A 110,423-nucleotide genomic window follows, 5' to 3' on the forward strand; every position below is an offset into this window, starting at 1 on the left:
TCGCTTCTTTCCCACGCTCTCCATGATGCTGGACATCCTCCCGGAGCCCTACCGGCTCCTGATCTCGGATGTCCGTCAAAACGGGGCAGGCCCAGAGTCGTCTTCGCAGAATATGTCGAACCCGGCCCCCATGTAGGCCCTTGTGAGTTCGTCGGCAGCCTTGTCGAGGTTGCCCTTTTCGTAGTACAGCTGCCCGAGGCGTAGGTGTATGAATGGATTGCCCAGTCCCCCTGGCATTGAACGGCCTGGAAGAACGCATCGAATGCTTCGTCGTAGAGGCCGTGATGGAATGAGGCGTCGCCGATCGCCACATAGAGCCAGGCCGCCGCCGTCCACTGGTTAGGGTTGTCCGGCAGGAGCGGGAGCGCCTGAAGGTACGCCTGCTTCGCCTCGGCGTATCGGCCGGCCTTCGCGAGCGCATCCCCTTCCCGGGAGAGCGCGGTCACCTTCTCGTTGACGTCGTCGGGCAGTTCCAACGCGGTCAGTCCTTCCGTCGCCTCGTGATCGTCCATCAGCAGCTTCCCGATCACCAGCTCAGGGTAACGACCACGTCGATCCCATCGCCGGCCACCAACAGCAAGCCATCGCCCCTTGCCGCGTCGAGGGCGTTGATGGTCTTGCAGACGGTGACGCACCGCTGGTGCTCAGATCAGGATCTTGATCCGCTAGGCCTGAAACGGTCCGGCCTCGGCGAGGAACACGGCCATCGCGTCCCGAAGATTCGCGGCAGGACGGTGCTTGTTCCGCTGCCTCCCCCGCGGTCGCTCGTGCGATCGAGCACGCCACAGAAAGCCGCGAACACCGACCGATCCTGCGCAACACGCTCGGTCGGCGGATGGACCGGCACCCCACGACCTGTCGACTTCAGCAGCTGTCCGAGACAGCCGGAATCCGGATGCCCCGAATGCACCCGCACATGCTGCGCCCCACGTTGGTCACCACCATGCTGCGCGGCAGCCAGCCTCCGTGACGTGCAGATCGCCGCCCGGCACGCCGACCCCAAGACCACGGTGCGCTACGGCCAGGCCCGTAAGAACCTCGACCGGCACCCCAACTACATCCTCGCCGCCTACACGGCGTCCGGCACCTGAACGCAGAGGCCGCCAGTCGGCGGGCCAGTACCCGGACTGGCGGACCTCGTCAGGTCACCCGCATCCCGGCACCCGCTGACAACGTCTGCTCCATCGCCGGGACCAACCCCCCGTACGCGGACATGCCGAGAAGAGTGCGTTCCAAAAGGGCTCGCCTTCCCGAGGATCCGCCCGGTACGGTCCGCCTGTGGCGCTCACAGATCTACGGCATGGGTTTCGTGACGATGGTCAACGGCAGGAAGTCCAAGCCCTGGTGATGGACTGCCTCGCTGATGACCGCGAGCAGGAGGAATGCCGCGTCCTGATGAAGTTCTGGTGGCAACTCTCCATGACATATCAGGAAGTGACTGAGGCTGACCTGGATCGCCATGTCAGGCCGGTCAAACGCGAAGCCGTGCAGAGACTCATCCACGCGATCAGGAGCTCACCGGACGCGATCGATGCATGGATCGTCGCCACCGCCCGAGAGTTCTCGGTCGTTCAGGATCGCGGCTACGAGGCTCAACGTTCGCGTACGGAGCGTGCGTCGCGGGCTTCGCGGGCTTCGCGGGCTTCGCGGGCTTCGCGTGCGGAGGATGAAATCTCAGCGGATCTGGCCCTGGCCGGGATCGAGTTCCTCGAACGGATCACGACAGAGGTCTCGTACCCGCTGCCTGGCTCCGGTGCGGGACCCGCCTCCTGCCGGCCGGAGGACGGCCGATTCGACTCCACGCCCGACGAGGTGGTCCACATCGATGCCCCGGACATGCCGGCCAAGGTGAACGCCGGCTGGTGGCGTATGGCCCAAGCGTTCGGACTTTTCGATGAGAAACGCGAGTTCCTCCTCAGCGTCGACTACCGCAGCCCCGAATCCGCCGAGTCCGATTCCTGCTGGGTACGTGTCCGGCTGGCCGATGAATGGGACCTGGCCGGCAGCGGGTCAACAACACTTCGGAGCCACTTCGCCAGGGTCATGACCGAACGCTTCGTTCCCGAGTTCACCATGCTGTCACTCGACCAGAAAATGTTGCTGAACACGACGGTCTGGGGCAATGCGACCGTAAGCACCATCGTCATCCGCCCCGATCGACTTGGATGACCCGCTGCTCAGCGAATCCACTCTTCTGGCACCCCTCTGTGTCAAGAGGCCGCAGCGAGGTCTGTTCTAAGGTGGGGTTCGGGGGGTCCGGGAAGTGACTTCTCCGAAGTGCCGATTATGGGGTTGAGGTCGGCCGCGCTGGATTGCAGAGTCGCCCCAACGTGTCCTCCCGGACCGGGCTCATGCTTCTCAAAGACAACTACAAGCTATGGGCCACCATTCCGGTAGAGTTGTAAGCATGGCTAACGAAAGGTCATTGATAGATTTCATCCCTCTGTCGGCAGGGGCAGGAGTGCCTCCGTGGCTCTCGGAGAAGCTTCGAAACCCGGGCGTGCCGAAAACCTTCATGGAGGGCATATTCGAGGCTGCGGACTCGGCGCGAGTAATGTCGCCCGACCATCCCAATCTGGTGCTAATCGGATATTCCCCCGGATACCGAGGTGTGTTCTGCGTGGATCTCGGCACGTCCGCCTTGATGCTTATTCAGGAGCGCGGTGAGACGACGCTAGTGAATTCCAGTCTCGACCACTTCTGCCGATGTATTCAAGCCGTGGAAGCGCTATGGGAACCGGAACTCTGGATTGAACCGGAGGACAATCATCGTGCTGAGGACAGGATGCTGCTCGCAATCAAGGCAATCGATCGAGCTGCCATCTGTGATGTAGAGGGGTTATGGGAGAGTTTCTGCGCTGACATCGGACAAGGAGATTACAATCTGACTTGAAGTGGTCGACCCGGCCATGAGGCGCTAGACCTGCAGGGTTAAGCCGGGCAAAGTTAGTGTGCGAACTGTTGGTTCAGGGGCGCACGGGCGCTGGAATGCCGAGGTCCGAGCGTGCGTGAGACCTACTAGCTCTGCCGCCGACCGCGGCGATTACCGACCAGGCCGTCAGGGGTACGAGGGCGGCGAGAACTGTAAGCGCCCATCCCGTTGTCGCCTCGCGGGCTGTCGATCCGGTCACGACGCTCCACCCCGCTGCGAACAGACCGAGGAGCACTAGCGTGAACCCGAAGGCCACCACCCATCGCAGCCGCCCGACAACCTTGCCGACCACTATCGCGGGCAGAAGCACCAGCACGGTCAAGGCGCCGCCGACCGCCGCCGCGATGAGCATAAGGAAAGGGCCCGCTAAGGGGCCACCCGAATCGGCGCCGGCGGCCACGGCGAAGACGAGGAGCCCTACGCAACTCAGGACACCCTCAGCGCAGAACACCAACCACGCCGCAACGGCCCCCGCCAGGTGCCGGGCTATGTTGCGATACATCGCCACCCCCTACAACGACTCACAAGCCAGAAGTGGCAGCGACTGCGGCGCGCCTGTCCGGCGTGAAGCTGAACAAGCATGATCATCCTCCTCCCGACGATGATCAAGGCTGTCGCCCCGCCCACCTTCACGGAACCTCCATGCCACGATGCTCGCGCTAGCGAGACACACTCCTTTAGCCGATGTGCGGACGGCTGACTGCGGACGGTGAAGGGGCAGTCCCCTATCGTTCGGACTGCACGCGGATCGAGCTGGCCAGAATGGGTTACCGGGTCGGAAGGAAAACATGAACTACGTTGCGACCGGGCAGTACCCCATGGGTGACGAAAGCCGCAAGAACAATGAGGTCTTCAGGACTCAGCTGACGCGGGCCCGGGTTTACATCAACTTCCACGAGGAGTACTACGAACCGAAGCGGGATTGTGGATGCGCGTGACGTTGCGACGTCTGACGGCCGCCGGGTCGGTTGTCCTGGCCGGGCTTCTCGTGGCGGCCGGCTGTGGTTCGCCGGACGTCAGGGCCAGCCGCGACCTGGGGGACGAGGTGAAGGTCGACGGCTACCGCCGGGCGGCGGACTACGCGAAGGGCAACACGACGGAGGTCTCCTTCGTGGGGCCGGCCGGCGTGAACCTCGAGACCGCCGTGTCCGTCACCGGATGGTCGCCCGGGCCGCCGCCCGAGGGGTTCCCGGACACGCCTGCCTTCGAGTGGGTCCTCCACGGCTCAGCCCGGTCCGGGGACCGCGACTGCGTCGCGCTGGTCAAGAAGTTGCGACGCGGGAAGGAGCAGTTCGCCAGGGGCCTGAGTTCGCAGGAGATGCAAGATCTCACAGCCGGGCAGCTGGACTACGTGGAGATCTCATTCGTCTGCAACCCAGGGGCGTAGGGGTGGTGGTCGCTGCTATGGCCACTTGGTCGGCTTTCGAGCGCGATGAAGCTTTGCTGGCTCGGGTGCTGCTGGTGCGGCGTCGGCTGGGTCGGTGCCCATGTTGGCCTTGTTTTCTCGATGTTCTCAGCGAAGTCTTGGAATGCCGGGTTGAGGTCGGCGAATTCCCGAACCCTCGCGTTCATGTTGTGGGTGCCTTTCGCCGTCATGGTGTCTACGATGCGGCCGGCGATCTCGTTCCGTTTGGATTACTCAATGCGTCACATGCAAGGTTTCCGCGCCGACCAGACGTTCGAGGCTTCGTGCAAGGTCGCTTCCTGCGACGCTTTCTGAGATTTGACGCCACGTAACAGCAACGCTTTGAGAAGAGCCAAAGACGGCGTCCTTATCTGCCGCTGATGGTGAGTGTCGTCGGATAGCGACCGCCTCGGTTCCACCCTTCTGTGCGGTCGGCTTCGGATCGGTTTCCGCGGAGTTCACGTGCGCTGAAATGGCTTGCGCAGCGTCTGGTGATCAGTCGCCGTTGAAGACAAGTCGCCTGTGGCGCGGTCGACGCGGTGCCGGCACGAGCAGCTCCGCCAAGGTGATGAGCTGACTAATTGCCTCATGCAGATTTTGGTCGTCCGTCATGGCCGTGAGCTGCTCCAGTTCGGCGATGAGCATGACAGCCTGACGGGGATTGAAGGTCGTGTCGTCGTACTCATCAACCCCGGCCAAGAGCGGGTAGCGAGCCACATCGGACGACGTGGCCTCTAGTACAGCTTCCACATAGCGGCCACCGTCTTTGACGATTTGCCCAGAGTATTCGACGACCCGCACGCTGATGCCCACGGTCAGCAGTATGCCGAACGCCCACTCCTGGCTCTGCCGGAAACACGCTCATCTGGCACCCCTCTGTGTCAAGAGGTGGTGAGAAGCGATGTTCTAGGCTGGGATTCGGCGGGTCCAGGAAGTGACTTGTCCGAAGTGTCGGCCCAGGGGTTCGGGTCGGCCGCGCTGGATTGCAGAGTCGCCCCCAGATGTCCTCCTGTGCCCGTCCTGAGCCGCTTCGCGCCGAGCAGGCGAGCGGAGCCGGATGGGCCGATCCCGGTGAGCTCCTGCAGGGTGCTGCCTGTTGTCTGGACCAGTTCGGTGAGCTCGTCGTCGGCGACCTTGATCTTCTTGTCGAGAACGGCGAGTTCGTGGATCAGCTCCGAGGCCAGCCAGCGGCGGGTCTTGCCGACCACGTCGCGCGGTCGGACGGTGTTGAGCAAGGCGCGGGCCTGCTGGGTGCTCAGGAACTTCTTCGCCCCGCCGGGGACCAGCTCGAGCAGCAGGTGATGCAGGCGGCTGACGGTTTCCGTGCGGGTCCGGCCGAGCAGTTCCCGGCGATCGACGAGCAGTCGCAACGCGACGGTGGTGTCGTCGATGGCGACCTGGCGCAGGTTGTCGGTGCGCAATGCGGCCACGGCAACGCTGTGCGCGTCGACCGGGTCGGTTTTGCGGCCTTGACCGGTGGCGAACACGCGGGCTCGGGCGGACAACTTGGCGGGCACGTCGAGGACGGTTTCGCCGTCGGCGACCAGGCGCTGGGCGACGTGCCGGCCGATGCCGCTGCAGCCTTCGACCGCCCAGACGCGGTCGGTGTGCTTGCGGCCGGCGGCGAGCATCGCCTGGTAGCCATCGCGGTCGGTGCCGAACCGGCCTTTCCCGACGGGCTTCTCGCGGTGGTTCATGATCTCGATGGTCGCGGACCGCTTGTGCGGATCCACACCGATGACGACTCGGGCCATGTCGTTTCCTTCCCGGTTCCGACGAATGCGTCGGCGGGAGGGCAACGCTACTTCGAGCTGGGCAGTCCCCTCTTGAGCCTCTCCGCGCCGCGGTAACCGGCAGACCGCACGCCAAATGAGAGTCACACCAAACCGCGGTGGACAGCCGCAATCAGAGCGTTCTGCCGGTCACCTCGACCAAGCCTGGCCGGGCTGCGGTCGTACGACCAGTAAATAAGTAGCCGCTGACAATGCGCGGCGGGATGGCGAAGCGCCGTCACACGATGTGATGCGCACGTGAGTTTTACTGGTATATGCCGGGCGCCCATCGGTGTATGCAGGACCGGGCAGCGGCACCCGTGGCCGGGGTTTGTTCCTGGCCCGGCAGCATCGGGAGCAGTCCCCGCCGGCGTCCAAATCACCGTGACGATGCCCCTGCCGCAACCAGAAGCGCGACGAACGGCGGTGCCCCGGACTCTCTCAGGCTCCATCGATCTGTCGTCGGCTCTGTACCAATGGCACGGGCTCGTCGATCAAGACCGGGTTGCCTTCCATCGACAGGGCGCCGTCGTGCCGCGTGTATCGCTGGACCAGCAGGACGCCCCGGTCGTGGCCGATCTGGTAGCCCTCGACGAAGACCGCCTCACTGCGCCGGCCTTCGTGTGTGTAGTAGCCGTCCCATGCCAGCGCCACACAGGTGACGTCGTGCTCAACCACACGCAGCGCCGTACGCCCGGCGGCAAGACATTCCTGCAGATTCGCCCCCTCCCCAGCCAGGAACCTCGTCAAGCCGCGGCCCTTCGGGCTGTCCGAGAATGCGAAGGGCGTGAAGCCCTCGTCCGAGAGCCCGGCATTTTCCACCGCATAGTCCAGCGCGGCGAAGATCAAGTCTGCACTCGCTGGGCTCATCTCGTCCAACACGGTCATCGCACGATTCTCCCAGATGATGATCGTCCGACACTCATGTCCTTGGACGGAGCGGCTCGAGCCTGCCAATCAACCATCGAGGTATCTGGCACGCAGGCATCAGAAGCGCTCCCGTGAGGTCTGGGTTGACAGCTTCTCAATTAAGGTCAGCGGACACCCAGGGATTATGCCGACGCATCCCACCGACGGCATCCGGATCTGCCGCAGACAAAGCGCGCCGGGCTGCCGGACTCGAACCGGCTCATACCTTTCGGTCGACAGCACCGGAGTGCTGGCGCGGAGTTTCCCACCCACCTTTGCCCGGCGCACCTCACCAGGATAGTTGCCGGCCAGTCAGGCTACCGCGGCGACGATCTGTGGGTCGAGCAGCCAGGCGATGCCCTCGTTGACGCCGGCGTAGAGGGTGAAGAGTCGCGGGACTGCGCCGGCCTCTGCGAGCAGGTCGTTGATGATCGCGAGGGGCCGGATGGTTGCCAGCTCCCGATGGCGGTCCGTTCGCACGTCTTCCGGTCTCCAGACGACACAGGGGCGTTCGCTGATCGCGACGACGTACTCGCGGTCGGTGTCGTCGGCCATCGGGAGACTCACGTCTTCGAGTCGTAGGTCAACGCCGTGTGGGCGGACGGCGGGGGCCAGTACCGCCAGCTCGCGCACCACGCCACCCTCGGCAAGGTCTTCGCCGTCGACCCCGAACCAGTCGACGTCCTTCAACTCGTTATGCAGCCGGAACGGGTACTCGCCTGATGCGACTCTCGTCTCGGCTTCCGCGGCGCGGTCCTCGGTGAGGCGCTGCCTCATACCCAGTGCCCGGAGCGTCCGCGCCAGCTCGGACCATCGATCATCCACGGCGTCATCATGGCGTGACCGAATAGTCCAGGAGGGCGACGGCTGTCCGTTACCGCGGCCCGCCGTCTGCCTTGCGGCGCCCGTTGCCAGCCCTTCCTCGGCGCCGTTGCCGCGCTATCCCGAACCCGAGTCGGCGCGACGGTGGCTGCGACTGTCCCACCGGCCCGGCAGACGACCGCCGCGTTGCCTCCTCGGCGGCCGGACAGCCTCGACAACAGCACCTCGGTGGGTTCGCTGCCCAGCTGGGCCGGACACCGGGCGGGCAACCGGTCCGGCGGCTCGGTCATCGGCCGGGCATCGCTGTCCAGGCGCGCAGGTGGAACGCCGCCCACGTGCGGTAGGGGCGCCAGGCCTGCGACACCTGGTCGCGGCTGGCGGTGGAGCTGTAGTGGGTGGTGACCTCGGCCGCGAAGCGGGGCTCGTGCCGCGGGACGGCGTCGGGATGGTTGGCGCCGCGCAGGACCACCAACTCGGCGCCGAACGGGCCCAGACCGGTGATCTCGCGGACGGCGGCGATGGCCGCGGCGGCGTCCATCGCGCGCAGGTGGTCGCCGTCGAGGCGGCCGTCCAGGGCGGCCTCGGCCACCGCGTGCAGATATTCGGTTTTTCGGCCGAACAGGTCGAGGTCGAGGGTGCGGAGTTTCTGGGGCGCGGGGAAGGCGCCGTCCTCCAGCAACGCGGTGCGCTGCCGGGCCGCCTGCGTTCGGCGTACGCGCTGGGTCAGCACCGCCCACGCGGCCGCCTCGTACGGGGAAAGGAAACCGCACGGCCGCAGGCCGGGCATGTCCTTCTGCGCCTTGGCGATGACCGGGTCGCGGTCGCCGACGGACGGCCAGCCGCGGGCGTCGACGTCGAGGGACAGGAACCGGACGACCTGAGCGGTGGCGGCGTCCAGGTCGCCCGGGCCTTCGACGGTGATGTGGGCGGACGGGCCGTCCTGGCGGACGGTCGCGGTGGCCACGGTCCAGTCGTGTTCGGCTCGGAAGACGGTGCGCAGGGTGGCGCCTTCCGGCTGGTCGCGCAGGGCGGCGGGCGCGAAGCCCTCCCAGAATTGGCGGCAGACGGCCAAGGACCAAGGGCCCTGCACATTGTGTACGGATGTGAGCTGCACCATGTCAGGCCTTGTCGTGGATGGTGACGGCGTAGCCGTCGGGGTCGCGGAACGTGAACGTACGCCCGAACGGGCCGTCGACGGGGTCGCTGACGATCGGCACGCCGGCCGCGGCGAGGTCGTCGTGCAGGGACTGGGCGTCGTCGGCGAGCAGCCACAGGGCCACGCCGTCGCCCGGCCAGGTGAGGGTGGTGCCGGGGAGCACGTCGCGCACCGCGAACGGGACGGGGCTGGTGGCGAAGACGACGGCGTGCGGCGGGCCGGGGGCAGGGCGCAGGCCGAGGCGGGTCTCGTAGAAGGAGGCGGCGGCTTCGAGGTCGCGTACCTGCAGGGAAATGAAGTCGGGTCCGACGACGGGCATGGGGACATCCTCTCGGTTCAGCATGTCAGGAGACTGACATGTTGGAGAGTATGTCAGGATGCTGACATGACGCAAGGCGTGGGAGACCTCGACCGCTCGATCGGCTACGCCCTGAAGCAGGCCGCGACGGCCCTGCGGACGGCGATGGAGACGGCCCTGCGGCCGCTGGGGCTGACGGTGTCGCAGTACTCGTGCCTGGAAGTGCTGGGTCAGCGGCCCGGGGTGTCGGCGTCCGAGCTGGCCCGCGGCGTGTTCGTCACCCGGCAGTCGATGCACGCACTCCTGCTGGGCCTGGAGGAGCGCGGGCTGCTGGAGCGGGCCGCCGCGGCGCCGCACGGCCGGGCCCTGCCGACCCAGCTGACCGCCGCCGGCCGCGCGACGCTGGCCGAGGCGAGCGGCATCGTCGCCGGGGTCGAGCGGCGGATGACAGTGGCCTTCGACAGCGCGGCGCTCGAGCGCCTGCGAGCGGATCTCGCCGCCTGCGTGAACGCCCTCAGCGATCACGCCGAGCCGTGACGCCGGCCAGGATCAGGTCGATGCCGGCCAGGAACTGCTCGCGGTCGTCGTGGGCCGGCAGCTGGCCGGCGACCGAGCGGATGAACGGGAACTCGGCCGCGTCCAGGTTCGCCCAGCCGGAGGCGACGGCGCCCAGGAACTCGGGCCGGTTCGTGCCCGGCTCCACCGCGCGGGCCAGCGCCGCGTTCTGCCCGGCCACGCCCAGGATGTAGTTGAGCAGGGCCGAGGCCCAGGTGAACTGGTCGGCCGCGGGCACGCCGAGCGCCTGGATCTGCTGCCCGAGGCGTTCGAAGACGCGCAGCATGGCGGGCTGGATCGGCACCCGGGACAGCTGGGCGCCGGCCCACGGGTGCTCGTCGATCGCGTCGAAGACTCCCCCGGCCAGCGCGCGGATCGCGTCCTCGGGGGTGCGCTCGGCCACCTCGGCCGCGATCGCGCCGGCCAGCACCTCGCCGGTGGCCGCGGCGAGCAGTTCGTCCTTGTTCGCCACGTGCCAGTAGATGGCGCCGGCCCCGGTCCGCAGGTGCGCCGCGAGCGCCCGGAAGGTCAGCCCGCTCTCGCCGCCCTCGTCGAGCATCGCGATCGCCGCGCCGACGATGCGCTCGGCCGACAGCGCGCCATCTGTGTTCCGCGTCCTAGTTGCCATGCACCCATCTTGACATACCTGGAACGCCGTTCCAGGCTGGGTGTGGAACAACGTTCCAGAGAGAGGACAAGTCATGATCACGATCATCGGCGCCGGGCTCGGCGGCCTCACCCTCGCCCGCGTCCTGCACGTCCACGGCATCGCCGCCACCGTCTACGAGGCCGACGCCTCACCCGCCGCCCGCACCCAGGGCGGCCAGCTCGACATCCACGAACACAACGGCCAGCGGGCTTTGACGGACGCCGGCCTGTACGAGCGGTTCCGCACCCTGATCCACGCCGGTGCCGAGGCGACACGCGTCCTCGCCCACGACGGCACCGTGCTGCTCGACCAGCCCGACGACGGCACCGGCCACCGCCCCGAGATCCTTCGCGGCGACCTGCGGCAGATGCTGCTCGACTCCCTGCCCGAGGGCACGGTGCGCTGGGGCCACAAGGTCACCGCGGTCCGCCCGCTCGGCGACGGCCAGCACGAGGTGACCTTCGCCGACGGCTCCACCGTCGTCGCCGGGTTGCTGGTCGGCGCGGACGGGGCCTGGTCCCGCGTACGGCCGCTGCTCTCCGAGGCGAAGCCCGAGTACTACGGCACCTCGTTCGTCGAGACCTACCTGTACGACGCCGACGAGCGCCACCCGGCCGCGGCCAAGGCGGTCGGCGAGGGCGCCCTGCTGGCCCCCGAACCGGGCCGGGGCATCCAGGCCCACCGCGAGGCCAACGGCGTCCTGCACACGTACGTGTCACTGGCCCGCCCGCAGGAGTGGTTCGCAACGATCGACTTCACCGACACCGCCGCCGCGACCGCCCGCATCGCCGCCGAGTTCGCCGGCTGGGCCCCGGAACTCACCGCCCTGATCACCGACGGCGAGACCGCACCGGTGCTGCGTCCCATCTTCGCCTTGCCGGCCGGCCACCGCTGGCCCCGAACCCCCGGCGTGACCCTGCTGGGCGACGCCGCCCACCTGTCCCCGCCCAACGGCGAGGGAGCCAACCTGGCCATGTTCGACGGCGCCGAACTGGCCAAGGCGATCGCCGCTCACCCGGACGACCTCGAGGCCGCCCTGACCGATTACGAAACCGCCCTCTTCCCCCGAGCCGAGGCCGAGGCCATCGAAGCCGCCCGCGACTTCGACCTGGTCACCGGCGCCGGCACCCCCAGCAGCCTGGTCGATCTGTTCAGCGCGCCCCAACCGTCGTGAGCCGGCGGGTCACCCTCATCACCCCGGCCCGCTTCACCCCGGCCTGCTTCACCCCGGCCCGCTTCACCCCGGCCCGCGAGCTCGGGGTGAAGCGGGCTTTCACGCCTCAGGAGGTAGTCCGGAAAACGTCGCAGGTGCCCGATCCGGCGCCTTGGTAATTGTCGTTACCCAGCGTCCCGCCCTGGAAATTGGTGAAGTTTTTCCAGTGCCATTCTTCCCCGGTCTTCACATAATAGTCACCGATGAACGCCCAGTGGAATCCGTCGTTCTGCCACGCGATCATCCATACGTAAGGATTGCCATGGACGCCACACAGGCCGGATGAATCCGTGTACCACCAGAACAACGCGACGCTGTTGCCGTTGTAAAGGGTCTTGATCGCACCGGTCTTTTGATCCCGCACCTGAACTCCCCCGGCCGGAGCCGAGGTGATGACCGTGCAGACCTCACTCGCGCTGCTGAACGGCTTGCACTCCTACAGCTCCGGAGTGGCCGCACTCGCCGCCCGCGGTGCCATCACCATCGACACCAGCGCCACCAGCACAATGGTCAGGAATTGGACAGATAGTCGCCATCGTGGTTTCATTCCCACTCCCCCGTGTGAATTTCCCTCAAGCTAGCAGCATGGTGAGCGAGATCACAAGGCCGGAAAACCGGTCAGAATATCGATCGTTTCCGCCGCGGGGGAAACGAACCCCGGCACCCGCTTTTCCGGCCGCGTCCGCGAGACCCGCGATAAAGAACGGCGCCCCTTCGGCGTTTCAGGACAGGAGCTTGAGCAGTTCCTCGCGGTCGGTCAGGACCTCGCGCAGGATGCGGCGGCCGGCGGCGAGCAGGTCGGCTACGGCGGGGGTGCTCAGGGCGTACATCACCAAGCCCTTGTCTCGGAAGGAGACCACCACGCCGGCGCGGCGGAGGACCGCCAGCTGCTGGGAGAGGGCCGAGGCCTCGACGTCGATCTCGGACAGCAGGTCGCGGACCGGGCTCGGGCCGTTCTGGAGCAGTTCGAGGACGCGGATGCGGACCGGATGCCCGAGGACCCGGAACATCTCCGCCTTCGCCTGATACAGCGGTACCGACACGCGCACTCCATGAAGACCCGAATTGCAAACAACTGCAACTTCCCCGGCGTACGGGATGAGCCTCGTCTCACAGCGCGGGGCGAGCCGGACAGTGAGTGCGACGAGACATCGAAAAGGTCGGACATCATCGGGTCAGGCGACGACACTGTGGAGGGTCGACATGGCGGAGATGGACGTGGCGCTCAAGGACGCGCTGCAGGTCAGCGGGGCGATTGCGGCGGCCGTCGTCGATCACGGCAGCGGGATGGCGCTCGGCACGGCGGGCGGTGGGCACGATTTGGACGTGTCCGTGGCGGCCGCGGCCAACACCGAGGTGCTGCGGGCGAAGCTGCGCACGATGGACATGCTCGGCATCCGCGAGCGGATCGAGGACATCCTCGTCACCCTGGACTCGCAGTATCACCTGCTGCGGCCGGTGACCGGGCGCAACGGGCAGGGCCTGTTCATCTATCTGGTGCTGCGGCGGGACAACGCCAACCTGGCGATGGCCCGCCACAAGCTCCGGATCATCGAGCAGACGCTGGAAGTCTAGGCAGCGGAGGGTACGCGGTTCCGAGCTCGGAGAACACGGCCGCGTTGAGGCGGAACGCCAGCTGGGCCTCGTCGATCGTGGTGGCGGCCTGCTCGCCGGTGAAGGGCAGCGCGTCCAGCCGGGCCCGGTACGCGATCTTGTACGTACGGGTGTCCTCGATGCCGTCGAACGAGTAGAACCGCGTGCCGGCGCGGCCCAGGGCGTACGTCTGGGCCACGGACCGGCCGACGAGCTGGCCGCCGCTGAGGTCGCCCAGGTAGCGCACGTAGTGGTGGGCGATGAAGTGCGGTGCGCTGTCATGCGCGAACGACCGTAGACGCTCGACGTACCGCACGGTCGCGCCGGCCGGCACGATGTCCGCTTCCCAACTCGGTCCGTACAGGTGGGCCAGGTCGGCCTCGAGGGTCTTGACCCGGAACAGCGCCGGATCGGCGAACGCGCGGCCGTGCTCGTTCGTCCGCATGGCCTCGGCGGCCGCTTCCAGCTCGCGGTAGATGAACAGGTACTGCGCGGTGAGTGCCGCGAAACCCTCGCGGGACACCGATCCGGCCATCAGCCGCGAGATGAAGCTGCGGTTCTCGGCCTCACGGTGCTCGACCATGGTGGCGCGGCGCAGACGGGTGGCGAAATCGCTCATGAGGTCACGTCCTTGGCGAGTGGGGTGGGCCGGCGGCGACGGCCGCGGGCGAAACGGAAGACCAGGTAGAGCAGGGCGGCGCCGAGGACGGCGAGCAGCGCCCACGGCCACGCCCACACGTTCGTGCTGCGGGCCACGGCCGGAAGTCTCTCGGCGAAATACAGCGGCTGTACGTCGACGTCGGCCGCCAGGCGCACGGTGGGCTGCACGCCGGTGATCTTCTCGGTGATGGTGATGGAGCCGCCGGGCAGCAACTCCGGGATGTCCATGGCGCCGGTCTGCGCGAGCTTCCAGCCGAACGGACCGGTCACCTTCACCGAGCCGGTGCCGCTCAGCCGCAGGTTCCCCGCGTTACGCACGAGGTAGCGCACGGTCATCGAGCCGCCGTCGGCCGGGTTGGCCGACTGGCTGTACTCCATCCGGACGTTGTCGATGGTCAGCTTCGGCGCGGCCGCCCCGGCCACGGTCAGGTAGACGCGGGCGGCCACGCGCTGGTCGACCAGCACCTTCTGGCCGTTGGCCCCGGTCGTCTCCTGGGCGATGGAGGTGACCACCCCGCCGGCGTGGTCGCCGGGGGTCGCGTTGGCCGGCACGCTGACCGAGAAGGGCACGTCGAGCCGGGTGTTGGCCGGCACCGTGTACTTGGCCGCGGCCAGGCCGATCCAGGAGCCGACGTCGGTGGGCTTCTGGGCGGCGGCCAGCAGCGAGAACGAGCCGTCCTCAGTGGTGAAGGCGTCCGTCCCGTACACATTGAAGGTCAGGGGTTCGGCGGTCAGGTTGGTGATGCCGACGTAGTCGGTGAGCCGCTCGCCGGGCGCGGCCCGCCGGACGATGTAGTCGCGGCCGTCCGGGCCTTTCGCGGTGGAGGGCTGCACCGACCAGCGCACCCCGTCTTTGTCGAGAGCCGCCTGCGCCGGGGCCGGGGCCAGCACAAACAGAAGAATCGCGGCCAGTGCGCCTCGGACGATCATGTTGCTCCTTACGATGTACCAAGCCGGCCGGGGATAATTTCGGTATCCCCGGCCGGTCTCAGGCCCCGCCTCGATCGAAGATCAGGCGAGCGTCAGGGTGAGCACGGCGCTGTACTCACCGGCCGCGCTGGACTCGGGGACTCCGAGTTGCAGCGCCGCGCCGCAGGTGGAGCTGCCGAGGCTGCTCCCCGTCGCGGCCTTGCACAGGGTGTGGCTGGCGCCCAGGCCGGAACCGGGGGCAGCCGGGCTACCCGGGGTGACCGCGTTCCGCACACCGGCCGCCGCCTTGAGGCTGCTGGTGGCCACGGCCGCGGTCGGCGTCCAACCGAGGTTGTTGGCCGGGATCGTGCCGCCGGCGGCCGACGTGAAGTCGGTCACCTGACCGACCAGGTCCCAGCCGGAGTTGGTGCCGCGCAGGTCGCTGACCGTGACCGCGTTCAGGTTTCCGGTCGCGGACTGGCCCGGCGTCGCCGCCGAGAGGGCCACCTGCGAGCCGGAGGAGGTCAGCGTCAGCGCGCCACCGGTGACCGCCGCCTTGATCGTCTGTGACGCCGAGTTGCCGCCCTGACCCGGGCCGGCCGGATCGGTCGGCTCGGTGGGATCGGTCGGGTCGGTGGGATCGGTCGGGTCGGTCGCCGAGGCGGAGGCCGACGCCGTCACCGGGTCGAGCGCCGTGCCGGCGCCGTAGAAACCGGCGAAGGCGCCGGCGCCCGCGGCGGTCAGGGTGGCGCCCAGGTTCGAGAACTTGACGGCGCCGCCCTCGACCGACGGAGCCGCGGTCACCAGGGTGGCCACCTCGGCCTGCACCAGGTGCTGGTCCGTGGTGCCGTTGTTGGCCTCGAGGTCCACATCGGCCTTCAGCGAGCCGGCGCCGTCGCCGTCCACCACGACGGTGGGGTTGGAGACGGTGATCTTGAACAGGTGGGCCGGGTAGGAGAAGACGACGGTGCCGCCGTACTTCACCTCGGCCGTGCCCGCGGCGGCGTCGTACGTGCCGCCCTTCGCCGCGAACGCGAACGTCCCGTCGGCGTTGCGGACAGCGCCGTTGCTCACCGCGATCGGCGGGTTGCCGTTGCCGGTGGAGACGTACGCCCGGAACGAGGCCTTGAAGCCCCAGTCGAGGGTTCCACCGCCGACCGTGACCGGCGCGGCCAGGGCGGGAGCGGTGGCGGTGAGCGCGGCGGCGGCGCCGACGGTGATCGCACCGGCCCAGAGCGCGACCCGCTTCGGGCCGTGAATTGTGCCCATGAGAGTTCCTTCCATGACTGCTTGGTTGCGCCCGCAGCGGCGAGCTTGGTTAGGGTAGCCTCACCTAACCCATGATCAAAAGCAAGATCAAATTTCGCTGGGAGGCACAGTGCGCATCGGCCGCGCCGCGGTGACGGTCACCGCCTCGGTCCTGCTCGCCACCCTCGGCATCGGCGCCCCCGCGCTGGCCGCGAAGCATCTTTCGGTCTCCAAGACCAAGGGCTTGAAGCGCGCCGGCGAGACCGTGACGGTCTCCGGCAGTGGCTACGACGTGACCAAGGGCATTTACGTGGCGTTCTGTGTGGACAATGGCCCGGGCGTGATGCCGTCGCCCTGCGGCGGCGGCGCGGACATGTCCGGCTCGTCGGGCTCGTCCGCCTGGATCTCCTCGAATCCGCCGTCGTACGGCGAGGGCCTGGCCAAGCCGTACGGCAAGGGCGGCTCGTTCACGGTGAGCCTGACCGTCAGCCAGATGATCGGCGAGGTCGACTGCGCGGCGAAGGCGTGCGCCGTGATCACCCGTAACGACCACACCAGAACAAGCGACAGATCCCAGGACGTACGCATCCCCGTGCGCTTCGCGGCCGCACCAGGGGCCGACGCCCCGGCCGGGACCGTCGCCCCGACCCGAACCCCCGGCGGCTCCACCTCCGGATCAGGGTCCACCGCGGGCTCCAGCTCCACCGCCGGGTCCAGCTCCGACTCTGGGTCCGGCTCTGGGCCCGGCTCTGGGTCCGGCTCTGGGTCCGGCTCGCCTGAAGCCGGCTCGGCTGCGAAAGCCGGCAGCCGGAAGACGCCGGCCGGTCCGCCGAGTGTCCAGCTCGCGACCGCGGCCCCACCGGCGGCCACGACGGCCGTCGCCATGGACACCGTCGACTCGGCCACCCTCAACCGCACCAGCTCGGCCACCCCGCTCGGCCATTGGTGGGCCATCGGCGGCGCCTTCCTGGCCGGCTTGCTCGGCGCCACGCTGACAGGCCGTGTCCGCCGCCGCCATCCAGTCGCCGCCGGCACCCCCGTCCGTCCGGCCGGCGGCATCCCCGTCGGCTCGGCCGGCGGCACCCCCGTCGGCTCGGCCGGCGGCACCCCCGTCGGCCCAGCCGGCGGCACCCCCATCGACCCAGCCGGCGGCACCCCCATCGACCCAGCCGGCGGCGCCCCCATCGGCTCAGCCGGCGGCGCCCCCGTCGGCCCGGCCGGCGGCGTCAAGGAGGAACTGTGATTCGCCGTACCACTGCCGCTGTCGTTCTGGCGGCATCGCTGTTGACCGGCTGCACTTCGGTGAGCGAGGTCGGCGCCGAACCGGACGCCGCCTCGAACAGCTGCGGCGTCGCGACCGCCAAGCTGGCCGGTGAAGATGTCACCCCGCTGGAGCCCCAGCCCGTACCCAAGCTGCCGGTGACCGTCTCCTCGGCCGACGGCCGCAAGGTCACTGTGAAGAGCGCCGACCGCATCCTCGCCGTGAACCTCTACGGTTCGCTCGGCGAGCTCGTCTTCAGCCTTGGCCTCGGGTCCCATGTGGTCGGTCGCGACACGTCGACCACGTTCCCCGCCGCCGCGAAGCTTCCCCTGGTCACCCCGCAGGGCCACGACCTCAGCGCCGAGGCCGTCCTCAAGCTCGACCCGACCGTCATCCTGGCCGACGACAGTATCGGCCCGGTGACCGCCCTCGAGCAGATCCGCCAGGCCGGCATCCCCATCGTCATGATCGACGATCAGCAGACCATGGCCGGGGTTCCGAAGCACATCCGCGCCGTGGCCGCCGCCCTCGGCGTTCCCGAGGCCGGCGAGCGCCTGGTCAGCCGGGTCCAGTCCGAGATCGACGCCGCCCGGAGGACGGCGCCCGCCGACGGCAGGAAGCTGAAGATCGCTTTCCTGTACGTTCGGGGCACCGCCGGCGTCTTCCTGATCGGCGGCAAGGGCGCCGGCTCCGACGCCATGATCGAGGCGATCGGCGCCGAGGACGCGGGCACCGCCGCCGGTTTGACGAAGTTCCGCCCGCTGACGAGCGAGGGCCTGATCAACGCCGCCCCCGACGTCATCCTGGTCATGACCGAAGGCCTGCACTCCGTGAACGGCGTCGAGGGCCTGCTGAAGCTCCCCGGCGTCGCGCAGACCCCGGCCGGGATCAACCGCCGCATCGTCGACATGGACGACGGCGTCCTGCTGAACTTCGGCGGCCGCACCGGCAAGGCCGTCGAGGCCCTGGCGAAGGCGGTTTACGGCCCATGCAGCTGACAACTCCCCCGCCGGCGTCCGTGCCGCCGAAATCGGCACGGGCGCGGCGGCTCCGGGTGCCGGCCCACCTTCGCGGCGCGGCCCGGATCGGGCTGATCGGCGGCCTGGCGGTAGCCCTGATCGCGGTCTGCCTGCTGGCGGCCGGCCGCGGTCAGGTGCCCATCTCGCCGGCCGAGGTGGCCGGCTCGCTGCTGCACCGGCTCGGCGTCGACCTCGGTCCGGCGCCGTCCGCGGTGCAGGGCGAGAACGCTCTCTGGCTCGTCCGTTTCCCCCGCGTCACGCTGGCCGTCGTGGTCGGCGCCTCGCTGGGCACGGCCGGCGCGCTCATGCAGGGCGTCTTCGGCAATCCGCTCGCCGAGCCCGGCGTCATCGGCGTCTCCTCGGGCGCCGCGGTCGGCGCCGCCGCCGCCATCGTCAGCGGCGTCACCGTCTTCGGCATCTGGACCACGGCGGCCGCCGCTTTCCTCGGCGGCATCGTCACGACCTTCATGGTGTACGCCATGAGCCGCGCCAACGGCCGCACCGAGGTGGTGACCCTCGTCCTGACCGGCGTGGCCGTCAACGCCACGGCCGGCGCCCTGCTGGGCCTGCTGATGTTCCTGACCGACGACGACGGCGTACGGGCCATCGCCTTCTGGCAGTTGGGCAGCCTCGCCCAGGCCACGTGGGGCGCCGTCTCGGTGGCCGCACCCTGCGCCCTCGCCGGCCTGGGAGTCGCCGCCGTGATCGCCCGCCGCCTGGACCTGCTCGCGCTGGGCGAGGCCCCCGCCCGCCACCTGGGCGTCGACACCGAACGCCTGCGCCTGATCGCCATCACCGCCACGGCCCTGCTCACGGCGTCGGCGGTGGCTTTCACCGGCATCATCAGCTTCGTCGGCCTGGTCGTCCCCCACCTGATCCGCATGGTCGCCGGCCCCGGCCACCGGGTCCTGATCCCCGCCGGCGCCCTCGGCGGCGCGGTGGTGGTCGTCCTGGGCGACCTCATCGCCCGCACGGCCATCGACTACCAGGAGCTCCCGTTGGGCGTCCTCACCGCGGTGGTCGGCGGCCCCGCCTTCTTCTGGCTGCTACGCCGCACCCGCGCCAAGTCGGGAGGCTGGGGATGAGAGCGACAGGTATCGAGGTCGGCCTGGGCGGGCGCACCGTGGTCGACGGTGTCGACCTGCACGCTGATCCGGGCGAGGTGGTGGCCCTGGTCGGGCCGAACGGCGCCGGCAAGTCCACCCTGCTGGCGGCGCTGGCCGGGGATCTGGCCACGCCCGGGCGTATCGAGATCGGCGGGCGCGACCTCCGGTCGTACAAAAGAATCGATCTGGCCCGGCAGCGGGCCGTGCTGCCGCAGAAGTCGGCGCTGTCGTTCCCGTTCACCGTGGAGGAGGTCGTTCAGATGGGCCGAGCCCCGTGGGCCGGCCGCCCCGAGGCGTCCGGGGACGAGGAGGCCGTGGCCGAGGCCATGCGCCGCACCGAGGTCACCGGCTTCGCCGCCCGCCCGTTCCAGGCCCTGTCCGGCGGCGAGCAGGCCCGGGTCGCCCTGGCCCGGGTCCTGGCCCAGCGCACCCCGCTGCTCCTGCTGGACGAGCCCACCGCCGCCCTGGACTTACGTCATCAGGAGCTGGTTCTTCAGGTGGCCCGGGAACGTTCCCGGGCCGGCGCCGCGGTGATCGTCGTCCTGCACGACCTGGGCCTGGCCGCCGCCTACGCCGACCGCGTCTACGTCCTGGCCGCCGGCCGGGTGCGAGCGGAAGGCCCACCGGCCGGCATCTTCACCGACGACTTGCTGACCGACGTCTACCAGCACGACGTCGAGGTGCTGCCCCACCCGCGAACCGGCACCCCGTTGGTGATCCCGCGCCGATCCTGAAATGTCGACCACGAAACAGCGCGTCCCCGCGCCGGCCTCTCACCGATGGGAAGTCAGCGCGGGAACGCCGCGATAGGAGCGCCTGCGTACCGTCCAAACGATCGCTGAGATGACCACCAGCACCGCAAGGGTGGCGACTCCGGTGACCGCGCCGAGGAAGCCCGCGAAACGGGCGATACCGAAACCGCACTCCAGCCCGGCCACGGTGCCGTCCCCGCATCCCAAGGGCAGACGCCGATCCTCGGCATCGCCGGCGATGCCGCCCACCACCAGGCACAACACGGGCAGGGCGACGCAGCCTCCGAGCAGCATCCACCTCGGCCGCCCGTGGCACCGCAACGCGCTCAGCCACCCCGCGATCACCAGGAGCGGCATGACCAGCGGCAGGAGCAATGTCTCCATCGCGGCCGATCGTAGGGCCAAGGCCTGGGCGGACTCGAGCCGCGGGTCCAGGCTCCGGCGCGGGGTCAGCCCCACAGCGGACTCGGGCCGCGGGTCTCGGCTCGGGGTCAGGCACAGACCCGAGTTCGGGCCCAGACCCAGAGCCAGGCTCGAGGTCAGGCCTAGACTCGAGCCGGAGTCCGAGCGCGGAGGCGGGGTCAGGCCCGCGCCCGGGCGCAAGGCCGCACCCGGGCGCAAGGCGAGGCCGGGCGCAAGGCGAGGCCGGGCGCAAGGCGAGGCCGGGCGCAAGGCGAGGCCGGGCGCAAGGCGAGGCCCGGCGCAAGGTGAGGCCCGGCGTGCAACGTGAGGCCCAGGCTCAGACTCGGGCGCGGGATCAAAGCCGGGCTCAGGGCCGGGCTCGGGGCCTGCGGCCGTGCGCCGGGTGCCGTGGCACGCCGATCTGCCGCTGCGCGGATGGCGTGCGGGTCGGTGTCAGCGGCGCGAGGGCTTCTTGGGGCGACCAGTGGCCTTAACGGGCTTGGCGGGCTTGTGCTTGGTGATGGGGCTTCGCGGGCCGGGGGCGGAACGGCGGGAGACCGGGCGCGGCCGGGCCTCCGCGTGCGGGAAGACGAACTTCTTGAAAGCCCACAACCGGAACACCATGGCGACCAGCGTGCCCAGGATGATGCCGCTGATGAAGTCGGCTATCTCCTGGGTGGGGCGGCTCACCTCGGGCACGCGCAGCAGCAGGACGTAGCGGGACACCCAGAGCGGGATCAGGGTCAGCACGATGCCGACGGCGCTGACCGCGAAGAACAGGGCGGCCTCGTGGCGCTGTTCGCGGCCGCCCCGGGTGCGGAAGGACCACTCGCGGTTCAGCACGTACGACAGGACCGTGCTGAGCAGGGTGGCGATGGCCAGGGCGGTGACCGGCTTCTCGTGCAGGACGGTCAGCTTCAAGGCGTAGTTGATGAACGTCGTCGCCAGGAAGCAGATGCCGCCGACCAGCAGGAACTTGGCGGCCTCGTGGTGCCTGCGCCACAACCGGGTTAACCACATTCCCGCGATCTTAGGCCAATGGACCAAATCGCCTACTTTCGGTTGTAGAGGCGCATGGTCACGGCGCCGAAGACGAGGACCAGGGCGGCGCTGGCCAGCAGCGTCCACATGATCTCGGGCATGTCGGGGTCGCCGGCCATGATCGAGCGGATGGCGGAGACCAGGTGGGTGATGGGGTTGACCTTCACGAACGCCTGGAGCCAGCCGGGCATGGTCGACGGCTCGACGAAGACGTTGCTGAGGAAGGTCAGCGGGAACAGGACCAGCATGCTGACGCCCATCACCGATTTCTCGGAGCGCAGCAGCAGGCCGAACATGGTCCAGATCCAGGAGAAGGCGAACGAGAAGATCACCAGCAGGCCGATGCCGCCGAGCACGCCGGGCACGCCGCCGCCGGGGCGGAAGCCGAGGATCAGGCCGACCACCATGATCGTGGTGGCGGCCAGGATGTAGCGCAGGACGTCGCCGAAGATCATGCCGACCAGGGCGGCCGGGCGCCACACGGGCAGGGTGCGGAAGCGGTCGAAGACGCCCTTCTCGATGTCGGTGTTGAGGCCGACGCCGGTGTACATCGTGATCATGACGACGCTGGTGACCATGATGCCGGGCAGGAAGAACTGAAGGTATTCGCCGGTCGAGCCGGCCAGCGCGCCGCCGAACAGGTACGTGAACATCAGCGTCATGATGATCGGGAACGCGGTGACGTCGAAGAGCTGCTCGGGTACGTGCTTGATCTTCAGGACGGCCCGCCAGCCGAAGGTCAGTGACGCCGCCAGCGCGCTGGGGCGGGTGGGCGCGGCACTGCGGGACAGCACCGCGCTGAACATGTCGGTGGAGGGTGTGTAGGGCGCTGTCGTGGTCACGCCGGAACCTCCTGCGAGGAGTGCGAGGACGAGGTCAGGGCCAGGAAGACCTCGTCGAGACTGGGCTGGCCGAGCGAGAAGTCGTCGACGACGATGCCGGCGTCGGCGAGGCGGGCCAGCGCCCGTGAGGCCTGCGCGGCCGCGCCCTGCGAGGAGCCGTCGGCCCGGGCGGTGAGGGCGACCGGGTCGGCCTCGAGCTGCACGGCCGTGCCCAGTTCCTCGGCCAGCACCCGCTCGGCGGCCGGGCGCTGCGCGGCGTCGCGCAGCCGCACGTGGACCGTGCCGGCGCCGATGGACGACTTGAGCTCGCCCGGTGTGCCCTCGGCGATCACCCGGCCCTGGTCGATCACCGCGATGCGGCCGGCCAGCTGATCGGCCTCGTCGAGGTATTGCGTGGTCAGCAGGACCGTCGTGCCGTTGGCGACGACGATGCGCACGATGTCCCACACCTGGTTGCGGCTGCGCGGGTCGAGGCCGGTCGTGGGCTCGTCGAGGAAGAGCAGGTCGGGCGTGTTGAGGATGCTGGCCGCGATGTCGATGCGCCGCCGCATGCCGCCCGAGTATTTCTTGATCTGCCGGTCGGCCGCCTCGGTCAGCCCGAACGCGGCCAGCAGCTGGGCGGCCCGATCGCGGGCGGCGCTGCGGCCGTGCCCGAGCAGGCGGGCCAGCAGGACGAGGTTCTCCGTGCCGGTGAGGTCTTCGTCGACCGACGCGTACTGCCCGGTGAGGCTGACCCGGCCGCGGACGGCGTCGGCGTCGCGGACCACGTCGTGGCCGAACACGCGGGCGGTGCCGCCGTCGGGGCGCAGGAGCGTCGCCAGCATCCGTACCACCGTGGTCTTGCCTGCTCCGTTAGGCCCGAGGAGGCCGTAGACGGTGCCCGGGGGCACGGTCAGGTCGACGCCGTCGACCGCGCGGTTGTCGCCGAAGGTCTTGATCAGACCCGTGGTCTCGATCGCCGGTGGGTTCATGCCCGCCATGCTGCCTCACGGGTGTGACATTTTTCTCTCCCGGAGGCGTACGGTGGCTCCAAGGAGTGGCCATGGAGCTGCGAACCCGGCTGTTGATTCTGCGATGCGACTTCCTGCTGCGCCGCGCCAATCGGAAGCGCCGCCGGCGGCTGGCCGCCGAGCTCGCCATGTACCGCAACCACGGCGAGCTGAACGACCTGTACGCGCTGTTGGACACCTACCCCGACGGGCAGACGTACGAGATCCGGCAGATTTTGTACGACCAGGCGCTCAGGCGCGCGCGATGAGCACCGGGCATTCGGCCCGTTGCAGCAGAGTCGTGCCGACCGGCCCGAGCAGCGCGCCCTGCTGACGGGCGCCGGCCACCACCAGTTGCGCCTGGCGGCACTGTTGCAGCAGCACCTTTTCGGGCTTGCCGCCGATCACCTCACGGGTGGCCCGCACCTGCGGGTACTTCTCCCGCCAGGGGTCGAGCTGAAGGTCGATCATGTCGAGGGACGGGCCGCCGTCCCGGACGGTCACCGCGGTCACCGGCGCCCCGCGCATCGCGGCTTCCTCGAAGGCCCGCCCGATGATCGTGGAGGCGTCCGGGTCGCTGTTGACGCCGACCACCACCGGCCCGTCCACCGGCACCTCGCCGCCGCGCACGACGACCACGCAGCATCGGGCCTGGGTGGCGACCTGGCTGTCCACCGAGCCGTGGGCCTGCCCGAAGAACCCGCGGTCGCCGTGGCTGCCGAGCACCACCAGCGCCGCTTCCTCGGCCGCGTGGACCAGTACCGGCACGGCGTAGCCGGGCAGCGCGATCCCCTTCACCGAGACTCCGGGGGCGACGGCCCGGGCCTGCATCACCGCGGTGTGCACCGTCGACTGGTCGGCGTCGGCGTCGGCCTGGCGGGTGTCGAGTGCGAAGGACTCCCGGCGGTGCCGCGCGAGCAGCACCCGTAACTCCGCCTGGCGCAGGCGGGCTTCCGTGGCGGCCCAGCGCACCGCCGCCATCGAACCGGCCGACCCGTCGACGCCGACCACTACTCTCGTTTTGATCATGGCGTTCCCTCCCTGGATTCAGAGTCGACCCAGGAGCAGGGGGTTTTCAAGGCCGTGTGCAGGTGGCGATAGCCTGACGCCCATGATCATCGTTGCCGACGTCCTGGTCGCGCTCGTCGCGCTGATCCACGTCTACATCCTCGTGCTGGAGATGTTCCTGTGGACCAGCCCGCGCGGGCGGGCGGCGTTCGGCACCACGCCCGAATTCGCCCAGCAGACCAGGACGCTCGGCGCCAACCAGGGTCTCTACAACGGCTTCCTGGCGGCCGGCCTGATCTGGGGCCTGATCGACGGCGCCGCCGCCATCAAGATCTTCTTCCTGGTCTGCGTGGCCGTGGCCGGTGTGTTCGGCGCGGCCACGGCCAGCCGGCGGATCATCTACGTGCAGACGCTTCCCGCCGTGCTGGCCATGGCCGCGGTGCTCATCGCGAATTAATCCTCGACCCGGAAGCCGATCTTCAGCCGCACCTGGTAGTGCGCGACCTCCCCGTCGACCACCTGGCCGCGGATCTCCTGCGTCTCGAACCACTCGATGTTGCGTACGGTCCGGTTGGCCTTGGAAATGGCCGTGCGGATCGCGTCGTCGACGCTTGTCGGGCTGCTGCCCACTACCTCGCTGAGCCGGTACACGTGATTGGTCATGCGGCTCAGCTTCCGCTCACCGTTCCGGTCAGCACAAGGTCGGGCGTCACGTGCAACTCGACCGATTCGTCCGGCTCACTCAGTGTGTCGGTGATGGTCGGCACGACAAGCGATCCGGTGGCGGTGCCCGGTTCGAAATAGGCCCACGGCAGCGCCGCGGTCTGCGAGAGCGGCCGTGACGGTTCCGGCTCCTCCCAGGCCACGTCCTGGAACCACACCGGATCGACGTCGGTGCTGGAGAGTTCGGCCCCGTCCGGCGGTTCCGGCGCGGCCCCGATCAGATACGGCGATTCGACCGGCGCCGACAATCGCAACTCCCAGGTCAGGGTCTCGCCCTCGGCTTTGCGAACCGAGGTCACGGCCGCGCTGACCGTCGGTTCCGGATCGTCGTTCTCGACCGTGACGCCGCCGACGTAATCGCGGATCTGGAAACCGCGCTCGGCCTTCGCCAGCAGGATCTGGCCCTCCCCTTCCCCGTACAACTCGTCGCCTTCGACGGTGAGGGGAACGGTCAGCGATCGGTCGACGGTCACCAGCCAGGTCTTGGTCAGCTCATAGGTGATCCCGTCGACCAGAAAGAACCGCACCTGTCCCTTTCCGCGTCCGCTCACCGCGACCGGAACCTGGTAGGTCTTACTGCCCGAGTCGCCTTCGGCGACGGTCAGATTTCCGATGTCCAGTTGCGGCAGGTTCGGGGTTCCGGTGGGCGGGGTCCCCTTGCCGTACGCCCATGCGTCGAGCACGAAAGCTCGCGCCGACGCGCGGAATTCGAGTGCTTTCACCGTCAGCCGGGGAATCGGCAACCGGACCTCCTGAGCCCAGTACGACGTCGTCAGTGGCGTGCCGGGAAGGCCGTTGAGCTGTACGTCGCCGAGCCGCACCCGGCGACCGTCGGCCGCGACCGCGGTGACGCCGAAGGAGGTGCCGCTCGTGTTCGGCGGAACGATGACCCGCAGCGCCAGGGTGCCGCTGTCCACCCGTACCGGCCGGGGCAGCACCGCCCGGGAGGGCCCGGTCAGGTCCACCGCGTACCGGCCCGGCTCGGGCACGACCGGCCCGAACGTGGTGAAGTGCCCGATCCGCGAATTCTGGTCGTCGGGGTCCAGGCACGAGCGGGCCGCCACGTCGGTGATCTGCTCACAGATCCGGGCGCCCTTGACCGCGGGCCCCGGGATCAGCACCGGGCTCCGGTTGCCGCCGAGCGCGTGGGTCAGCACCCGGGCCGGGCCGGCCGAGGGCGCCCGCACCCCGGTGCCGTCGAGCAGCGGCAGCACCCGGTCGTCGTCGCGCGCGAAGAGCCGCGCCGCGGCCGCGATGTAGGTGGCGCCGGCCTTCTGCTGCTGCGCCGCCGTGAGCCGGGTCGGCGCGCCCGGTGAACACACCGGGTCGGTGGCGTCGCCGCTGGAGAAGTCGTCCCACGCGGGCGCGACCGCCTGTCCCGGCGTCCATTCGGTGTTGAAGAAGTTGTGGTTCGCCCCGACCATGTAGATCGCGCTGTGCACCGCCTTCCCCCGGCTGACGCCGCGGGTCTCGTCCACGTACATCTGCCCCTGCAGGTCGAAGACATCGCCGTCGCAGCCGGGCAGGATCGTCGCCGACGGCACGTCCGGCACCGGGTTGTGCCCGAACAGCGTCGGCCCGATCAGCAGCAGCCCGCGGATGGTCCACCGCGGATCGACCGCCATCGCGGCCCGGCTCACGCCCTCACCGCCGCGCGAATGGCCGACGAGATAGACCTTCGAGAGATCGGCCCGGCGATCCTTGGCGAGCAGCGCGAGGTGGTGGCGCACCAGTTCCGCCCGGGCCTGGGCGCCGCCGTCCTCGCTCGCCCAGTCCTGCCCGTTGATGCCGTTGGCCGAGATCGACACGGTCATGTAGCCCTGCGAGGCGAGCAGTTCCTGCGCCTGCAGATAGCCGCGATAGCTGGGAATCGGCGACGTGCCTTCCGGGCACGGCCACTCCTGCGGGACGTCCTCGTTGTCACCCTGATAGCAGATCGAGTGCCGCCCGTGCAGGAAAAGGGCGAGCGGCCGTTTCCCGGTCGCGCCCACCGGCGCCACGACGACCGCCCTGGTCTCCACCGGCGCCTCGTATTCCAGTTTCACCGGCGCCAGGTCGTATTCCGAGGTGGCCGTGCGGTAGGGCCCGGGCACACCGGGGTCGACAGCGGCGGCCGGTTGCTGAGCCGGAACCGGCGGGGCGGCCATGCGCGAAGCGCGCTGGGGAACCGCGTCGAGGCGCTTGCCCGCGGCCCGTACGGAAAGCTCGTTCAGCGGACCGGCCGGGGAGGACAGGGTGAAGGTCCGGCCGTCCGGATGGGGTTTCGCCTTTCCGAGGAGCCGATTCCTCGACCAGAACTCGACGGCCGCGTCGCCCATCGGCACGCGGGAAGGAGCCTTCCAGGTGAGCTTTCCGTCCACTACGGACCAGCCACCGCCCGGGTCCGCGGCCGTCGGTGGCGCGGCGACCGCGCTCCCGGCGACCCCTACGACAAGTGTCACGGCGACCGCCGCCGCCGTCAGTAGTCTTCGCATGCAAGCGTGTCTATCTCACACTCGCAACCAGCTCGACGATCATCGAACCATGGCACGATGACACGATGGCTGAGGCGACGACGCGTACGGCGTATAGGACCTGTCCGCTCTGCGAGGCCGCCTGCGGCCTGGAGCTCACCATCTCCGCCGACCGGGTCGTGGCGGCCCGCGGCGACCGCGACCACGTGTTCAGTCACGGCTTCGTCTGCCCCAAGGGCGCGACGTTCGGCCAGCTCACCGACGATCCGGACCGGTTGCGCCGCCCGCTGGTGCGCCGCGACGGCCGGCACGTGGAGGTGAGCTGGGAGGAGGCGTTCGCCGAGATCGAGAAGGGTCTCGGCCCGGTTCTCCGGACGTACGGACGGGACGCGGTCGCCCTCTATCTCGGCAACCCGAACGTGCACACCATGGCCGGCGGCCTCTACGTGACGCCGCTGGTCAAGGCGCTCGGCTCCAAGAACACCTTCTCGGCCAGCACCGTCGACCAGATGCCGAAACACGTGTCCTGCGGCTATCTGTACGGCAATCCGCTCGCCATTCCGGTGCCCGACATCGACCGCACCGACCTGCTGCTCATCCTGGGCGCCAACCCGTGGGAGTCCAACGGCAGCCTGGCCACGGCGGCGGACTTCCCGGGCCGGCTGCGGGCGATCCGGCAGCGCGGCGGCCGCTTCATCGTGGTCGATCCGCGGCGCACCCGCACGGCCGAGAACGCCGACGAGCATCTGTTCATCCGGCCCGGCACCGACGCGTTCCTGCTCTTCGGCATCGTGCACACCCTGTTCGCGGAGGAGCTCACCGACGTGGGTTCCCACATCTCGGGCGTCGATGAGGTACGAGTTCTCGCCCGCGACTTCCCGCCCGAGGCCGTCGCGGACGCGTGCGGCGTCCCGGCCGGCCGGATCGCCGAGCTGGCCCGGGAACTGGCCGCCGCGCCCAGCGCCGCCGTCTACGGGCGGATCGGCACCTGCACCGTCGAGTTCGGCACCCTGACCAGCTGGCTCATCGACGTGGTGAACGTGCTCACCGGCAACCTCGACAAGCCCGGCGGTGTGATGTTCCCGCTGGCCGCGCACACCCGCAAGCAGAGCCGCCCCGGCGGCAAGGGCTTCCGGGTCGGCCGCTGGCACAGCCGGGTCCGCGGGCTGCCCGAGGTCAAGGGCGAGTTGCCGGTGGCCGCGCTGGCCGACGAGATCGAGACCCCGGGCGAGGGCCAGGTCCGCGCGTTCGTCACGGTCGCCGGCAACCCGGTGCTGTCGACGCCGAACAGCGGGCGGCTCGACCGTGCCCTGTCCGGGCTCGACTTCATGGTCAGCGTCGATCCCTACCTGAACGAGACGACCCGGCACGCCGACGTGATCCTGCCGCCGACCGACCCGGCCCGCAAAGGCCACTACGACTTCTCGTTCCTGGCCCTGGCCGTGCGCAACTTCGCCGCGTACTCACCGGCCGTCCTGCCGGCCGATCCCGGCAGTCTCGACGAGTGCGACATCCTGGCCCGGCTCACGGCGATCATCGCGGGCCAGGATGTCGGGACGGACGCCGTGCACGAGCGGATGCTGACCGCGCTGCTGGAGAAGGCGGCCGGTCCGCTCGGGCGGGACGTGGCCGAGCTGCGGGCCGAGGTGACCGGCGACCATCCGGCCGAGCGCCTGCTCGACGTCGCGGTGCGCACCGGCGCCTACGGCGACCTGTTCGGCGTACACCCCAAGGGTCTGACCTTGACCAAGCTCCTCGAGAACCCGCACGGCGTCGACCTCGGGCCGTTGGAGCCGCGGATCCCGGAGGTGTTGCGGACGACGAGCGGGACGGTCGAGCTGTGCCCGGAGCCGCTGGTGGCCGACACCGCTCGCCTCAAGGCGGCGCTGGCGCGGCGGCCCGACGATCTGGTGCTGATCGGGCGGCGGCACCTGCGGTCGAACAACAGCTGGATGCACAACGTGCCGGCCCTGGTGAAGGGGCGCGACCGGTGCACGTTGCAGGTCAACCCGGCCGACGCGTCCCGGCTGGCGATCAAGGACGGCGACGAGGCCGAGGTGAGCTCACGCGCCGGTCGGCTGTGCGCCACCGTCGAGGTCACCGACCGGGTGATGCCGGGCGTGGTGAGCCTGCCGCACGGCTGGGGTCACGGCGTGCCGGGCACCCGGATGCGGGTGGCGGCGGACCATCCGGGCGTCAACTCCAACCTGCTCACCGACGAGCTGACGATCGACCCGCTGTCCGGCAACAGTGTGCTCAACGGGATTCCGGTACGGGTTTCCGCCAGCGGATCTCGGTGATCGCGCGGCCGGCGACGCGGGTGACCTCGGCCGTGGCGCCGTCGACGTCGACCGTCTCGCCGGGCGCGGTCGGGATGTGGCCGAGCTTGGCCAGCACGAGCCCGGCCACCGTCGTGTAGTCGGCGTCCTCCAGGCGCTCGATGTCGACGCCGACGTCGGGCAGGTCGTGGATCGGGAAGGTCCCGGGCATGAGCAGCGCGCCGTCGTCCTCGCGCACCACCGACTGCACGTCGCGGTCGGTCTCGTCGTAGATCTCGCCGACCACCTCCTCGACCAGGTCCTCCATCGTCACGATCCCGTCGATGGCGCCGCGCTCGTCGACGACCAGGGCCAGCTGCTGGCGCTGGGCGCGCAACTGCATCATCGCGTCGGAGACCTTGAGGCTCTCGGGCAGGAAGAGCGCGTCGAACATGTGGTCCTGGACGGGGCCGGTGGCGTCGATCAGGTCGCGCAGGTGGGTCACGCCGAGCACGTCGTCCAGGCCCATCGGGCCGGTCACCGGCGCCCGCGAGTGGCCGCCGGCGACGAGCCGGGCCAGCGCCTCGGGGGCGGGCAGGTCGGCCGGTATCACGAGCACGTCGCGGCGGGGCACCAGAATTTCCCGCAGCACCCGGTCGGCGATCTCGAAGGCGCCGCTGATGATCGTGCGCTGCTCCGGAGTGAACTCCTGCTGCTGGGTGACCAGGTCGCGGATCTCCTCGGTGGTGACTTCCTCACGGGTGGCGTTGGGGTCGACACCGGTCAGCCGTACCAGCAGATCGGTTGACTGGCCGAGCAGCCAGATCACCGGCCGGGACAGGGCCGAGAGCACGTCCAGCGGCCGGGCCACCATGAGCGCCCAGCCCTCGGCCCGCTGCATGGCGATCCGCTTGGGCGCGAGCTCACCGACCACCAGCGTGAAGAAGGTCAGCACGATGGTGACCAGCACGATCGAGACCGGCTCGGCGGCGCCGCCCAGGAAACTCAGCGGGCCGGTCAGCGGTTTGGCCAGCGACACCGCGGCCGACGCCGAGGCCAGGAAGCCGGCCAGCGTGATGCCGATCTGGATGGTGGCCAGGAACCGGTTGGGGTCGCGGGCCAGCTTGGCCAGGGTCGCCCCGGTGCGCGACTTGCGCTCCAGGCGCTGCAACTGGCTGTCGCGCAGCGAGATCAGCGCCATCTCGCTTCCGGAGAACGCGGCGTTGAGCAGCACCAGGAAAACGACCAGGACGATCTGCCACCCGTAGCTGCCCACGGCACTCTCCCCTAGGACGCCGGCCGGTAGATGTCCGGCTCCAGATAGATCACCTTTGCCGAGGGTACGGCAGCGCGGACCCGCGCCTCGGCGTCGTCGATGGTCGCGGCGATGTCGCGGCCCTCGTCCTCCGCCCCGACGCCGATCTTCGCGGCCAGCAACAGCTCGTCCGGGCCGAGGTGCATCGTGCGCAAGTGGATCACCTGGTCGACGCCGGGCGACGACAACAGCGCCCGCTCGATCGCGGCCACCTGCTCGGGCACCGCCGACTCGCCGATGATCAGGCTCTTGGTCTCGGTGGCCAGCAGCACGGCCACGGTGACCAGCAGCAGGCCGATGCACAGGGTGGCGATGCCGTCGAAGACGCCGTTGCCGGTGGCCACGCTCAGGCCGACGCCGGTCAGGGCGAAGAGCAGGCCGATCAGGGCGCCGCTGTCCTCGAGCAGGATCACCGGCAGCTCCGGGTTGCGGGTGCGTTTGATGAAGGCGAGCCAGTCCCGCTTGCCGCGCGTCCGGTTGGCCTCGCCGACGGCGGTGCGCAGGGCGTAGCCCTCCAACGCGGCCGCGATCACCAGGACGACCACGGCGACGATCGGCGACTCCAGCGGATGCGGGTCCCTGATCTTGTGATAACCCTCGTAGACGGCGTAGAGCCCGCCCAGGCTGAACAGGATGATCGCCACCAGGAAGGCGTAGACGTACCGTTCCCGGGCGTAACCGAACGGGTGCAGCGCCGAGGCCGGCCGCTGGGCCCGGCGCCCGCCGATCAGCAGCAGCACCTGGTTGGCCGAGTCGGCCACCGAGTGCACGCCCTCGGCCAGCATCGAGGCCGAACCGGTGATCGCCGCGGCGACGAACTTCGACACGCCGATCGCCAGGTTCGCGCCGAGCGCGGTGATCACGGCCCGGGTGCTGCCCTCACTCGCCATGATCGTCAGTCTTTCAGGAGTTCCCGTTCCGCACCTCGGGGAACGGGCAGGCTCTGCTGTGGCAGGCGTCGCTCCAGCTCGTCGATGAGCTGATGGAGGCGGGCCAGTTGCTCGTGCAGCGGCGGCTCGGCCGCCTTGACGCCCCGGTTCTCCTCGTGGGCCTCCTGCAGCGCGGTCAGCACCACGCCGACGAGCAGATTCGTCAAGAGATAACAGGCGGCGACCATGTACGACACGTAGTACAGCACCGCCCACTCGGTCACTTCCCGCCCGGCCTGCAGCGTGTCGGTGATCCCGTCCAGCGACAGCAGCAGGAACAGCGTGAGCATGGCCTGCCCGACCGTGCCGTACCGCTCGGGGTAGGCCTCGCCGAACATCATCCAGCCCAGGATCGCGTACCCGTAGAGCAGCAGCACGGTGACCAGAAGGAAACTGCCGAGCCCGGGCAGGCTGCGCCGGATCCCGACCAGGATGATCCGCAGGCTCGGGAAGAACCGGAAGGTCCGCACGATCCGGGCCAGCCGCAGCAGCCGCAGCAGGGTCACGTTCTCCCGCACGCCGGGCAGCAGCGGCGCGGCCACGATGACCAGATCGAACAGGTTCCACCGGTCCCGGAAGAACGCCTTCCCGGCGGCCCCGAACCGGATCAGCAACTCCACGACGAAGTACGCCACGCAGGTGTACTCGATCGCGTGCAGCACCGGCCCGGCCGCCGCGACCACCGGCTCGTACGTCTCGAGGCCCAGCGTGATCGCGTTGAGCACGATGGCGGCGAAGCCGGCGAGATTGAACCACGGCGCCGCCACCAGACGGCTGCAGAAAAGGGCGGAACGCGACATCGCGGGAGAGCGTATCGCCTCCCTCAGCACCGCCGGACGATCGGGCGGGTGATCGTGCCGCTGGGCTGCTCACCGGCGATGACGGTGCCGTCGGCGCTGATCGCGGTGGCCACGTCGTAGTCGCGAGCGGCGCTCAGGTGCGGCAGGCGACGGGTCGAAAGCGTGGCTTCGCGGTACGGCGGCCGGGGTTACGTCCCGGTCGTCACGCCGGCCACGACACCGGTGCCGGTGGACGGGCCGGAGGTGCCGACGATCCAGTCACCGGCGATCGCGGTCGCGCTGCCCGCACCCTCACCGGGCAGGCAACCACCTTCGACAGTGGACTTGCAGGCGTACGGTCGGCCGGCCGCGTAGCGGACGATCAGCTCCTCGTCGCCGACACCGAACGCGCCCGACTCCCCCGGCGCTTGCAGCAGGCGCACCTTCATCGGGTCGGCCGCCGGCCAGAACGCCGCCCGCCGGGCGACCACCCCGACGATGTCGCCCCGCGCGTTGATCGCGGTGGCCGTGGCGTCGCTGCCGGCCGGGACGGGCAGGGCGCGGACCTCACCGTTCGTCCACGCCCAGGCGACCTGCCGCTCGCCTCGGGTGACGCCGCCGACGACCGTGCCGCCGGCGTTGACCCCCAGCGGGGTGGGCGCGAAGCCGGCGATCTTCAAGTCGGTGGACGTCACCGCACAGCGTGTACGCCAGCCGCCGCAACCGGGGCACCCCGGCCCTCGCGAACTCGACGTACTCGCGCTCCGCGTCCGCGCGCATCGATGTTCCCCCTTCGTCACCCTCTCAATGCGCGCCGGCGCGGCAACGGTTGCCTCATGGTCATGTCGGTCTTCTAGAAAAGGCCGATGATTCGACGTCTGTCCATCGTCGCCGCCGCCGCGGCCGCCGGTGTGCTCGCCGCCTCGCCCGCCCTCGCCCACCCCACGGGCGGCGGGCCGGCCCTGTCGCTGGTGGACTCGGCCGTGTTCGCGCCGGGCCAGCCGTTCGGCGGCATCTCCGGCATCGACTACGACCCGCGCACCGGCCGCTACGTGGCGATCAGCGACGACCGGTCGGCCCTGGCCCCGGCCCGCTACTACACCCTGCGTCTGCCGGTCTCACGCAAGGGCCTCGGCACGCCGGTGGTCACGGGCGTGACCACGCTGCGCGACAGGAACGGCCAGGCGTTCGCCAACGGCACGGTCGACCCCGAGGCCGTACGGGAACTGCCCGGCACCAGCCGTCTCGCGTGGACCAGCGAAGGCGCCGCCTCGACCGGCATCCCCCCGTTCGTGCGGGAGACCTCGCGCGACGGCTCGTTCCGCCGCGAGTACCGCCTGCCGGCGGCCTACCTTCCGACGGCGACTTCGGGCGTACGCAATAACCTCGCCCTTGAGTCTTTGACCGTCTCCGCCGACGGCCGCTCCCTGATCACGGCGACGGAGAACGCGCTCGTGCAGGACGGCCCGGCCGCCACCCTGACCAACGGCAGCCGCTCGCGGGTCCTCGTCCTCGACCGGGCCTCCGGCCGCGCCCGGGCGGAGTACGTCTACCCGGTGAGCCCGATCGCGCACCCGGCGACCGACCCGGCCAACCCGTACCAGGACCGCGGCCTCACCGACCTGCTGACGATCGATGGAACCGACTTCCTGGCCGTCGAACGCAGCTACGCCGGCGGCGTAGGCTTCACCATTCAGATCTTCTGGACGACAACGCGCGGCGCCACGAACGCGGCCGGCCGGACGGCCCTGACCGGCGCCGAAAAGCCCATGCCCAAGAAGCTCCTGTTCGAGTTCCCGGCCGCCGACAACGTGGAGGCCCTGACCTGGGGCCCGCGCCTGCCCGGCGGCAGCCGCTCGATCATCGCGGCCACCGACGACAACTTCGGCCCGGCCGGCACCCAGTTCCACCTGCTGCGCTACCGCTCCCGCCGCTGACCCACCACCGACGCGTCGTCTCCGGCGCCGCCGCACAGCTCAGGCCGGGGCTCACCACCGAGGTCCCACCCAACTCGCGGCGGCGCCGACAGCCCCGATCCCCCAGCCTCGACCGAACCGTCGCCACCCGGCCAGCCAGCGAACCCCGCACCCGACGGTGTGAGCCCGCTGCCGCGACGACACCGACTCGCGCCCCGCGAACGTAAGCCCACAGTCGCGTTCGCACTGCCTCGCGCCCGACGACCGCCGGCACATCACCGTGCCCGCGTCGACACGCACCCCACGAGCGCGAGCCCACCACCGCGCCCATGCCGACCCGCGCCCAACAACGCAAGCCCGCCACCGCGGCCACGCTGGCCCATGCCCTACGAGCCGAAGCCCGCTACCGCGCCCACGCCGACCCACGCCCGACAAGCCGAACCCACCACCGCCCGCGCTGGGCCGGGCCGGGCCGACGGGCGGGCGCCCGCTGTTCGACCGCACTCGCCGGAGTCTGGCGCGGCTCTGCCCGGATCCTTCATCCCATGCCCGCCGTCCTCGTCCACCGCGCATCGAAATCCGCCGATTCCGCCCCCTCACGGACAGTGTGTGGGACGAACGCCTGTCGATTCGGCACGGATGGCCGAGATGCGGACGGCCGTCGATCGGTGCACACTGCCCGGGATGAACGGACAGCTACTTGGCGGCCGCTACCGGTTGCTGACCCCGATCGGCAGCGGCGGCATGGCAGTGGTGTGGCGCGCCCACGACGACGTGCTGGCCCGCACGGTCGCCGTCAAGGTTCTGGCCCCCAGTCAGGTCGGCGACCCCGATTCACGGGAGCGCATCCGTCACGAGGCCCGCGCCGCCGCCGCGCTGTCCCACCCGAACGTCGCCCAGGTCCACGACTACGGCGAGATGACCAACAAGGAGCAGGTCTTCCCGTACGTCGTGATGGAGCTGGTCCCCGGCGGCACCCTCCTGCGCCGCCTCTGCGAAGGCCCGGTGGCCCCCCGCTTCGCCATGCGCACCGGCGCCGAGATAGCCGCCGCCTTGGCCGCCGCCCACGCCGAGAACCTGGTCCACTGCGACATCAAGCCCGCCAACGTCATGCTCGCCCCCACCGGCGCCAAGGTCGTCGACTTCGGCATCGCCGCCGCCACCTCGCCCGGCACTCCCGGCGCCGTCTCCGACGAAGTCCTGGGCACCCCCGCCTACCTGGCCCCCGAACGCCTGCTGGCCGACGTGGTGGAGCCCGCCTCCGACATGTACGCCCTGGGCGTGGTCCTCTACCGCCTCCTGTCCGGCCGTTCGCCGTGGACCACCAACGAGCCCACCCAACTGCTCAAACAACACATCCACCTGGACCCCAAGCCCCTGTCCATGCTTCCGGGCGTCCCCGACTACGTGGCCGAGCTGACCAACCGCTGCCTGGCCAAGTCCCCGTCCGCCCGCCCCACCGCCCGCGAGGCCGCCACCCTCCTGGCCCGGGGCGCCGGCCTCCGCGTCGTGACCGACGAGCGCCTGCCCTCGCCCACCCCGGTCGAGCCCCCACCCGAGCCCTCAGTCCTGATCCCCACAGCCCGCCACCACCACCGCCCTCCACACCCCGCCCCGCCGTCCACTCCACCGGCCGCCACCCCCGCGGCCCCGTCCAACACGCACGCTCACGCCGCCGCCACCACACACGCTCACGCCGCCGCCGCCGCACCCGCACACCCAGCCACCGCACCCGCACACCCAGCCACCGCACCCGCACATCCAGCCACCGCACCCGCACACCCAGCCACCGCACCCGCATACCTAGCCACCGGGCTTACACACCCAGCCGCAGGGCCCGCGAAGCGGGACGCCACGGCCGCAGGGCCCGCGAAGCGAGACGCCACGGCCGCAGGGCCCGCGAAGCGGGACGCCACGGCCGCAGGGCCCGCGAAGCGAGACGCCACGGCCGCACACATGGCCACGGCGGCCGCGACACCTGCGAACGGAGGCGGCGCGGCCGCACAACCGGGGCAGGCGCCCGAACAACCTGGTCACGCGGCTCCGCCGGGGTCCGATCGGGCGCCGGCGGAAGCGGCGAGGGCGCGTCGCCGGGCGGCAGGCCGCTGGGCGGCGGTGGGCGCGCTGGCGACGTCCGCCGCGGTGGGCGCCTGGTTCATGCTGCCCGACGACCACGTCACGCCCGCCGAGTCGGCCCCGCTGCCGCCGACCGCGCCCCCGTCCGCGCCGGCCTCCGCCACCGCGGCGCCGGCCACACCCGGCGGCGGCGCTGCCCGAACGTCGGCGCGCGCCCGCGCGGTAGTGACCGCCAAGCCCTCCGCCACCGCGCCCAGTCCGGGTTCCTCGCCCACGCCGACCGGCTCGGCCGCCCCGTCCAGCCCGGCCACCGCGACCACCACCGCACCCGCGCCCGCGCCCGCGCCGGGAACACCGAGCGCTGAGCCCACCGCGGCTCCTCCGGCCGCGAAGACTTTCTCCTCGGCGGCCGGCACGATCGAGGCCACCTGTACGGCGCCGGACACCGCCAAGATCACCTTCTGGCAGGCGACCAAGCCCTACAAGGTGCTCAGCGCCGCCGGTGGCCCGTCGCGGGCTCCCGCGGTGACCTACAAGCAGGGCAAGTCGCTGGTCACCATGACCGTCACCTGCGCCGGCGGCGTGCCGTCGGTCGCCCTGTCGGAGACCGCCGGCGGCGCCTGACGGGGGCGGCTGGCCCGCGAGCCCGCGTGGCGGCGCAGCCGGGTGACCACCGAACCGGCCGGAGGCCGGTGAGGAGCTTGAGTTGCAGGTGGCCGTCGCCGCGGCGGGTGCGGTCCGGCTTCGGCGGGGCGATGACGCCGCGTACCCCGGGAAAGGTTTTTCACTCGGTCACCTTGATTCCGGTGGCGAAATGGACGGCGTCGTCGTGGGTGAGTCTGATCGATTCGGGGTCCCAGGTCAGTTCGAGGGCTTTGCCGCTGGGCAGGTGGATGCGCATGAGGGCGGCGTCGGCGTAGTACTCGGCGGTGTTGCCGTTGATCGACAGGGTTTCGGCCGGGTCGGACCGCGGGTCGGCCTCGTCGAGCAGCGTCACGCAGAGGCCGGTCGGCTGGCGCTCGCGGGTGGCCTCGGGCTCGGGGGCCAGGCAGGTCATGCCGGCGCTCTGGTGTTGCAGGGTGAGCTGCGGCGGGTAGGCGCCGAGCTGGAAGGCCTCGGGGGCGCCCTCGACGCTGCCGGTGGTGAGGCCGGCGGCGACGCGCAGCACCTCGCTCTCGGTGGGCGGGCCGAGGCTGAGGACCTGGACCCAGCGTTTGTCGGGCAGCCGCCAGCGGACGCCGACGAAGCGGTCGCCGGGGCCGGCGCCGTCGTACGTGGCGGAGGTGTGGACGGTGGCCGGGTGGCCGTTGACGGTGGTCTTGTGTTCCTGTTCGGCCTCGACCTCCCAGTCGGGCTCGAGCGGGCCGATCTCGGCGCCGAGGGTCTGACTCCCGTGGGTGTAGAGGATCCTGCGGTTCGGGCCCAGGCCGGTCACCTCGGGCTCGCCCAGGCCGGGCGGCATCCAGCCGGGCCGGAGGGGGAAGACGGGCGCGTGCCAGGACGGCCGGGACCACTCCCATTTCTGGGCGGGCGGCGCCGGGTCGGCCTCCTTGCGGTGCAGGGCCGGGACGGCGACGGCGACGGCCACGACGGCGGCGGTGATGCCGCCGGCCGCGAAGGCCTGCCGGCGGCGGCGGTCGCGGCGGATGCCGGCGTCGACGGCGGCGACCAGGTCGGGGCGGGGCACCTGCCGGGCCGCGTGCTCACGCAGGGCGGTGCGCAGGTCGTCTTCGATGCTCACGGCGTGACTCCCGACTTGTCGGTGGCGGACGGTGTCAGCTCGGCCCGTAATCGGGCCAGCCCGCGGGCGGCGTGCACGCGCACCGTGCTGGGCGCGCACCGCAGCGTCTCGCCGATCTGGTGGTCGTCGAGATCTTCGTAGTAGCGCAGCACCAGCACGGCGCGCTGGGCGCGGGTGAGCCGGGCGAGCCGCGGCCACAGGTCGTCGCGGTCGGCGACCTGCTGGGCGAAGTCGCGCGGGTCCTCCCGGTCGTCCTCGATCGGCGCCGGTTTCTCCCAGGTGCGCCGCAGCCGCAGCCAGGAGACGTGCCGGCGCACCAGGGCGGTGCGCATATATCGATCGGGGTCGTCGGTGTCTATCCGGTTCCATCGGCGGTAGGCCCGGACCAGCACTTCCTGGACCAGGTCCTCGCCGAGCTGATGATCGCCGCAGATCAGGTAAGCGAAGGTCCGCAGGGAGTTCCCCCGGGCCTTGACGTAATCCTCGAAACCGCTGTCCAACTCGCTCACCCCGTTCGGTTCGGCCCCTCTACTTGGAAGGACGCCTCGAGCGGGCGAGGTTGCTTACCTCCTCAGGGGACAATCGTGACGGGCCATCGTCCGCTGCGCTCGAGCTGCCGCGCGACCGATCCCACGATGCGGTGTGCCAAACATTCCGGCCGGCCGACCACGACGGTCCCAGCTTGCACTTCGTGGGCAACTTCGGAGATCACGGTGTACGGGTCCCCGGCGCGGACGACGAGGTCGGCGTCGAGATCGGACGTGTCGAGGGCGGCCCGCAAGCCGGCCTCCACCCGGTCCTGGGCGTCGGCGACCTGGGCCACCCCGGTGCCCGAGGTGTCCATGGTGGCGAGCAGCCCGTTGGGCCGGCTGCGGGCGTAGACGACCACCAGCCGGGCCTGCTGACGGCGTGCGAGCCCGGCGGCGTACGCGGCCGCGCGCAACGACGAGCGTGACTCGTCGACGCCGACCACGATGGCCGCCGGGCCCGGGCCCCGCGAGATCATCCGGCGCGCAGCTCGGTGATCGCCTCGGGGGTCAGCGGCCGTGGCTCGGTCTCGCCGCTGACCAGCACCACCGACATGGTCGCGGCGTGGTTGAGGGCGCTGGTGAAGCTGCCCTCGGTGAACTGGGCCAGCGCGCCGCGCGGCGAGCGCCCGACGGCGATCAGCGGGGCGTCCACCTCGGCCGCGTGCCGGGCCACGGCGCGCCCCGCGGCCGCGTGGTCACCGACGCTCTCGATGATCCGCCCGGTGGCGGTCACGCCCGATCCGGCCAGCCGGTCGAGGTGCCGGTCCACGGCGGCGCGGGCCTCGGCTTCCGCCTCCGGTTCGATCGCCAGTTCCTCGATCACCACCGTCTCGCGGACGTGCACGACTTCGAGCGGCCGTCCCTCCCGGCGGGCGACCAGGGCGGCCGCGTCCACGGTGTCCGCCGCGTCCGGGGTGTTGCCGACGGCGACGATCACCGGCCGGTCCGCGACCGGTTCCGACGGCGAGGCCGCCGACAGCAGCTTGTGCCCGCTGGCCAGCACCGCGATGGCCAGCAGGAACGCCACCGCGCCGACGAAGAACGGCACGCTGAGGCCGAAGTGATCGGCGAGCTTTCCGGCCACGTACGGGGCCAGTCCGCCCCCGATGAAGCGCACGAACCCGTACGCCGAGGAGGCGATCGGCCGCTCGACCGGCGAGACCAGCATGACGGCCTGCGTGGTCAGGGTGTTGTTGATGCCGATGAAGGCGCCGCTGACGATCACGGCCGCGATGACGGCGGAGGGCGTGTCCACCCCCGCCGCGATGACGACCATGACAGCGGCGAGCCCGGCCAGATTGACGTACAGGACCGGCGCCGTTCCGAATCTCGCCTGCAGCCGCGGCGCGAAGAAGACGCTGAAGGCCGCGACCAGCAGACCCCACGCGGTGAAGACCAGGCCGAGCTTGTGGGCGTTCAGCTCCATCGGGTACGGCGCGTAGCCGAGCATGGTGAAGAAGCCCCAGTTGTACAGCAGGGCCATGATGCCCATGGTCAGCAGCCCGCGGTGGCGCAGCGCCTTGAGCGGCGCGCTCAGCGACACCTTCTGTGCGGGCGTGGGCAGCGGCTTGACCATGACGATCGTGGCGATCAGCGCGATGGCCATCAGGATGGCGACGCCGAAGAACGGCCACCGCCAGCTGATCGAGCCGAGTTCACCGCCGAGCAGCGGGCCGACGGCGATGCCGAGCCCGAGCGCCGTCTCGTACAGGATGATCGCCCCGCCGAAGCCGCCGCTGGCCGAGGCCACGATGACCGCGAGGCTGGTCGCGATGAACAGGGCGTTGCCGAGTCCCCACCCGGCGCGGAACCCGACGATCCCGCCGATCGAGCCGGACGCCCCGGCCAGCGCGGCGAACACGACGATGATGGCGAGCCCGGCGATCAGCGTCTTCTTGGCCCCGATCCGGCTGGACACCCAGCCGACCCCGAGCATGGCCACCGCGGTGACCACGAGATAGCTGGTGAACAGCAGCGACACCTGGCTGGGCGTGGCGTGCAGCTCGTCGGCGAGCGCCGGGAGGATCGGATCGACCAGCCCGATCCCCATGAACGAGATGACACAGGCGAAGGCCACGGCCCACACGGCCTTCGGCTGCCGGAACGGGCTGACGGCTTTTTCTCCAGAGGCGCTCATGCGCATGCTCCATCGACGCGACAGGTGGTTTATAACTACGTTATACATCATCGCGCGGTACGCCCGTCACCGCCTCCCGAGCGACTGTTCCGCGGGCCACATGGCCGGCGGGGGCGCCCTCTCCGCGTCCACCTACCATGAGATCCGTGGCCAAGCGGGACGAGATCCGGAACGCGGCCGGGCGGCTCTTCCGGGAGCGGGGGTTCGCCCGTACGGCCGTACGGGACATCGCCGCCCTCGCCCAGACCAGCCCGGCTCTGGTCATCCGGCACTTCGGGACCAAGGAACTGCTGTTCCTCGACACCATGCGGCTCACCATCGACGACGAGCCGCTGCTGGATGTGCCCCTCGAGGAGCTCGGCGAGCGGTTCATCGAGGTCATGGTCACGTCCGGCGACGACGTACGGCAGGTCTATCTCGCCCTTGTCCGTGGGTCTGGTGAGCCGCAGATCCGGCAGCGGCTGCGGGACATCCACGAGACGACGCTGATCGCCCCGCTGCGGGCGCGCCTGAAGGGCGACGACGCCGACCAGCGCGCGCGGATGGCCGCGGCGCTGGTCGGCGGGCTGCTCTACGCCCTGTGGGTGGTCGGTGACGAGCGGGTCGGTGATGACGGCCTCGTGGCGCGGTACGGGGCGTTGCTGCAGCAGGTCCTCACTGGACCGACCAGCCGCCGTCCGACGGGAGGATCGCGCCGTTGATGTTGGCGCCGTCGTCACTGAGCAGGAACGTGATGGAGGCGGCCAGCTGCTCGGCGGTGGCGATCGGCGGGATCTGGCGCAGGAACGGGCCCGTACGGCCCGCTCCGAACTCCGATCCCGGGTCGTGCCGCATGCCGGTCGCCACACCGCCGGGCGCGACGGCGTTGACCCGGATGCCCTCCGGCCCGTACATGAAAGCGCAGCTCTTCGTGATGCCCACGACCGCGTGTTTCGAGGCGGTGTAGGCGATCCCGGCCGCGTTGCCGCGCAGCGCGGCCTCCGAGGCGACGTTGACGATCGAGCCCCCCTTGTGGGCCAGCATCGAGGGCAGCACGGCCCGGGTCAGATGGAGTACGCCGTCCACGTTGACCGCGAACACCTTGCGCCACAGCGCGTCGGAGACCTCGTGCGCCGGCGTGAAGTCGTCGACCACGCCGGCGATGTTGGCCAGGCCGTCGATACGGTCGCCGGCCGCCTCGACCACCCGCCGCACGTCGCCGGCCGAGGTGATGTCGGCTTTCACCACGTCCTCGGCCTCGGAGATGTCCACGCCGACCACCCGGCCGCCTTCGCGGGCGATGCGCGAGGCGACGGCCCGCCCGATTCCGGAGGCGGCGCCGGTGACGACGATGGTCTTGCCGTCGAAGCGGGCGGGAACGATCCGTTCGCGCCAGCCGGTCTCCTCGGGATCTGGGACGACGCCGTCGTTGACCCGCAGGACCAGCGCGTCGATCACGTCCGGCGGCAGTTTGCCCTGGCTGAGTGCGGCCATCTGCTGAAGCGGAAGCTGCCGTACGGGCGTGAGCACCGACTCGTCGAAGCCACCCCGCCCGAGCAGTTCCCGCAGCGCGGGGCCGCCTTCCGGATGCGAGAGCCAGTCACCCACCGTGCTGCCCGCCGTCAACGCCATCTCGTGATCCCTTCGCCGAAAGCCCGGAGTGAACTTAGTTCACTGCGGGCTTCGGGGACAACAACGGATCAGTAGACGAAGCGCGACACCGCCGCCTGCAACTCGTTCGACATGCGCGACAGCTCGGCCGCCGAGCGCTGCGCGTCGCCGACCGACTCGGCGGTCGTGCGGGCGTTCTCGGCCACGCTGGTGATGCCCTGGTTGATCTGCCCGGTGGCGTTGGCCGCCTCGTTGACGTTGCGGTTCATCTCGGCCGTGGTCGCGCTCTGCTCCTCGACGGCCGACGCGATGGTGGTCGTGTAGTCGCTGATGTGCCCGATGATCTCGCTGATCTCCCCGATCGCGTTCACCGCGAGACCGCTGTCGTTCTGGATCGCCTCGACCCGTTTGGCGATGTCCTCGGTGGCCCGTGCCGTCTCCTGGGCCAGGTCCTTGACCTCGCCCGCCACGACCGCGAAGCCCTTGCCCGTCTCGCCGGCCCGGGCCGCCTCGATGGTCGCGTTCAGGGCCAGCAGGTTGGTCTGCTCGGCGATCGCGGTGATCACCCGGATGACGTCGCCGATCTCCCGGCTGGACTCGCCCAGCGTGCCGATCGTCTGGTTGGCCGACGCCGCCGCGTTCACCGCCTGCCCGACGACCTCGGCCGCCGAGTTGGCGCTGTGCGCGATCTCGGCGATGGCCGAGCCCATCTCCTCCGAGCCGGCCGCCACCGTGTTGACGCTCAGCGACACCTCCTCGGAGGCGGCCGAGACCCGGCGGGCCTGGTCGGAGGCGGTGGCCGCGCCCTCACTGATCTGGTTGGCGATGACCGAGGTCTGCTCGGCCGCCGCGGCCAGGCTCGCCGAGGCCGAACCGACCGAGGCGACCACGTCGCGGGTCTGCTGCTGGGCGACCAGCAGCATCGCGGCCATCTCGCCCACCTCGTCGCGGCCCTTCACATCGACCGTGGCGGTCAGGTCGCCGTTGGCCATGGCGGTCAGCGAACTCTTGACCTTCCCGAGCCGCTTGACGATCGCGTTCGCCACGTACGCGCCGAGGCCGATCGCGGCGATCAGGCCCACCACCAGGAAGATGATCTGCATCCGGCGGGAGCTCGACGCGGAGGCCGCCGCCTCCTCGGAGCGGGTCTTGGCCTGCTCGAGCTGAGCGGCGTTCTCGGCCTCGACGGCGTCGGAGGCGTCCGACATCAGCGGCAGCGCCGTGTCCCGGTAGGCGTTCGCGAACGCCTCGTACTTGTTCGCCTTGGCCAGCGGGATCAACGTGTTCTCGCCGACGTCGACGAAGTCGTTGAACGCCTTCTCGAAGGCGTCCACGTTCTCCGTGTTCACCGCGCCGGGGCGGTACGCCGTCAGCGCGTCGTCGAGCAGCTTCTGCCGATCGCTGATCTCGCCGGCCAGCTTGGCCTGAACCTCTTCGGTGGCGATGCCGTACTCCAGGTAGCGGGCCCGGATGCCCTGCGAGTTGCGCTGGATCGCCGAGAGCTGGGTCAGCGGCGCCACGTTGTTCGTGTACAGCAGCCCGCTCTTCTCGTCGAGGCTCGAGATCGCGACCAGACCGGCGATGCCGATCGCCAGTGCGGCCAGCGCCGCCACCGCGATCGCGGCCTGGATCTTCATCCCGACCTTCACGTTGTCGAACCAGCCGCCGCCAGCACCCTCACCCATGGCGCACTCCCTTCACCTCCCATACTGTGAGTCCTCCCCGCGCCCCACCTGGCCCAAATTGAGAATTCTGCGCATTTAACTTCCCGGCGTCCCGTGCTGCCCCCCGCTCAACATCCCGCGGCGCCTTAGGGTCGTCGCATGCCGCCTCAGCAGCACCTCGGCGCGCTCGCCGCCCATCTGTCGCACTGGCTGCGCCGCCTCATGCCGCCGGGCCCGCGCCTGGACACGCTCACCGCCGGCCTGGAGTCCGGCTTCACCGGGCGCCGCGACCCGGTGACGGCCGAGACGTGCCGGGAACTGGAGACGTTCTGCCAGCGGACCGCCCGCCACCTCGAACTGCACTTCGACCCGGACGGTGCCGCGCCACCCGACGAGCAGCCGCCCGGCTGGCCCGCGCCCGACCCGGCGGCGATCAGACGGCGCGGCGCCGGCGTCACCGCCGTCCAGCGCCAGGACGACGGCACCTGCGTCCTGCGGATCGACAGCCTTGAGCCGGTGAGCGTCGCCCTGCCGTACCTCGAAGCCGCCTTCGCCCTGGCCCGGGACGCGACCAGCGTCGTCCTGGATCTGCGGGCCAACGGCGGCGGCGACCCGGGCACGGTGGCCGCCATCGCCGGCCGGCTGCTCGGCGAGACGACGCGGCCGCTCTCGGAGGTCGTCTACCGCGACCGTCGGCGGCAGTGGTGGCCCCGGGTCACCGAGGCGCACCTCACGCAGGACGTCACCGTGCTGGTCAGCGGCCGGACGTACTCGTCGGCCGAGGCCCTCGCCTACCACCTTCAGGCCCGGGACCGGGTGACGGTGATCGGCGAGAGGACCCCGGGGACGGCCGACCACGTCACGCCGGTCCGCCTGACCCCTCAGGTGCTGGGACTGCTGCCCGAGGCCACCGTCATCGACGCGGTGACCGGGACGAACTGGGAGCCGACTGGAGTTGGCCCGCGGAGCTGAAGACGTTGCCCTCGTGGGGTTCGACCTGGCGGCGGGACAGGCCGAACGTGCGCATCATCGTGGTCACCAGCGCGTCGTAGACCGGGGGCAGCGCGACGAAACCGAACTCGATCAGACGGTTGGCCAGGCCGACCGACACCTCGCCCTGCGGCTTGTCGGCCTGGCGCAGGATCGCGTCCGCCACCCGTTCCGGCGCGGCCACCGGCGGCGGCGGGCTGCCGACGCGGCCCGCGTAGTTCGCCGCGCGCTGGTAGATCGGCGTGTCCACGCTGCCCGGGGCCACCGTGCACACCGTGATCCCCGGCGCGTCGCGGGTCTCCTGCCGCAGCGTACGGATAAGACCCCGCAAGCCCCACTTCGCCGTCACATACGCCGACATGTAAGGCACGGTCACGTGGGCCAGCAGCGAACTGCACAGCACGAGCGTGCCCTCGCCCTGCCGCCGGAAGACCCGCAGCGCGGCCCGGGCCACGTTGGCCGCGCCCAGCAGATCAGTGGTGACGACCTTGTCGAAGACCTCCGGGGGAAGATCTTCGAATTTGCCGTACGCCATGACGGCCGCGGTGTCGACCCAGACATCGATCCGGCCGTACGCCGCCACGGCCGCCGCCGCCAGCGCGTCCACCGACGCCGCGTCGGAGATGTCGGCCGGGACCACCAGGCCCCCGGTCGCCGCCGCGACGGCTTCCAGCTCGCCGAGCCCCCGGGCCGCCAGCACCACGCGATCGCCCCGGCGGGCGAACGCGAGCGCGGCGGCCCGGCCGATGCCGCTGGAGGCACCGGTCAGCACGATCACCCGGCTCACGGCTTCAGAACGACCTTGATGCAGCCGTCTTCCTTGTTCTTGAAGATCTCGTACGCGTGCGGCGCGTCCTCCAGCGGCAGGCGGTGCGTCACGAGGTCGTCCACGCCCAGCGGGTCGCCGTCGCCGGTCAGGATGGGCAGGATCTCGTCGGACCAGCGGCGTACGTGCGCCTGGCCCATCCGCATGGTGATGCCCTTGTCGAACAGGTCCATCATGGGCATCGGGTCGGCCTGCCCGCCGTACACCCCGATGATGGAGACCGTGCCGGCCCGGCGGACCGCGGCGAACGCCGTGGTCAGCGCGGCCATCCGGTCGAGCCCGAAGGTGTCGACGGCCTTGCGGGCCACCGCGTCCGGCAGTTTGCCGGCCGCCTTGATCGCCGCCGACTGGAACGGCGAGCCGTGCGCCTCCATGCCGACCGACTCGATGACGCTGTCGGCGCCCCGGCCGCTCGTCATCTCCAGAACGGCCTCCTGCACGTCCGTCTTCGACGCGTCGATGACCTCGACGCCGTGGCGCTGGGCCATGGCCAGCCGCTCCGGCACCAGATCCGACGCGATGACCCGGCCCGCGCCCAGGTGCCGGGCCACGCGGGCGCTCATCTGCCCGATCGGGCCGAGACCGGTCACGAAGACGGTGTCACCGGGCTGGATGTCGGCGTACTTCGCGGCCTGCCACGAGGTGGTGAGCACGTCGGACAGGAACAGGTAGTGCTCGTCGGGCCGGCCGTCGTCCGGCACCTTGATCGGGCCGAAGTGGGCCTGCGGCACGCGAAGGTACTGCGCCTGGCCGCCCGGCACCTGCCCGTACAGCTTGGTGTACCCGAACAGCGACGCGCCCTTGCCCTGCTCCTTGACCTGCGTAGTCTCGCACTGGGCGTAGAAGCCGCGTGAGCACATCCAGCACGAGCCGCAGGAGATGTTGAACGGGATCACCACCCGGTCGCCCGGCTTGATGTGGGTGACCTCGGCACCGACCTCCTCGACGATGCCCATCGGCTCGTGGCCGAGGATGTCGCCCTGGTCGATGTACATGCCGAGCACGTCGTACAGGTGAAGGTCGGAACCGCAGATGGCGGTGGAGGTCATCCGTACGATGGCATCGGTCGGCTGCTCGATCCGCGGATCCGGGACCGTCTCCACGGAAACCTTGCCGGTGCCCTGCCATGTCAAAGCTCTCATGTCATTTTGGTGCCCCAGCGACAAGCAGATAATCCTCCGCCTCGGGACTCCAGCGCAGAGCGACCGCGCCGGACGTGTCGGCCGCGCGCACGAACTGCAGGAAGCTGCGGTAACCGAGCTTCTTCTCGGTGAAGCCGGGCTCGGCCTTGCGCACCTGGTTCTTCAGCCCGGACAGCGCCACCGAGCCCTCCGGGCCGGCCAGCCCCTCGACGACCGTGCGAAGCAGGGCGAACGCGGCCTCCCGGTCGCCGTGCTCGGGCAGCGACACCTCCGGGTCGGAGCCGCCGCTCAGTTCGACCACGCCGTCGCCGGCCAGGTGGCGCAGCAGCTCACCGAAGGAGCGGAACCCGTAGTCGGCCTCGTTGAAGGTGGGGTCCTTGCGCAGCAGGGTCCGCTTGAGCCGGGAGGCGGTGATCGTGCCGCTGACGCTCTGCGCGACCAGGGCCGGCAGCGCCTCGAGCTCGCGGGCCGGGGTCTCCACCTCGAGCGCCGGCTGGGCCACCCCTTCGAGCCGGTCGTAGTAGAGGAACTCGTCGCACGCCGGGGGCAGCAGGGCCGAGGTCGTCTTCTCGATGCCGACGCCGATCACCCGCTTGTTCAGCTCGCGCAGCTTGGCCACCAGCGGGGTGAAGTCGCTGTCGCCGGTGCCGAGCACGAAGGTGGAGATGTAGTCCCGCTCGAAGGCCAGCTCGAGGGCGTCGACGACCATCTTGATGTCGGCCGCGTTCTTGCGGGAGGCGCCCATACGCTGCGGAATCTCGATGAGCTCGACGTGGGCGCGGGTCAGCATGCGCCGGTCCTCGCCGAAGAACGACCAGTCCGCGTACGCCCGGCGCACCACCACGCGCCCGCGCTCGGCCAGCGCGTCGGTCACCGGCCGCAGGTCGAACGGATGGCCGCCCAGGGTCTCGCGCGCGCTGATCGCGAGGTTCTCGTAGTCGAGGAACATGGCGATCCGCTCTTCTTGATCCACGCCGCTCAGCCTAGTCGGTTTATAGTTGCACCCTTCGTGCAGTAATCACCGACGTCAATGGAGTGTGATCGTGCGCCGACTACTGCTCCTGCTCACCCTGCTGACCGCCGCACTTCTTCCAAGCCTTCCCGCGTACGCCTCGACACCGTTCCGACCGATCGTCTTCGTGCACGGCAGCGCCGGCTCCGCCGCCCAGTTCGAGACCCAGGCCAAGCGGCTCGCCGCCAACGGCTACCCCATCGCGGTCATCGAAGCCCACGAGTACGACTCCCCCAACATCGCCACGATCCTGCCCTCGGTCTACACCGGACTCGACGCCCGGATCAGCCGCCTGCTCGCCGACACCGGCGCCGACCGGGTCGACCTCATCGCCCACTCGCTCGGCACGTTCGTCTCCCAGGGCTATCTGAACTCCTCACCGGCCCGCGCCGCGCGCGTCGCGCACTACGTCAACCTCGACGGCCGTACGGCCGCGGCCCCACCCGGCGGCGTCGACACCCTCGCCATCTGGGGCGAGGGCGACCCCGCCCGCACGATCACCGGCGCCCGCAACGTGTCCCTGCCGGATCAGTCCCACACGCAGACCGTCTCGTCGGCGGAGTCGTTCCGGGCGGTCTACTCGTTCCTGCGCGGCGCCCAACCCCGTACCACCGCCCTGACCCCGACGCCCGTCGCCCAGGTCTCCGGCCGCGCCGTGATCTTCCCCAGCAACGTCGGCTCCGGCGGCACCGTGCGGATCTACGACGTCACCCTCGGCCGCTCCCTGAAGCGAACGGTCACGGTCGCCGACGACGGCTCGTTCGGGCCGGTGCCGCTCGCACCCCTCGCCCGGTACGAGTTCACCCTGGTCCGCCCCGGCACACCCGACCACCACTTCTACTTCCAGCCGTTCCTGCGCTCCGACTCCTTCGTACGGCTGCTGGCCGGCCGTCCCGGTGAAGGCGTCGGCGCCCTCATCGAAACCTCGCCCGCGCACACCGCCCTGACCCTCAACCGGCAGAAGGAGTGGTGGGCGTCGGCCGACAAGCTCTACATCAACGGCCGGCAGATCCTCAACGAGGCCAACGCCCCACGGTCGAAGCGGGTCATCGGCGTCTTCGCCTTCGACAAGAACAGCGACCGCGTCACCGACCTGAGCGCACCCCTGCCCGACATCTTCGCCCAGACGTTCCTGACCGGCATGGACGTCTACATCCCGTCAGGTTCGGCCGTCTCGGTGGTGGTGGCCCATCGCGGCGGCGGCTGGGAGTCGACGATCCTGCCCGCCTGGCCCTCCGACCGGCACCGCGTCACCGTGAACGTCAACGACTACTGATCAGCACTCGATCACGTTGACGGCCAGCCCACCCCGCGCCGTCTCCTTGTACTTGATCTTCATGTCGGCCCCCGTCTCCTTCATGGTCTTGATGACCTTGTCGAGGGAGACGTGGTGCCGCCCATCACCCCGCAGCGCCATCCGCGCCGCGGTGACCGCCTTGACCGCGGCCATCCCGTTGCGCTCGATGCACGGAATCTGCACCAGCCCACCCACCGGATCACAGGTCAGCCCCAGGTTGTGCTCCATGCCGATCTCGGCCGCGTTCTCCACCTGCTCCGGCGTGCCACCCAGCACCTCGGTCAGCCCCGCCGCCGCCATCGCACAGGCCGACCCGACCTCCCCCTGGCAGCCCACCTCGGCCCCCGAGATGGAGGCGTTCTCCTTGAACAGCATCCCCACGGCCCCGGCCGCCAACAGGAACCGCACGACGCCGTCCTCGTCGGCGCCCGGCACAAAGTCGAGGTAGTACCGCAGAACCGCCGGAATGATCCCCGCCGCCCCGTTGGTGGGAGCGGTCACCACACGCCCACCGGCCGCGTTCTCCTCATTGACCGCCATGGCGTACGCCGTAAGCCACTCCATCGCATGCTCGGCCGGCCGCCCCGCCGCCCTCAGCTGCCGCGCGGTCGCCGCCGCCCGCCGGCGCACCTTGAGCCCACCCGGCAGAATCCCCTCAGCGCCGAGCCCGGCGTCCACACATTCGCGCATGACAGCCCAGATACCGAGCAGCCCCGCACGGACCTCAGCCTCCGGCCGCCACACCGTCTCGTTGGCCATCATCAGCCGCGAGATCGACCACCCGGTCTCCCGCACGAGCGCGAGCAACTCACCCCCGCTGGCGAACGCATAGGGCAGAGCGGTGTCATCGGCCCGCACCCCACCGCTGGCCTCGTCGATGACAAAGCCACCACCCACCGAGAAGTACGTCTTGGCGAACAGCTCCGCCCCATCGCCATCCAGGGCAGTGAACGTCATCCCGTTCGGATGCCCCGCCAACGCCCGCCGCCGATGCAAAACCACCTCAACCGCAACTTCACACCCGCCACCATCCCCGCTTCCCGCCGCGCCGCTTCCCGCCGCGCCGTTCGCAGCCGCGCCGCTTCCGGCCGCGCCGCTTTTGGCCGCGCTGTTGGCAGCCGCGCTGTTGGCAGCCGCGCTGTTGGCAGCCGCGCTGTTGGCAGCCGCGCTGTTGGCAGCCGCGCTGTTGGCAGCCGCGCTGTTGGCAGCCTCGCTGTTGGCGGCGCTCAGGAGCAGGAGCCGGCCCGTGGCGTGGATGTGCGCGGCCCGAGCGTCGGCGCTCGCCACGTCGACCGCCTCGGGCGTCTCGCCTTCGAGGCCGAGCAGCACCGCCTTGGGCGTGCCGTGCCCGTGCCCGGTAGCACCGAGCGAGCCGAACAGCTCCGCCCGCACGAGGGCGGTCCGCCCGATCAGCCCACTGGCGGCCAGCCGCAGCGCGAACATGCGGGCCGCGCGCATCGGGCCCACCGTGTGCGAGCTGGACGGCCCGATGCCCACGGAGAAGAGGTCGAACACAGAGACAGCCATGACGGCGTGAGGCTCCTCATCGAGGTCGGCCTCCCCCGCTCTGTCATGGGTGCCTGAGAGCTTCACCGCCCGCGAACGGGACGGCTTGCACCGTGGGCGCAGAACGCCGGCCGCGTCCTGACTTTCCAGAGTCGCCTGACCGCCGCGGTACCGGGGCCTGAGAGATTCTGAGGGAGAAGTTGCTCCTTCGGCGCCCCGCCAGCGCGGGAACTCTCCCGCAGCGGTTCGAACAGCGATGTTCGGTTGTGTCCCCCAAAGCTATCCGCCCCGCTCACCAAGGGTCAAGAACGCCCAGCTGAACGCCACCCGGGCTCTCAGCAGCCACCGCCTACGACATCCGCCGCACCAGCCGAGCACTGATGGCGCAATCAGCCCAGCCAAGCGGCCCGACTCGGGTCATGCCACTTCCGCCAGCATCCACCGATCGAGCGCCCCGCCTTTGCTCAGCACCGCCGCCCGCCTCGCCACCCTGTGCTCGAAGGCGCCGCGTGTTTGAAGGCCGTCGCCCGCCACCCTGTGCTCGAAAGCCGCCGTCCGCTTGAAGGCCGTCGCCCGCTGCCCTCGGCTCGAGGGCCGCCGCCAGCTGCTCGGGCCCCTGCCCCTCCGCCCCATCCCTGCCCCGCAGGCAGCAGTTCGCCGCTTCGTGAGCGTCCCCGGGATGCGCTCGGGCGCACACGCCGGAGGGCATCCTAGGAACCTGGGTCACTTCGGATCAGGCTTCTGGCGGGTAACCCGGACCCGCGGCAGCGACGGATGGGCCAGCGGAAGGGATGGGCCAGCGGCAGAGCGAAGGCGTCGGGCAGAAGGGCGCAACGCGAAACGGAAGAAGGCGGCGCGGAGCAGAAGCCGGAACGGGAGACGGCGGCGTGGAGCGGAAGGCGGAACGGGAGACGGCGGCGCGGGACGGAAGACATGGCGGCCGGCTCGATCGGGGATCGGGCCGGCCGCGCGGGACAAACGGGACCTCGGTCAGGCGGTGGTGCAATAGGTGGACTGCTTGCCGATCACCTTGTAGGGGCAGTCGGCGACCTCGGCCAGGAGCAGGGCCGCCTCCCTGTTGCGGGTCGTCTCCCGGGTGATGACGCTGGCCGGCGGGTAGAAGCCGCCGGCGGAGGCGCTGGTCGGGTACATCTCGAAGGTGTAGGCGAAGATCTTGTGGGTTCCCCACAGCCAGTCCAGCAGGTCGCCGTCCGTGACGTAGAGGTCGCTCGACTGTTCGGGCGTGTAGCGGTTGGTCGCCGCCATCTGGCGGCCGAACGTCGCGAACGTGTTGTTGTCGTCGGCCGTCATGCCTGTCGTCGTGTTGGCCGTGGTGTGGCCGAAGGGCCAGAGGACCAGTTCCGAGTACGTGTGGAAGTCCATCGCCGCGCGGATCTGCTGGCGGCCGCCCACCACTCGGCTGTTCACGAAGTCGCGGATCGCCCTGGTCTCCGGGGTCGAGAAGGCCGACGGGCCCCGGTACGTCAGCGACGACGGCGTACCCGAGGAACCGCCGCAGCAGCCCCACTTGTAGCCGTAGTTGCGGTTGGGGTCGGTGCCGACCGCCGACGAGCCGCTGTTGGGCTGGCGGTTCTTGCGCCACGAGCGGTAGCTGCCGGTCGCGATGTCGTATTCGGCGCCGTCCGGGTTGACCGAGGGCACGATCCAGATCTCGCGCGAGTTCACGATGTTGCGGATGCGGGTGTCCGAGGCGTACAACGACGTGAACAGTTTCAGCAGGTAGACCGCCATCTCCACGGTCAGGTGCTCGCGGGCGTGATGGTTGGCGTCGTACAGGACCTCCGGTTCCGCCTCGTCCGTACCGACGTTGTCGGAGATCTTCACGGCCACGATGTCGCGGTTCTCGTACGACTTGCCGATGACCCGCTTGCTGGCGATCGCCGGATAGGCGGCCACGGCCTGGTTCACCTCGGCGATCATCTCGCTGTAGTTGTGGTAGGGCGCGTCCGAGGGCGGGAAGTCCAGGGTTGTCAGCACCGGCTGCACGGTGAAGCCCTGCCGCTGGAGTTCGCGCACCTCACGGCCGGTCGCCGTGATCTCGGCGACGCCGTGCTGGATGGCGTCGACGGCGGCGCCGGTGCGGGCGATCGCGTTGCGCTGGGCCGCGGTCCGTACGTCGTACACCTCGAACTGCCCGGGGATCTCGGAGCCGGACGGGGCGGCCGAGACCGGCCCGGCGACGAGGAAGGCCGAGCCGAGCAGCACGAGCGCTGTCAGGAAGCCAAAGCGTCGTCTCATGCCTGTCAGCCCACCATCAGACATCGATTGACAGCAATGTCTACGGACATGCCAATCGATCCCTCTCCACCACGTGATGGTTAGGGTGATCAGGTGACGATGCTGCTCATGACATGTTCGTCTCGTTCGGCGCCGACGCGTTCGCGGCGCGCTCCCGGTGGGAACTCGGCGCGACCGGCGAGACGGTCCGGACCCGTACGGACCCGGCCACCACCGGCCTCACCCCGCAGGAGCGCCAGATCGCCCGGCGCGCCCGCGACGGGCAGACGAACGCGGAGATCGGCGCCGAGCTGTTCCTGAGTTCCCGTACGGTCGAATGGCACCTCCGCAAGATCTTCGGCAAGCTCGGCATCGCCGGCCGCCGCGAGCTAAAAGATGTCATCCAGTTCGGCCAATGCGTCCGCCGGCAGCTCGAGCGACGCCGCCGCCATGTTCTCGCGCAGGTGGGCGACCGAGGACGTGCCCGGGATGAGCAGGATGTTCGGCGCCTGGTGAAGCAGCCAGGCCAGGGCGACCGCGTTCCGCTTCTGCCCGAGCCGCGCCGCTACCCGGTCGAGCACCCCCGATTGCAGCGGGCTGAAGCCGCCCAGGGGCCAGAACGGAACGTACGAGATGCCCTGCTCGCCGAGGGTGGCGATCAGCTTCTCGTCGCCGCGGTGCGCGACGTTGTACCAGTTCTGCACGGTGACGACGGGCGCGATGTCCTGGGCCTCGGCCACCTGGGCCTCGTCGACGACGGACAGCCCCAGGTGCCGGATCAGGCCCGCGCGGCGCAGGTCGGCCAGCGCCCCGAACTCCTCGGCGATCGAGCCCGGCACCGGCGAGTGGCCGTCGGGGCCGCCGCCCACGCGCAGGTTGACCACGTCAAGGGCCTCGACACCGAGGGTGCGCAGGTTCGACTGCACCTGTTCGCGCAACTGGGAGGGCCGGCGGGCGTGCAACCAGGCACCGTCCTCGCCGCGCACCGAGCCGACCTTGGTGACGATCCGCAGACCGTCCGGGTACGGTGAGAGGGCTTCCCGGATCAGCTCGTTGGTGATGTGCGGGCCGTAGAAGTCGGCGGTGTCGATGTGGTCGACGCCCAGCTCGACCGCCGTCCGCAGCACGGCGATCGCCTCGTCGTGGTCGCGCGGCGGGCCGAAGACACCCGGACCGGCGAGCTGCATCGCTCCGTACCCCATGCGGTTGACCTCGAATGCGTTCATGGGGACCAGCTTGGCCTCGGGCCGGCCGGGCAATGAGAGCTCTGGCCATCCTAGGACCAGCAGGACCAGGGAAGCGGCGGGCCGGGCGTCTACCGTCGAGGCATGAGCGGCGACAATCTGATCGGCGACTTCCTCCGGGCCCGGCGGGCCCAGGTGCGCCCCGAGGACGTGGATCTGCACGTGACCGGCGTGCGCCGGGTGGCCGGGCTGCGCCGCGAGGAGGTCGCGATGCTGGCCGGGGTGAGCAGCGACTACTACCTGCGGCTCGAGCAGGGCCGCGACCGCAACCCGTCGATCCAGGTCCTCGAAAGCCTGGCCCGGGTGCTGCGGCTCGACGACGACGCCACCGACTACCTGATCGGCCTCGCGGCTCCGAAACCGAAACGCCGCCGGCGCCCGCGCCGCGAGGTCGTGCCGGCCGGCATCCGGGAGCTGCTGGGCACCCTGCCCGTGCCGGCCTTCGTCGAGGGCCGCTACTTCGACGTCCTCGCCGCGAACGACCTGGCCGTCGCCCTCTCCCCCCGGATGCGGGCCGGCGAGAACAGAATCCGGGCCGTCTTCCTCGACCCGGCCGAGCGGGCTCTGTTCCCCGGCTGGGACGAGGCCACGGCCATGCTCGTGGCCGCGTTCCGTGAGTCGGTCGGCACGGACACCGACGATCCGCGCTTCGTCGAACTGGTCGGCGAACTCTCCCTCGGCAGCGACCGGTTCCGGCAGCTCTGGGCCCGGCACGACGTGCACACCCGCGAGGGATCCACGACCGAGATCGATCACCCGCAGATCGGCCGCCTGACGCTGCGCCGCGAGAAACTGATCATCGCTGGGGCCACCGATCAGGTCCTGGCCGTCTACCACGCCACGCCGGGCAGCCCGAGCGCCGAGAAACTGGCCCTGCTGGCGTCGTCAACGCTCACCCGGCGCGAGAGCACCGGAAAGGTCCCGGCGTGAGGCCTTACTTGTCTCCGAGCAGGCGTGTGGCCAGCACCGCGGCCTGGGTGCGGCGTTCGAGGCCGAGCTTGGCCAGCATGCTCGACACGTAGTTCTTCACCGTTTTCTCGGCCAGGAACATGCGGGAGGCGATCTCACGGTTGGTCAGCCCCTGCGCCACGAACTCGAGGATCTTGCGTTCCTGGTCGGTCAGGCCGGCCAGCTCGCGCGGCTGCTCGACGCCGTTGCGGATGCGCTCGAGGACCCGCTGGGTGACGGCCGGGTCGAGCAGCGACTGCCCGGCCGCGACGCGGCGCACGGCGTCGACCAGGTCGGTGCCGCGGATCTCTTTCAGCACGTAACCGGACGCGCCGGCCATGATGGCGGCGAACAGGGCCTCGTCATCCTCGTACGACGTCAGGATCAGGCCTTTGATCGACGAGTCGACCGCCCGGACGTCGCGGCACACGTCGATGCCGTTGCCGTCGGGCAGCCGCGCGTCGAGCACGGCCACGTCCGGGCGCAGCGCCGGGATGCGGCGGGCGGCCTCCTGAGCGGACCCGGACTCGCCGACCACCTCGATGTCACCGCCGGCCTGCAGGAGGTCGATGAGGCCACGGCGGACGACCTCATGGTCGTCGAGAAGGAAGACTCGGATCACACGTCATTCCTACCGTGCCGCCCCGTGACACACCAAGGGCCTTAGGACCCTAGTCTGACCGTCATGGCCGAGAGCACCCCTGACCTGCCGTCCCTCGGGCTTCGCCCACTTTCCCGCGTACGGCTGGACGAGCTCCTGAAGGAGATGCTGGACCGCGTCGGCGAGGTGATGACCAGCCGCGAGCGCCTGCGCGCCCTGCTCGACGCGGTGGTCGGCATCGGCACCGACCTCGATCTGCGCAGCACCCTGCAGCGCATCGTCGAGTCGGCCTGCGCCCTGGCCGGCGCCCGTTACGGCGCGCTCGGCGTGCTCAACGCCGACCGGTCGGGCCTGTCCGACTTCATCACCCACGGCATCGACCCGGTGACGCACGCCGCGATCGGCGACCTGCCGCACGGCCGCGGTGTCCTCGGCCTGCTGATCACCGACCCGCATCCGGTGCGGCTTCCGGACATCACCCGGCATCCGAACTCGTACGGTTTCCCGCCGCACCATCCGCCGATGCACAGCTTCCTGGGCGTGCCCGTGCGTACCCGGGACCAGATCTTCGGAAATCTCTATCTGGCCGAGAAGCAGGGCGCCGAGCAGTTCTCCGACGACGACGAGGAGATCGTCGTCGCGCTCGCCGCCGCCGCCGGCGTGGCCATCGACAACGCCCGCCTGTTCGCCCTGGCCCGCCGCCGCGAACGCTGGCTGGCGGCGGCCGCCGAGATCACCGGTGTGCTGCTCGGCACGGTCCGCCGCACCGAGGCCCTGCGCCTGATCGCGCGCCGCGCCCGCGAGGTGGCCGACACCGAGCTGGCGATGGTCCTGCTCTACGACGAGCAGGCGGCCCGCTACACCATCGAGGCCGCCGACGGCCGGAGCCCGGACTGCCGGAGCCTGGAGGGCCGCGCGGTGGCGGCCGACCTGTCGGGCCACGACACGATCGCCGATCTGGCCGTCGCCGCCGACTGGCCCGGCCCGGTCCCGTCGGGCCCGGCCCTGGCCGCCCCGCTGGCCGCCGCGGGTTCCCGCCGGGGTGTCCTGATCGTGACTCAGCCCGCCGACCGGGCCCCCGACGCCGAGGACGCGGTCCTGCTCTCGACCTTCGCCGGTCAGGCCGTGCTGGCCCTGGACCGGGCCCGGGCCCAGGAGGAACGCGAGCAGCTGGTGGTCCTGGAGGACCGCGAGCGCATCGCCCGCGATCTGCACGACGTGGTCATCCAGCGCCTGTTCGCCACCGGCATGCAGTTGCAGGGTGCGGTGGCGCACGCCGGCCGCCCCGAGGCCGTGAGGCGCATCAACGCCGCCGTGGACGACCTGGACGCCACCATCCGCGACATCCGCCGCTCGATCTTCGAGCTGCGGGCCCCCGCCGGCCCCTCCCTGCGCACGGAGATCAACACGACGGTCCAGGAGGCGGCCGAGACCCTGGGCTTCCGCCCGGTGCTGGACACGACGGGCCCGGTCGACAGCGCCGTCCCCGACGACGTGGTCCCCGAGCTTCTGGCCGTGCTGCGCGAGGCTCTGGCCAACGTGGCCCGCCACGCCCAGGCCACCAGCTGCCGGGTCTCCCTGCGCGCCACCGGCGACGAGGTGATCCTGCAGATCGAGGACGACGGCATCGGCTTCGACCCGGCCCTGGCCCGGGGCGGCCTGGCCAACATGTCCGACCGGGCCCAGGACCTGTCGGGTTCGTTCGAGGTGACCGGCGCCCCGTCCGGCACCGGCTCCCTGCTGACCTGGCGCGCCCCGCTGTAGGAGGTCCGGTCAGGCGGGCTCGCGGACGCCGCCCTCGTCACCGTCGTCGGGCATCGGTTCGACGGGCGCTTCCGGCAGGTCCTCCGGCGCGTCCGGCAGCAACTCGCCGGGGTCGTCGGGCACGGGCTCCCCCGGGTCGATGGGCGGGTAGTCGTCGGGATTGAGATCCGGCTGCGTCATGGGCCTCTGGTACCCCGGCGGCGGTTCTCCTTACACCGGTCTCCTCACACCGGCAGCGGCATCGGGGCTTCGGCGGCGGCCAGGTCGATCACGCGGTCGACCTGGGTGGCTATGTCGGTGCGGTGGGTGATCAGGAGGACCGAGCGGTCGCCGGCGGCGGTCAGCAGGTCGTGGGTGAGGGCGGCCGCGGTCTCGTCGTCGAGGTGTTCGGTGGGCTCGTCGAGGATCAGCACGCGGAAGTCGGCCAGCAGGGCCCGGGCCAGGGCCAGGCGACGGCGCTGCCCGCCGGACAGGGCCAGGCCGTGCTCGCCGACGAAGGTCTCCACACCGTCGGGCAGGGTGTCCACCCAGTCGAGCAGGCGGGCGCGGGCCAGGGCCGCCCGCAGATCGGCCTCGGTGGCGGCCGGGCGGCCGACGCGCAGGTTGGCCGAGATTGTGGTGTCGAACAGGTAGGCGTCCTCGGGCAGGTAGCCCACGACGCGCCGCACCTCGTCCGGGTCGAGGTTCCGCAGGTCGAGGCCGTCGAGCGTGATCCGCCCGGCCGTGGGGTCGAGGAAGCGGACCAGCAGCGCGGCGATCGTGCTCTTGCCGGAGCCGCTGGGGCCGACCAGCGCCACTCGGGCTCCGGCGGGCAGGTCGAAGCTGACATCCCGTACGGCGGTCCGGCCGCGCACCCAGGAGGCGCTGACGCCCTGGACGCTGATCGCGGGTGGCGTGGCGGCGGAGGGCAGGTGGGCGGGGGCATCCGGGACGGTGATGGGGTCGGGGGCACTGAGGATCTCGGCCAGCCGGGTCAGCGCGGCCCGGGCGGCGGCGAAGCGCTGGGCGGCGACCGGCAGACCGGCGACCGACTCGTAGACGGCGAGGGGCGTCAGGACGACAACGGCGAGCAGTTCGCCGTGCAGGCTGCCGGAGCGGACGGCCACGGCGCCGGCGGCCAGGCCGACGATCAGGCTCAGGCCGGTGGCCAGGGCCGTCACCGCGGCCGAGGCGCCGGCGGCGGCGGAGGAGCGCTGCTCCGCCCGGCGCAGGCGGGTGTCGGCCTCGTTCAGGCGGGCCAGCTGGGCGGGTGTGGCGCCGTACGCGATCAGGTCGGGCAGGCCGTGCAGCAGGTCGACGGTGGCGGTGGCCAGGTCGCCGCGCAGGGGCGCGAGGCGGCCGTCGGCGCGGCGGGCGGCGGCGGACTGGAGCAGGGGTACGCCGACGGCCACGGCCAGCAGGCCGAGGGCGAGCGCCGCTCCGGCGACCGGGGACAGCGCGCCGACGAGCAGGACCGATCCGAGGCCGACGACGGCCGCGACCGTGTACGGCAGGACGACCCGGACGAGCATGTCGAGCACCGCGTCGACGTCGGCCGCGAGGCGGTGGGCCAGGTCGGCGCCACGGAAGCGGGCCGTGCCGGCGGGGGCGAGCGCGGCCAGCCGGTCGAACAGGCGCACGCGCAGCCGGCCCAGCACGCGCAGGGCGGCGTCGTGGCCGGCGAGGCGTTCGGCGTACCGGAAGACGCCCCGGCCGATGCCGAAGGCCCGGACCGCGACGATGGCCACCATCAGGTGCAGCACCGGCGGGTGGAGGGCGGCCCGCGAGATCAGCCAGGCCGAGGTGGCCATCAGGCCGACCGCGGCCCCGGCCGCGCCCACGCCGGCCAGCACCGCCAGCAGCAGCCCGGGCGCGGCCGGCCGCGAGGCGGTGCGGAGCAGCTTGAACCAGGTCATAGGACACCGTCCGAGGTGAGCCGCGCCGCGCCCGAGATGAGCCGGGTGTTGCCGGAGGTGTAGCCCGCGGCCGGCGCGGTGGCGGTGGCCAGGGCGCCGGCCGGGATGAGGTCGATGACGCGGTCGGCCAGGGCGATCAGCTCGGGCCGGTGGGCCGCGATCAGGACCGTGCGGCCGTGGGCCAGACGGCGGATGGCGGTCATGACCTCATCGGCGGTGGCCGTGTCGAGGTTGGCCGTGGGCTCGTCGAGCAGCACGATCGGCGCGTCCCGGAGGAAGGCCCGGGCCAGGGCGATCCGCTGGCGCTGCCCGGCCGACAGCCCCGTGCCGTCGTCGCCCAGGACCGTGTCGTAGCCCCGCGGCAGCCCGAGGATGAAGTCGTGGGCCCCGGCGCTGCGGGCCGCGGCGACGACGTCGGCGCCCGGGCCGGCGCCGAGCGCGATGTTGTCGCGTACGGTTCCGGCGAACAGGTGTGGCCGCTGCGGCACCCAGGCGATCCGCGAGCGCCACCCGGCCGGGTCCACCGACGTCAGGTCGGCGCCGCCGACCGTCACCCGGCCCGCGCCGGGGGTGGCGAAGCCGAGCAGCACGTTCAGCGCCGTGGACTTGCCGCAGCCGCTGGGGCCGGTCAGCGCCACGATCTCGCCCGGCTCGATGACCGCGTCGAGCCGCAGCGCGTCGCTGTCGCGGTACCGGACGACGACGTCCTCGAAGGCGATCGGGCCCTCCGGCGCGGGCGCCGTGGCGGGCGGGGCGACCGGGCTGTCGAGGATCTCGAAGGCGTCCGCGGCGGCGGCCAGGCCCTCGGCGCTGGCGTGGTAGTTGGCGCCGACCTGGCGCAGCGGCAGGTACGCCTCGGGGGCCAGGATGAGCACGAGCAGGGCCGTGGCCAGGTCGAGGCGGCCGTCGACCAGGCGCAGGCCGATGCCGACCGCGACCAGCGCCACCGACAGGGTCGCCAGCAGTTCCAGGACCAGCGATGACAGGAACGCGATGCGCAGCGTCCGCATCGTCAGGCGCCGCTGGTCGTCGCTGATCCGGCGGATCGTGGCGGCCTGGGCGCGGGCCCGGCCGAACAGTTTCAGCGCCGGCAGGCCGGCGATCACGTCGAGGAAGTGGTGCGACAGCCGGGTGAGCAGCGTGAACTGCCTGCGGTTGGCGCTCTCGGTCTGCAGGCCGACCAGCGCCATGAAGACCGGGATGAGCGGCAGCGTCAGCACGATCGTCACGGTGGCGACCAGGTCGGCGGGCAGGATCCGGGCCAGCACGATCGCCGGGACGAGCCCGGCCAGGACGAGCTGCGGCAGGTAGCGGGCGAAGTACGCGTCGAGGGCGTCCAGGCCCCGGACGACCAGGGTGACCGCCGCCCCGGTGTCAGCCGTCCCGGGACGCTCGGCGAGGCGGCCGAGCAGGGCCCGGCGCAGCTCGCTCTTGACCGAGGCCGACGAGCGGGCCGCCACCGCCTCCTGCGCCCAGGAGACCGCGGCCCGGCCCGCGACGACCAGGGCCAGCCCGATCAGCGTGGCCCGCAGGTCGGCCAGGCCCGCGCCGTGCAGGAAGACCGCGGTGATCCCGTCGGCCAGCAGCGTCGCCTGGGCCACGATCAGCCCGGCCAGGGCGGCGCCCAGGACGACCGTGACCACCAGGTAGGCCCGGGTGGTCCGGGCGTACCTGAGCAGCCGCGGATCCAGCGGCTTCACGCCGGGATCTTTTCGACGGAGAGGCGCTTGCGGAACACCCAGTACGTCCAGCTCTGGTACAGCAGCACGAACGGGGTGCAGCCGACAGCGACCCAGGTCATGACCTTCAGGGTGTACGGCGAGGCCGACGCGTTCGTGACGGTCAAACTGTTGGCGTCGGCGATCGAGGACGGCATCACATTCGGGAACAGCGTCACGAACAGCGCGAACACCGCCAGCACCAGGGTGGCCGCGGTGGCCAGGAACGCCCAGCCCTCGCGCCGGGCCCGGATGGCCGGGATCGCGGCCAGCAGCGACACCGCGGCGGCGGCCATCAGGATCCAGCCGGCCACGTCGTGGTGGGCGATCGCCGTCCAGAGCAGGAACCCGGCCGCGACCACGACCGCCGGCCCGATCAGCCGGGCCGCCAGCCGGCCGGCCCGTTCCCGGATCTCGCCGTCGGTCTTGAGGGCCAGGAAGACCGCGCCGTGCAGCGTGAACAGCGCCAGCGTGGTCAGGCCGCCGACCAGGGCGTACGGGTTGAGCAGGTCGAAGAAGCCGCCGACGTATTCGTGGTCGGCGTCCAGCCGTACCCCGCGCACGATGTTGCCGAAGGCGACGCCCCACAGCACGGCCGGGATCCAGCTGCCGGCGATGATGCAGAGGTCCCAGCGGCGGCGCCAGCGGTCGTCGTCGCGCTTGCCCCGGTACTCGAAGGCGACCCCGCGGATGATCAGAGCGGCCAGGATGAGCAGCAACGGCAGGTAGAAGCCGGAGAACAGGGTGGCGTACCACTCGGGGAACGCGGCGAAGGTGGCGCCGCCGGCGACGATCAGCCACACCTCGTTGCCGTCCCAGACCGGGCCGATGGTGTTGATGAGCAGGCGGCGTTCGCGGTTGTCGCGGCCCAGCACGGGCAGCAGGATGCCGACGCCGAAGTCGAAGCCCTCGAGCAGGAAGTAGCCGGCCCACAGCAGCGCGATGAGCGCGAACCAGACAGTCGTGAGTTCCATCAGGGCCCCTACTAGTAGGCGAAAGCTAGTGGACGGTCGTCCTCGGAGGAGTCCGAGTCGGAAGGTGGTGGGATCTCGGGGGCGCCGGCCCGGGCGTACTTGAGGAAGAGCCCGGCCTCGACGACCGCGAGCACGCCGTACAGCGCGGTGAGCGTGATCAGTGAGGTCGCCGCCTCGCCGGTGCTGACCGACGGGGAGACGCTCTCGGACGTCTTGAACAGGCCGAACACCGTCCACGGCTGGCGGCCCATCTCGGTGAAGATCCAGCCGAACGAGTTCGCCGCGAGCGGCCCGCCGAACGAGAGGATGACGGCCAGCCACAACCACCGGTTCGTCGGTGTCCGGCCCTTGCGCATGGCCCAGAGCGCGGCCAGAGCGACCGCCATGGTGGCGATGCCGAAGCCCATCATCAGGCGGAACGACCAGTACGTGACGGGGATCGAGGGCGCGTACTCGCCGGGTCCGTACTTCTGTTCGTACTCGGCCCGCAGGTTGTCGATCCCCTCGACCTCGCCGTCGAAGGTGCCGGTGGCCAGGAACGAGAGCAGCGAGGGGATCCGTACGCTGTAAAGCTCCTCCTCGCCGTTGAGCGAGCCGATGGTGAAGATGGAGAAGCTGGCGGGCTGCGAGTTCTGGTACAGGGCCTCGGCGGCGGCCATTTTCATGGGCTGCTGCTCGGTCATGATGCGTGCCTGCTGGTCGCCGGTGATGAGCACGCCGACGCCGGCGATCAGCACGACCCAGGCGCCGAGCTTCAGGCTGGGCCGGAAGACGTCCACCTGGTTCTTGCGCTTGAGGTGCCAGGCGCTGACCGCCATGAGCACCGCGCCGCCGGTGAGGAAGCACGCGGTGATCGTGTGCGGGAACGTCACCAGGGTGGTCGAGTTGGTGAGCAGCTGCCAGATGCTGGTCAGCTCGGCCCGGCCGGTCTGCTCGTTCATCGTGTAGCCGACCGGGTGCTGCATCCACGAGTTGGCGGCCAGGATGAAGTACGCCGAGAGCAGCGTGCCGATCGCGGCGGCCCAGATGGTCGCGAGGTGCACCTTCTTGGGCAGCCGGTCCCAGCCGAAGATCCACAGGCCGAGGAACGTCGACTCGAGGAAGAAGGCCAGCAGGCCCTCGATGGCGAGCGGGGCGCCGAAGACGTCGCCGACGAAGCGGGAGTAGTCACTCCAGTTCATCCCGAACTGGAACTCCTGCACGATGCCGGTCACGACGCCGATCGCGAAGTTGATCAGGAAGAGCTTGCCCCAGAACTTGGTGGCCTTGAGGTAGTGCTCCTTACCCGTACGGACCCAGGCGGTCTGCAGGCCGGCGACGAGCACCGACATACCGATGGTGATCGGCACGAACAAGAAGTGGTACACGGTGGTGATGCCGAACTGCCATCGGGCAATGTCGAGCGTGTCCACGGGCTGGTCCTTTCCACGGATGCGTCGATCCTTTCGATCGCCGGCGCTCCCGCGGGAGGGTCTAAAGTCCTATGGCCGCACCTACTTAAGTACTGGGAACAGACCTTGCGAGCCAGGACTTTCGGCTCTCCCGGGATCGGCGGCGGCGCGCGAGAGTGATGGGCATGACAACGCCGCTCGAGAAAGCCGCACAGGCCGCCCAGCACGCCCCGTCCGTCTTCAACACCCAGCCCTGGTCGTGGCGCCTGACCGGCGACACGCTGGAGCTGAGGGCCGACGAGGACCGCCAGCTCGGCACGGTCGACCGGGACGGCCGGCTGCTGCTGCTCAGTTGCGGCGCGGCGCTGCACCACGCCCGGATCGCCCTGGCCGCGGCCGGCTGGGCCGCCACCGTCGAGCGGTTCCCGGGCGGCGGCGCGCTGGCCCGGATCCGGATCGGGCCGGCCGTGCCGGCCGACCCGGAGGCGCAGCGCCTGGCCGACGCGATCCCGCGGCGGCGCACCGACCGGCGGGCCTTCGGCGAGCGGGAGGTGAGCGAGGCCGAGCTGACCAAGCTGCGGCGCTTCGTCGAGGCCGAGGGGGCGTACCTGCATCTCGTGCGCACCGACCAGATCGCCCAGCTCGCCATCTCGGCCGAGCTGGCCGGCGACGCCGAGCTCGACGACCCGGAGTACCGGGCCGAGCTCGACCGCTGGACCAGCCGGCCCGAGTTCACCGGTGACGGTGTGCCTGCCTCGACTGCTGTCGAGCCGGGGCTGCGCCGGGTGCCGGTGCGCGACTTCGCCCCGGGCGGCGAGGCCGGCCTGGCCCCGGGGGCCGAGCACGACCAGGGCGCCGCCTACGTGGTGCTGTTCGGCCAGGACACCCGGCCGGTCGACCTGCTGCGCGGCGGTGAGGCGCTGTCGGCCCTGCTGTTGCTGGCCACCGCCGACGGGCTGGCCACGGCGCCGATCAGCGACGCCATCGAGGTCGAGTGGCCACGCCAGCTGGTGGCCGGGCTGCTGGCCGGGGTCGGCGAGCCGTACCTGGTGGTGCGGCTGGGCTACCCGGCCGAGTCGGCGCCCCTGCCGCCGCGGCCGCGTCGCGACGTGCGCGACGTCATCACCATCATCGAGTGAAGAGCGGGGAGTGACACGGTGTCCGCCTACGACGAAACCGACCTGCGCCTGGCCGCGACGGCCGGGATCCGGGCGCCCTCGATCGGCAACAGCCAGCCCTGGCTGTTCCGGCTCGACGGTGGCGCCATCGAGGTGCGCACCGACCCCTCCCGGCGCCTGCACCACCTCGACCGTGACGGCTGGGCGGCCCGCCTGGCCTGCGGCGCGGCGACCTTCAACGCCCGCCTGGCGCTGGCCTGGGCCGGGCACCCGGCCGAGGTGCGCCTCGCCCCCGACCCGCACGATCCCGGGCTGGTCGCCCGGCTGAACCCCGGGGCGCCGAGACCGCCGACGTACGCCGAGGCCGAGCTGCACGCCGCGATCGCGCGCCGGTACAGCAACCGGGGGCCGTTCTGGCCCGACCCGGTGCCGGCCGACGTGCGGGCCCGGCTGATCGCCGCCGCCCGTGAGGAGTCGGCCTGGCTCGACCTGCTGGTCGGGATGACGGCGATCGGGGCGTTCGCCGAGGTCGCCCGCTCGGCCGACCGGGTGCTCCGGCGCGACGCCGGCTACCAGGCCGAACAGGCCTCGTGGACGCATGCCGAGGCCGCGGCCGACGGCATTCCGGTCATGGCCGGGGCGCCGCTGGCCGAGCCGCAGGACCTGCTGCCGCAGCGGTTCTTCAACGACCGGCGGCGGGTCGCGGGCCGCGACTACGAGCCGGAGCCGCTGGTCGGCATCCTGGGCGTGGCCGGGGACCGGCCGGCCGATCAGATCCTGGCCGGCGAGGGGCTTCAGCGGGTACTGCTCACCGCGACCGCGTCGGGGCTGGACACGTCGATGATCAGTCAGCCGATCGAGGTGCCGGCCGCCCGCGAGCAGTTACGCCGGTCACTGGGCCGCTACGGCTGGCCGCAGATCGTCGTCCGCTTCGGCTACGGCTCGCCGGGGCATCCGACGCCCCGGCGCGATGTGACGGAGGTGATCTAGGCCCGGCCGGTGACGTTCCACGGCATCTTTTGTGGGATCCTCACAAAGCATCTCGTCTGCCATGCACGATGCGGGCATAGGTTACCCGGCGGTAATCGGACAGGGTAGAGGTCAGGTGCAGGCGGCGCTCCGGGACCCGGACGTCGCCTTCTGCGCGTAAGTGGTGCTGGGAGGCTCAACCGGTGTTCAGTCGTGTCGCAATCGTCAACCGCGGAGAGGCCGCGATGCGGCTCATCCACGCCGTCCGGGATCTGTCCGCCGAGACCGGCGCGCACATCGAGACGGTCGCGCTCTACACCGACGCCGACCGGAACTCGACCTTCGTGCGGGAGGCCGACGTCGCGTACAACCTGGGCCCCGCCTCGGCCCGGCCCTATCTCGACCTGGCCGTTCTCGAGCGGGCGCTGCTCGCCACCAAGGCCGACGCGGCCTGGGTGGGCTGGGGCTTCGTGGCCGAGGACCCGGCGTTCGCCGAGCTGTGCGACAAGATCGGCGTGACCTTCGTGGGGCCGAGCGCCGAGGCGATGCGCAAGCTCGGCGACAAGATCGGCGCGAAGCTGATCGCCGAGGAGGTCGGCGTCCCGGTCGCTCCGTGGAGCCGCGGCGAGGTGGCCACCCTCACCGACGCGCTGCGGGCCGGTGACGAGATCGGCTACCCGCTCATGCTCAAGGCCACCGCCGGTGGTGGCGGCCGCGGCATCCGCATGGTCGCCTCGGGCGCCGACCTGGCCGACGCGTACGAGCGGACCAGCCAGGAGGCCCTGCGCGCCTTCGGCTCCGGTGTCGTCTTCCTGGAGCGCCTGGTCACCGGCGCCCGCCACGTCGAGGTGCAGGTCATCGCCGACGGGCAGGGCACCGCCTGGGCCCTGGGCGTGCGCGACTGCTCGGTCCAGCGGCGCAACCAGAAGATCATCGAGGAGTCGGCCTCGCCGGTGCTCGGGCCCGAGCAGACCGCCGAGCTCAAGAGGAGCGCCGAGCGGCTCGCCGTCAAGGTCGGCTACCGGGGCGCCTGCACGGTCGAGTTCCTCTACCACCCGGGCGAGAAGCTGTTCGCCTTCCTCGAGGTCAACACCCGCCTGCAGGTCGAGCACCCGATCACCGAGATCACCACCGGCACCGACCTGGTCCGGCTCCAGCTGCACGTGGCCGGCGGCGGCCGTCTCGAGGGCCCGCAGCCGGCCGAGTCCGGGCACGCCGTCGAGGCCCGGCTCAACGCCGAGGACCCCGACCGCGACTTCGCCCCGGCGCCCGGCCGCATCGCCCGGCTCGCCCTGCCGGCCGGCCCGGGTATCCGGGTCGACACCGGTGTCAGCGAGGGCGACACCATCCCGGCCGACTTCGACTCGATGATCGCCAAGATCATCGCGTACGGGGCGGACCGGGAGCAGGCGCTGGGCCGGCTCCGCCGGGCCATGGCCGAGACCACCGTCATCATCGAGGGCGGCGCCACCAACAAGAGCTTCGTGCTCGACCTGCTCGACCAGCCCGAGGTGATCGAGGCGACCGCCGACACCGGCTGGATCGACCGTGTCCGGGCCGAGGGCCGCCTGGTCAGCCACCGCCACTCGGCCATCGCGCTGGCCGCGGCCGCCATCGAGGCGTACGAGGACGAGGAGGAGGTCAGCCGGCAGCGGCTGCTCGCCACCGCGCACGGCGGCCGCCCCCAGGTCCAGCACGACACCAGCCGCCCGCTCGACCTCAAGCTGCGCGGCACCTCGTACAAGGTCTCCGTGGCCCGGGTCGGCCAGCGGCGTTTCCGGGTCGGCGTCTCGGCCGGCGGCGACGTGCACTCGGCCGACGTGGTGCTCGAGCGCTTCGACGAGCACAGCGGCCAGGCCCTGGTCAACGGGCGCCGCTTCCGGCTGGTCACCGCCACGCACGGCCCGATCCACCTGGTCGAGGTCGACGGCGTCACCCACCGGGTCAGCCGCGACGAGGGCGGCGTGGTCCGCTCCCCCGCCCCGGCCCTGGTCGTGGCGACCCCGCTCGCCGTGGGCGACGAGGTCGAGGCGGGCGCGCCGATCCTCGTACTCGAAAGCATGAAGATGGAGACGGTGCTCCGGGCGCCGTTCCACGCCCGGGTGCGCGAGTGCCCCGTCTCGGTCGGCAGCCAGGTCGAGACCGGAGCGCCGCTCATGCGCCTGGAGCCGCTCGGCGACGGCGACGAAGAGCAGACCGGCAGCGGCGCGGACGTCAAGATCGACCTGCCGGCCGCGCCCGAACACAGGCCCGCGGCCGACCGGGCGCTGGAGCACCTGGCCGACCTGCGCAGCATGCTGCTCGGCTTCGACGTCGACCCGCAGAGCCGCAAGCGCGTGCTCGGCGGCTACCTGGCGGCCCGGGCCGAGCTGGGCGGCCGGCCGCTGCCGGGCGAGCTCGACCTGCTCACCGTCTTCGCCGACCTGCTCGAGCTCAGCCGCAACAAGGGCGACGCCGACGCCGAGCCGGGCAACGCGGTGCACAGCCCCCGCGAGTACTTCCACAGCTACCTGCAGAGCCTCGACGCCGAGCGGGCCGGTCTCACCGAGGCCTTCCAGGCGAAACTCGAGGCGGTGCTGGCCCATTACGGCGTGAGCGGGCTCGACCGTACGCCGGAACTGGAATCCGCCGTCTTCCGCGTCTTCCTGGCCCAGCAGCGGATGCCGGCCGAGGCCGCCGTCGTCTCCGAGCTGCTGCGCCAGTGGCTGGCCGGGTCGCCGCCGGCCGAGCCGCTGGCCGAGCGGGCCGGACTCGTGCTCGAACATGTCGTCTCGGCCACCCAGGTGCGCTTCCCGGCCGTGTCCGACCTGGCCCGCGGCGTGGTGTTCCGCTGGTTCGCCCAGCCGCTGCTGCGCCGCAACCGGGCCCGGGTCTACGCCGAGGTCCGCGACGACCTGCGCCACCTCGACGCCCACCCGCAGGCGCCGGACCGGAACGAGCGGATCCAGTCGATGGTGGCCAGCTCCGAGCCCCTGGTCCGGCTCATCGGGCAGCGCATCGGCCGGCCCGGGCGCGACCACGCCCCGCTGCTGGAGGTCTTGACCCGCCGCTACTACAGCAACCGGGCCCTCACCGAGTTCACCGCCCACGACGTCGACGGCGTCCGGTTCGTCACCACCGAGCACACCGGCCCGCGCGGCCTGACCAAGGTGGTCGCCACCGCCGTCGACATCAGCGCCCTGCCGAGCGCCCTCGAAGCGATCAAGGATGCCCAGGTCGCCGACATCTACGTGAAGTGGGAGGACCAGCCCGACGCGGACGCCATCGCGGCGCGACTCTCGGAGACGCTCTCCCCGCGGACGCTGAAGGGACGCCGAGTCACGATCACCGTGGCCGGCAGCAGCGGCGTCATGCACCACCACTTCACGTTCCGCCCCGACGAGAGCGGCCAACTGGTCGAGGACCGGCTGATCCGCGGCCTGCACCCGCAGATCGCGCAGCGCCTGCAGCTCCAGCGGCTGCGCGAGTTCCACCTCACCCGGCTGCCCTCGGCCGACGAGGAGATCTACCTGTTCAAGGCGGTCGCCCGCAGCAACCCGGCCGACGAGCGGCTGATCGCGATGGGCCAGGTCCGCGACCTGACCCCGCTGCGCGAGGCCGACGGCCGGCTGGTGGCGCTGCCGGCCGTCGAGGACGCGATCACGGCCGGCCTCGACGCGATCCGCAACATCCAGGCCCAGCGCCCGCAGAACAAGCGGTTCGACACCAACCGCATCTTCTTCTACATCTGGCCGACCACCGAACTGTCGGCCGACGAGCTGAACGCCCTCGTCCAGCGCATCCTGCCGACCACCGTCGGCGCCGGCCTGGAGGAGGTCGAGTTCCTGGCCCGGCAGCGCACGTCGAGCGGCGAGCTCACCGAGGTCTCGGTGCGCATCACCCTCGAGGCGGGCGGCGCCAAGCTGCAGGTCGGCGAGCCCACCACCGACGTCGTGCAGCCCCTCGACGACTACCGGCAGAAGGTGCTGCGGGCGGCCCGGCGCGGCAACACCTACCCGTACGAGCTGACCGGCATGCTCGGCGACTTCGTCGAGTATGACCTCGTTGACGGCAAATTGGAGAAAACAGACAGGCCTCGGGGGCGTAACACGGCGGCCATCGTCGCCGGTGTGGTGACCACGAAGACCGAGCGCTACCCCGAGGGCGTCACCCGCGTGCTGCTGCTCGGCGACCCGACCAAGTCGCTCGGCTCGCTCGCCGAGCCCGAGTCGGCCCGGGTCATCGCCGCGCTCGACCTGGCCGAGCGGATGCGGGTGCCGCTGGAGTGGTACGCCCTGTCGGCCGGCGCCAAGATCTCGATGAGCTCCGGCACCGAGAACATGGACTGGGTGGCGGCGGCGCTCAAGCGGATCGTCGAGTTCACCCAGGCCGGTGGCGAGATCAACATCGTGATCGCCGGGATCACGGTCGGCGCCCAGCCGTACTGGAACGCCGAGGCCACCATGCTCATGCACACCAAGGGTGTGCTGGTCATGACGCCCGACTCGGCCATGGTGCTCACCGGCAAGCAGTCGCTCGACTTCTCCGGCGGCGTGTCGGCCGAGGACAACTTCGGCATCGGCGGCTACGACCGGGTGATGGGCCCCAACGGCCAGGCGCAGTACTGGGCCCCCGACCTGGCGGGCGCGCGCGACGTTCTCATGGCCCACTACGACCACACGTACGTCCTGCCGGGCGAGACCGGGCCGCGCCGCGCGCGGAGCGACGACCCGGCGGACCGGGACGTGTCCTCGTTCCCGCACACGTTCGCCGGCAGCGACTTCACCACGGTCGGCGAGATCTTCTCGGCCCAGCACAACCCGGACCGCAAGAAGCCCTTCGACATCCGTACGGTGATGCGCGCGCTGGCCGACCAGGACCACATGGTCCTGGAGCGGTGGGCCGGCATGGCCGACGCCGACACGTCGGTCGTGCAGGACGTCCACATCGGCGGGTGGCCGGTCTGCCTGGTCGGCATCGAGTCCCGCTCGGTGCCGCGCCGGGGCTTCCCGCCCACCGACGGCCCGGACACGTACACCGCGGGCACGCTGTTCCCGCGCTCGTCGAAGAAGACCGCCCGCGCCATCAACGCCGCGTCCGGCAACCGGCCGCTGGTCGTGCTGGCCAACCTGTCCGGCTTCGACGGCTCACCCGAGTCGATGCGGAAACTCCAATTGGAGTACGGGGCGGAGATCGGCCGGGCGATCGTCAACTTCGAGGGCCCGATCGTCTTCTGCGTCATCTCCCGCTACCACGGCGGCGCGTTCGTGGTCTTCTCGAAGGCCCTGAACCCGAACATGACGGTCCTGGCGCTGGAGGGCTCGTTCGCCTCGGTGCTCGGCGGCGCCCCGGCGGCCGCCGTCGTCTTCTCGGGCGAGGTCAACAACCGCACGGCGACCGACCCGCGGGTGGTCGACCTCCAGGCGCGGGTCTCCGGCGCCACCGGGGCCGAGCGGGCGGCGCTGAACTCGCGGCTGGCCGAGCTCCAGGCGTCGGTCCGGGCCGAGAAGGTGAGCGAGGTGGCGGCCGAGTTCGACCGGGTCCACAGCATCCAGCGGGCGGTCCAGGTCGGCTCGGTGGACGCCATCATCAGCACGGCCGAGCTGCGGCCGCGCATCATCGAGGCCATCGAGCACGGCCTCAAGCGCTGACAGTTCGGGGGGCCTTGAGCAAGGCCCCCCGGCACCTCACGCGCGCGGCGGCCAGACGCGGTCCGCTTGTGCCCGGGCCACGCGCCGGCGCGTACGCCAAGGGAAGTAAGCCGCGAGAAGACCGGCCAGAATCAGCACCGCGCCGGCAATGATGACGCGCGGCGAGTTGAAGAAATTGGTCGACCGGTTCGTGATGCCGTCGTCGGTGACGAACTGCTCCGGGTGAGCCGGGTCGTACTTGATCTGCAGGGCCGGGTGGGTCGCCGGGTCGCAGTCGCTCGCGTCGGAGCAGGCGATCCGCGCGTCGTACTGCTTGTCGCCGATCCAGTACCGCAGCAGCGCCTGGGCCTGGCCGACCAGCGACGCCTCCTCGTAGTCGAGCAGGACGGCGTTGACCTCCGTGCCCTTGCTCTGCAGGCGATCGGCCTGGGCCGCGTCCTCGCGCTTGACGACGATGCCGCCGATCAGCAGCGCCAGGCCGGCCGCGACCAGAACCCCGGCGGTCACGTAGACGAGCACCTTGCCGCGCGCGTTCGGGTGCGAGGGGTCACCGCTGGACATCCGTCGTTCCTCCTGATTCGGTGGGGTGGGCGGGATGACTGTAGCGACCTCACCTGTGCGGCTTCAGCCACCGGGCCGTCGCCCGGACGATCCCGGGCATCGCCGGGTCGCCGGCGATCTCGTCCAGCAGCCGCCGATGCCCGTCGGTGCCGATGCCGTACGTGACGCCGTGCCGCACATGCCCGTCCCCTTGCCGGGCCAGAACGAGACGCCACTGTCGCTCGGTGAAGCTCCCACCGCAGTGCGGCATGGCCCAGGCCGCGGCCCGGCGCACCGCGAGGTCATGGCCGGGACCGGTCAGGAGATCGAGGAGCAACGGCCGGTGTACGCCGGTACCGAGCATCGTCATGGTCTGCAGCGCCCGGGCCGGGTCGGGCTCGCCGGCGCTCCCCAGCCGGGCGGTCGCCTCGGCGGCGACCCGTCGTCCCTCGGCGGTGACGGTCTCTTCCGCTTCCCGGGTGTACGCGCGGGTGGCCGCCCCAGCAAGCGGGCGGCCTCACCGGACGCGCCGGTCTGTCCCAGCAGGAGGGACAGCCGCTCCCATTGATCACCCCGGAAGTGCCCGTTCTCGATCTTCCGGACGGCCGCGAGCAGCGCACCCTGATGATGCCGGTCGCTGTCCGGCGACTCCAGCTGCTTGAGGACGTACGCGTTGGCGACCGGATCCGCCGTCACGTCCAACAGGGACAGCGGCTCGATCACGGCCGGCCGGTGAGGGTCCTCGACCAGGTCGACGCATGCCTCGATGAGGTGCGGGCCGGCCGCCGGATGCTCGAGGAGCCGGCTGGCCGCCTCCTGCCGTTGCAGCCATCCGGTGCCCTCGTTGACGACCAGGTCGGCGAGCAGCTTCTCGCCGATCTCCCGCCACAGGCCGGACGGGTGCAGCATCAGGCCGGGCCGCTCGCCGGCCAGGTCGGTGAGCTCGCCCCACTGCGGTCCGGTACGCCTCGGCGAACGCCCGCCCGCTGCGCAGCTCCCCGTCCGTGCCGAACCGCCGGTTGGCCCTCAGCAGCCAGGCGACGTAGTCGGCCCCGGTCAGCGTCACCGGTCTTCCCGCGCGGCCGGCCCACGCCGATGGCGCGGCACGACCTCCGGCGCCGTGCGGATCTCCACGATCGCCGGCCCGGTCCGAAGCGCCGCCCGCGCCACGCCGGCCACGTCATCGGCGCTGCCGACCCCGGCGCCGCCCGGGTTGAGCAGGAACAGCGTCAGATCCAGGCCGGTGAGTTCGCCGGCCGGGGTCAGGTCGCCGTCGAAGACGACCACCTTGCGTCCGGGGGACGCCAGGGCGGCGCCGATCGCCAGCGGCAGGGCCCGGCTCTCGGCGGCGATGAAGCGGCCCTCGCGGGGACGGGCGATGAGCGCGCACGCGAACGCCTCGCACCGGCCGCCACCCACCACCACGACGGCGTCGGCCGGGATGAGCTCATCGATCGTGGCCAGCGCCCGCCTGGGGTCGACCGTCCCGGCCGGGATCGGCGGCGCGTGGTCCCGCAGATCCTCCCGCCAGCACTCGGCGGCCGATCCGACCGGCGTGAACCACGGCGGCCGCCGGGTCGCGGCGTCACCGAGCAGGGCCAGGATCTCCGCCGCGTCGCCGTCACCGGTCGCCGACCGCGCCGTTCCGAAGGCCAGCACCAGGTCGGCCGCGCGGAGCACCCGCTCGGCGGCCGGGTGGGCCAGGTCGCCGGCCAGCCCCAGGTCCTGCGCGTGGCCGTCGAACAGGCCCTTGGCACCGAGCGTGGTGGCCAGGGCGGCTCCGGTGCGCTCGGCCAGAACCCGTACCAGATAAGCACTGTCCGTCGCCTGAAGGCCCCGCCCGGCCAGGAGCACGGGCCGCTTCGCGCGGGCCAGCACCGCCGTCAACCGGCGGGCCACCGCCGCGTCGTCGCCCACCGGCAGACCGATGCGGGGCCGGGGCGCCGGCAGCTTCACCGCGCCGACCCGCACCGGCGCGGCCAGCAGGTCCGGGCCGACACCGACCACCACCGGCCGCAGCCGGTCGGCGGCCAGGCTCAGCGCGTCGGCCAGCACCGCCGCCGGGTCCTCACCGGGCCACATCCGGCGGTACGCGCTCACCTCGTGCTCCACGGCGGCCGCGATCAGCACGACCGCCGACCGGTTCCGCGAGGCCAGCCGCAGCGACGACACCACCTCGCTCAGCCCCAGCCCGTGCGGCACCGAGCAGATGCCCGGCCGGCCGGTCGCCCACGCGTACCCCTCGGCCATCGCCACCGCCGCGCTCTCGTGGTGGGCCGGCACCACCTCGACGCCGCGCTCGCGCAGGGCGAACAGCAGGGCCGCGTTGTCCTCACCCAGCAGGGCGAAGACATGGGTACGGCCACTGGAGAGGATCGCCTCGGCGAAGGCCTGCGCGTGGGTGGAACCGGCCATCGATCTCCCTTGGATCTCGCAGCCCACGGGCGTCTCGTCGAAGGCAAGAAGGATAGCCTCTCCCGAACGGGGACACGAGCGGCGATCATGTATCGTCCCGCCCGTGGGCGACGCTCTCGAACGGCTGATCACGGCGGGTTCCCCAGCTCTGGCTCCCCATTCCCCGGCGCCGGGCCCGCTCGCGGCGCTGCACGACCGCAAGAACGGCTTCTACGCCTTCGAGTCCGCCCTGCTGGTCCGCCCGGTCTCCGCGCCGGCGGCCCCGGTCCTGGACGTGGCCGCCTGGAACTCCCGCCGGTTGTGGGGCGCCGTCTACGGCGCCACCCTGGACGGCGTCACCTTCTTCGCCGAGGACGTGTTCGGCGGCCAGTTCGGCCTGCGCGGCGACGAGGTCGTCTCGTTCAACCCCGAGACCGGCGAGCTCGAGCACCTGGCGCCCTCTCTCGAGGCCTGGGCCACCGAGATCATCGACGACCACTCGGTGATGACCGGCCGTCCCCTGGCCCACGAGTGGCAGCTGAAACACCGGCCGCTCTCCCCCGGCGAGCGCCTGATCCCGGTGGTCCCCTTCGTGCTGGGCGGCGAGTACGCGGTGGACAATCTGCGCCCGATCACCGACGTCGAGGCGATGCGGGTGTACGGCGACCTCTACAAGGTGACCTCCTGAGATGCCCCGGCGGCCCCTGATCATCGCCGCGATCCTGGCCTGGTCGCCGCCGGCTGCGTCACGATGGCGCTGCCGGCTTTCGGCGGCGCGATCGGCCTGCTGAGGCTGGGCGCCGCCCTGGACAGCTCGTCGATCACCGGCGAGACGATGGTGACGATGTTCCTGCCCAGCATCCCGATCGCGATAGCGGCGAACGTGCCGGCCGAGCTTGTCGTCATCCCGGGCCTGCTGATCTTCGCGGCCCTGCTACTGGCGGCGTTCGGCTCGCGCCTTCACGTGCGCCGCGCGCCGGGTCAAGAGCTTGCTGAGGTACGGCCGTAGCACCACCCGGGACACGATCGCCCCCAGCGGCCCGAGCGGCGCGACGACCGTCATCGAGTCGGTCATCCGGGTCCGGCCGTCGCCCAGTTCCTCGAACCGGTGCTCGTGCCGCAGCGACCGGAACGGGCCCCGCGTCTGCTCGTCGACGAACCGGTGCGGCCGCTCGTAGGCGGTGACGCGGCTCGTCATCCGCCACCACAGGCCGAAGTGACGGGCGCGGAACGTCACCTCGTCGCCCGGCCCGAGCCGGCGGCCCCCGCCGGCCGTGGTCGCGGTCTCCCCGCTTCCGGCCAGCGACGCGGCGTGCACGTCCACGTCGAGCTCCAGGTCGAACACGATGGCCGGCGCCGCGTCGATCACCGTCACGACCTCGATCACGGCTCCAGTATTCTCCCCTGGCTTCCGATCTGTGGCAGGGGTGGCATGAACGAGGATCCGCCGGCGATCGCGGCCGGGCTCACCGAGCTGGACGACGTGACCGGGGTGTGGGCCGTCGCCGACCGGCGTCTCGCCGCCGGGGACGCGGCCTTCGTGGCCGACCTGGGCATCGCGGTGTGGCGGCGGCACGGCCAGGACACCCCGCCGCCGTGGCAGTACCGCAGCGTCTTCGACCGGACCCTGCGCCTGCTCAGCCTGAACCCGGGAACGCTCGACCAGGCCCTGCGCCTGATCCGGGTGACCGCCGCGCGGCGCCAGACCCGGTACGCGGCCTCGCTGCTCGCCTCCGCCCACTCCGCGGGCACCCTGCTGCCGGCGGTCGACGCCCACGGCAGCGAGGAGCTGCGCGCCTGCGTCCGCCAGGAACTGATCCTGCGCGGCGCCGAGGTGTGGTACCCCGGGCACCATCCGCTGGCCTGGCTTCCGCCGGCCCTGACGCCCTTGGAGGGCCGGCCCGGCCTCCCCCACTACACCCTGACCGGCGGCAGCCGCGACCTGGCTAATCTGGCCGTGGCCCCAGCCCGTAAGCGCGGCACCGCCAAGCCCGCCCGCGAGACCACCACCGAGGCCGAGGCCGCCGCCATAAGCACCGCGGTCGCCAACTGGGCCGAATCCTCCAACGGCCGCGTCGAGGCGCGGACCTTCGCCCTCGACGACGGCCTCGACGGCCTCCCCGCCACCCTGGCCGCCCTCGGCCTGGCGAGCTACCGCAAGCCGAAGAGCAACCCCGGCCCGTGCACCGCGACCCAGGCCTGGCAGCAGCTCTTCCTCGCGGCCTCGGGCGGCGGCGCCTACAACGGCGGCGACTACGGCGCGTACGGCCGCCTGTTCGCCTGGCAGTCGGTGGCCGCCCTGATCGGCGCCCCACCGGACGCCCCGGCGGCCGACGTGGAGGCTCTGGCTCACGCCGCCGCCTGGCACTCCTTCGCCGGCGCGAGCAAGTGGTTCGACCGGGTCGCCTGGGATCTCGGCCTGTCCGTCGTCTCCCCGGACCGCCGGCGCCTGGCCGTGCTGGCCGCCACCGACACCGACTGAGGCGGTCGGCTTCCCGACGCTGCGCAGCCGTTGGCGCGTGCCGAGGAGTGCACTGAGGTGCAACCCTCAGCCGTCGCCCCGTGGAGGCCGGTCATGGCCGACGAGCTTCGCCCGGGATGGGCATCCGCCGCCCAGTTCGTGGTCGCGCAGACCGCCGTCCTCGGCGCGGTCGCCTATTACATCGGGCAGTCCTACAACGACGGCTACTACGGATATCTGGGTAGTCCCCGCGAATTCTTCGACCCGAAGCTCTACGACGTCCTGCTCATCGGCGGCCGGCACGTGTTCATCTTCTTCGGGATCGGCCTGCTCGCCTGCGTGTTCCTGGTGGCCGGGTCCAAGGGCGCGTCGGCCTGGATCGTCGCCGGCGACACCCGCTATTTCGCGGCGTCCATCGCCTGCCTCGTCCTCGCCTGCGCCGGGCTGATCGCCGGGTACGCTCTCTGGTCCGCGCACCGGGCGGTGCTCGCCTCGGCCCTCACCGCCGCCGCCATCGCCATGTCGGCCTTCTTCGCCTTCCTCGTGTCCGAGTACCCGCACACGGCGGAGCCGGCCCGCCGGTTCTGGCGCTACGGCATCGCCGGGTGCGCGGTGGCGCTCGCCCTGATCAGCGTGAACGCGCTGGCCGAGCTCGCCCACCAGAACGGCGCGAAGGAGGCCGCCGACTCGCTCGGCGAGTTGCCGGTCATCACGATCTACAGCGACCGGAACCTGTTTCTGGCCGGCTCCGGCGTGAAAGTCACGCCGGCGAAAAATCCCCGATTTCGGTACGACGGTCTCCGGCTAGTCCGGTACGCGAATCAGAAGTACGTCATGGTCGGCGCCGGCTGGAAGCCGTCGCAGACCGTCTTCGTCCTGCCCGAGGCGGCGGATTTCCGCGTCGACATCAGCAAACCCGAGGAGGCACCGTGAGCCCGTACTTGAAAGCCGTCTTCGCCGCTGTGGCCGGTGGGCTCATCGCCTTTCTGGCCGCCCTTCTGTCAGCGCTCCAGGGCGAGAACACCGGATTCGACACCATCACCGACGGCCAATGGGTGACCGCGGTCCTGGCCTTGTTCATCGGGGCGGCGGGCACGGGCACCGTCACATACCAGGTGCAGAACCGGCGGTCCGGAACGGACTCCGGCAAGCCCGGCCCGGACGACCGGCCCTAGCTTGATTCCCAACCTCTTCGGCGCGGCCTTTTGGTTGCTCGTGCCGGTGGCTGGCTTCCTGCTGGTGACGATGTGGACGTCGAGGCGGGTTGCCGGGTGCCGGTTGCGGTGTCCTGGTAACCGGCCGGGAGGGTTGTGGTGCTGCCACGGGGTTGCCGGCTTGGCAGTCCAGGTACCGAAACCCTCGCCGGATACGAGCGGGAATGAACATGCCGGTCGGGGCGGGGCGTTCCCCGGGCCGGCGTAGATCCGCGACGGCGCCTCGAGCGAGGCGTAGTTGGGCGCAGGTGCCGGCGTACGGCTTCAGTGCAGAGCCGCGTACGCCACCGAGCAACAGCAGCCATCGACATTTGTGAGTGCAGCCGCGGGCTCGCGGTCAAGCAGGCACAAGTACGGTCTACCGCAATGCGTCATCTGTCGGTCCGGCGGCGTCCGGATCTGGCGATGAGCGGTCATGATGGGCGCGTCAGGTCGGGATCAACCACGCCGCCAGGCGGTCCTGCTCGTCCTCGGGCATCGGCCAGATGGCGGGCTTGACCCAAGCGACGCGCCCGTGACCGCAGATTCGCGAGCCTTCGTACATCCGGAGCACGTCATCCGGCCCCACGTCTTGCCAGTCCGGAGTGTGCTCGAGAAACAGCGCGACCACGATCGCCCGGACACTGTCCCCAGGGCGAATTTGAGGCCGCGAGAAGCCCAGCACGGGTCCTGCGGTCTGCCTTCCTCCAGGCCAATCGGGTAGTCCCCAGTTGGGCCGATACGTGAACCGGTCTTCCGTGGCATAGCCGCCGAGCAGTGGGTTCACACGCCCACCGTCCTTCGCCAGCACAAGATCAAGATTGATCCCGATCGCCAGTACGTTCACCGGTTCCATGAGCGGAGAATAATGTTTCTCTGGCGGCGAAGCCGTACGGATCTGCCGCAGACAAAGCGCGCCGGGCTACCGGACTCGAACCGGCTCATACCTTGCGGTCGTCAGCACAAAAGTGCCGGTAACGGACTTTCCCACCCGCCTTTGCCCGACGCGCCCCATGAGCGTAGTTGCCGACCAGCCAGAATGCATCTCGTAGACGGACTTACCGCCGACAACGCACCGTCGCTGCGTTGCGTCGCCTGCTGAGGAAAGTCGCCGCTACGTTCAGTGACGACCGGCGGTGGCAACCAGGTCGCAGGCTGCGATCGGCACGACTCGGTGGTGTAGGAGCGGGAGTCTTCGCGGATGACTTCGGCGAGGCTGGGCAGTCCGGGCAGGCGGCTGATCTCGAGCTGATTGAGCCAGTCCGGCAGTGCTCCTGGCTCGCCGGTGTCGACCATGGCGGCGAAGGCTCTGAACAGGGCGTGGACGCGCTCCGCTGCGAGATCAAGGTCAAAGCTCGAGCTAGAGCTTCTGCAGCTGGGTGACGACCATGGCCACCGCGAAGAAGCCGTAGAAGCCGATGGCGATCAGCATGCCGCCCAGGCGCCAGCCCCGCGTGCGGATGGCGCTGGGCAGGTCGCGCAGGTTGAGGCGGACCAGCAGGATCGAGTAGAGCAGGGTGACCACCGAGGCGGCGCAGGTGGACACGATCAGCAGGCCCAGGGGCTGGGTGAAGCCGGCCAGCAGGATCGTCGAGCCCAGGACGATCTCGGCCCAGACGACGGTCAGGTACAGGCGCGGCTCGGTCCAGCGGGTCGATCCGGCCAGGTAGTTGCGGCGCAGGAAGTCCGACGCGACGCGGCCGATGATGTCGAGCAGGCCCATCGCGGCCGCCCACAGCGACACGGCGGCCACGGCCAGGAACAGCAGTTTGAGCCAGCCGCCGACCTGGTCGGCCAGGATGCCGGCCTCGATGCGGAGGAACGACGTGTCGTTCTTGAGGTCGTCGCGGCCGAACAGGGTCTCGTACGCCAGAAGGCTCATGATGCTGATCGTCACGAAGCAGACCGCGACGAACGTGACCAGATGTTCGGTGTTCGCCCGCTTCCACCAGACGCGCCAGCGGCTCAGGTTCTCCTCGTCCGTGGGGAACAGATAGCGGTCGGCGCCGGCCGCCTCCTCGCGGCCGGTGATGGGCGAGACGAGGCGGGGCACGTGCGCGCCCATGCCGTACCGCTTGTCGCGGATCCAGTTGCTGAGGACCAGATTGTGGACACCGCCGGCGCCGGCCGCCCCGATCGCGCTCAGGATGAGGGTGAAGGTGATGCCGTCGGGGATCCGGCCGAACTCGGTGACCGTCGCCGTGGCGGCGTCACCCCACGTGGTCAGGGAGATGACGAAGACGACCACGACGAGCAGGAAGAACAGGGTGAGGGCGACCTTGAGCGTCTCGACGCGTTCGACAGTGGTGTAGACGACCTTGGACAGGGTGAGCAGCAGGCCGACCGCGACCAGGGTGACGATCGTGATCCAGACCGGGTCGCCCCAGCCGACAAGGTACGTGAAGACGGTGGAGCCGCTGGTCGCCCAGCCGGGCCACACGTACTGGAAGGCCCCGGCCAGACAGATGATGACGCCCCACCCTTTCCACCAGCGGGAGAATCCGGCCACGACGGTCTGGCCGGTCGCGAGGGTGTAGCGCTCGATCTCCATGTTGATGACGAACTGGACGGCGAGCGTGCAGAAGGCCAGCCAGAGCAGGCCGAGACCGCCGATCGCGGTCAGGTAGGGCCAGAGGATGATCTCGCCGGCGGCCATGCCGATGCCCACGGCCACGACGCCGGGGCCGATCATCCGGCGGAGCGGCAGGGGCTCGGGCAGGTTTCTCGATGTCTCCTGAACCGCCTGGTCGGTGGTGACGCGCGATCGAGGCATGTCGAACTCCGAGGGGTATGTACGAACCGGTACGTTAGTTATCCGGTGTGACCGCCACCACTGTCAAGCCGCGCGTTCCGCCCTCTCGAACGGCTGAAGTTGGGCCGCTCCTCTCGACGTACCCGGCCCAAGCTCGCGAACCTGGTCGAACCGACAGTCAGGAGAGCCCTGTGAAGCGCCGGATCCGCGCCTTGACGGCCGCCACCCTCGCCCTCACCGGCGGGTGCGGCGCCCCCGCCGCCTCGGCCCCGAACGCGTCGCCGCCGGCCGCCCGCAGCGGTCTGGGGTCCGCCGGCGTTCCCGACCCGTGCGCCCTGCTCGGCCGCGACGACGTGCGGGAGCTGACCCATCGTGAGGTCACCCGGATCGACGAGGACGGCGCCGGAGCGGACGCCGGCACCCGCTATTGCCAGTGGCAGCAGGAGGAGGGCCAGCTGGCGGTCTTCCTGAGCCGGGTGGATCCGGCCGGCTTCCGGGTCATCGTCGACGGGAACGAGACGGTCGACGGGGTGGGCGACGAGGCGTACTGGAACTCAGGGCATTTGTACGTGCTGTCCGGCACCCTGCAGGTCGACGTCTACTCGCGGGGCGGGGACGATCTCCCGGACGCCAAGCGGGTCGCCGAGGCCGTCCTGGCCCGGCTGTGACACCGGATTGAGCGCGTACGGCTGCCCGGCCCGGTGATGGCGCCGGCACAGGACCACATATCCGACCTCGGCGTCGGCGTCGGTGTTGCCGACGACCACGGTGTCACCGTCGCGCACCATCACCCCGCCGGTGACGCGGGCGTTCATCCGCGCCGGCTGCCCGCACCAGCACATCGGGTAGACCTGCAGCGCCTCGACGATGTCGGCCAGCACGACCAGCCGCGCCGAGCCGGGGAACTGCTCCCCGCGGAAGTCCGAGAGCAGCCCGAACGTGAACACGTCGATGTCGTGGTCGTCGACCAGCGCCGCCAGCTGGTCGACCTGCTCGGGCGACAGGAACTGCGCCTCGTCCACGATCACGTGATCGACCCGGGCCCCGTTGTACGACAGCACCCGGTGCACCAGGTCGGTGTCCGCCTCGAACTCGATGGCGTCCGCCTCGAGCCCGATCCGCGACGACACGATCCCCGCGCCGGCCCGGTCGAGCCGGGTCAGCAGCATCCCCGTACGCCCGCAGGCCGCGTAGGTGTGCCGGTATTGCAGCACCATCGTGCTCTTGCCGCTGTTCATCGCCGCGTACCGGTAGTGCAGCTGGGCCACCCGTGCCGCCGCCTCTCGTTTTGTGCAAACCCGAGAAGACTAACGACTCTTCGGCCGGCAGCGATCATCGCTCCGGTCCGCCCGCCGGGAAGATCCCTTCAAGTACCGGTTTCATGCCCCTGGGTGGACCACCGGGCGCGGTTGCTCGCTACGGTTGCTCACTATGGCTACCTACTCCGGCCCGGCCCGGCTGACCCTCGTCGACGGCACACAGGTGTCGGGCATGGCCTCGCTGAGCACCAACCAGCGCGGCGGTCTCGACAACTGGGGCGGAACTTTCCGCCCCGACCAGGTGACCGACGAGATCCGCAACGCGGGCGACGGTCTCTCCCTCGAGCTGCCGTACGACCAGACGGCCTCCGTCTCGGTGACCGGCGTCCGCCGGCTGCTCGCCACCCAGATCCTGGTCTCGCTCACCGGCAGCGGCCCCGCTCCGTTCTGATTCAACGTTTTGTTGACAACAAAACGTTGAAGTGATCGGATGGGCGGCATGACACAGGCACGTACGGAGTTCGCCGCCCTGAGCCGGATCGCCGAGCGGCACGCCGCCACCGAGGAGCAGCGCCGGCGGGCCTCGCATCCCGCCGCCGTCGAGCCGCACGAGGCCGTACGGCTGGTGGCCGGCCTGACCCTGGGGACGATCGGCACCGAGCTCGGCGAGCCGGATCTGGACGACCAGGACCTCCTGGCGGCCCTGGCCCTCGTCGCTCACGTGCGGGCCGACGTCGACCAGTTGGAGCTGGGGCTGCTGGACGCCGCCCGCGGGCGCGAACTGACCTGGCAGGCCATCGCCCAGGGCATGGGCCTCAACAGCGCCCAGGCCGCCAAGCAGCGCCGCGACCGCCTCGCCGAGCGCCAGGCCGTGACCGAGGGCTAGCGGCTGTCCTTGCGGGCCTGGCGGCGGGCGCCGGCCGCCCTGGTCGAGGCGTGGCGTTTGCGGCGGTCGGGCGTGTCCGGGCGGTTGCCGGTGCGCTGCGGCCGCGGCTTCCCGCCCTTGGCGGGGCGCCGCGGCTTCGCGGCGGCTTTCGCCTCGGCCTCCCGCTCGGCCTTCAGCGCCTCGGCCGCGTCGTGGGCCAGGGTGGCCAGGCGAGCGCTGACCGTCGACAGCAACTCCTCGAAGACCTCGGCCTTGGCCCGGCGCCGGGCATTGCGGTGGTACGCCTTGCCCCGGCCGCCGGTCTCGGGAACACGTTCGGCGGCGCGGCGGCGGTAGTTCTTCACCTGTTTGTCGCGGGCCCGGCGGACCCGGCCGTGCAGCTCGATCAGCGCGTCCTCGTCGAGCTTCTTCAGGCGTTTCGGGCCGGCCTCGCGGACCAGCGCCAGCTCCGCCTCGGTCAGGGTGCCCAGGATCGCGTCCATGACGTCACAGCCTGGTGCTCACCGGGAGGACCGTCTTCATGCGCCGCGGGTGAGATGATCCGGAGGCACGTACGAGGGCCGGTAGTGCAGCGCGTCGCGGACGTTCTTCTGCACCGCCACCGCCGCGAACAGCGCCATCGCGAACGACAGCCCGTAGAAGCCCTTCTCGCTGAGCGCCATGCCGCTGTTGACCAGCCCGACGGCCAGCATGATGACCGAGCCCCCGACGACGGCCCAGGCCAGGCCCAGATAGAGCGCCGTGACGGGCAGCCCCTCGGCCCGGTCCCGGACCGATTTCTGCAGGGAAATGGCCGCGAACAGGCCGAGGACGAGAACCGCCGCGTAGAAGCCTTTCTCGCTGCGGATCATCGACGCGTTCCACAGCCCGACCGCGTACGCGATGACGCCGAGGAACAGTGCCGCCCACGACGCGCCGACGAAGGCGGCGGTGGGTTTGCCGGGCGAAGCGGGTGCGAATGTCATGGCAGCAGCCTTCCCGAGCCCCGCCCCCGGCGGATGAGTACGAGTACCTAAGGCGACTCCGCCGTACCCTCATGAAATAATCAGGTTTGTTTCCCATTACTCTTCCTGAGGAGGCCGCCCTGAGCCCCGTCGCCTTCGAGCTCGCGGTCCAGGACACGCACGGACTCGAGGTGGCGGCCCGTCTCGGCGCCGACCGCATCGAGCTGTGCTCCGCGCTCGCCCTCGGCGGGGTGACCCCGTCACTCGCCTTCGTCGAGGCCGCCGTCGCCACGCCCGGCATCCCACCGGTCCACGTGCTGGTCCGCCCCCGCCCGGGCGGCTTCACCTACGACCCCGCCGAGACCGCCACGATTTTGCAGGACGTACGCCACGTGCTGCGCACCGGCGCGACCGGGGTGGTCATCGGCGGCGTCCGCGACGCCACCGTCGACACCGACCTGGTCAAGCGCGTCCTCGACGCCGCCGGCGACGCCCCCGTCACGTTCCACCGGGCCTTCGACAGCCTCCCCGACCCGGTCGCGGCCGTCGAGACCCTGGCCGCCCTCGGCGTACGGCGGATCCTGACCTCCGCCGGCGCGACCTCGGTGGCCGACGCCCTCCCGGCCCTGGCCGCCCTCGTCACCACGGCCGCCGGCCGGATCGACATCATGGCCGGCGGCGGTGTCACCGTCGACCTGATCCCGGCCCTGCTGCGCACCGGCGTCCCCGCCATCCACGCCTCCGCGAAGTGCCTGATCCCCGACGACCTCACCATCGGCCTCGGCACGTCCTCCCCCGCCGGCCCGGGCGGCCGGGAGACCACCGACCTCGGCCTGGCGACCGCCCTGCTGGCCGCGATCCGGGCCGCCCACTGATCCGGGTCACCGTCGCCGCCGGTACGCCACGGTCGGCCACCACTCGCCCTTGACCTCCCGTGGCCGATCGCGTCGCGGAGCCGGCCCGCAGCGCGACCACCCCGTCATCCATCGCCATCCTCGACCCTGAAGTGACCATTCCCATAAACAGGACTCCAAGAATCCTCTTTATGGCACGCTTCTCTCGTGCGCCTCAACCGGTCGACGGACATCAGCCTCCGGATCCTCATGCTCGGCGCGGTCGGTGACGATCTGCTCACCATCGACCACCTCGCCGAGTCGCTGAACGTACCTCGCCACCACCTGGCCAAGGTGGTGCAGAAGCTTCAGCACATGGGCCTGCTCGAGACCGTCCGCGGCCGCAACGGCGGCGTGCGCCTCGCCACCGCCGCCCGCGACGCCTCGATCGGAGCCGTCGTGCGGGAGCTGGAGGGCGCCACCGAGGTCGTCGACTGCGAAGGCGAGACCGCCTGCCCGCTGAGCCGGGGCTGCCGCCTGCGCGGCGCGCTCCGCAAAGCGCAGGAGGCCTTCTACGCGGCCCTCGACCCGCTCACCGTCGGCGATCTCACCTCGCCACCGACGTACCAGATCCTGGTCAGCCTGTAACAACGGAGGAACCCCGTGCTCTCACAGAAAAGCGCGCCGATCGTCGCCGCCACCCTGCCGGTCGTCGGTGCGCACATCGACCAGATCTCCGGCGTCTTCTACGACACGATGCTGGGCGAGAACCCCGAGCTGCTGAACCTGTTCAGCCGCAGCGCGCAGGCCACCGGCGAGCAGAAGTCGGCCCTGGCCGGCGCGGTCGCCCTGTTCGCCACCCACCTGATCGGCGAGGCCGAGCTGCCGGAGCACGTCGTCGACCGGATCGCCCAGCGGCACTGCGCCCTCGGCATCCGCCCCGAGCAGTACGCGATGGTCGGCAAGTACCTGCTGGGCGCGGTCGCCACCGTCCTCGGCGACGCCGTCACGCCCGAGATCGCCGCCGCCTGGGACGAGGTCTACTGGCTGTTCGCCGTCCGCCTGATCGGCATCGAGTCGCGCGTGTACGCGTCGGCCGGCGTCGACGGCGCTGACCCGTGGCGCACGTACACCGTCGCCACCAAGGTGACCGAGGCCGACGACACCGTCTCGCTGCTGCTCACCCCGGCCGACGGCGGCCCGGTCCCGCACTACCGTCCCGGCCAGTACGTCACCGTCGCCGCCACCCTGCCCGACGGCGGCCGCCAGCTGCGCCAGTACTCGTTGTCGCAGGCCCCGAACGGCGGCACGCTGCGCATCACCGTCCGGCGCGTGCGGGGCACCGACGGCCGCCCGGACGGCGTCGTCTCCGGCTGGATCCACGATGTGGTGCGTCCCGGCGACCAGCTGACGGTCTCCCAGGCGTACGGCGACCTGACCCTGCCCGAGACCGGCGACCACCCGCTGCTGCTCATCAGCGCGGGCGTCGGCATCACCCCGATGGCTGCCATCCTCGACGAGGTGGCGCGCACCCAGCCCGGCCGCACGGTCACGGTGGTGCACGCCGACCGCAGCCCGTCCCGTCATCCACTACGGGCCGAGATCGAGACCACGTCGTCCCGCCTGCACTCCTTCGAAAACCTGGCCTGGTACGAGCAGCCGGCGCCGGGCGCCTTCACCGGCCGCGTCGACCCCGACGAGATCCCGTTGCACCCCGGCACCGAGGTCTACCTCTGCGGCCCGGTCCCGTTCATGCAGGCCGTCCGCTCCGCCCTGCACCGCCGCGGCCTGCCCGAGGACCGCATCCGCTACGAGGTCTTCGGCTCCGAACAATGGCGAACGGTTCCGGTTCCGGCCTGAACTTTTCAGAGATACGGGATTCTCGAAAGGCGGACTGAGAGGGGAACGGCCACGTCGTGGTCCGGGCCGTTCCCCGCTTCCGGGCTGTCCGGCAACGCCCGCCCGCCTCCGGCGGGCTCAGGTCAGAACACGCATCCGCTCACCCTGGCGGCCCAGAATGCTCAGCAGCTCCACCGGATGCCCGCCCGCGCTGCCGAACCAGTGCGGTACGCGGGTGTCGAACTCGGCCGCCTCCCCCGCGCGCATCAGGACGTCGTGCCCGTTCAGCATCAGCCGCAGCGTCCCCGAGAGAACGTAGAGCCACTCGTGTCCTTCATGGACACGCGGATCCGGTTCGCTCTGATCGGCCGGCACGATGACCTTCCACGCCTGCAACGACCCCGCGTGCGGCGTGAGCGGCAGGACGGTGCGCCCGTTGGCCCGGCGCGGGACCATGCGCACCCGCGGATCGCCGACCGGCGGCGCGCCGACCAGATGCTCCAGGGGCACCTGGTGGGCCTGTGCGAGCGGCAGCAGCAGGTCGAGGGTGGGCCGACGCTGCCCGCTTTCGAGCCGGGAGAGCGTGCTCTTCGAAATTCCGGTCATCCCGGCGAGTGCGGCCAGCGTGAGACCGCGGCGGTGGCGCACACGCCGCAGACGGGCGCCGACTTCGGACTGTTCCATGCCCCGATTCCAGTGCCCCGTCCCAGTACCGGCAACGTTCTTTGCCGTTCCGGCACACCCGGGCGCAGTCTGGCCGTCATGAGCGAACGAGCGATGACACCACCGTCCCGTCACCACATGGCCGTCATGATCTGGCTGGCCGTCTTCCCGACCCTCACCGTCCTGCAGTTCCTGCTCGGCCCCGTGCTGCGCGACGCCCCGATCGTGCTCCGCACGCTCGTGTTCGCCTCGGTCGCCGTGCCGATCGTCATCTACGGCCTGATGCCGCTCCTGCAACGGCTGCGCGTTCTCGTGCTGGCGGGCCGTCGCGGTAAATGAGAAGCGCCTGGCGATCTTGAAGGGCTAGCGTGACCGGCAACGGAAACGCCATCCCGGTAAGGGGGAGAGCAGTCATGCAGCGGGTCAACGACCGTCTGATCAATTGGGCCAGCCTCATCGAGGCCGGCACCCTGGCCCAGGCGGAAGCCGCTTCGACACTGCCCTTCATCTTTCCGCACATCGCCCTCATGCCCGACGCCCACCTGGGCAAGGGCGCGACCGTCGGTTCGGTCATCCCGACCCTCGGCGCGATCATCCCGGCCGCCGTGGGTGTCGACATCGGCTGCGGCATGGCTGCCGTCCGCACGCAGTACCACCGGGACGACCTGAAGCCGGACCTGGCTGGGCTGCGCACCGCCATCGAACGCGCGGTGCCACTGTCGGCCGGCGTCTACAACACGGCGATCACCGACACCGCGGCCCGCCGGGTCGAGACGCTGACCGCCAAGGCGGAGAAGGCGGGCTTCGAGCCGGGACGGTACGCGGGGAACTGGCAGCTCCAGCTGGGCACGCTCGGCAGCGGCAACCACTTCATCGAGGTGACCGCGGACGAGACCGGCGCCGTCTGGCTGTTCCTGCACTCGGGGTCGCGCGGGGTCGGCAACAAGATCGCCACGCATCACATCAAGGTGGCGCAGGAGCTGATGAAGCGCTACTGGATCAGCGTGCCCGATCCCGACCTGGCGTACCTGGCCGAGGGCACCGACGAGTTCTGGCGCTACATCCGCGAGCTGCGCTGGGCCCAGGACTTCGCCCTGTCCAACCGGGACGAGATGATGGACCGGGTGGTGGCCTGCTTCGCCGAGTTCACCGGCGGCCCGGTCGAGGAACTGGAGCGGGTCCAGTGCCATCACAACTACACCGAGCAGGAGACCCACTTCGGCAAGAAGGTGTGGCTCTCGCGCAAGGGTGCCATCAACGCCGAGCCGGGCCGGCCGGGTCTGATCCCCGGCTCGATGGGCGACGCGTCGTACGTGGTCGTGGGCAAGGGCAACCGCCTGGCCCTGAACTCGTCCCCGCACGGCGCCGGCCGTAACTACTCGCGCTCGAAGGCCCGCAAGACCTTCACCCGCGAGCAGCTGCGCGAGGCCATGAAGGGCATCGAGTACCGCGACACCGACGCGTTCCTCGACGAGATCCCGCAGGCCTACAAGCCCATCGACGTGGTCATGCGGGACGCCGGCGACCTGGTGGAGATCCGCCACACCCTGCGCCAGATCGTCAACGTCAAGGGCGACTGACGCGATTCGCGGTACGGCCCGGGGAGCCCCCGGGCCGTACCGGCGCTAGCTCGCGGGACGTTGCCAGGGCTTCCCGACGATGGCGTAGCGCACGGTGCTCGAACCGACCACGGTGCCGGCCGGAACGCCGTCCTGGTCCTCGGTCAGGCGCTTGCGCTCGCCGATGAACGCGCCCGTCACCGGGTCGATGACTATCTCCTGCTGCTTTCCCGCGGCGGTGATGCCCAGGGCCGTACCGGCGCGGCCGTCGAGGGTCACCCGCCGCTCGGAGATCTCCAGCGTGGGCAGGTAGGTCAGGGCCCGGTACAGGGCCGCCCGCAGGTCGGCCGGGATCAGGCCGCTGCGCAGCGCGTCGGTGACGTAGACGAGAACTTCCTGGTCGCGGTCCTGGCCGTGGCCCTTCGTGTCGGTACGGAGACGGTCGTAGAGCCGGCGCGGGTCGCGGGGCAGTTCGGCCAGGAACGCGGCGGTGGGGCTCTGCCAGTTGCCGGGGGCGGCGCACGGGTCGCCGGCGGCCGGATAGAAGTTCCCGCACCGGCCGCTCAGCCGTTCCGGGCTCGACCGGGCGTCCAGGCCGGACCCCTTCACCTGCTCGTCGGTGCCGAGCAGGCGGGTCCGTTCGCCGGTGTCGGTGCGCAGCAGGAACCACTGAGCGGACGGGTCAGCGGGCACCCACGTCTCCTCCCGGGTCCCGAACAGGCCGGCCACGCCGGGGTTGTAGGCGGCGTGCAGGGAATGGGTGGCGATGTACCGGTACGAGCCGGCCGGGATCGGCCCGTCCAGGGCGAGGGTCTGCGCGTCGGCCGCGGTGTTCAGCGTCTGCGCCACTTCCACCATGGCGACCGGTGGCGCGCTGCCGCGAAGAGCCATGGCCACCACCGCCACCGCCACGAGGACCGCCGCCACCGCGAGCGGAAGCCGTGGCCATCGCCGCCGCCGGTCGGCGGGCCGTTCCTCGATCTCCGCCAAGACACGCGTGCGTACCCGCCGCAGCGCCCCGGCATCCTCGCCCGGCACCGGGTAGAGGTCGTGCAGAGCCTCATCGAGTTCGTCGATCATGACTCTCCTTCGCGCGGCGAGAAAGCCGGCCGGGGCGTTGTCGCCGAGGCCGAGCGCAGGGTGCGGCGGACGCGGTGCAGGCGGGAGCGGACGGTGCCTTCCGGTATGGCCAGGGCGGCTGCGATCTCCCGCGTGTCGAGGCCGGCCAGGCTGCTCAGCAGGAGCACGTCACGGTCGCCGTCGGGCAGGGCGGCGATCGCAGCGGCCAGGCCGGCGAGCCGGGCCCGGGCGTCGACCCGCTCGGCCACCTGGTCCTCGGTGCCGTCTACGCGGGTGCTGTGCCCGGACAGCCGCTCCGACAGGCGCTGCTGCTGAGCCTGGGTGCGATGGTGGCGGCGGAGCAGATTCACGGCGATCCCGAACAGCCAGGACCGGGCGGTGCCCCGCTCCGGGCGGAAGTCGCCGCGGGCCGACCACCCCGTCAGGAAGGTCTCGGCCACCAGGTCCTCGGCCTGTACCGCCCCGACCTGCCGGGCCAGGTAACGCCACAGCCCCGGCGCGTGTTCGTCGAAGAGTACGGTGAATCGTTCCCGGGCCCGCGGGCCGCTGAGCCAGGGATCCACATCGGCCACCGGTGGGCCGGCGGCCCCGGCCGTTCGTAGGGTCATGCCAAGTATTGCCAGAACGCGCCGGAAGCGTTCACGGCCCCTCGAACGGCACCACGGTGACGCCCGGCCAGCGGACGTCCGGCCGATGCCGTTCGAGGCGGGCGCGGAACCGTTCGAGGCCGGCGCGCCGCGGGTTGCGCCGCCAGACGCCGTCGAGGAGGTCGTCCAGCCCGAACGGGGCGCACACCTCGATCCCGCCGTCCGCGCGCAGGCGCACCGCCACGGCGGTCGCGGTTTCCGGCCACGTGCCGACGGCGTCCTCGACGGACGTGAACGGCTCGACCGGGCCGCCGCCGAACTTCGCTGGGTACCACGTGTGCACGGCGGCCTGGTTCTTCGCCTCCCACGGGACACCCGGCAGCCGGCGCTCCAGCCGTTGCGTCACGCGGTCGTCGTTGGCGCGGCTCAGGTCGCCCGGGTCGAAGAAGGCCACGTCCACATCCCGTACGGCCTCGGGACGGAACCCGGCGCCGAACCGCTCACCCCACACCAGGTCGCGCAGAGCCCCGGCCCCCACCCAGGCGTCGGGCACCGCCTCGTCCCGCACCGCTGTGAGCACACGCGTCATCCACGCGTCGCCCCGGATCAGGCCCGCCAGTGTCTCCGCCGTCGTCATGGGTCCAGAATGCACAGGCTCAGCGCCAGCTCTGGCAGCGCAGCGAGCACAGGTAGCGCCGGGGCGCCCGGTCGCCCATCCGGGTGCGGATCCGCTCGGCGACCGCGTCGAGCAGGGGTTCACGGACGGCGGGATCGAGTTTGCGGTACGCCGACTGGGTGCGCAGCAGGTCGGCGAAGCCCCGGCCGTCGAACCACTGGACCACCGGGTACCACCGGCGCGGCTCGGCGAGCACCTCGTCCTCCAGCGGCGGGTGGCCCCAGTGCGGGTTGCCGGGGTCGAACCGCTCGTGCAGGTCGGCGGTCTCGCCGTACACCTCCGGATCCCCCGCGCGGCGTACGACAGTGAAGTCGAGCAGGGCGAGGTGACCGGCCAGCGCGGCCGCCCGGCGCCGCCCGATCTCCGGATCGATCCAGTGCCACGACGAGGCGGCCACCAGGACGTCGAACCGGCGGCCCCGGTCGGGCCAGTCCTCGAAGGCCGCCGTCTCGACCGTCACGTTCGGGAAACCGGCGAGCCGGTGGCGGGCCAGGCCGGCCAGGGCCGGCCCCGGCTCGACCGCGGTCACCGCCCAGCCCCGGGCCGCCATCGAGCGGGTCGCCTGGCCGGTGCCGCAGCCGACCTCCAGCACCGGCGCTCCCGGCGTCAGCCCGGTCAGGCCGGCCAGGTCGTCGAAGAGCGCTTCGGGATAGCCGGGGCGGACCCGGTCGTACAGCTCCGGCACCTCGTCGAACCTCAGCCCCAGCGACTCGGTCATCCGCCCACCCCTGTTCCCGTCGTCACCCCTGGGCACCCGCGCTACATTCGGCAGCGGTGTTCCAGCTTTCCGCCGCCTTCAACCTGCACAGCGCCAAGGCCTTCGTCGGCCGTGACGGTGAGCTGGCGGTGCTGCGCGCCGCCCTGTCGGCTCCCCCGTCGGCCGTGCTGGTCCTCGGCGAGGGCGGCGTCGGCAAGACCCGCCTGGTGGCCGAGGCGCTGTCAGCGGCGCCCGGCCGGGTCATTGTGGCGCACTGCGACGACCTGCGCGAGCCGCTTCCGCTGGGCCCGATCCTGGACGGCCTGCGCCTGTGCTCGCCGGCCCTGCCGGGTCTCGACCCGGCGGTCGCCGTCTTCGCGCCCTATCTGCCGGCGCTGGCCGCCCTGAGCCCGCCGCCGCCGCTGGACGACCCGCGGGCCGAACGGGCCCGCCTGCTGGGGGCGATGGCCGCCCTGCTGGGCGCGCTGGCCCCGGTCGTGGTCGCGCTCGAGGACCTTCAGATGGCCGACCCGGCGACCCTGGAGTTCGTGACGTGGCTGGCCACCCATCCGGTGCCGGGGCTGACCGTGGTGATGACCAGCCGGGAGCCGGTCGCGGTGCCGGCCCGTGTCGTCCGCCTGGCGCCGCTCTCGCCGGCCGAGGTCGGCTCGCTCGCCGGGACGTTGCTGCGCCGCGATGTTCTGCCGCCGGTCTTCGTGGAGCAGCTGTTCGAGCGTACGGCCGGTGTGCCGTTCCTGGTCGAGGAGGTGGTCCGCTCCCTGGTCGAGCGGCATGAGATCGACCGCATCGACCAGCGCCCCGACCTGCTGGGCGACGTGCTCGGCGACGTGGCCGTGCCGGCCCTGCTGCGCGACGTCCTGCTGTGGCGCATGCGCCCCCTCGACGAGCCCACCCGCGACGTCCTCGGCGCCGCCGCCGTCCACGGCGTGGTGGCCGAGGCCCACGCCCTGGCCGAGCTGCTGTCGCTGCCGGTCGGACAGGTCGAGGAGGCGCTGCGCGACGCCGCCGGGGCCGGGCTGCTGCACCCGGTCGACGACGGGCCGCCCCGGTTCCGGCACACGCTGGCCCGGCAGGTCGTCTACGAGCTGCTGCCCGAGCTCGAACGGCGGATGCTGCACCTGCGCTGCGCCCGGGTCCTGGAACGTCAGGCGCCGCGCCCGGTGGCCCAGTTGGCGCACCACTACCGGCTGGCCGGGAACCCGGCCGACCATGTCCGCAACGCCGAGGCGGCGGCCGACCTGGCCACCGCGCGCGGCGACGACGCCACGGCCGCCCGCTTCCTGCTGGCCACCATGGACCACCCGGAGCTCCCCCGCCGCCAGCGGGCCCGCCTGGCCGGGAAGCTGGGCCGCTCGGCGGTGGAGGGCGTCACCCAGGCCGAGGCGATCCCGGTGCTGCGCCGCATCCTCACCGACCGGGGGCTGCCGCCCGGCGCCCGCGGCGACCTGGGCCTGGCCCTCGGCCGGATGCTGCGCCAGCAGGGCGAGGCCTCGGCCGGTTACGAGGAGATCGAGCGGGCCGTACCGCACCTCAAGCAGCACGGCCGCCGCGCGCGGGCGCTGGCCATCCTCTCCGCCCCCGACACCGTGCTCGACCGGCACGTGGACGAGCATCTGCGCTACTGCGCGGCCGCTCTCCAGGCGGCGCGGCAGTCGGGTGACCCGTCGGCCCTGCTGTCGGTCGAGATCGCCCAGTTGTCGCTGCGGCTGGAGCTGGACGAGCCGGGGGCGTGGCCGGCCGTGCGGCGGGCCCTGGACGATCCGCGCTTCGCCGACCACCCCCGCGACCACCTGCGCGCCTGCCTGAACTGGGCCCAGGGCGCCCTGCACACCGGCCGCGACGGCCGCGCGGCCCAGCTCCTGGCGATCGCCCGCGGCCTGCCCGCCGCCGCCGAGTACGAGCGGATCCGCCCGGTCGCCGAGCTCACCGAGCACGCCCTCGACCTGGCCACCGGCCGCCTGGACGGTCTGGAGGACCGCCTCCTGGCCTTCCTGGCCCGCCCCGACCGCCTGCCGCTGACCATGCTGGACGCCCGCCTGTACCTGGGCCGGCTCCGGGCCCGGCTGGGGCGGGCCGGTGAGGCCGAGTCGGACCTGCGCTCGGTGATCGCCGACGCCGAGCGGGTGGGTGCCGCCTGGCCGTTGATCCCGGCCCACACCGCCCTGGCCGCCGTGCTCGGCGATCCGGCCCCGGCCCGTACCGCGATCGCCCTGGCCGGCCGTAAGGGCCTGCCCGCCTGGGGCCGTTCGGCCGCCGCGGTGATCGAACGGCTTGCCTAAATGTTTTAGGCATGCGCATAATGGCTTTCGCAAGGAGGTCATGACATGGCGAGAGCGGGACTGACGGCCGACCGGCTGGCCCAGGCGGGCGCCGAGCTGGCCGACGAAGAAGGCTTCGACAACGTGACGCCCTCCGCGCTGGCCCGGCGCTTCGACGTGAAGGTCGCCAGCCTCTACTCCCACGTGAAGAACGCGCACGACCTCCGCGTCCGCGTCGCCCTCCTCGCCCTGGAGGAGCTGGCCGGGCTGGTCGCCGCCGCGCTGGCCGGCCGGTCGGGCCGCGACGCGCTGGCCGCCCTGGGCGACACCTACCGCGACTACGCGCGGGCACATCCGGGTCGCTACGCCGCCACCCAGTTCCCGCTCGACGACGAGACGGCGATGCGCAGCGCCGGGCCGCGGCACTCGCAGATGACGCGGGCGGTCCTGCGCGGCTACGCCCTGACCGAGCCCGACCAGACCCACGCCGTCCGCCTGCTGGGCAGCACGTTCCACGGCTTCATCGCCCTCGAGCTGTCCGGCGGCTTCTCCCACAGCACACCCGAGGCCGGCGAGAGCTGGAACCGCATTCTCGACGTCCTCGACGTCACCCTTCGTCACTGGCCCGCTTCGTCACCGGCCCCGAGGGACACACCATGATCACCACACCGATCACCGCCGAGGTCGTCCGCGGCGCCGTCGAGCTCGAGCCCACGGCCCACGGCCTGCTCCCCCATCGCCTGCCCGGGTGGGCCCGCGCGCAGACCCCCGACCCGCAGCTGGCCATGGTCGAGGCACAACCTTCCGGGGTACGCCTCGTCTTCCGCACCCGCGCCACGACGGTCGAGCTGCTGACCGTGCCCACGAAGCGGGTCTACCCCGGCCTCCCGCCGCGCCCCGAGGGCGTCTACGACCTGCGGGCCGACGGCGCCCTGGTCGCCCAGGCCACCGCCGCCGGCGGCAACGTCATCACCATCGACATGTCCACCGGCAAGTCCGGCTACCAGCCCGGCGGCCCCGTGACGGTGCCCTTCACCGCGCTGCCGGCCGGCGACAAGACCGTCGAGATCTGGCTGCCGCACAACGAGACCACCGAACTCGTGGCCCTGCGTACCGACGAACCGGTCGAGCCCTGGGCCCCGACCGGAACCGGCCCGGTCTGGGTGCATCACGGCAGCTCCATCAGCCAGGGCTCGAACGCCACCAGCCCGACGTCCATCTGGCCGGTCGCGGCCGCCCTGGACGCCGGGGCCGACCTGCTCAACCTGGGGTTCGGCGGGAGCGCGCTGCTGGACCCGTTCGTGGCCCGGACGATCCGCGACACCCCGGCCGGCCTCATCACCCTCAAGCTCGGCATCAACCTGGTGAACGCCGACCTGATGCGCCGCCGCGCCTTCGCCCCGGCCGTGCACGGCTTCCTCGACACCATCCGGGACGGCCACCCGGCCACCCGGCTGATCGTGGTCTCCCCGATCCACTGCGCGATCCACGAGGACACCCCCGGGCCCGGCGCCTTCGACCTGGAGGCCCTCAAGACCGGCGAGCTGAAGTTCATCGCCACCGGGACTCCGGACCCGACCAAGCTCACCCTGCGCGTCATCCGGGAGGAACTCGAGCGCGTCGTCACGGAGCGGAACGACCAGAACCTGACCTACCTCAACGGCCTCGACCTGTACGGCGAAGCCGACTCCCGGGACCACCCCCTGCCCGACCGCCTGCACCCGGACACCGCCACCCATCGCCTGATCGCCGACCGCTTCGTCAAGCGCGTCTTCGGCTGAGGCCCGCGGCAGGCTCCGGCTCGCCGAAAAGTTCCGCCGAACACCGATGAGTTCGAGCGCGGGCGCGGGTCTACTGAGCAGAACGTCGATGAAGGGACACGACAATGAGCCAGCCAGAGACCCGCACCCTCGCCGTACCGGGCGCGGTGTTGACCTATGACGTACGCCCCGGTGACGGACCTGTCCTGCTGCTCGCCGGCTCGCCGATGCAGGCCGAGGGGTTCGCGACGCTCGCCGGGCACTTCCCGGACCGGACGGTCGTCACGTACGACCCGCGCGGCATCGCCCGCAGCGAGCGCACCGACGGCGTCATCGAGTCGACGCCGGACGAGCACGCCGACGACATCGCGGCCGTCATCGCCGAGGTGTCCGACGGCGGGCCGGTCGACGTCTTCGGCAGCAGCGGCGGGGCGGTGAACACGCTCGCGCTCGTCGCGCGGCATCCCGCCCTCGTTCGTACGCTGGTCGCGCACGAACCCCCGTCGCTGCCCGTCCTGCCCGACCGGGAGACCGCCACCGCGGCGACGGTGGACATCCACGAGACGTACCAGAAGTCCGGCATGGGACCCGCGATGGTCAAGTTCTTCCTGCTCACCGGGGCCAAGGGCGAGATCCCGGCCGGTTTCGCCGACCAGCCGGCGCCCGATCCGGCGCAGTTCGGGCTGCCGGCCGAGGACAGCGGCGACCGCGCCGACCCGCTGCTGGGCCAGAACCTCATGTCGTGCACGCACTACGAGTTCGACTTCGGCGCGCTGCGGGCCGCGCCCACCCGGATCGTCGTGGCGGTCGGCGCCGAATCCGTGGGCGAGCTGGCCCATCGGGGCGGCGAGGGCGTCGCGGCCCGGCTGGGCACCGAGGCGGTCACCTTCCCGAGCCACCACGGCGGCTTCCTGGGCGGCGAGTTCGGCATGACCGGCGACCCGGACGGCTTCGCCGCGGCGCTGCGCGAGGCGTTGCGCTAGTCACGCTTTATTGCCAAGGCTTTGCAGCAGGGGCTCGGGGGAAATAGCGTCCGATCATGACCGCCACCTCCCGGGCCGCTCGATTTCGGGCGAGCCTGACCACCGCCGACAAGCGGTCGCTGTACGGCATGGCCGGCTTCATCGTGCTGCTGCACGTGGTCGGGTTCGGGCTGCTGTTCGGCTTCGTGGTGCCCAAGCACTTCCATCTCGGCGGGGCCCATCCGGTCTTCACGGTCGGCGTCGGGGTGCTCGCGTACACGTTCGGGCTGCGGCACGCGTTCGACGCCGACCACATCGCGGCGGTCGACAACACCACGCGCAAGCTCATGCAGGACGGGACCGGGCGCAAGCCGCTGTCGGTGGGTTTCTGGTTCTCGCTCGGGCACTCGACGATCGTGTTCGGGCTCGCGTTCCTGCTCTCGTTCGGCGTCAAGGCCCTGGCCGGGCAGGTCGAGGACGACGGCAGCGCGCTGCACTCGGTGACCGGGGTGATCGGGGCCTCGGTCTCCGGCGTCTTCCTGTGGATCCTCGGGATCCTCAACCTGGTGGTGCTGATCGGGATCATCAAGGTGTTCCGGGCCATCCGCCAGGGACGCTACGACGAGCAGGAGCTCGAGGAGCAGCTCAACAAGCGCGGCTTCATGAACAGGCTGCTCGGCGGCCTCACGAAATCGGTGCGCAAGCCGTGGCACATCTATCCGGTCGGGGTGCTGTTCGGGCTGGGCTTCGACACCGCCACCGAGGTCGGGCTGCTCGTGCTGGCCGGCGGCGCGGCCGTGTTCAACCTGCCGTTCTACTCGATCCTGGTGCTGCCGATCCTGTTCGCGGCGGCGATGTGCCTGATGGACACGGTCGACGGCGTCTTCATGAACGTCGCCTACGGCTGGGCCTTCGCCAAGCCGGTCCGCAAGGTCTTCTACAACATCACGATCACGTCGATCTCGGTGGCGGTGGCGCTGATCATCGGCACCATCGAGCTGATCGGCGTGCTCGACGACCAGGCGCACATCACCACCGGGCCGCTCGCCGCGATCGGCGCGATCCCGCTCGACTACGCGGGTTACGGCATCGTCGGGCTCTTCGTGGTGGCCTGGGCGGTCGCCCTCGCAGTCTGGCGTTTCGGCCGCATCGAGGAGCGCTGGTCGGCGCCTAAATAGGCCGGATCTCCTCGGTGCAGGCCGGCTCGCCGGCCTGGATGCGGGCGGTGACGTGGCAGGCGACCTGGCGCAGCATCGTGATCTGCTCCTCGGTCAGCCCGTCGATCACGTAGCGCCGGACGGCCTCGACATGCCCGGGCGCGGCCCTGACCACCAGGTCCCAGCCGTCGTCGGTGAGGATGGCGACCGTGTAGCGCCCGTTGCACGGGTCGGGCTCACGGCGCAGCAGGCCGCGGGTCTCGAGGCGCTTCACCACGTTCGACAGGCGGGACAGTGAGCTGGCCAGCCTGCGCGCGAGCTCGCTCATGCGCAGCGTGCGGCCCTCGGACATCGACAGGCCACTGAGCACCATGTAGTCGAACAGCGTGATGTTGTTGTCGCGCAGGAGCTGGGCGTCGAGCGCGGACGGCAGCAGGAACATCAGCTGAGCCAGCGAGATCCACGCCTCGCGTTCCTGATTCTCGAGCCACCGCGGTTCCGCCTGCATGCCCAGAAGAGTACGGCTCGGACGCGACTCCCCCGGAAACAGACGTGACACATCTCCCATATTCAAGCTTGAAGTGAACCTGCTACCTTAGCTTCAAGCTTGAAGCTAGAATGAGAACGTCACCGAGGAGAGCTCCCATGACCCTGTTCCGCCTGGACGCCAGCATCCGGATCGACGGCTCCACCAGCCGCGAGATCGCCGACATCGTCGAGCACGAGTGGCTCGCCTCCCACCCCGGCGACAAGGTCGTCAACCGGCACGTCGGCGCCGAGCCCATCCCCGCCACCGCCTGGGGCAACGCCGTCGCCGGGGGCGCCACCGAGGAGGCCGCCCGCACCCCCGAGCAGCGCGAGGCCATCGCGCTGGCCCGGACCCTGGCCGACGAGCTGATCAACGCCGACGCCATCCTGTTCGCCGTCCCGCTCTACAACTACGGCGTCTCCCAGCACTTCAAGACGTACGTCGACCTGCTGCTCACCGCGCCCAACGCGTTCGGCCAGCAGTTCCTCAAGGGCAAGCCGGTCGTGCTCGCGACCGTCCGCGGCGGCGCCTACGGCGCGGGCACTCCCCGTGAGGGCTGGGACCACTCCACCCCGTACCTCAAGCGGGTCATCGCCGACATGTGGGGCGCCGACCTGACCATCGTCGAGCGCGAGTTCACGCTCGTCGGCTCGAACCCGGCCCTCGACCAGTTCACCGACGCCGCCGCCGCCATGCACGCCGAGGCCCTCGACGCCGCCCGCGAGGCGGGCAAGGCGCTGGGCGCTCTTCCCAACGGCCTCTGAGTTCGGCACTGTGAACGGGTGAGCCGATTCGTCGATGAAGTGATCGCGAACGCCGCCCGCGCCCGCACCGGCATGGTGACCGGTGAACCGGGCGAACCCCTCCGCCGCACGTGGGGCGAGGTCCACGACGCCGCCCGCCGGATAGCGGGCGGGCTCGAGCCCGGCCAGGCCATCGCCGTCCTGGCCGGGCAGCCCGCCCAGATCGCCGGAGTCGCGCAGGCGATCTGGCTGGCCGGCGGCAGCATGACGATGCTGCACCAGCCCACTCCCCGGACCGACCTCGAGGTCTGGCGCGACGACACGGTGCGGGTCCTGCGCATGATCGACGCCCGGGCCGTCGTCGTGGGCGCGCCTTTCGAACCGGTGATCCCGGTCCTCGAGGCGTACGGCATCAAGCATCATCTCCTCGACGATCTGCTGGCGGGCCCGCCGATCGACCGGATCGCCGAGACCGGCGAGGACGACGCGGCCCTTCTCCAGCTCACCAGCGGGTCGACCGCCGAGCCCAAGGCCGTGCGCATCACCCACGGCAACCTCTACGCCAACGTCACCGACTCGGCGCGGCATCTCGGCTGCGACGAGAGCGGCGTCATGGTCTCGTGGCTGCCCATGTTCCACGACATGGGCATGGTCGGCTGCCTGCTGCTGCCCATGCTCAGCGGCATGGAGCTGATCAGCGTCACCCCGGCCGACTTCCTGAGCCGGCCGCTGCTCTGGGCCGAGCTGATGAGCCGGTACGGTGCCACGATCACCACCGCCCCCAACTTCGCCTGGGCGGTGCTCGCCCGCCAGCTCACCCGGGTGCCCGACGGCGCCCTCGACCTCTCGAAGCTCCAGGTGGCCGGCAACGGCGCCGAGCCGATCGACCCGGCCACCATGGAGGCCTTCGTGGCCACGGCGACCCGGTTCGGGCTGAAACCCGAGGCGGTGAACTGCTGCTACGGCGCCGCCGAGAGCACCCTGGTCATCTCGATGTCGGCGATGGCCGACCCGATGCTGCTCGACGTCGTCGACGCGGCGGCGCTCGAGCGGGACCGGCGGGCCGTGCCCACCGAGGGCGGCGCCCGCCGGCTGCCGAAACTCGGCAAGCCGTTCCCCACCGTCGAGGTCCGGGTGGTCGACGACGACGGCAAGCCGCTGGGCGAACGCCAGGTCGGCCGGGTGCAGCTGCGCGGCGAGTCGGTCACCGACGGCTACATCACGCCGGACGGCTGGGAGCCCGCGCGCGACGCCGGCGGCTGGCTCGACATCGGCGACGAGGGCTACCTCACCGACGGCCAGGTCGTCGTCTGCGGCCGCCGCAAAGACGTGATCATCATGGGCGGCCGGAACATCTACCCGACCGACATCGAACGCGCCGCCGGCCGCGTCCCCGGGGTCCGGGAGGGCAACGTCGCGGCCGTACGCCTGCTCGCCGGCGACGGCCGGCCCCGCGAGTCCTTCGCCGTGATCGTGGAGGCCCGCGACGGCGCGCCCGACGACATCGCCCGCGAGGTCACCAGCCGCATCGTGGCCGAGATCGACGCCCGCCCGGCCCAGGTCCGGGTGGTGCCGCCGGGCTCGCTGCCCAAGACGCCGTCCGGGAAACTGCGCCGGGGCGCCGCGCGGGACCTGCTCGGATGACGCGGGCGCTCGTGTTCACCCGCACGGCCGGCTACCGCCACGAGTCCCTTCCGGCCGCGGTGGCGGCGGTGTCCGCTTTCCCGGGTGTCCGCGTCGTGCCCAGCGAGGATCCCGTCGCGCTGCACGACCTCAGCCGGTTCGACGTGGTCATGTTCCTGTCGACGACCGGCGACGTCCTCGACCGGCGCGGGCGATCGTCGCTGCGGTCGTTCGTCACGGGCGGCGGTGGCTTCGTGGGGGTGCACTCGGCGGCGGGCACGGAGCTGAGCGATCCCTGGTACGGCGAGCTTCTGGGCGCCCGGTTCGCCGGGCACCCGGAAGGCGTACAGCAAGCGACGCTCTTCGATCCTGACGGTGTGCCCTGGAAGTTCACCGACGAGTGGTACGGCTTCACCGAGGTCCGCGACGACCTGGAGATCCTGCTGACGGTGGACGAGGAGACCTACGAGCCCGGGCCGTACGCGATGACGGGCCCCCATCCGCAGGCGTGGCGGCGGCCGGTGGAAGCGGGCCGGTCCTGGTACACCGCGCTCGGGCACACGAACGAGGCCTGGGCCGACCCGGCGTTCCTCGACCACGTTCGCGGAGGTATCGCCTACGCCGCCCGCGGCTGACGGGTTCACGCCGGTGACGACGGTCGCGAAAGGGTGTCGCGGCCGTCGCCGCGGCCTAGCGTGGGCGGCGTGCTGGCACTCATCGACCGCTTCGGCTACCTCGGCGTGGCCGGCGTCGTCTTCGTGGAGAGTTTCGGCGTTCCGGCCCCCGGCGAGACCGCGATCATCGCCGGCGCGGTGGCCGCCGGCAGCGGCCACCTGAACATCTTCGGCGTCGCCACGGTCGCCTTCCTGGCCGCCGTCACCGGCGACACCCTCGGCTACGAGATCGGCCGCCGCGGCGGCCGCCCGCTGGTGCAGAGATTCGGCAAGTACGTCCGCCTGACCCCCGAACGCCTGGACAAGGTCGAGGCGTTCATGACCCGCCAAGGCCCGAAGATCATCGTGGTGGCCCGCTTCGTCGAGGGGTTACGGCAGTTCAACGGCATCGTGGCCGGCCTCAGCGGCATGCACTACCGCAAGTTCATCGCCTGGAACGCGCTCGGCGCGGCCCTGTGGGTGGGCTTGTGGGCGACCGGCGGCTACTTCGCGGGCGACCACATCGAGCAGATCGCCAAGGCGGCCAGCCACTACCTGGTCGTGGTGGCCGCGGTGGCGGTGCTGGCCGTCGTCGCGTACGTCTGGCGCCGTCGCCGCCGCCGCCGGACGGCCGATAGGTGAGAATGTTCGCGCATCTCCCCATCAGTCCCCTCAGGAGGCTCCATGAAGGGCCAGGTCGTCCACTCCCCCACCGGTGAACAGATCGTCCTCGCCGACATCGGGCTGGCCGAACTGTTCGACAACCCGGTCGTCCGGGTGTGGGACGTGTCGCTGCGGCCCGGCGAGACGCACCCGTGGCACCTGCACCACAACCCGTACGTGGTGCTCAGCATCTCCGGCTCGGAATGCCGGATGGACTGGCTGGACGGGTCGGAACCCCGCTTCCTCAACGAGTATCGGGGCGGGTCCGTCTACCGGCCGATCTCGCCGGTGCACCGGCTCACGAACATCGGCGACCGCTTCTACCAGAACCGCCTGGTCGAGTTGAAGCAGCTGGGCGAGCTGCGCGCCGAACCGTACCCGGTGGGCGAGGGCGCCCGCAGCATCCCCGGCTCCCCGCTGGAGCACGACCACGTCCGGGTCCGAACGGTACAGGCACCGGCCGAACTGGACCTGGCGCAGGTGCCGCACGTGCTGGCGGCCCTGGACGAGCCCCAGGAGGTCCGCTTCCACGAGGGCGGCCCGCTGAAACTCGAGGGCACCGGCGAGTGGTTCGTGGTGGAGCTGACCCTGCCGATCTAGGAACCGTAGGCGACGAGGCGGTCGTGGCCGTGCGGAAGCCCGAAGCCGGAGACGTCGAGGGCGAAATTGGCGAAGGCCACACCGTCGTACAGCCAAGCCCCCGGATTGTCGGCGAGCACCCGGACAAGCCGCCGCTGCCGTTCATCGAGCCGCCGAAACGGCGTCCCCGCGGCAACGGGCCCGCCCGGGAAGGCGGCCCGCAGCGCCACACGGAGCGCGGTGAGCGCCGGCTCCGCGCTGACGTGGCGCAGCCTTCCCAGGGCGGGGTCGAGCGCGTCCACCCCGATCAGGGGCAGAGAGAGAAGAGCGTAACCCTCGAGGTCCCCTTCGAGGTACGGGATCGAGGGGTCGGCCGGCCCTTCGAAAGCGGCCCAGCCGAGCAGTTCGTCCCGCACGTCCCGTTCCTGGCCGGCGTCCTCACCGCCCACCAGGCGGGCCAGCGCGACCGCGCCGGCCCAGCGCATCTTCGGGTCTTCGCTGAGCAGCGCCCTTCTCGCCACCGGCACACCTTCAGCCATCCCCAGCAGCCCGATCCCGACCACCGCGCCCGGGTCCGCCGCCGCCCCTGAGATCTGCTCCGCTCGCGCTCCTGCCCCTGCCCCTGCCCCTGCCCCTGCCCCTGCCCCTGCCCCTGCCCCTGCCCCTGCCCCTGCCCGATTTTTCAGGATTTCCAGCGACTTAATCTCGCCGGGAAACCAACTCAAGAGATACGCCGCCGACGCGGCGACATCGTCGTCCCCGGCGGCCAGCCGTTGCAGCACCGGCAGACCCGCCGCCACCGCCTCGTACGCGCGCAGCTCATCCACCAGGCCTCGCGCCCGCAGCTCGTCCACCCGTACCGTCCCCGGCAGCCACATCTCCTCCGCCCCGATCGCAATGATCCCCAGCAGATAGAGCAGCAGATCCCGATCGGGCGTGGACGCCTCCGCCACCAACTCCAGCAGCCCCGGCACCGCCGCCGCGCTGGCCGGGTAGCGGTTCCCCTGGTGAACGATGCTCGCGTAGAGCGCCCCGAACGCCTCCCGACGCTCTTCCTCGTCCACCGATCTCAGCGCCGCGAGGTGCCCCGGCACGTCCTCCGCCGACCCGTACGCGTGCCGCAGCCCCGCCCAGTCCACCACCGCGCCATCATGCCAGCCCTTGACCAGCGTTTCCTTCGCCGCCGCCACGCGTTGATCATGCGATGAAGCGGACAGTCTCCCTACTCCTGACGCTCGCACTGGGCACCCTGGCGCCATCCGTTCCGGCGCACGCCGCCGGCGCCCCGGCGCCCGAATTCGGCAAACCAGTACCGGCATCCAGCGCCCAGGCACTGCCAGCCGGCGCCCAGGCACTGCCAGCCGGCGCCCAGGCACTGCCAGCCGGCGCCCAGGCACTGCCAGCCGGCGCCCCGGCACTGCCAGCCGCCGCCCAGGCACTGCCAGCCGGCGCCCCGGCACTGCCAGCCGCCGCCCAGGCACCCACGGCCCACGCACCTACCGACCGGGCGCTGGCGTCCGGCGTATCGGTGCGGGCTCCGGACGCTCTCGCGGCTGCCGTTGATCGGTTTCTCGCCGATCCGGCTCTGGCCGGAGCTCAGGCCGGCGTCGTGGTGGCGGACGCGCGGACCGGCGCGACCCTTCTGAACCGGCGGGGCGGCGAGCGGCTTCTGCCCGCCTCGAACGTCAAGCTGCTGACCTCGGCCGCCGCCATGGCACTGCTCGGGCCGGGCCACCGTTTCGTCACCTCCGTACGAAGCGGCGGCTCCCGGCCGGGCCCCGTCCTCAACGGTGACCTCTACCTGCGCGGCTCGGGCGACCCCGCGCTGACCCCCGCCTCGCTGGACGCGCTCGCCCGCGACGTGGCCGCCACCGGGCTCCGCCGCGTCACGGGGGATCTTGTCGGTGACGACACCGCCTTCGACGACGTGCGGCTCGGCCTCGAGTGGGCCTGGGACGACGAGTCCTTCGCCGGGGCGGCGCCTGTGTCGGCCCTCACATTGTCACCCGACAGTGACTTCCTGTCCGGAACGGTCACCGTTACTGTCGGTGGAACCCCACCCGTCGTACGGCTGACTCCTCCGACGTCTCTGCTGGCCGTCGACAACCGCGCCGCCACCGGGCCCGGCCCGAGCACCATCGCGGTCACCCGCCGGCACGGCACCGACACGCTTCTGGTCACGGGGACCTTGGCCGCCGGCGCCCCGGCCGAGAAGCGATCCGTTGCCGTGGGTGACCCCACCCTGCTCGCCACTGAGGTCTTCCGCTCGGCGTTGCACCGTCACGGCGTACGGCTGGAGGGAGGAACTCGGACCGGCGAGCCCGCGCCGTCCGGCAGCCGGGAGGTGGCCCGGCATGCCGGGCCGCCGCTGCGCGAGCTGATCGCCCCGCTGCTGAAACTCTCGAACAACAACATGGCGGAACTGCTGGTCAAGGCCATGGGCAACGGCTCCTGGGAGGCCGGAACGGCCGCGGTCGCGGGCTACCTGGCCCGGCTCGGCGTCGATCCGGCCACGCTGCGGCAGGTGGACGGCTCCGGCCTGTCGCGGCGCAACCTGGTCCCGCCCGCCGCGCTGGTCCGGCTGCTGCTCCGCGTGCGCGCGGAACCCTGGTTCGGCACCTGGCGCGCGGCACTGCCGGTGGCGGGCGACCCGGATCCGCTGATCGGCGGCACCCTGCGTAACCGTATGCGCGGCACACCGGCGGCGGGCGTGGTGCACGCCAAGACCGGCACACTCACCGGCGCCTCGGCCCTGTCCGGCTACGCCGACGGTGTCCACCCGGTCGTCTTCTCGGTGATCGTCAACAATCAGCTGGCCGCCTCCGTCACCCCGGCCATCGACCGCCTCGTCGTCGCGCTGAGTGACCAAGGATCGCCTGACGTCTGATCCTCAGTGCTCGCTGGCGCGCCCCTGCGTCGGCCGACTGGCGTACGGCGAATACGGTATGGCGGAGACTTCGCTGGGATGACGACGGGATGATCCCCGTCGAGCGATGCTGGTCAGGGCAGGATGCCGCGGCACCGCGCATCGGACGACTCTGGAGAACGGCACCGTGACGACCGAACAGCCCGCTGTGAGCGGCGACCAGATCGCCCGGCGGGCCGAACAGACCGTGGCGGTGCCGACGGCGCCCTCCACGTTCGCCGACGATCTGGGCCACTTCATGCTGGTGTACAAGTTCGGCCTGGCCGAGATCGGCACGAAGATCTCGATCCTGGCCGAGGAGCTGGCCCACCGCGGCCGGGGCAACCCGATCGAGCACGTGCTCCCCCGCCTCAAGACCACCCAGAGCCTCACCGCGAAGGCCGACCGCATCGGGTGCCCGCTCAACCTCGACGACCTGCGCGCCCGGATCCGTGACATCGCCGGCATCCGGATCGTCTGCAGCTTCGTCTCGGACGTCTACACGGTCGCCGACATGCTGACCCGCCAGCCCGACGTCACGCTGATCGAGACGAAGGACTACATCGACCGCCCGAAGACCAACGGCTACCGCAGCCTGCACCTGATCGTCGAGATCCCGGTCTTCCTGTCCGACCGGGTGGTGTCGGTACCGGTGGAGGTCCAACTCCGTACCGTCGCCATGGACTTCTGGGCCAGCCTGGAACACAAGATCCATTACAAGTACGACCCCGACGTCCCCGCCGCCCTCCGGCAGGAGCTCGCCGCGGCGGCCGAGGACGCCGCCCGCCTGGACATCCGCATGGAACGCCTGCACCGCGAGATCCACGGCCCCCGTCGCTGAGCCGGAGCTTCACACCCCTAGCGCGACCCACTCGATCTCGTCGCCGTCGCTGCCCACGTCCTCGCGGGTGGCGATGTTGACGCCCAGGCCGGGCACGTCCATGCCGTCGGTGAACTCGACCGGCTCCCGCAGCTCGAAGCCACGGGCGGTGAGCGCCGGCTCCAGGGTGCCGAACGTCGTGTCGTACAGCTCGATCCCGTCGTACTGGAGCGAACCGGCGATGAACAGGATCGACGTGAGCAGCCCGTCGTCGTACCGCAGGAAGAGAGTCGTGTGCTCGTTGCTGAACTGGTCCTCGTAGGGCCGGTTCTCGTCGGGCGCGCCGAAGCGGCCGGCCAGCGCGGCCCGCAACCGGTCGCGGTCCGTCCTGAGCAGCACTTCGACGTCGCCCGACCGGAGCCCCTGGTGGGGCACCAGTTCCCAGCGCTCGGCCATCCGATCCTCCCAGAAAAGGATCATGGTAGCCGGGTGTCAGGGTGCCGCCTGGAACACGAGGTTGAAGGGGGTCTCGGCCACGCGGCGGAACTGGGAGAAGCCGGCGCCGGTGGCCACGTCGCGCAGGCGGCGCTCGCCCGCCTGCGCGCCCAGGGCGGCGCCGACCTCCTGGGAGAGTGAGTTCGGCGTACACAAAAGGGTCGAAGCTCCGTAATAGACCGCGCCGACCGGGTTCAGATTGTCGCGCACGGAGTCGCCGGCGAACGGCTCGACGATGAGCAGGGAACCGCCGGGCGCGAGCCGGGAGCGCAAGTGAGTGAGGACGCCGCCCGGGTCGCCCATGTCGTGCAGGCAGTCGAACAGGCAGATCAGGTGGTAGTCGCCCTCGAGGTCCTTGGCCGGGCCGGTCTCGAAGCGGGTCCGGTCGGCGACGCCCGCCTCGGCCGCGCGCTGCCGGGCCGTCTCGACGGAACCGGCGTGGTAATCGGTGCCGACGAACCTCGACTGCGGATAGGCGCGGGCCATGAGGATCGTGGAGGCGCCGAGGCCACAGCCGATGTCGGCCACCCGGCCGCCGGCCTTGAGCGTGGCCTCCACGCCGTCCATGGCCGGGATCCACGAGGTGGTCAGGTAGGCCTGATAGCCGGGGCGGAAGAACCGCTCGCAGCCCTCGAACAGGTCGTGGTGGTGCTCGTGCCAGCCGACACCGGCGCCGGTCCGGAAGGCGTCGACGAGCCGGTCCGTGGAGCGCACGGCGGCCAACATCAGCTCGAAGCCGCCGATCACGCAGGCCGGGCTGTTCTCGTCGGTCAGCGCGACGGCGTGTTCGGCCGGCAGCACGAACCGGTCGTCGCCGGTGAGCTCGACGTAGCCGGCGGCGGCCTGGGCCGACAGCCACTCGCGGACGTAGCGCTCGGCGGTCCCGGTGCGGTCCGCCAGCTCGGCCGCCGTCACCGGCTTCCCGTCGGCCATGGCCCGGTACAGGCCCAGCTTGTCGCCGATCACGGCGAGCGACCCGGTCAGCATCGATCCGAAGTCACCGACCGCCCGGAAGACGAAGTCCATCAGGCGCTGCTCGTTCACTGTCGTAGTCGTCATGCCGGGCAAGCTATGCGGGCCGATTTCCGTTTCGTGTCCGCTTCCCGTCCGCGCCGGCGGCGCCGGGCGCGCACAATCACCGGCATGCCCGGCGAGCTGCGCATCCGGCTGCTCGGCGGCTTCCACGCGGAGGCCGCCGGCGAGACCGTCGCGCAGTGGCATCGCAGCGCCGCCCTCTGCCTGGTCAAGCTGCTGGCGGTGACTCCCGGCCACCGGCTGCACCGCGAGCGGGCCGTCGATCTGCTGTGGCCGTCCGCGCCCTCACGCCTGAACAAAGCGCTGCATTTCGCCCGGCGGGCTCTGGGCGGCGAGCATCTGCTCCTGCGCGGCGAGATGCTCAGCCTGCACGGCTCGCCGCTCTGGGTCGACGCCGACGCCTTCGAGGAGGCGGCCCGGCGAGGCGACATCGACCAGGCCCTTCTGCTGTACGGCGGTGAGCTGCTGCCCGAGAACAGATTCGACGCCTGGGCGTCCACGCGTCGCGACCAGCTGCGCGACCTCATGGCCCCGCTGCTGCTGTCCCGGGCCGACGGGTTACTGGCTCGCGGGGACCGGCGCGGGGCCGTGGCCGCGCTGGAACAACTCGTCGAGGCCGACCCGCTGCACGAGGAGGCGTACGCGCGGCTGATCGCCCTCGAGGAGCGCCATCGCGCCCTGCGCTGGTACGCGCGGATCGAGGCGCTGCTGCGCGACGAGCTCGGCGTCGCCCCGGGTGCCGCGCTGCGGCGCGCCCACCGCGCGCTGCTGGCCGCGCCCGCCCCGGCCGGCGACGGCGAGGAACGCAAGCTGGTCACAGTGCTCGACGCCGACTTCCGGGGCCACCCCGCCCTCCGAAGTGAAGCCGACGACCCCGAACAGGCGCGGCGGGATGTCGCGACGTGGACCGGTCTGCTCGGCGAGATCGCCGGGCGGTGGGGTGGCACGGTCCAGCCCCGGGTCGGCGGCGGAATCATCGCGATCTTCGGCTATCCGGCCGCGCGGGAGGATCACGCCTCGCGGGCGCTGTGGGCGGGCTTCGAGATGTTGCAGCGCTCGGCCGCGCCGCTGCGGATCGGCGCCGACACCGGGGAGATCATCGCACCGGATCCGCCGTCCGAGGCCCTCGGCGACATCGGGGGGACGGTTCTCGACGGGGCGGCCCGGCTGCGCGAGGCGGCTCCCCCGCGCACGCTCCACGCCACCGGGCGTACCCGGCGGGCCGCCCGGCGTGGCGCCTTCCGTTTCGGGGGCAGCCGCCTGCTGGCCGCGTCGTGGGCCGTCGAGCAGCAGCACACCGGCGAGCCGCCGATGGTCGGCCGCGCCGGTGAGCTGACCGCGGTCCTCGGGCTGATCGACGAGGCGGTCACCAGCCGCCGGCCACGCCTGGTCACGGTGGCCGGCCCGGCCGGCATCGGCAAGAGCCGCCTGGTGCGCGAGGTCGTCCTGGAAGCCGGGGCGGCCCGGCCCGGCATGCGGGTGCTGCGCGGGCGATGTCTGGCCGCCGGTGACGGCATCACCTACTGGCCGCTCGGCGAGATCCTGCGCGACGCGTGCGACATTCCGCTCAGCACGCCCGGCCCGGTCGCCGCCGAGCGGCTCCGCGGCGCGGCCCGGCACCTGGATCCGCCCACCGTTCACGCCCTGGCCGCCGGGGCCGCCATCCGCCTGCCCGGCAACCCGCTCGACACGGCCGACCCGCGGACGGTGGCCGACGAACTCGGCCGGGCCTGGCCGCGTTTCGTCTCCGCGCTCGCCGCCCGCGGCCCGCTCGTGCTGGTCATCGAGGATCTGCACTGGGCGGGCGCGCCCATGCTGGCCATGGTGACGCGGCTGCTGGCCCGCTCGGCCGGGCCGGTCGTCCTGCTCGCCACCGCCCGGCCGGAGCTGTTCGAACGCGACCCCGCGGTCGCCGGTACGGCCGGCGCCTCCGTCGTGTCGC

General features: G+C 71.2%; 110 protein-coding genes, 4 pseudogenes and 1 riboswitch (1 of these 115 running past the window's edge). Of the genes and pseudogenes, 50 read left to right on the forward strand and 64 right to left on the reverse strand.

Annotated elements, in window-relative coordinates; translation table 11 throughout:
* A partial coding sequence (locus AB0C26_RS40420; protein ID WP_360258957.1) for a tetratricopeptide repeat protein occupies positions 1–530 on the reverse strand: 530 nt, incomplete at its 3' end.
* Positions 531–1,278: 748 nt separating this feature from the next.
* Between AB0C26_RS40420 and AB0C26_RS40425 the strand changes: the two genes are divergently transcribed.
* Entirely contained in the window at positions 1,279–2,169 is an 891-nt protein-coding gene (locus tag AB0C26_RS40425; protein WP_360258959.1) for a hypothetical protein, read from the forward strand.
* Between the two features lie 238 nt (positions 2,170–2,407).
* Positions 2,408–2,893 carry an SUKH-4 family immunity protein gene (locus tag AB0C26_RS40430; protein ID WP_360258962.1) on the forward strand — a complete coding sequence of 162 codons (486 nt, stop codon included), beginning with the start codon at positions 2,408–2,410 and terminating at the stop codon, positions 2,891–2,893.
* Between the two features lie 73 nt (positions 2,894–2,966).
* On the opposite strand, the gene AB0C26_RS40435 is transcribed toward AB0C26_RS40430, so the two are convergent.
* Complete coding sequence (locus tag AB0C26_RS40435; protein ID WP_360258965.1) at positions 2,967–3,434, reverse strand: hypothetical protein; 468 nt, start codon at positions 3,432–3,434, stop codon at positions 2,967–2,969.
* 432 nt (positions 3,435–3,866) lie between these two features.
* Here AB0C26_RS40435 and AB0C26_RS40440 point away from each other — a divergent pair, with 432 nt between their 5' ends.
* Positions 3,867–4,319 (forward strand): hypothetical protein, encoded by a 453-nt coding sequence (locus tag AB0C26_RS40440; protein ID WP_360258968.1) that lies wholly within the window; start codon positions 3,867–3,869, stop codon positions 4,317–4,319.
* A gap of 513 nt (positions 4,320–4,832) precedes the next feature.
* Here AB0C26_RS40440 and AB0C26_RS40445 read toward each other — a convergent pair.
* The 6 genes from AB0C26_RS40445 to AB0C26_RS40470 all read right to left on the reverse strand — a co-directional run bounded on the left by AB0C26_RS40445 (position 4,833) and on the right by AB0C26_RS40470 (position 9,315).
* Positions 4,833–5,150: a hypothetical protein gene (locus AB0C26_RS40445; protein WP_360258971.1), complete on the reverse strand. Its 318-nt coding sequence runs from the start codon at positions 5,148–5,150 to the stop codon at positions 4,833–4,835.
* Between the two features lie 68 nt (positions 5,151–5,218).
* Positions 5,219–6,091: a transposase gene (locus tag AB0C26_RS40450; RefSeq protein ID WP_360258974.1), complete on the reverse strand. Its 873-nt coding sequence runs from the start codon at positions 6,089–6,091 to the stop codon at positions 5,219–5,221.
* A 459-nt stretch (positions 6,092–6,550) separates the two neighbouring features.
* Positions 6,551–6,997 carry a hypothetical protein gene (locus AB0C26_RS40455; protein WP_360258977.1) on the reverse strand — a complete coding sequence of 149 codons (447 nt, stop codon included), beginning with the start codon at positions 6,995–6,997 and terminating at the stop codon, positions 6,551–6,553.
* A gap of 333 nt (positions 6,998–7,330) precedes the next feature.
* Positions 7,331–7,843 (reverse strand): hypothetical protein, encoded by a 513-nt coding sequence (locus AB0C26_RS40460; protein WP_360258980.1) that lies wholly within the window; start codon positions 7,841–7,843, stop codon positions 7,331–7,333.
* A gap of 283 nt (positions 7,844–8,126) precedes the next feature.
* On the reverse strand, positions 8,127–8,957 hold the full coding sequence (locus AB0C26_RS40465) for a hypothetical protein (protein ID WP_360258983.1): 831 nt from the start codon (positions 8,955–8,957) through the stop codon (positions 8,127–8,129).
* Position 8,958: 1 nt separating this feature from the next.
* Positions 8,959–9,315: a VOC family protein gene (locus AB0C26_RS40470; protein WP_360258986.1), complete on the reverse strand. Its 357-nt coding sequence runs from the start codon at positions 9,313–9,315 to the stop codon at positions 8,959–8,961.
* Between the two features lie 66 nt (positions 9,316–9,381).
* Between AB0C26_RS40470 and AB0C26_RS40475 the strand changes: the two genes are divergently transcribed.
* Entirely contained in the window at positions 9,382–9,831 is a 450-nt protein-coding gene (locus tag AB0C26_RS40475) for a MarR family transcriptional regulator (protein ID WP_360258989.1), read from the forward strand.
* Here AB0C26_RS40475 and AB0C26_RS40480 read toward each other — a convergent pair.
* Complete coding sequence (locus AB0C26_RS40480; RefSeq protein ID WP_360258992.1) at positions 9,809–10,477, reverse strand: TetR family transcriptional regulator; 669 nt, start codon at positions 10,475–10,477, stop codon at positions 9,809–9,811. The genes AB0C26_RS40475 and AB0C26_RS40480 overlap by 23 nt on opposite strands.
* Positions 10,478–10,550: 73 nt before the next feature.
* Here AB0C26_RS40480 and AB0C26_RS40485 point away from each other — a divergent pair, with 73 nt between their 5' ends.
* Positions 10,551–11,672, forward strand: a complete 1,122-nt coding sequence (locus AB0C26_RS40485; RefSeq protein ID WP_360258995.1) for an NAD(P)/FAD-dependent oxidoreductase — start codon at positions 10,551–10,553, stop codon at positions 11,670–11,672.
* A gap of 106 nt (positions 11,673–11,778) precedes the next feature.
* Here AB0C26_RS40485 and AB0C26_RS40490 read toward each other — a convergent pair whose 3' ends face one another.
* Both AB0C26_RS40490 and AB0C26_RS40495 read right to left on the reverse strand, forming a co-directional pair.
* Positions 11,779–12,075: a hypothetical protein gene (locus AB0C26_RS40490; protein WP_360258997.1), complete on the reverse strand. Its 297-nt coding sequence runs from the start codon at positions 12,073–12,075 to the stop codon at positions 11,779–11,781.
* A 358-nt stretch (positions 12,076–12,433) separates the two neighbouring features.
* Positions 12,434–12,754, reverse strand: a complete 321-nt coding sequence (locus AB0C26_RS40495; RefSeq protein ID WP_360258999.1) for a metalloregulator ArsR/SmtB family transcription factor — start codon at positions 12,752–12,754, stop codon at positions 12,434–12,436.
* 160 nt (positions 12,755–12,914) lie between these two features.
* On the opposite strand from AB0C26_RS40495, the gene AB0C26_RS40500 reads away from it, so the two are divergent.
* Entirely contained in the window at positions 12,915–13,286 is a 372-nt protein-coding gene (locus tag AB0C26_RS40500) for a hypothetical protein (protein ID WP_360259001.1), read from the forward strand.
* Here the strand turns inward: AB0C26_RS40500 and AB0C26_RS40505 are convergent.
* The 3 genes from AB0C26_RS40505 to AB0C26_RS40515 form a co-directional block, all read right to left on the reverse strand.
* Entirely contained in the window at positions 13,261–13,923 is a 663-nt protein-coding gene (locus AB0C26_RS40505) for a biliverdin-producing heme oxygenase (RefSeq protein ID WP_360259003.1), read from the reverse strand. The two genes, AB0C26_RS40500 and AB0C26_RS40505, sit on opposite strands and share 26 nt — an antisense overlap.
* Complete coding sequence (locus tag AB0C26_RS40510; RefSeq protein ID WP_360259005.1) at positions 13,920–14,894, reverse strand: WxL protein peptidoglycan domain-containing protein; 975 nt, start codon at positions 14,892–14,894, stop codon at positions 13,920–13,922. The genes AB0C26_RS40505 and AB0C26_RS40510 overlap by 4 nt, the downstream gene beginning before the upstream one ends.
* An 81-nt stretch (positions 14,895–14,975) precedes the next feature.
* Positions 14,976–16,142 carry an HtaA domain-containing protein gene (locus AB0C26_RS40515; protein ID WP_360259007.1) on the reverse strand — a complete coding sequence of 389 codons (1,167 nt, stop codon included), beginning with the start codon at positions 16,140–16,142 and terminating at the stop codon, positions 14,976–14,978.
* Between the two features lie 109 nt (positions 16,143–16,251).
* Here AB0C26_RS40515 and AB0C26_RS40520 point away from each other — a divergent pair, with 109 nt between their 5' ends.
* The 4 genes from AB0C26_RS40520 to AB0C26_RS40535 are packed head-to-tail and all read left to right on the forward strand — an operon-like array spanning position 16,252 to position 20,241.
* Positions 16,252–17,364, forward strand: coding sequence for a hypothetical protein (locus tag AB0C26_RS40520; RefSeq protein ID WP_360259009.1), 1,113 nt, complete (start codon positions 16,252–16,254; stop codon positions 17,362–17,364).
* A complete protein-coding gene (locus AB0C26_RS40525) occupies positions 17,361–18,380 on the forward strand; it encodes an ABC transporter substrate-binding protein (protein WP_360259011.1) in 1,020 nt (339 codons plus the stop codon). Before AB0C26_RS40520 ends, AB0C26_RS40525 begins: the two co-directional genes overlap by 4 nt.
* Positions 18,371–19,486: an iron ABC transporter permease gene (locus AB0C26_RS40530; RefSeq protein WP_360259014.1), complete on the forward strand. Its 1,116-nt coding sequence runs from the start codon at positions 18,371–18,373 to the stop codon at positions 19,484–19,486. The genes AB0C26_RS40525 and AB0C26_RS40530 overlap by 10 nt, the downstream gene beginning before the upstream one ends.
* A complete protein-coding gene (locus AB0C26_RS40535) occupies positions 19,483–20,241 on the forward strand; it encodes a heme ABC transporter ATP-binding protein (protein WP_360259016.1) in 759 nt (252 codons plus the stop codon). The genes AB0C26_RS40530 and AB0C26_RS40535 overlap by 4 nt, the downstream gene beginning before the upstream one ends.
* A gap of 39 nt (positions 20,242–20,280) precedes the next feature.
* On the opposite strand, the gene AB0C26_RS40540 is transcribed toward AB0C26_RS40535, so the two are convergent.
* From AB0C26_RS40540 to AB0C26_RS40555, 4 genes are all read right to left on the reverse strand, one after another.
* Positions 20,281–20,643, reverse strand: coding sequence for a hypothetical protein (locus AB0C26_RS40540; protein ID WP_360259018.1), 363 nt, complete (start codon positions 20,641–20,643; stop codon positions 20,281–20,283).
* A 471-nt stretch (positions 20,644–21,114) separates the two neighbouring features.
* Entirely contained in the window at positions 21,115–21,681 is a 567-nt protein-coding gene (locus AB0C26_RS40545) for a GtrA family protein (RefSeq protein WP_360259022.1), read from the reverse strand.
* A 32-nt stretch (positions 21,682–21,713) separates the two neighbouring features.
* Complete coding sequence (locus tag AB0C26_RS40550; RefSeq protein ID WP_360259253.1) at positions 21,714–22,508, reverse strand: ABC transporter permease; 795 nt, start codon at positions 22,506–22,508, stop codon at positions 21,714–21,716.
* 32 nt (positions 22,509–22,540) lie between these two features.
* Positions 22,541–23,515 (reverse strand): ATP-binding cassette domain-containing protein, encoded by a 975-nt coding sequence (locus tag AB0C26_RS40555; protein ID WP_360259025.1) that lies wholly within the window; start codon positions 23,513–23,515, stop codon positions 22,541–22,543.
* 71 nt (positions 23,516–23,586) lie between these two features.
* On the opposite strand from AB0C26_RS40555, the gene AB0C26_RS40560 reads away from it, so the two are divergent.
* On the forward strand, positions 23,587–23,802 hold the full coding sequence (locus tag AB0C26_RS40560) for a hypothetical protein (RefSeq protein WP_360259028.1): 216 nt from the start codon (positions 23,587–23,589) through the stop codon (positions 23,800–23,802).
* Here the strand turns inward: AB0C26_RS40560 and AB0C26_RS40565 are convergent.
* A complete protein-coding gene (locus tag AB0C26_RS40565; protein ID WP_360259031.1) occupies positions 23,786–24,562 on the reverse strand; it encodes a universal stress protein in 777 nt (258 codons plus the stop codon). The two genes, AB0C26_RS40560 and AB0C26_RS40565, sit on opposite strands and share 17 nt — an antisense overlap.
* An 82-nt stretch (positions 24,563–24,644) precedes the next feature.
* Between AB0C26_RS40565 and AB0C26_RS40570 the strand changes: the two genes are divergently transcribed.
* Positions 24,645–24,998 (forward strand): DUF1304 domain-containing protein, encoded by a 354-nt coding sequence (locus tag AB0C26_RS40570; RefSeq protein WP_360259033.1) that lies wholly within the window; start codon positions 24,645–24,647, stop codon positions 24,996–24,998.
* Here the strand turns inward: AB0C26_RS40570 and AB0C26_RS40575 are convergent.
* Positions 24,995–25,204, reverse strand: a complete 210-nt coding sequence (locus AB0C26_RS40575) for a dodecin (protein ID WP_097327663.1) — start codon at positions 25,202–25,204, stop codon at positions 24,995–24,997. The genes AB0C26_RS40570 and AB0C26_RS40575 overlap by 4 nt on opposite strands.
* 5 nt (positions 25,205–25,209) lie before the next feature.
* Positions 25,210–27,738: a hypothetical protein gene (locus tag AB0C26_RS40580; RefSeq protein WP_360259036.1), complete on the reverse strand. Its 2,529-nt coding sequence runs from the start codon at positions 27,736–27,738 to the stop codon at positions 25,210–25,212.
* 65 nt (positions 27,739–27,803) lie between these two features.
* Between AB0C26_RS40580 and AB0C26_RS40585 the strand changes: the two genes are divergently transcribed.
* Entirely contained in the window at positions 27,804–30,017 is a 2,214-nt protein-coding gene (locus tag AB0C26_RS40585) for a molybdopterin oxidoreductase family protein (protein ID WP_360259038.1), read from the forward strand.
* On the opposite strand, the gene AB0C26_RS40590 is transcribed toward AB0C26_RS40585, so the two are convergent.
* The 4 genes from AB0C26_RS40590 to AB0C26_RS40605 all read right to left on the reverse strand — a co-directional run bounded on the left by AB0C26_RS40590 (position 29,974) and on the right by AB0C26_RS40605 (position 33,693).
* Entirely contained in the window at positions 29,974–31,251 is a 1,278-nt protein-coding gene (locus tag AB0C26_RS40590) for a hemolysin family protein (protein ID WP_360259040.1), read from the reverse strand. The two genes, AB0C26_RS40585 and AB0C26_RS40590, sit on opposite strands and share 44 nt — an antisense overlap.
* An 11-nt stretch (positions 31,252–31,262) precedes the next feature.
* Complete coding sequence (locus tag AB0C26_RS40595; RefSeq protein WP_360259042.1) at positions 31,263–32,180, reverse strand: cation diffusion facilitator family transporter; 918 nt, start codon at positions 32,178–32,180, stop codon at positions 31,263–31,265.
* Positions 32,181–32,185: 5 nt separating this feature from the next.
* Entirely contained in the window at positions 32,186–33,019 is an 834-nt protein-coding gene (locus AB0C26_RS40600) for an ion transporter (RefSeq protein ID WP_360259044.1), read from the reverse strand.
* Positions 33,020–33,207: 188 nt separating this feature from the next.
* Entirely contained in the window at positions 33,208–33,693 is a 486-nt protein-coding gene (locus AB0C26_RS40605; RefSeq protein ID WP_360259046.1) for a hypothetical protein, read from the reverse strand.
* Between the two features lie 171 nt (positions 33,694–33,864).
* Between AB0C26_RS40605 and AB0C26_RS40610 the strand changes: the two genes are divergently transcribed.
* Positions 33,865–34,935 (forward strand): esterase-like activity of phytase family protein, encoded by a 1,071-nt coding sequence (locus AB0C26_RS40610; protein ID WP_360259048.1) that lies wholly within the window; start codon positions 33,865–33,867, stop codon positions 34,933–34,935.
* A gap of 663 nt (positions 34,936–35,598) precedes the next feature.
* Positions 35,599–37,614 (forward strand): serine/threonine-protein kinase, encoded by a 2,016-nt coding sequence (locus tag AB0C26_RS40615; RefSeq protein WP_360259050.1) that lies wholly within the window; start codon positions 35,599–35,601, stop codon positions 37,612–37,614.
* 160 nt (positions 37,615–37,774) lie between these two features.
* Here the strand turns inward: AB0C26_RS40615 and AB0C26_RS40620 are convergent, their stop codons facing one another.
* From AB0C26_RS40620 to AB0C26_RS40635, 4 genes are all read right to left on the reverse strand, one after another.
* Positions 37,775–38,731 (reverse strand): hypothetical protein, encoded by a 957-nt coding sequence (locus AB0C26_RS40620; protein ID WP_360259052.1) that lies wholly within the window; start codon positions 38,729–38,731, stop codon positions 37,775–37,777.
* Positions 38,728–39,240 (reverse strand): SigE family RNA polymerase sigma factor, encoded by a 513-nt coding sequence (locus AB0C26_RS40625; RefSeq protein ID WP_360259054.1) that lies wholly within the window; start codon positions 39,238–39,240, stop codon positions 38,728–38,730. Before AB0C26_RS40625 ends, AB0C26_RS40620 begins: the two co-directional genes overlap by 4 nt.
* A gap of 62 nt (positions 39,241–39,302) precedes the next feature.
* Positions 39,303–39,737, reverse strand: coding sequence for a universal stress protein (locus tag AB0C26_RS40630; RefSeq protein ID WP_360259056.1), 435 nt, complete (start codon positions 39,735–39,737; stop codon positions 39,303–39,305).
* Positions 39,734–41,398: an MFS transporter gene (locus AB0C26_RS40635; protein ID WP_360259058.1), complete on the reverse strand. Its 1,665-nt coding sequence runs from the start codon at positions 41,396–41,398 to the stop codon at positions 39,734–39,736. The genes AB0C26_RS40630 and AB0C26_RS40635 overlap by 4 nt, the downstream gene beginning before the upstream one ends.
* Before the next feature lie 146 nt (positions 41,399–41,544).
* Between AB0C26_RS40635 and AB0C26_RS40640 the strand changes: the two genes are divergently transcribed.
* On the forward strand, positions 41,545–42,099 hold the full coding sequence (locus AB0C26_RS40640) for a TetR family transcriptional regulator (protein WP_360259060.1): 555 nt from the start codon (positions 41,545–41,547) through the stop codon (positions 42,097–42,099).
* Here AB0C26_RS40640 and AB0C26_RS40645 read toward each other — a convergent pair.
* Both AB0C26_RS40645 and AB0C26_RS40650 read right to left on the reverse strand, forming a co-directional pair.
* Entirely contained in the window at positions 42,053–43,009 is a 957-nt protein-coding gene (locus AB0C26_RS40645; protein WP_360259062.1) for an SDR family NAD(P)-dependent oxidoreductase, read from the reverse strand. The two genes, AB0C26_RS40640 and AB0C26_RS40645, sit on opposite strands and share 47 nt — an antisense overlap.
* A 68-nt stretch (positions 43,010–43,077) precedes the next feature.
* Positions 43,078–44,673: a methyl-accepting chemotaxis protein gene (locus tag AB0C26_RS40650; RefSeq protein WP_360259066.1), complete on the reverse strand. Its 1,596-nt coding sequence runs from the start codon at positions 44,671–44,673 to the stop codon at positions 43,078–43,080.
* Positions 44,674–44,811: 138 nt separating this feature from the next.
* On the opposite strand from AB0C26_RS40650, the gene AB0C26_RS40655 reads away from it, so the two are divergent.
* Complete coding sequence (locus AB0C26_RS40655; protein WP_360259068.1) at positions 44,812–45,624, forward strand: S41 family peptidase; 813 nt, start codon at positions 44,812–44,814, stop codon at positions 45,622–45,624.
* Here the strand turns inward: AB0C26_RS40655 and AB0C26_RS40660 are convergent.
* The 3 genes from AB0C26_RS40660 to AB0C26_RS40670 are packed head-to-tail and all read right to left on the reverse strand — an operon-like array spanning position 45,566 to position 48,583.
* On the reverse strand, positions 45,566–46,429 hold the full coding sequence (locus AB0C26_RS40660; protein ID WP_360259071.1) for an SDR family NAD(P)-dependent oxidoreductase: 864 nt from the start codon (positions 46,427–46,429) through the stop codon (positions 45,566–45,568). The genes AB0C26_RS40655 and AB0C26_RS40660 overlap by 59 nt on opposite strands.
* The gene (locus AB0C26_RS40665) at positions 46,426–47,610 is read right to left on the reverse strand and encodes a zinc-dependent alcohol dehydrogenase (RefSeq protein WP_360259074.1); all 1,185 of its coding nucleotides are present in this window, start codon (positions 47,608–47,610) and stop codon (positions 46,426–46,428) included. The genes AB0C26_RS40660 and AB0C26_RS40665 overlap by 4 nt, the downstream gene beginning before the upstream one ends.
* Before the next feature lies 1 nt (position 47,611).
* Positions 47,612–48,583 carry an NYN domain-containing protein gene (locus tag AB0C26_RS40670; RefSeq protein WP_360259077.1) on the reverse strand — a complete coding sequence of 324 codons (972 nt, stop codon included), beginning with the start codon at positions 48,581–48,583 and terminating at the stop codon, positions 47,612–47,614.
* Positions 48,584–48,653: 70 nt separating this feature from the next.
* On the opposite strand from AB0C26_RS40670, the gene AB0C26_RS40675 reads away from it, so the two are divergent.
* Positions 48,654–49,898 carry an alpha/beta fold hydrolase gene (locus AB0C26_RS40675; RefSeq protein ID WP_360259080.1) on the forward strand — a complete coding sequence of 415 codons (1,245 nt, stop codon included), beginning with the start codon at positions 48,654–48,656 and terminating at the stop codon, positions 49,896–49,898.
* On the opposite strand, the pseudogene AB0C26_RS40680 reads toward AB0C26_RS40675, so the two are convergent.
* From AB0C26_RS40680 to AB0C26_RS40690, 3 pseudogenes are all read right to left on the reverse strand, one after another.
* Positions 49,899–50,930: pseudogene (locus AB0C26_RS40680) on the reverse strand (L-serine ammonia-lyase); the annotation flags it as partial. It abuts the gene before it with no gap.
* Positions 50,931–51,146: 216 nt separating this feature from the next.
* Positions 51,147–51,446: pseudogene (locus AB0C26_RS40685) on the reverse strand (serine dehydratase beta chain); the annotation flags it as partial.
* Positions 51,447–51,581: 135 nt separating this feature from the next.
* Positions 51,582–51,674: riboswitch (glycine riboswitch) on the reverse strand.
* 753 nt (positions 51,675–52,427) lie between these two features.
* Positions 52,428–53,708 (reverse strand): annotated as a pseudogene (locus AB0C26_RS40690) (M14 family metallopeptidase); the annotation flags it as partial.
* Between the two features lie 89 nt (positions 53,709–53,797).
* Between AB0C26_RS40690 and AB0C26_RS40695 the strand changes: the two are divergent.
* Positions 53,798–53,995 (forward strand): annotated as a pseudogene (locus AB0C26_RS40695) (LuxR C-terminal-related transcriptional regulator); the annotation flags it as partial.
* A gap of 57 nt (positions 53,996–54,052) precedes the next feature.
* On the opposite strand, the gene AB0C26_RS40700 reads toward AB0C26_RS40695, so the two are convergent.
* Entirely contained in the window at positions 54,053–54,889 is an 837-nt protein-coding gene (locus tag AB0C26_RS40700) for an oxidoreductase (protein ID WP_360259083.1), read from the reverse strand.
* Between the two features lie 102 nt (positions 54,890–54,991).
* Between AB0C26_RS40700 and AB0C26_RS40705 the strand changes: the two genes are divergently transcribed.
* Positions 54,992–55,837, forward strand: coding sequence for a helix-turn-helix transcriptional regulator (locus AB0C26_RS40705; RefSeq protein WP_360259086.1), 846 nt, complete (start codon positions 54,992–54,994; stop codon positions 55,835–55,837).
* A 4-nt stretch (positions 55,838–55,841) separates the two neighbouring features.
* On the opposite strand, the gene AB0C26_RS40710 is transcribed toward AB0C26_RS40705, so the two are convergent.
* Positions 55,842–56,477, reverse strand: a complete 636-nt coding sequence (locus AB0C26_RS40710) for a response regulator transcription factor (protein WP_097328517.1) — start codon at positions 56,475–56,477, stop codon at positions 55,842–55,844.
* A gap of 63 nt (positions 56,478–56,540) precedes the next feature.
* On the opposite strand from AB0C26_RS40710, the gene AB0C26_RS40715 reads away from it, so the two are divergent.
* Positions 56,541–58,220, forward strand: coding sequence for a GAF domain-containing sensor histidine kinase (locus tag AB0C26_RS40715; protein ID WP_360259089.1), 1,680 nt, complete (start codon positions 56,541–56,543; stop codon positions 58,218–58,220).
* Positions 58,221–58,229: 9 nt separating this feature from the next.
* Here AB0C26_RS40715 and AB0C26_RS40720 read toward each other — a convergent pair whose 3' ends face one another.
* The 5 genes from AB0C26_RS40720 to AB0C26_RS40740 are packed head-to-tail and all read right to left on the reverse strand — an operon-like array spanning position 58,230 to position 64,219.
* Positions 58,230–58,400 carry a hypothetical protein gene (locus AB0C26_RS40720; protein WP_360259092.1) on the reverse strand — a complete coding sequence of 57 codons (171 nt, stop codon included), beginning with the start codon at positions 58,398–58,400 and terminating at the stop codon, positions 58,230–58,232.
* A gap of 44 nt (positions 58,401–58,444) precedes the next feature.
* Positions 58,445–60,115 (reverse strand): thiol reductant ABC exporter subunit CydC, encoded by a 1,671-nt coding sequence (gene cydC, locus AB0C26_RS40725; RefSeq protein WP_360259094.1) that lies wholly within the window; start codon positions 60,113–60,115, stop codon positions 58,445–58,447.
* Positions 60,112–61,815 (reverse strand): thiol reductant ABC exporter subunit CydD, encoded by a 1,704-nt coding sequence (gene cydD / locus AB0C26_RS40730; protein ID WP_360259096.1) that lies wholly within the window; start codon positions 61,813–61,815, stop codon positions 60,112–60,114. Before cydD ends, cydC begins: the two co-directional genes overlap by 4 nt.
* Positions 61,812–62,807, reverse strand: a complete 996-nt coding sequence (gene cydB, locus AB0C26_RS40735) for a cytochrome d ubiquinol oxidase subunit II (protein ID WP_097328520.1) — start codon at positions 62,805–62,807, stop codon at positions 61,812–61,814. Before cydB ends, cydD begins: the two co-directional genes overlap by 4 nt.
* An 11-nt stretch (positions 62,808–62,818) precedes the next feature.
* Positions 62,819–64,219 carry a cytochrome ubiquinol oxidase subunit I gene (locus AB0C26_RS40740; protein ID WP_360259099.1) on the reverse strand — a complete coding sequence of 467 codons (1,401 nt, stop codon included), beginning with the start codon at positions 64,217–64,219 and terminating at the stop codon, positions 62,819–62,821.
* 164 nt (positions 64,220–64,383) lie between these two features.
* On the opposite strand from AB0C26_RS40740, the gene AB0C26_RS40745 reads away from it, so the two are divergent.
* From AB0C26_RS40745 to AB0C26_RS40755, 3 genes are all read left to right on the forward strand, one after another.
* Positions 64,384–65,337 (forward strand): Acg family FMN-binding oxidoreductase, encoded by a 954-nt coding sequence (locus tag AB0C26_RS40745; protein ID WP_360259101.1) that lies wholly within the window; start codon positions 64,384–64,386, stop codon positions 65,335–65,337.
* 18 nt (positions 65,338–65,355) lie between these two features.
* The gene (locus tag AB0C26_RS40750; RefSeq protein ID WP_360259103.1) at positions 65,356–66,306 is read left to right on the forward strand and encodes an Acg family FMN-binding oxidoreductase; all 951 of its coding nucleotides are present in this window, start codon (positions 65,356–65,358) and stop codon (positions 66,304–66,306) included.
* A 182-nt stretch (positions 66,307–66,488) separates the two neighbouring features.
* Positions 66,489–71,915, forward strand: coding sequence for a biotin carboxylase N-terminal domain-containing protein (locus AB0C26_RS40755; protein ID WP_360259105.1), 5,427 nt, complete (start codon positions 66,489–66,491; stop codon positions 71,913–71,915).
* Between the two features lie 36 nt (positions 71,916–71,951).
* Here AB0C26_RS40755 and AB0C26_RS40760 read toward each other — a convergent pair whose 3' ends face one another.
* The 4 genes from AB0C26_RS40760 to AB0C26_RS40775 form a co-directional block, all read right to left on the reverse strand.
* Positions 71,952–72,476, reverse strand: a complete 525-nt coding sequence (locus AB0C26_RS40760) for a hypothetical protein (RefSeq protein WP_360259107.1) — start codon at positions 72,474–72,476, stop codon at positions 71,952–71,954.
* Positions 72,477–72,525: 49 nt separating this feature from the next.
* A complete protein-coding gene (locus AB0C26_RS40765; RefSeq protein ID WP_360259110.1) occupies positions 72,526–72,825 on the reverse strand; it encodes a hypothetical protein in 300 nt (99 codons plus the stop codon).
* Entirely contained in the window at positions 72,822–73,364 is a 543-nt protein-coding gene (locus AB0C26_RS40770; RefSeq protein ID WP_360259112.1) for a hypothetical protein, read from the reverse strand. Before AB0C26_RS40770 ends, AB0C26_RS40765 begins: the two co-directional genes overlap by 4 nt.
* 153 nt (positions 73,365–73,517) lie before the next feature.
* Positions 73,518–74,870: a thiamine pyrophosphate-binding protein gene (locus AB0C26_RS40775; protein ID WP_360259114.1), complete on the reverse strand. Its 1,353-nt coding sequence runs from the start codon at positions 74,868–74,870 to the stop codon at positions 73,518–73,520.
* A gap of 103 nt (positions 74,871–74,973) precedes the next feature.
* On the opposite strand from AB0C26_RS40775, the gene AB0C26_RS40780 reads away from it, so the two are divergent.
* Both AB0C26_RS40780 and AB0C26_RS40785 read left to right on the forward strand, forming a co-directional pair.
* Complete coding sequence (locus tag AB0C26_RS40780; protein WP_360259117.1) at positions 74,974–75,537, forward strand: hypothetical protein; 564 nt, start codon at positions 74,974–74,976, stop codon at positions 75,535–75,537.
* Positions 75,538–75,600: 63 nt separating this feature from the next.
* Complete coding sequence (locus tag AB0C26_RS40785; protein ID WP_360259119.1) at positions 75,601–75,858, forward strand: hypothetical protein; 258 nt, start codon at positions 75,601–75,603, stop codon at positions 75,856–75,858.
* On the opposite strand, the gene AB0C26_RS40790 is transcribed toward AB0C26_RS40785, so the two are convergent.
* Positions 75,784–76,236: an SRPBCC family protein gene (locus AB0C26_RS40790; protein ID WP_360259121.1), complete on the reverse strand. Its 453-nt coding sequence runs from the start codon at positions 76,234–76,236 to the stop codon at positions 75,784–75,786. The genes AB0C26_RS40785 and AB0C26_RS40790 overlap by 75 nt on opposite strands.
* Before the next feature lie 45 nt (positions 76,237–76,281).
* Between AB0C26_RS40790 and AB0C26_RS40795 the strand changes: the two genes are divergently transcribed.
* From AB0C26_RS40795 to AB0C26_RS40805, 3 genes are all read left to right on the forward strand, one after another.
* On the forward strand, positions 76,282–77,331 hold the full coding sequence (locus tag AB0C26_RS40795; protein ID WP_360259123.1) for a DUF6183 family protein: 1,050 nt from the start codon (positions 76,282–76,284) through the stop codon (positions 77,329–77,331).
* A gap of 93 nt (positions 77,332–77,424) precedes the next feature.
* Positions 77,425–78,243, forward strand: a complete 819-nt coding sequence (locus tag AB0C26_RS40800) for a hypothetical protein (RefSeq protein ID WP_360259125.1) — start codon at positions 77,425–77,427, stop codon at positions 78,241–78,243.
* Positions 78,240–78,485: a hypothetical protein gene (locus AB0C26_RS40805; RefSeq protein WP_360259128.1), complete on the forward strand. Its 246-nt coding sequence runs from the start codon at positions 78,240–78,242 to the stop codon at positions 78,483–78,485. Before AB0C26_RS40800 ends, AB0C26_RS40805 begins: the two co-directional genes overlap by 4 nt.
* A 466-nt stretch (positions 78,486–78,951) precedes the next feature.
* Here AB0C26_RS40805 and AB0C26_RS40810 read toward each other — a convergent pair whose 3' ends face one another.
* The gene (locus tag AB0C26_RS40810) at positions 78,952–79,359 is read right to left on the reverse strand and encodes a hypothetical protein (RefSeq protein ID WP_360259130.1); all 408 of its coding nucleotides are present in this window, start codon (positions 79,357–79,359) and stop codon (positions 78,952–78,954) included.
* A gap of 504 nt (positions 79,360–79,863) precedes the next feature.
* Positions 79,864–81,276 (reverse strand): Nramp family divalent metal transporter, encoded by a 1,413-nt coding sequence (locus AB0C26_RS40815; protein ID WP_360259132.1) that lies wholly within the window; start codon positions 81,274–81,276, stop codon positions 79,864–79,866.
* Positions 81,277–81,446: 170 nt separating this feature from the next.
* Between AB0C26_RS40815 and AB0C26_RS40820 the strand changes: the two genes are divergently transcribed.
* A complete protein-coding gene (locus AB0C26_RS40820) occupies positions 81,447–81,923 on the forward strand; it encodes a hypothetical protein (protein ID WP_360259134.1) in 477 nt (158 codons plus the stop codon).
* Here AB0C26_RS40820 and AB0C26_RS40825 read toward each other — a convergent pair.
* Positions 81,810–82,523 carry a thymidine kinase gene (locus tag AB0C26_RS40825; RefSeq protein ID WP_360259136.1) on the reverse strand — a complete coding sequence of 238 codons (714 nt, stop codon included), beginning with the start codon at positions 82,521–82,523 and terminating at the stop codon, positions 81,810–81,812. The genes AB0C26_RS40820 and AB0C26_RS40825 overlap by 114 nt on opposite strands.
* A gap of 163 nt (positions 82,524–82,686) precedes the next feature.
* On the opposite strand from AB0C26_RS40825, the gene AB0C26_RS40830 reads away from it, so the two are divergent.
* Both AB0C26_RS40830 and AB0C26_RS40835 read left to right on the forward strand, forming a co-directional pair.
* Positions 82,687–82,965, forward strand: coding sequence for a hypothetical protein (locus tag AB0C26_RS40830; protein WP_360259138.1), 279 nt, complete (start codon positions 82,687–82,689; stop codon positions 82,963–82,965).
* A gap of 48 nt (positions 82,966–83,013) precedes the next feature.
* Positions 83,014–83,400, forward strand: coding sequence for a DNA-binding protein (locus AB0C26_RS40835; protein WP_360259140.1), 387 nt, complete (start codon positions 83,014–83,016; stop codon positions 83,398–83,400).
* Here the strand turns inward: AB0C26_RS40835 and AB0C26_RS40840 are convergent.
* Both AB0C26_RS40840 and yiaA read right to left on the reverse strand, forming a co-directional pair.
* Positions 83,397–83,882: a hypothetical protein gene (locus tag AB0C26_RS40840; RefSeq protein ID WP_360259142.1), complete on the reverse strand. Its 486-nt coding sequence runs from the start codon at positions 83,880–83,882 to the stop codon at positions 83,397–83,399. The genes AB0C26_RS40835 and AB0C26_RS40840 overlap by 4 nt on opposite strands.
* 36 nt (positions 83,883–83,918) lie before the next feature.
* Complete coding sequence (yiaA, locus tag AB0C26_RS40845; protein WP_360259144.1) at positions 83,919–84,365, reverse strand: inner membrane protein YiaA; 447 nt, start codon at positions 84,363–84,365, stop codon at positions 83,919–83,921.
* Positions 84,366–84,451: 86 nt separating this feature from the next.
* On the opposite strand from yiaA, the gene AB0C26_RS40850 reads away from it, so the two are divergent.
* The 3 genes from AB0C26_RS40850 to AB0C26_RS40860 all read left to right on the forward strand — a co-directional run bounded on the left by AB0C26_RS40850 (position 84,452) and on the right by AB0C26_RS40860 (position 87,037).
* Positions 84,452–85,219 (forward strand): copper homeostasis protein CutC, encoded by a 768-nt coding sequence (locus AB0C26_RS40850; protein WP_360259146.1) that lies wholly within the window; start codon positions 84,452–84,454, stop codon positions 85,217–85,219.
* A 186-nt stretch (positions 85,220–85,405) separates the two neighbouring features.
* A complete protein-coding gene (locus tag AB0C26_RS40855) occupies positions 85,406–85,825 on the forward strand; it encodes an Rrf2 family transcriptional regulator (protein WP_360259148.1) in 420 nt (139 codons plus the stop codon).
* Between the two features lie 15 nt (positions 85,826–85,840).
* On the forward strand, positions 85,841–87,037 hold the full coding sequence (locus AB0C26_RS40860; protein ID WP_360259150.1) for a globin domain-containing protein: 1,197 nt from the start codon (positions 85,841–85,843) through the stop codon (positions 87,035–87,037).
* A gap of 117 nt (positions 87,038–87,154) precedes the next feature.
* Here the strand turns inward: AB0C26_RS40860 and AB0C26_RS40865 are convergent, their stop codons facing one another.
* On the reverse strand, positions 87,155–87,700 hold the full coding sequence (locus tag AB0C26_RS40865; RefSeq protein ID WP_360259152.1) for an XRE family transcriptional regulator: 546 nt from the start codon (positions 87,698–87,700) through the stop codon (positions 87,155–87,157).
* 78 nt (positions 87,701–87,778) lie between these two features.
* Here AB0C26_RS40865 and AB0C26_RS40870 point away from each other — a divergent pair, with 78 nt between their 5' ends.
* Positions 87,779–88,018, forward strand: coding sequence for a hypothetical protein (locus AB0C26_RS40870; protein WP_360259154.1), 240 nt, complete (start codon positions 87,779–87,781; stop codon positions 88,016–88,018).
* A gap of 74 nt (positions 88,019–88,092) precedes the next feature.
* Positions 88,093–89,259 (forward strand): RtcB family protein, encoded by a 1,167-nt coding sequence (locus AB0C26_RS40875; protein ID WP_360259156.1) that lies wholly within the window; start codon positions 88,093–88,095, stop codon positions 89,257–89,259.
* 45 nt (positions 89,260–89,304) lie between these two features.
* On the opposite strand, the gene AB0C26_RS40880 is transcribed toward AB0C26_RS40875, so the two are convergent.
* The 4 genes from AB0C26_RS40880 to AB0C26_RS40895 are packed head-to-tail and all read right to left on the reverse strand — an operon-like array spanning position 89,305 to position 92,299.
* Positions 89,305–90,318 (reverse strand): CU044_5270 family protein, encoded by a 1,014-nt coding sequence (locus AB0C26_RS40880; protein WP_360259158.1) that lies wholly within the window; start codon positions 90,316–90,318, stop codon positions 89,305–89,307.
* Positions 90,315–90,926, reverse strand: a complete 612-nt coding sequence (locus AB0C26_RS40885; RefSeq protein ID WP_360259160.1) for an RNA polymerase sigma factor — start codon at positions 90,924–90,926, stop codon at positions 90,315–90,317. Before AB0C26_RS40885 ends, AB0C26_RS40880 begins: the two co-directional genes overlap by 4 nt.
* 31 nt (positions 90,927–90,957) lie before the next feature.
* Positions 90,958–91,542 (reverse strand): nucleotidyltransferase family protein, encoded by a 585-nt coding sequence (locus AB0C26_RS40890; protein WP_360259162.1) that lies wholly within the window; start codon positions 91,540–91,542, stop codon positions 90,958–90,960.
* Positions 91,543–91,561: 19 nt separating this feature from the next.
* A complete protein-coding gene (locus AB0C26_RS40895) occupies positions 91,562–92,299 on the reverse strand; it encodes a class I SAM-dependent methyltransferase (RefSeq protein WP_360259165.1) in 738 nt (245 codons plus the stop codon).
* A gap of 56 nt (positions 92,300–92,355) precedes the next feature.
* Between AB0C26_RS40895 and AB0C26_RS40900 the strand changes: the two genes are divergently transcribed.
* The 5 genes from AB0C26_RS40900 (at position 92,356) to AB0C26_RS40920 (ending at position 98,457) form a co-directional block, all read left to right on the forward strand.
* Positions 92,356–94,578 (forward strand): AAA family ATPase, encoded by a 2,223-nt coding sequence (locus AB0C26_RS40900; RefSeq protein WP_360259167.1) that lies wholly within the window; start codon positions 92,356–92,358, stop codon positions 94,576–94,578.
* A gap of 45 nt (positions 94,579–94,623) precedes the next feature.
* Positions 94,624–95,217, forward strand: a complete 594-nt coding sequence (locus AB0C26_RS40905; RefSeq protein WP_360259170.1) for a TetR-like C-terminal domain-containing protein — start codon at positions 94,624–94,626, stop codon at positions 95,215–95,217.
* Entirely contained in the window at positions 95,214–96,338 is a 1,125-nt protein-coding gene (locus AB0C26_RS40910; protein WP_360259173.1) for an SGNH/GDSL hydrolase family protein, read from the forward strand. Before AB0C26_RS40905 ends, AB0C26_RS40910 begins: the two co-directional genes overlap by 4 nt.
* A gap of 104 nt (positions 96,339–96,442) precedes the next feature.
* On the forward strand, positions 96,443–97,300 hold the full coding sequence (locus tag AB0C26_RS40915; RefSeq protein WP_360259176.1) for an alpha/beta hydrolase: 858 nt from the start codon (positions 96,443–96,445) through the stop codon (positions 97,298–97,300).
* Positions 97,301–97,356: 56 nt separating this feature from the next.
* The gene (locus AB0C26_RS40920) at positions 97,357–98,457 is read left to right on the forward strand and encodes a HoxN/HupN/NixA family nickel/cobalt transporter (RefSeq protein ID WP_360259179.1); all 1,101 of its coding nucleotides are present in this window, start codon (positions 97,357–97,359) and stop codon (positions 98,455–98,457) included.
* On the opposite strand, the gene AB0C26_RS40925 is transcribed toward AB0C26_RS40920, so the two are convergent.
* Positions 98,450–98,944, reverse strand: a complete 495-nt coding sequence (locus tag AB0C26_RS40925; RefSeq protein ID WP_360259182.1) for a MarR family transcriptional regulator — start codon at positions 98,942–98,944, stop codon at positions 98,450–98,452. The two genes, AB0C26_RS40920 and AB0C26_RS40925, sit on opposite strands and share 8 nt — an antisense overlap.
* Positions 98,945–99,081: 137 nt before the next feature.
* Here AB0C26_RS40925 and AB0C26_RS40930 point away from each other — a divergent pair, with 137 nt between their 5' ends.
* The 5 genes from AB0C26_RS40930 to AB0C26_RS40950 all read left to right on the forward strand — a co-directional run bounded on the left by AB0C26_RS40930 (position 99,082) and on the right by AB0C26_RS40950 (position 103,247).
* A complete protein-coding gene (locus AB0C26_RS40930; RefSeq protein WP_360259184.1) occupies positions 99,082–99,729 on the forward strand; it encodes an NAD(P)H-dependent oxidoreductase in 648 nt (215 codons plus the stop codon).
* A gap of 18 nt (positions 99,730–99,747) precedes the next feature.
* The gene (locus tag AB0C26_RS40935) at positions 99,748–101,352 is read left to right on the forward strand and encodes a fatty acyl-AMP ligase (protein WP_360259187.1); all 1,605 of its coding nucleotides are present in this window, start codon (positions 99,748–99,750) and stop codon (positions 101,350–101,352) included.
* On the forward strand, positions 101,349–101,966 hold the full coding sequence (locus tag AB0C26_RS40940; RefSeq protein WP_360259189.1) for a ThuA domain-containing protein: 618 nt from the start codon (positions 101,349–101,351) through the stop codon (positions 101,964–101,966). The genes AB0C26_RS40935 and AB0C26_RS40940 overlap by 4 nt, the downstream gene beginning before the upstream one ends.
* A gap of 69 nt (positions 101,967–102,035) precedes the next feature.
* Positions 102,036–102,626, forward strand: a complete 591-nt coding sequence (locus AB0C26_RS40945; protein ID WP_360259191.1) for a DedA family protein — start codon at positions 102,036–102,038, stop codon at positions 102,624–102,626.
* Between the two features lie 42 nt (positions 102,627–102,668).
* Positions 102,669–103,247, forward strand: a complete 579-nt coding sequence (locus AB0C26_RS40950; RefSeq protein WP_360259193.1) for a hypothetical protein — start codon at positions 102,669–102,671, stop codon at positions 103,245–103,247.
* On the opposite strand, the gene AB0C26_RS40955 is transcribed toward AB0C26_RS40950, so the two are convergent.
* On the reverse strand, positions 103,244–104,416 hold the full coding sequence (locus AB0C26_RS40955; protein ID WP_360259196.1) for a hypothetical protein: 1,173 nt from the start codon (positions 104,414–104,416) through the stop codon (positions 103,244–103,246). The two genes, AB0C26_RS40950 and AB0C26_RS40955, sit on opposite strands and share 4 nt — an antisense overlap.
* 32 nt (positions 104,417–104,448) lie before the next feature.
* Complete coding sequence (locus tag AB0C26_RS40960; protein WP_360259198.1) at positions 104,449–104,718, reverse strand: hypothetical protein; 270 nt, start codon at positions 104,716–104,718, stop codon at positions 104,449–104,451.
* Between the two features lie 36 nt (positions 104,719–104,754).
* Here AB0C26_RS40960 and dacB point away from each other — a divergent pair, with 36 nt between their 5' ends.
* Both dacB and AB0C26_RS40970 read left to right on the forward strand, forming a co-directional pair.
* On the forward strand, positions 104,755–106,113 hold the full coding sequence (gene dacB / locus AB0C26_RS40965) for a D-alanyl-D-alanine carboxypeptidase/D-alanyl-D-alanine-endopeptidase (protein WP_360259200.1): 1,359 nt from the start codon (positions 104,755–104,757) through the stop codon (positions 106,111–106,113).
* A 166-nt stretch (positions 106,114–106,279) separates the two neighbouring features.
* Positions 106,280–106,972, forward strand: coding sequence for a GTP pyrophosphokinase family protein (locus tag AB0C26_RS40970; RefSeq protein WP_360259202.1), 693 nt, complete (start codon positions 106,280–106,282; stop codon positions 106,970–106,972).
* A gap of 9 nt (positions 106,973–106,981) precedes the next feature.
* Here AB0C26_RS40970 and AB0C26_RS40975 read toward each other — a convergent pair whose 3' ends face one another.
* On the reverse strand, positions 106,982–107,431 hold the full coding sequence (locus tag AB0C26_RS40975) for a hypothetical protein (protein WP_360259204.1): 450 nt from the start codon (positions 107,429–107,431) through the stop codon (positions 106,982–106,984).
* A 12-nt stretch (positions 107,432–107,443) separates the two neighbouring features.
* Positions 107,444–108,505 carry a methyltransferase gene (locus AB0C26_RS40980; protein WP_360259206.1) on the reverse strand — a complete coding sequence of 354 codons (1,062 nt, stop codon included), beginning with the start codon at positions 108,503–108,505 and terminating at the stop codon, positions 107,444–107,446.
* A gap of 84 nt (positions 108,506–108,589) precedes the next feature.
* Between AB0C26_RS40980 and AB0C26_RS40985 the strand changes: the two genes are divergently transcribed.
* A protein-coding gene (locus AB0C26_RS40985) for an AAA family ATPase (protein WP_360259208.1) crosses the window boundary here: on the forward strand, positions 108,590–110,423 show its beginning. 1,940 nt of this gene lie beyond the right edge of the window; only the first 1,834 of its 3,774 coding nucleotides appear in the window; the start codon lies at positions 108,590–108,592; its stop codon lies off the right edge, out of view.

Source organism: Actinoplanes sp. NPDC048796, assembly GCF_040650035.1.
In the GTDB taxonomy this organism is placed as follows: Bacteria; Actinomycetota; Actinomycetes; order Mycobacteriales; family Micromonosporaceae; genus Actinoplanes.

Excerpts from the sequence above, each read along its gene's own strand:
- AB0C26_RS40775 (WP_360259114.1), bottom strand. The coding sequence starts at position 74,870 with ATGGCCGGTTCCACCCACGCGCAGGCCTTCGCCGAGGCGATCCTCTCC.
- AB0C26_RS40930 (WP_360259184.1), top strand. The coding sequence starts at position 99,082 with ATGACCCTGTTCCGCCTGGACGCCAGCATCCGGATCGACGGCTCCACC.
- AB0C26_RS40510 (WP_360259005.1), bottom strand. The coding sequence starts at position 14,894 with ATGATCGTCCGAGGCGCACTGGCCGCGATTCTTCTGTTTGTGCTGGCC.
- AB0C26_RS40435 (WP_360258965.1), bottom strand. The coding sequence starts at position 3,434 with ATGTATCGCAACATAGCCCGGCACCTGGCGGGGGCCGTTGCGGCGTGG.
- AB0C26_RS40980 (WP_360259206.1), bottom strand. The coding sequence starts at position 108,505 with ATGACGACTACGACAGTGAACGAGCAGCGCCTGATGGACTTCGTCTTC.
- AB0C26_RS40515 (WP_360259007.1), bottom strand. The coding sequence starts at position 16,142 with ATGGGCACAATTCACGGCCCGAAGCGGGTCGCGCTCTGGGCCGGTGCG.
- AB0C26_RS40555 (WP_360259025.1), bottom strand. The coding sequence starts at position 23,515 with ATGAACCCACCGGCGATCGAGACCACGGGTCTGATCAAGACCTTCGGC.
- AB0C26_RS40560 (WP_360259028.1), top strand. The coding sequence starts at position 23,587 with ATGGAGCTGCGAACCCGGCTGTTGATTCTGCGATGCGACTTCCTGCTG.
- AB0C26_RS40975 (WP_360259204.1), bottom strand. The coding sequence starts at position 107,431 with ATGATCCTTTTCTGGGAGGATCGGATGGCCGAGCGCTGGGAACTGGTG.
- AB0C26_RS40950 (WP_360259193.1), top strand. The coding sequence starts at position 102,669 with ATGAAGGGCCAGGTCGTCCACTCCCCCACCGGTGAACAGATCGTCCTC.
- AB0C26_RS40500 (WP_360259001.1), top strand. The coding sequence starts at position 12,915 with ATGGCGGAGATGGACGTGGCGCTCAAGGACGCGCTGCAGGTCAGCGGG.
- AB0C26_RS40430 (WP_360258962.1), top strand. The coding sequence starts at position 2,408 with ATGGCTAACGAAAGGTCATTGATAGATTTCATCCCTCTGTCGGCAGGG.
- AB0C26_RS40610 (WP_360259048.1), top strand. The coding sequence starts at position 33,865 with ATGATTCGACGTCTGTCCATCGTCGCCGCCGCCGCGGCCGCCGGTGTG.
- AB0C26_RS40795 (WP_360259123.1), top strand. The coding sequence starts at position 76,282 with ATGAACGAGGATCCGCCGGCGATCGCGGCCGGGCTCACCGAGCTGGAC.
- AB0C26_RS40485 (WP_360258995.1), top strand. The coding sequence starts at position 10,551 with ATGATCACGATCATCGGCGCCGGGCTCGGCGGCCTCACCCTCGCCCGC.
- AB0C26_RS40905 (WP_360259170.1), top strand. The coding sequence starts at position 94,624 with ATGGCGAGAGCGGGACTGACGGCCGACCGGCTGGCCCAGGCGGGCGCC.
- AB0C26_RS40910 (WP_360259173.1), top strand. The coding sequence starts at position 95,214 with ATGATCACCACACCGATCACCGCCGAGGTCGTCCGCGGCGCCGTCGAG.
- yiaA (WP_360259144.1), bottom strand. The coding sequence starts at position 84,365 with ATGACATTCGCACCCGCTTCGCCCGGCAAACCCACCGCCGCCTTCGTC.
- AB0C26_RS40650 (WP_360259066.1), bottom strand. The coding sequence starts at position 44,673 with ATGGGTGAGGGTGCTGGCGGCGGCTGGTTCGACAACGTGAAGGTCGGG.
- AB0C26_RS40595 (WP_360259042.1), bottom strand. The coding sequence starts at position 32,180 with ATGGCGAGTGAGGGCAGCACCCGGGCCGTGATCACCGCGCTCGGCGCG.
- AB0C26_RS40875 (WP_360259156.1), top strand. The coding sequence starts at position 88,093 with ATGCAGCGGGTCAACGACCGTCTGATCAATTGGGCCAGCCTCATCGAG.
- AB0C26_RS40785 (WP_360259119.1), top strand. The coding sequence starts at position 75,601 with ATGGCGCTGCCGGCTTTCGGCGGCGCGATCGGCCTGCTGAGGCTGGGC.
- AB0C26_RS40940 (WP_360259189.1), top strand. The coding sequence starts at position 101,349 with ATGACGCGGGCGCTCGTGTTCACCCGCACGGCCGGCTACCGCCACGAG.
- AB0C26_RS40565 (WP_360259031.1), bottom strand. The coding sequence starts at position 24,562 with ATGATCAAAACGAGAGTAGTGGTCGGCGTCGACGGGTCGGCCGGTTCG.
- AB0C26_RS40870 (WP_360259154.1), top strand. The coding sequence starts at position 87,779 with ATGAGCGAACGAGCGATGACACCACCGTCCCGTCACCACATGGCCGTC.
- AB0C26_RS40630 (WP_360259056.1), bottom strand. The coding sequence starts at position 39,737 with ATGATCTCGCGGGGCCCGGGCCCGGCGGCCATCGTGGTCGGCGTCGAC.
- AB0C26_RS40770 (WP_360259112.1), bottom strand. The coding sequence starts at position 73,364 with ATGCTGCACCCGTCCGGCCTGTGGCGGGAGATCGGCGAGAAGCTGCTC.
- AB0C26_RS40840 (WP_360259142.1), bottom strand. The coding sequence starts at position 83,882 with ATGGACGCGATCCTGGGCACCCTGACCGAGGCGGAGCTGGCGCTGGTC.
- AB0C26_RS40505 (WP_360259003.1), bottom strand. The coding sequence starts at position 13,923 with ATGAGCGATTTCGCCACCCGTCTGCGCCGCGCCACCATGGTCGAGCAC.
- AB0C26_RS40720 (WP_360259092.1), bottom strand. The coding sequence starts at position 58,400 with ATGACGCAGCCGGATCTCAATCCCGACGACTACCCGCCCATCGACCCG.
- AB0C26_RS40895 (WP_360259165.1), bottom strand. The coding sequence starts at position 92,299 with ATGACCGAGTCGCTGGGGCTGAGGTTCGACGAGGTGCCGGAGCTGTAC.
- AB0C26_RS40700 (WP_360259083.1), bottom strand. The coding sequence starts at position 54,889 with ATGAACGCATTCGAGGTCAACCGCATGGGGTACGGAGCGATGCAGCTC.
- AB0C26_RS40835 (WP_360259140.1), top strand. The coding sequence starts at position 83,014 with ATGACACAGGCACGTACGGAGTTCGCCGCCCTGAGCCGGATCGCCGAG.
- AB0C26_RS40760 (WP_360259107.1), bottom strand. The coding sequence starts at position 72,476 with ATGTCCAGCGGTGACCCCTCGCACCCGAACGCGCGCGGCAAGGTGCTC.
- AB0C26_RS40615 (WP_360259050.1), top strand. The coding sequence starts at position 35,599 with ATGAACGGACAGCTACTTGGCGGCCGCTACCGGTTGCTGACCCCGATC.
- AB0C26_RS40745 (WP_360259101.1), top strand. The coding sequence starts at position 64,384 with ATGACAACGCCGCTCGAGAAAGCCGCACAGGCCGCCCAGCACGCCCCG.
- AB0C26_RS40475 (WP_360258989.1), top strand. The coding sequence starts at position 9,382 with ATGACGCAAGGCGTGGGAGACCTCGACCGCTCGATCGGCTACGCCCTG.
- AB0C26_RS40455 (WP_360258977.1), bottom strand. The coding sequence starts at position 6,997 with ATGACCGTGTTGGACGAGATGAGCCCAGCGAGTGCAGACTTGATCTTC.
- AB0C26_RS40665 (WP_360259074.1), bottom strand. The coding sequence starts at position 47,610 with ATGAGAGCTTTGACATGGCAGGGCACCGGCAAGGTTTCCGTGGAGACG.
- AB0C26_RS40530 (WP_360259014.1), top strand. The coding sequence starts at position 18,371 with ATGCAGCTGACAACTCCCCCGCCGGCGTCCGTGCCGCCGAAATCGGCA.
- AB0C26_RS40890 (WP_360259162.1), bottom strand. The coding sequence starts at position 91,542 with ATGACGACGGCGGAGACACTGGCGGGCCTGATCCGGGGCGACGCGTGG.
- cydB (WP_097328520.1), bottom strand. The coding sequence starts at position 62,807 with ATGGAACTCACGACTGTCTGGTTCGCGCTCATCGCGCTGCTGTGGGCC.
- AB0C26_RS40765 (WP_360259110.1), bottom strand. The coding sequence starts at position 72,825 with ATGACGATGCTCGGTACCGGCGTACACCGGCCGTTGCTCCTCGATCTC.
- AB0C26_RS40800 (WP_360259125.1), top strand. The coding sequence starts at position 77,425 with ATGGCCGACGAGCTTCGCCCGGGATGGGCATCCGCCGCCCAGTTCGTG.
- AB0C26_RS40865 (WP_360259152.1), bottom strand. The coding sequence starts at position 87,700 with ATGGAACAGTCCGAAGTCGGCGCCCGTCTGCGGCGTGTGCGCCACCGC.
- AB0C26_RS40880 (WP_360259158.1), bottom strand. The coding sequence starts at position 90,318 with ATGATCGACGAACTCGATGAGGCTCTGCACGACCTCTACCCGGTGCCG.
- AB0C26_RS40645 (WP_360259062.1), bottom strand. The coding sequence starts at position 43,009 with ATGGCGTTGACGGCGGGCAGCACGGTGGGTGACTGGCTCTCGCATCCG.
- AB0C26_RS40580 (WP_360259036.1), bottom strand. The coding sequence starts at position 27,738 with ATGCGAAGACTACTGACGGCGGCGGCGGTCGCCGTGACACTTGTCGTA.
- AB0C26_RS40920 (WP_360259179.1), top strand. The coding sequence starts at position 97,357 with ATGACCGCCACCTCCCGGGCCGCTCGATTTCGGGCGAGCCTGACCACC.
- AB0C26_RS40830 (WP_360259138.1), top strand. The coding sequence starts at position 82,687 with ATGGCTACCTACTCCGGCCCGGCCCGGCTGACCCTCGTCGACGGCACA.
- AB0C26_RS40810 (WP_360259130.1), bottom strand. The coding sequence starts at position 79,359 with ATGGAACCGGTGAACGTACTGGCGATCGGGATCAATCTTGATCTTGTG.
- AB0C26_RS40885 (WP_360259160.1), bottom strand. The coding sequence starts at position 90,926 with ATGACCCTACGAACGGCCGGGGCCGCCGGCCCACCGGTGGCCGATGTG.
- AB0C26_RS40465 (WP_360258983.1), bottom strand. The coding sequence starts at position 8,957 with ATGGTGCAGCTCACATCCGTACACAATGTGCAGGGCCCTTGGTCCTTG.
- AB0C26_RS40635 (WP_360259058.1), bottom strand. The coding sequence starts at position 41,398 with ATGAGCGCCTCTGGAGAAAAAGCCGTCAGCCCGTTCCGGCAGCCGAAG.
- AB0C26_RS40550 (WP_360259253.1), bottom strand. The coding sequence starts at position 22,508 with ATGTTCAGCGCGGTGCTGTCCCGCAGTGCCGCGCCCACCCGCCCCAGC.
- AB0C26_RS40575 (WP_097327663.1), bottom strand. The coding sequence starts at position 25,204 with ATGACCAATCACGTGTACCGGCTCAGCGAGGTAGTGGGCAGCAGCCCG.
- AB0C26_RS40705 (WP_360259086.1), top strand. The coding sequence starts at position 54,992 with ATGAGCGGCGACAATCTGATCGGCGACTTCCTCCGGGCCCGGCGGGCC.
- AB0C26_RS40540 (WP_360259018.1), bottom strand. The coding sequence starts at position 20,643 with ATGGAGACATTGCTCCTGCCGCTGGTCATGCCGCTCCTGGTGATCGCG.
- AB0C26_RS40655 (WP_360259068.1), top strand. The coding sequence starts at position 44,812 with ATGCCGCCTCAGCAGCACCTCGGCGCGCTCGCCGCCCATCTGTCGCAC.
- AB0C26_RS40915 (WP_360259176.1), top strand. The coding sequence starts at position 96,443 with ATGAGCCAGCCAGAGACCCGCACCCTCGCCGTACCGGGCGCGGTGTTG.
- AB0C26_RS40585 (WP_360259038.1), top strand. The coding sequence starts at position 27,804 with ATGGCTGAGGCGACGACGCGTACGGCGTATAGGACCTGTCCGCTCTGC.
- AB0C26_RS40470 (WP_360258986.1), bottom strand. The coding sequence starts at position 9,315 with ATGCCCGTCGTCGGACCCGACTTCATTTCCCTGCAGGTACGCGACCTC.
- AB0C26_RS40925 (WP_360259182.1), bottom strand. The coding sequence starts at position 98,944 with ATGCAGGCGGAACCGCGGTGGCTCGAGAATCAGGAACGCGAGGCGTGG.
- AB0C26_RS40570 (WP_360259033.1), top strand. The coding sequence starts at position 24,645 with ATGATCATCGTTGCCGACGTCCTGGTCGCGCTCGTCGCGCTGATCCAC.
- AB0C26_RS40545 (WP_360259022.1), bottom strand. The coding sequence starts at position 21,681 with ATGTGGTTAACCCGGTTGTGGCGCAGGCACCACGAGGCCGCCAAGTTC.
- AB0C26_RS40715 (WP_360259089.1), top strand. The coding sequence starts at position 56,541 with ATGGCCGAGAGCACCCCTGACCTGCCGTCCCTCGGGCTTCGCCCACTT.
- cydC (WP_360259094.1), bottom strand. The coding sequence starts at position 60,115 with ATGACCTGGTTCAAGCTGCTCCGCACCGCCTCGCGGCCGGCCGCGCCC.
- AB0C26_RS40815 (WP_360259132.1), bottom strand. The coding sequence starts at position 81,276 with ATGCCTCGATCGCGCGTCACCACCGACCAGGCGGTTCAGGAGACATCG.
- AB0C26_RS40480 (WP_360258992.1), bottom strand. The coding sequence starts at position 10,477 with ATGGCAACTAGGACGCGGAACACAGATGGCGCGCTGTCGGCCGAGCGC.
- AB0C26_RS40450 (WP_360258974.1), bottom strand. The coding sequence starts at position 6,091 with ATGGCCCGAGTCGTCATCGGTGTGGATCCGCACAAGCGGTCCGCGACC.
- AB0C26_RS40600 (WP_360259044.1), bottom strand. The coding sequence starts at position 33,019 with ATGTCGCGTTCCGCCCTTTTCTGCAGCCGTCTGGTGGCGGCGCCGTGG.
- AB0C26_RS40535 (WP_360259016.1), top strand. The coding sequence starts at position 19,483 with ATGAGAGCGACAGGTATCGAGGTCGGCCTGGGCGGGCGCACCGTGGTC.